This is a genomic window from Tolypothrix sp. PCC 7601, assembly GCF_025677855.1.
In the GTDB taxonomy this organism is placed as follows: Bacteria; Cyanobacteriota; Cyanobacteriia; order Cyanobacteriales; family Nostocaceae; genus Aulosira; species Aulosira diplosiphon.
Genome location: NZ_CP064879.1, coordinates 346,030 through 461,372, shown reverse-complemented (window position 1 = coordinate 461,372; position 115,343 = coordinate 346,030). Strand labels below are relative to the sequence as shown.

77 protein-coding genes and 1 pseudogene (2 of these 78 only partly in view) are annotated in these 115,343 nt (G+C 41.2%); 36 read left to right on the top strand and 42 right to left on the bottom strand.

Translation table 11 applies throughout. The features are described 5' to 3' along the window. Window positions 1-1,192 carry the 5' portion of a sensor histidine kinase gene (locus HG267_RS01720; protein ID WP_045869796.1) on the bottom strand. Its footprint begins 167 nt before the window's first position, so 1,192 of the gene's 1,359 nt are visible here — the first part of the coding sequence; its start codon is at window positions 1,190-1,192; its stop codon lies off the left edge, out of view. A 588-nt stretch (window positions 1,193-1,780) separates the two neighbouring features. Here HG267_RS01720 and HG267_RS01715 point away from each other — a divergent pair. The 5 genes from HG267_RS01715 (at window position 1,781) to dnaN (ending at window position 7,417) form a co-directional block, all read left to right on the top strand. Further along, window positions 1,781-2,836, top strand: a complete 1,056-nt coding sequence (locus HG267_RS01715) for a permease (RefSeq protein ID WP_045869795.1) — start codon at window positions 1,781-1,783, stop codon at window positions 2,834-2,836. A 270-nt stretch (window positions 2,837-3,106) separates the two neighbouring features. Then, window positions 3,107-3,883 (top strand): TIGR03943 family putative permease subunit, encoded by a 777-nt coding sequence (locus HG267_RS01710; protein ID WP_045869794.1) that lies wholly within the window; start codon window positions 3,107-3,109, stop codon window positions 3,881-3,883. A gap of 22 nt (window positions 3,884-3,905) precedes the next feature. After that, window positions 3,906-5,399, top strand: a complete 1,494-nt coding sequence (locus HG267_RS01705; RefSeq protein WP_045869793.1) for an Ig-like domain-containing protein — start codon at window positions 3,906-3,908, stop codon at window positions 5,397-5,399. Window positions 5,400-5,551: 152 nt separating this feature from the next. Beyond that, the gene (gene infC / locus HG267_RS01700; protein WP_081583981.1) at window positions 5,552-6,064 is read left to right on the top strand and encodes a translation initiation factor IF-3; all 513 of its coding nucleotides are present in this window, start codon (window positions 5,552-5,554) and stop codon (window positions 6,062-6,064) included. A 201-nt stretch (window positions 6,065-6,265) separates the two neighbouring features. Next, entirely contained in the window at window positions 6,266-7,417 is a 1,152-nt protein-coding gene (gene dnaN / locus HG267_RS01695) for a DNA polymerase III subunit beta (RefSeq protein WP_045869792.1), read from the top strand. 468 nt (window positions 7,418-7,885) lie between these two features. Here dnaN and HG267_RS01690 read toward each other — a convergent pair whose 3' ends face one another. From HG267_RS01690 to HG267_RS01670, 5 genes are all read right to left on the bottom strand, one after another. Continuing rightward, window positions 7,886-11,203, bottom strand: coding sequence for a GAF domain-containing protein (locus tag HG267_RS01690; RefSeq protein ID WP_045869791.1), 3,318 nt, complete (start codon window positions 11,201-11,203; stop codon window positions 7,886-7,888). A gap of 437 nt (window positions 11,204-11,640) precedes the next feature. Then, on the bottom strand, window positions 11,641-12,813 hold the full coding sequence (locus HG267_RS01685; protein WP_045869790.1) for a TRC40/GET3/ArsA family transport-energizing ATPase: 1,173 nt from the start codon (window positions 12,811-12,813) through the stop codon (window positions 11,641-11,643). Between the two features lie 208 nt (window positions 12,814-13,021). Further along, complete coding sequence (locus tag HG267_RS01680; RefSeq protein WP_045869789.1) at window positions 13,022-13,414, bottom strand: DUF2358 domain-containing protein; 393 nt, start codon at window positions 13,412-13,414, stop codon at window positions 13,022-13,024. A gap of 92 nt (window positions 13,415-13,506) precedes the next feature. Then, window positions 13,507-14,076 carry a hypothetical protein gene (locus tag HG267_RS01675; protein ID WP_045869788.1) on the bottom strand — a complete coding sequence of 190 codons (570 nt, stop codon included), beginning with the start codon at window positions 14,074-14,076 and terminating at the stop codon, window positions 13,507-13,509. Between the two features lie 153 nt (window positions 14,077-14,229). Continuing rightward, the gene (locus tag HG267_RS01670; protein WP_052335150.1) at window positions 14,230-15,624 is read right to left on the bottom strand and encodes a serine/threonine protein kinase; all 1,395 of its coding nucleotides are present in this window, start codon (window positions 15,622-15,624) and stop codon (window positions 14,230-14,232) included. 459 nt (window positions 15,625-16,083) lie between these two features. On the opposite strand from HG267_RS01670, the gene HG267_RS01665 reads away from it, so the two are divergent. The 3 genes from HG267_RS01665 (at window position 16,084) to HG267_RS01655 (ending at window position 20,232) form a co-directional block, all read left to right on the top strand. Next, window positions 16,084-17,661 (top strand): ammonium transporter, encoded by a 1,578-nt coding sequence (locus HG267_RS01665; RefSeq protein WP_052335149.1) that lies wholly within the window; start codon window positions 16,084-16,086, stop codon window positions 17,659-17,661. 244 nt (window positions 17,662-17,905) lie between these two features. Then, the gene (locus HG267_RS01660; protein ID WP_045869787.1) at window positions 17,906-19,195 is read left to right on the top strand and encodes a metallophosphoesterase; all 1,290 of its coding nucleotides are present in this window, start codon (window positions 17,906-17,908) and stop codon (window positions 19,193-19,195) included. Then, on the top strand, window positions 19,192-20,232 hold the full coding sequence (locus HG267_RS01655; protein ID WP_081583980.1) for an NB-ARC domain-containing protein: 1,041 nt from the start codon (window positions 19,192-19,194) through the stop codon (window positions 20,230-20,232). The genes HG267_RS01660 and HG267_RS01655 overlap by 4 nt, the downstream gene beginning before the upstream one ends. Window positions 20,233-20,257: 25 nt before the next feature. Here the strand turns inward: HG267_RS01655 and HG267_RS01650 are convergent, their stop codons facing one another. Further along, window positions 20,258-21,550, bottom strand: coding sequence for a serine/threonine protein kinase (locus HG267_RS01650; RefSeq protein ID WP_263420019.1), 1,293 nt, complete (start codon window positions 21,548-21,550; stop codon window positions 20,258-20,260). Between the two features lie 713 nt (window positions 21,551-22,263). On the opposite strand from HG267_RS01650, the gene HG267_RS01645 reads away from it, so the two are divergent. After that, complete coding sequence (locus HG267_RS01645) at window positions 22,264-23,811, top strand: ammonium transporter (RefSeq protein WP_052335147.1); 1,548 nt, start codon at window positions 22,264-22,266, stop codon at window positions 23,809-23,811. 113 nt (window positions 23,812-23,924) lie between these two features. On the opposite strand, the gene psb34 is transcribed toward HG267_RS01645, so the two are convergent. The 5 genes from psb34 to HG267_RS01615 all read right to left on the bottom strand — a co-directional run bounded on the left by psb34 (window position 23,925) and on the right by HG267_RS01615 (window position 27,196). Beyond that, a complete protein-coding gene (gene psb34, locus HG267_RS01640; protein WP_155539156.1) occupies window positions 23,925-24,095 on the bottom strand; it encodes a photosystem II assembly protein Psb34 in 171 nt (56 codons plus the stop codon). 35 nt (window positions 24,096-24,130) lie between these two features. Next, complete coding sequence (locus HG267_RS01635) at window positions 24,131-24,304, bottom strand: alpha/beta hydrolase (protein WP_263420018.1); 174 nt, start codon at window positions 24,302-24,304, stop codon at window positions 24,131-24,133. An 11-nt stretch (window positions 24,305-24,315) separates the two neighbouring features. Continuing rightward, entirely contained in the window at window positions 24,316-26,292 is a 1,977-nt protein-coding gene (gene thiO / locus HG267_RS41695) for a glycine oxidase ThiO (protein WP_045869785.1), read from the bottom strand. 111 nt (window positions 26,293-26,403) lie between these two features. Then, window positions 26,404-26,769 carry a hypothetical protein gene (locus HG267_RS01620; protein WP_045869784.1) on the bottom strand — a complete coding sequence of 122 codons (366 nt, stop codon included), beginning with the start codon at window positions 26,767-26,769 and terminating at the stop codon, window positions 26,404-26,406. A gap of 220 nt (window positions 26,770-26,989) precedes the next feature. Beyond that, window positions 26,990-27,196, bottom strand: a complete 207-nt coding sequence (locus tag HG267_RS01615) for a hypothetical protein (protein ID WP_096621615.1) — start codon at window positions 27,194-27,196, stop codon at window positions 26,990-26,992. Between the two features lie 75 nt (window positions 27,197-27,271). On the opposite strand from HG267_RS01615, the gene cimA reads away from it, so the two are divergent. Continuing rightward, on the top strand, window positions 27,272-28,969 hold the full coding sequence (gene cimA / locus HG267_RS01610) for a citramalate synthase (RefSeq protein WP_045869782.1): 1,698 nt from the start codon (window positions 27,272-27,274) through the stop codon (window positions 28,967-28,969). Window positions 28,970-29,205: 236 nt separating this feature from the next. Here the strand turns inward: cimA and HG267_RS01605 are convergent, their stop codons facing one another. After that, window positions 29,206-29,439 (bottom strand): hypothetical protein, encoded by a 234-nt coding sequence (locus HG267_RS01605; protein ID WP_045869781.1) that lies wholly within the window; start codon window positions 29,437-29,439, stop codon window positions 29,206-29,208. Window positions 29,440-29,600: 161 nt separating this feature from the next. Here HG267_RS01605 and HG267_RS01600 point away from each other — a divergent pair, with 161 nt between their 5' ends. After that, a complete protein-coding gene (locus tag HG267_RS01600) occupies window positions 29,601-31,754 on the top strand; it encodes an NAD(P)/FAD-dependent oxidoreductase (RefSeq protein WP_045869780.1) in 2,154 nt (717 codons plus the stop codon). A 175-nt stretch (window positions 31,755-31,929) separates the two neighbouring features. Here the strand turns inward: HG267_RS01600 and HG267_RS01595 are convergent. From HG267_RS01595 to dnaA, 3 genes and pseudogenes are all read right to left on the bottom strand, one after another. Continuing rightward, window positions 31,930-33,242: pseudogene (locus HG267_RS01595) on the bottom strand (IS701 family transposase). Between the two features lie 115 nt (window positions 33,243-33,357). Beyond that, entirely contained in the window at window positions 33,358-34,920 is a 1,563-nt protein-coding gene (locus tag HG267_RS01590) for a hypothetical protein (protein WP_194007862.1), read from the bottom strand. A gap of 1,214 nt (window positions 34,921-36,134) precedes the next feature. After that, entirely contained in the window at window positions 36,135-37,505 is a 1,371-nt protein-coding gene (gene dnaA / locus HG267_RS01585) for a chromosomal replication initiator protein DnaA (protein ID WP_045869779.1), read from the bottom strand. A 274-nt stretch (window positions 37,506-37,779) separates the two neighbouring features. Between dnaA and HG267_RS01580 the strand changes: the two genes are divergently transcribed. Both HG267_RS01580 and def read left to right on the top strand, forming a co-directional pair. Further along, a complete protein-coding gene (locus HG267_RS01580; protein ID WP_063749822.1) occupies window positions 37,780-39,051 on the top strand; it encodes an HhoA/HhoB/HtrA family serine endopeptidase in 1,272 nt (423 codons plus the stop codon). Window positions 39,052-39,480: 429 nt separating this feature from the next. Then, window positions 39,481-40,014, top strand: coding sequence for a peptide deformylase (gene def / locus HG267_RS01575; protein ID WP_045869778.1), 534 nt, complete (start codon window positions 39,481-39,483; stop codon window positions 40,012-40,014). 240 nt (window positions 40,015-40,254) lie between these two features. On the opposite strand, the gene HG267_RS01570 is transcribed toward def, so the two are convergent. Next, entirely contained in the window at window positions 40,255-40,809 is a 555-nt protein-coding gene (locus HG267_RS01570; RefSeq protein ID WP_045869777.1) for a TetR/AcrR family transcriptional regulator, read from the bottom strand. Window positions 40,810-40,906: 97 nt separating this feature from the next. Between HG267_RS01570 and HG267_RS01565 the strand changes: the two genes are divergently transcribed. The 3 genes from HG267_RS01565 to dhaK are packed head-to-tail and all read left to right on the top strand — an operon-like array spanning window position 40,907 to window position 43,259. Beyond that, window positions 40,907-41,524: a glutathione S-transferase family protein gene (locus tag HG267_RS01565; protein WP_045869776.1), complete on the top strand. Its 618-nt coding sequence runs from the start codon at window positions 40,907-40,909 to the stop codon at window positions 41,522-41,524. Between the two features lie 9 nt (window positions 41,525-41,533). Next, complete coding sequence (locus HG267_RS01560) at window positions 41,534-42,142, top strand: pyridoxamine 5'-phosphate oxidase family protein (protein WP_045869775.1); 609 nt, start codon at window positions 41,534-41,536, stop codon at window positions 42,140-42,142. A gap of 43 nt (window positions 42,143-42,185) precedes the next feature. Continuing rightward, entirely contained in the window at window positions 42,186-43,259 is a 1,074-nt protein-coding gene (dhaK, locus tag HG267_RS01555; protein ID WP_045869774.1) for a dihydroxyacetone kinase subunit DhaK, read from the top strand. 273 nt (window positions 43,260-43,532) lie between these two features. Here dhaK and HG267_RS01550 read toward each other — a convergent pair whose 3' ends face one another. Then, the gene (locus HG267_RS01550) at window positions 43,533-45,533 is read right to left on the bottom strand and encodes a glycosyl hydrolase family 28-related protein (RefSeq protein WP_096621618.1); all 2,001 of its coding nucleotides are present in this window, start codon (window positions 45,531-45,533) and stop codon (window positions 43,533-43,535) included. A gap of 276 nt (window positions 45,534-45,809) precedes the next feature. On the opposite strand from HG267_RS01550, the gene dhaL reads away from it, so the two are divergent. The 4 genes from dhaL to HG267_RS01530 all read left to right on the top strand — a co-directional run bounded on the left by dhaL (window position 45,810) and on the right by HG267_RS01530 (window position 55,723). Then, window positions 45,810-46,439: a dihydroxyacetone kinase subunit DhaL gene (gene dhaL, locus HG267_RS01545; protein ID WP_045869772.1), complete on the top strand. Its 630-nt coding sequence runs from the start codon at window positions 45,810-45,812 to the stop codon at window positions 46,437-46,439. A 530-nt stretch (window positions 46,440-46,969) separates the two neighbouring features. After that, window positions 46,970-53,206, top strand: a complete 6,237-nt coding sequence (locus HG267_RS01540; protein ID WP_168160961.1) for a CHAT domain-containing protein — start codon at window positions 46,970-46,972, stop codon at window positions 53,204-53,206. A 123-nt stretch (window positions 53,207-53,329) separates the two neighbouring features. Further along, a complete protein-coding gene (locus HG267_RS01535; protein WP_045869770.1) occupies window positions 53,330-55,060 on the top strand; it encodes a ShlB/FhaC/HecB family hemolysin secretion/activation protein in 1,731 nt (576 codons plus the stop codon). Between the two features lie 225 nt (window positions 55,061-55,285). Next, window positions 55,286-55,723, top strand: a complete 438-nt coding sequence (locus HG267_RS01530; protein WP_045869769.1) for a ubiquinol-cytochrome c reductase iron-sulfur subunit — start codon at window positions 55,286-55,288, stop codon at window positions 55,721-55,723. Window positions 55,724-55,982: 259 nt separating this feature from the next. Here the strand turns inward: HG267_RS01530 and HG267_RS01525 are convergent, their stop codons facing one another. Further along, window positions 55,983-57,233 (bottom strand): bifunctional sterol desaturase/short chain dehydrogenase, encoded by a 1,251-nt coding sequence (locus HG267_RS01525; protein ID WP_045869768.1) that lies wholly within the window; start codon window positions 57,231-57,233, stop codon window positions 55,983-55,985. 709 nt (window positions 57,234-57,942) lie between these two features. On the opposite strand from HG267_RS01525, the gene HG267_RS01520 reads away from it, so the two are divergent. Continuing rightward, on the top strand, window positions 57,943-59,025 hold the full coding sequence (locus HG267_RS01520; protein ID WP_045869767.1) for a glycosyl transferase: 1,083 nt from the start codon (window positions 57,943-57,945) through the stop codon (window positions 59,023-59,025). Between the two features lie 22 nt (window positions 59,026-59,047). Here HG267_RS01520 and HG267_RS01515 read toward each other — a convergent pair whose 3' ends face one another. Further along, complete coding sequence (locus tag HG267_RS01515; protein ID WP_045869766.1) at window positions 59,048-60,001, bottom strand: DUF4351 domain-containing protein; 954 nt, start codon at window positions 59,999-60,001, stop codon at window positions 59,048-59,050. Between the two features lie 363 nt (window positions 60,002-60,364). On the opposite strand from HG267_RS01515, the gene HG267_RS01510 reads away from it, so the two are divergent. Next, entirely contained in the window at window positions 60,365-60,778 is a 414-nt protein-coding gene (locus HG267_RS01510; RefSeq protein ID WP_045869765.1) for a secondary thiamine-phosphate synthase enzyme YjbQ, read from the top strand. A gap of 142 nt (window positions 60,779-60,920) precedes the next feature. On the opposite strand, the gene HG267_RS01505 is transcribed toward HG267_RS01510, so the two are convergent. Next, complete coding sequence (locus tag HG267_RS01505) at window positions 60,921-65,477, bottom strand: calcium-binding protein (RefSeq protein WP_045869764.1); 4,557 nt, start codon at window positions 65,475-65,477, stop codon at window positions 60,921-60,923. A gap of 68 nt (window positions 65,478-65,545) precedes the next feature. Continuing rightward, window positions 65,546-66,037: a toxin-activating lysine-acyltransferase gene (locus HG267_RS01500; protein WP_045869763.1), complete on the bottom strand. Its 492-nt coding sequence runs from the start codon at window positions 66,035-66,037 to the stop codon at window positions 65,546-65,548. Between the two features lie 279 nt (window positions 66,038-66,316). On the opposite strand from HG267_RS01500, the gene HG267_RS01495 reads away from it, so the two are divergent. After that, the gene (locus HG267_RS01495; RefSeq protein WP_045869762.1) at window positions 66,317-67,285 is read left to right on the top strand and encodes a helix-turn-helix transcriptional regulator; all 969 of its coding nucleotides are present in this window, start codon (window positions 66,317-66,319) and stop codon (window positions 67,283-67,285) included. Window positions 67,286-67,319: 34 nt separating this feature from the next. On the opposite strand, the gene HG267_RS01490 is transcribed toward HG267_RS01495, so the two are convergent. Continuing rightward, the gene (locus HG267_RS01490; RefSeq protein ID WP_155539151.1) at window positions 67,320-67,481 is read right to left on the bottom strand and encodes a hypothetical protein; all 162 of its coding nucleotides are present in this window, start codon (window positions 67,479-67,481) and stop codon (window positions 67,320-67,322) included. Between HG267_RS01490 and HG267_RS01485 the strand changes: the two genes are divergently transcribed. Further along, a complete protein-coding gene (locus tag HG267_RS01485; protein ID WP_052335146.1) occupies window positions 67,482-67,955 on the top strand; it encodes a hypothetical protein in 474 nt (157 codons plus the stop codon). Between the two features lie 123 nt (window positions 67,956-68,078). Here HG267_RS01485 and HG267_RS01480 read toward each other — a convergent pair whose 3' ends face one another. From HG267_RS01480 to HG267_RS01465, 4 genes are all read right to left on the bottom strand, one after another. Then, complete coding sequence (locus HG267_RS01480) at window positions 68,079-68,825, bottom strand: SDR family oxidoreductase (protein ID WP_045869761.1); 747 nt, start codon at window positions 68,823-68,825, stop codon at window positions 68,079-68,081. Between the two features lie 492 nt (window positions 68,826-69,317). Further along, complete coding sequence (locus tag HG267_RS01475) at window positions 69,318-69,710, bottom strand: YybH family protein (protein ID WP_045869760.1); 393 nt, start codon at window positions 69,708-69,710, stop codon at window positions 69,318-69,320. 62 nt (window positions 69,711-69,772) lie between these two features. Beyond that, window positions 69,773-71,101: an aminotransferase class I/II-fold pyridoxal phosphate-dependent enzyme gene (locus HG267_RS01470; protein WP_081583978.1), complete on the bottom strand. Its 1,329-nt coding sequence runs from the start codon at window positions 71,099-71,101 to the stop codon at window positions 69,773-69,775. A 768-nt stretch (window positions 71,102-71,869) separates the two neighbouring features. Continuing rightward, complete coding sequence (locus HG267_RS01465; RefSeq protein WP_045869759.1) at window positions 71,870-72,769, bottom strand: DMT family transporter; 900 nt, start codon at window positions 72,767-72,769, stop codon at window positions 71,870-71,872. 261 nt (window positions 72,770-73,030) lie between these two features. Between HG267_RS01465 and HG267_RS01460 the strand changes: the two genes are divergently transcribed. From HG267_RS01460 to HG267_RS01450, 3 genes are all read left to right on the top strand, one after another. Then, complete coding sequence (locus HG267_RS01460) at window positions 73,031-73,378, top strand: hypothetical protein (RefSeq protein ID WP_045869758.1); 348 nt, start codon at window positions 73,031-73,033, stop codon at window positions 73,376-73,378. An 885-nt stretch (window positions 73,379-74,263) separates the two neighbouring features. Continuing rightward, window positions 74,264-75,583 carry an MFS transporter gene (locus HG267_RS01455; RefSeq protein ID WP_045869757.1) on the top strand — a complete coding sequence of 440 codons (1,320 nt, stop codon included), beginning with the start codon at window positions 74,264-74,266 and terminating at the stop codon, window positions 75,581-75,583. A 1,011-nt stretch (window positions 75,584-76,594) separates the two neighbouring features. Beyond that, entirely contained in the window at window positions 76,595-79,015 is a 2,421-nt protein-coding gene (locus tag HG267_RS01450; protein ID WP_045869756.1) for a sucrose synthase, read from the top strand. A gap of 128 nt (window positions 79,016-79,143) precedes the next feature. Here the strand turns inward: HG267_RS01450 and HG267_RS01445 are convergent, their stop codons facing one another. From HG267_RS01445 to cax, 3 genes are all read right to left on the bottom strand, one after another. Next, window positions 79,144-79,650: a peptidoglycan-binding domain-containing protein gene (locus HG267_RS01445; RefSeq protein ID WP_045869755.1), complete on the bottom strand. Its 507-nt coding sequence runs from the start codon at window positions 79,648-79,650 to the stop codon at window positions 79,144-79,146. A 522-nt stretch (window positions 79,651-80,172) separates the two neighbouring features. Continuing rightward, the gene (locus HG267_RS01440; protein ID WP_190446038.1) at window positions 80,173-80,430 is read right to left on the bottom strand and encodes a peptidoglycan-binding domain-containing protein; all 258 of its coding nucleotides are present in this window, start codon (window positions 80,428-80,430) and stop codon (window positions 80,173-80,175) included. A gap of 210 nt (window positions 80,431-80,640) precedes the next feature. Beyond that, window positions 80,641-81,732, bottom strand: coding sequence for a calcium/proton exchanger (gene cax / locus HG267_RS01435; protein WP_045869754.1), 1,092 nt, complete (start codon window positions 81,730-81,732; stop codon window positions 80,641-80,643). 753 nt (window positions 81,733-82,485) lie between these two features. Between cax and HG267_RS01430 the strand changes: the two genes are divergently transcribed. Beyond that, complete coding sequence (locus tag HG267_RS01430; protein ID WP_045869753.1) at window positions 82,486-85,218, top strand: DUF3536 domain-containing protein; 2,733 nt, start codon at window positions 82,486-82,488, stop codon at window positions 85,216-85,218. 208 nt (window positions 85,219-85,426) lie between these two features. Here HG267_RS01430 and HG267_RS01425 read toward each other — a convergent pair whose 3' ends face one another. Both HG267_RS01425 and HG267_RS01420 read right to left on the bottom strand, forming a co-directional pair. After that, window positions 85,427-85,633: a hypothetical protein gene (locus tag HG267_RS01425; RefSeq protein WP_045869752.1), complete on the bottom strand. Its 207-nt coding sequence runs from the start codon at window positions 85,631-85,633 to the stop codon at window positions 85,427-85,429. A 785-nt stretch (window positions 85,634-86,418) separates the two neighbouring features. Beyond that, entirely contained in the window at window positions 86,419-87,798 is a 1,380-nt protein-coding gene (locus HG267_RS01420; RefSeq protein WP_045870098.1) for a sensor histidine kinase, read from the bottom strand. Between the two features lie 981 nt (window positions 87,799-88,779). Between HG267_RS01420 and HG267_RS01415 the strand changes: the two genes are divergently transcribed. The 6 genes from HG267_RS01415 to HG267_RS01390 all read left to right on the top strand — a co-directional run bounded on the left by HG267_RS01415 (window position 88,780) and on the right by HG267_RS01390 (window position 97,811). Continuing rightward, window positions 88,780-89,967 (top strand): AAA family ATPase, encoded by a 1,188-nt coding sequence (locus HG267_RS01415; RefSeq protein WP_045869751.1) that lies wholly within the window; start codon window positions 88,780-88,782, stop codon window positions 89,965-89,967. After that, complete coding sequence (locus HG267_RS01410; RefSeq protein WP_045869750.1) at window positions 89,961-90,602, top strand: DUF4276 family protein; 642 nt, start codon at window positions 89,961-89,963, stop codon at window positions 90,600-90,602. The genes HG267_RS01415 and HG267_RS01410 overlap by 7 nt, the downstream gene beginning before the upstream one ends. An 87-nt stretch (window positions 90,603-90,689) precedes the next feature. After that, window positions 90,690-93,365 carry a DNA mismatch repair protein MutS gene (gene mutS, locus HG267_RS01405; RefSeq protein WP_045869749.1) on the top strand — a complete coding sequence of 892 codons (2,676 nt, stop codon included), beginning with the start codon at window positions 90,690-90,692 and terminating at the stop codon, window positions 93,363-93,365. A gap of 1,102 nt (window positions 93,366-94,467) precedes the next feature. Next, the gene (locus HG267_RS01400) at window positions 94,468-94,593 is read left to right on the top strand and encodes a hypothetical protein (RefSeq protein WP_263420017.1); all 126 of its coding nucleotides are present in this window, start codon (window positions 94,468-94,470) and stop codon (window positions 94,591-94,593) included. Window positions 94,594-94,811: 218 nt separating this feature from the next. Further along, a complete protein-coding gene (locus tag HG267_RS01395) occupies window positions 94,812-96,275 on the top strand; it encodes a glycoside hydrolase family 13 protein (RefSeq protein WP_045869748.1) in 1,464 nt (487 codons plus the stop codon). A 261-nt stretch (window positions 96,276-96,536) separates the two neighbouring features. Continuing rightward, complete coding sequence (locus HG267_RS01390) at window positions 96,537-97,811, top strand: ribulose bisphosphate carboxylase small subunit (RefSeq protein WP_045869747.1); 1,275 nt, start codon at window positions 96,537-96,539, stop codon at window positions 97,809-97,811. 190 nt (window positions 97,812-98,001) lie between these two features. On the opposite strand, the gene HG267_RS01385 is transcribed toward HG267_RS01390, so the two are convergent. Next, on the bottom strand, window positions 98,002-98,397 hold the full coding sequence (locus HG267_RS01385; protein WP_045869746.1) for a hypothetical protein: 396 nt from the start codon (window positions 98,395-98,397) through the stop codon (window positions 98,002-98,004). 223 nt (window positions 98,398-98,620) lie between these two features. On the opposite strand from HG267_RS01385, the gene HG267_RS01380 reads away from it, so the two are divergent. After that, window positions 98,621-100,486, top strand: a complete 1,866-nt coding sequence (locus HG267_RS01380; protein ID WP_045869745.1) for a tetratricopeptide repeat protein — start codon at window positions 98,621-98,623, stop codon at window positions 100,484-100,486. A gap of 540 nt (window positions 100,487-101,026) precedes the next feature. On the opposite strand, the gene HG267_RS01375 is transcribed toward HG267_RS01380, so the two are convergent. The 9 genes from HG267_RS01375 to HG267_RS01335 form a co-directional block, all read right to left on the bottom strand. Continuing rightward, a complete protein-coding gene (locus HG267_RS01375) occupies window positions 101,027-103,351 on the bottom strand; it encodes a CHAT domain-containing protein (RefSeq protein WP_045869744.1) in 2,325 nt (774 codons plus the stop codon). 395 nt (window positions 103,352-103,746) lie between these two features. Continuing rightward, on the bottom strand, window positions 103,747-104,616 hold the full coding sequence (locus HG267_RS01370) for a nitrate ABC transporter ATP-binding protein (protein ID WP_045869743.1): 870 nt from the start codon (window positions 104,614-104,616) through the stop codon (window positions 103,747-103,749). Window positions 104,617-104,740: 124 nt separating this feature from the next. Further along, window positions 104,741-106,744: a nitrate ABC transporter ATP-binding protein gene (locus HG267_RS01365; RefSeq protein WP_045869742.1), complete on the bottom strand. Its 2,004-nt coding sequence runs from the start codon at window positions 106,742-106,744 to the stop codon at window positions 104,741-104,743. Window positions 106,745-106,852: 108 nt separating this feature from the next. Then, the gene (ntrB, locus tag HG267_RS01360) at window positions 106,853-107,692 is read right to left on the bottom strand and encodes a nitrate ABC transporter permease (RefSeq protein WP_045869741.1); all 840 of its coding nucleotides are present in this window, start codon (window positions 107,690-107,692) and stop codon (window positions 106,853-106,855) included. A gap of 190 nt (window positions 107,693-107,882) precedes the next feature. Beyond that, window positions 107,883-109,259, bottom strand: coding sequence for a CmpA/NrtA family ABC transporter substrate-binding protein (locus HG267_RS01355; RefSeq protein ID WP_045869740.1), 1,377 nt, complete (start codon window positions 109,257-109,259; stop codon window positions 107,883-107,885). A gap of 1,058 nt (window positions 109,260-110,317) precedes the next feature. Further along, complete coding sequence (locus HG267_RS41850) at window positions 110,318-110,545, bottom strand: hypothetical protein (RefSeq protein WP_096621621.1); 228 nt, start codon at window positions 110,543-110,545, stop codon at window positions 110,318-110,320. A gap of 30 nt (window positions 110,546-110,575) precedes the next feature. Continuing rightward, window positions 110,576-111,937: a cation:proton antiporter gene (locus HG267_RS01345; RefSeq protein ID WP_320076070.1), complete on the bottom strand. Its 1,362-nt coding sequence runs from the start codon at window positions 111,935-111,937 to the stop codon at window positions 110,576-110,578. A gap of 276 nt (window positions 111,938-112,213) precedes the next feature. Next, complete coding sequence (locus HG267_RS01340) at window positions 112,214-112,546, bottom strand: P-II family nitrogen regulator (RefSeq protein WP_045869738.1); 333 nt, start codon at window positions 112,544-112,546, stop codon at window positions 112,214-112,216. Window positions 112,547-112,630: 84 nt separating this feature from the next. Continuing rightward, window positions 112,631-113,740, bottom strand: a complete 1,110-nt coding sequence (locus HG267_RS01335) for a sodium-dependent bicarbonate transport family permease (RefSeq protein ID WP_045869737.1) — start codon at window positions 113,738-113,740, stop codon at window positions 112,631-112,633. Between the two features lie 1,494 nt (window positions 113,741-115,234). On the opposite strand from HG267_RS01335, the gene HG267_RS01330 reads away from it, so the two are divergent. Beyond that, window positions 115,235-115,343, top strand: partial view of a hypothetical protein gene (locus HG267_RS01330; protein ID WP_045869735.1) — the beginning only. 164 nt of this gene lie beyond the right edge of the window; 109 of the gene's 273 nt are visible here — the first part of the coding sequence; the start codon lies at window positions 115,235-115,237; its stop codon lies off the right edge, out of view.

Genomic DNA, 115,343 nt, shown 5'->3' with positions numbered 1-115,343 from the left:
ATGTGGGTGACATTCCCGGGCCATTGTCAGCAATAGAAATTGAAACCCAGCGAGAATCTGGAGAGCCTGGTTTAGTAGCTTCTTGTGTAATAATTTTGGTAGTAATTTCAATCTGGGGTTTGTCATTACTTTTTGTTATTTCTGGATGAAACTCCTGCCGCACTGTTTCATTGAGCAATGTATCTATAGATTCAGTAAAAATATTCATAAATACTTGGCTTAATTGCCCCATAAAACAATATACTGGCGGTAAATGTCCATAGTTTTTGACTATTTCAATTTCGCCATGAATTCGGCTATTAATTAATAAAACAATACTATCTAAACAGGCATGTAAATCTCCCGGTTTCGGATAAACTTCATCAATATGGCAAAAGTTTTGTAAACTAGTGACTAGTTTTTTTAATCTTTCAGCCCCAGTGCGAATACTAGCCAGGGATTTGGTTAAATCTTCTTCTAAAAAATCAAATTCAATTTCTTCCTTAAGATGATTAATATAATTGGGAGTAGGAGATAATTCTTGGTCGTAAGCGGCTATGAGTTTGAGCAAATCCTGACTATAGTTAGAAACATAAGTTAAATTACCCCAAATAAAACTGACGGGGTCTAAAATTTCGTGGGCTACGCCATCAACTAAACGCCCCAAACTCGCCATTTTATCAATTTGAATCATTTGAGTTTGGCTGCGTTCATAACGTACTTGAGTTTCAATGCCGCGAATTTGCCAAGCCGCCAGATTTACTTCATGTACATCCAATAATTTATAAGTATCGGGTGCCGTTTGTACCACCAATGGTTCTGCCAAAAGTTCAGACGATCGCCTTAAGGTAAGTTGCATCGCTGTCAAAATTGGTGTCGTATCAGGCAATTGTAAAATCGTGGTACGGGCATAGCTATAGAGAATACTTAATGGTTGTTGCAAAAATAATTCTTGTCCTTGGGGATGAATCCAAAATTCTAGAAGTCGCCGCCGCGAAATCATCCCGATGAACTTTCCATCGTCTAGTAAGATAGCTCCTGGTAGCAAAGGATATTTTTCAAAAAACTGGGCAACTTCCACAGACATACAGCTAATATCCACTTGGAAGTCATACATTGACAGATCCTTGAGGGTAGAATCTAAATCGAGATCGCGATCGCTACCTTGCGATAGAAATGGTGCTGATATTTGGGTACTGAAATTTTGTGGCACTTGACACTCTGATTGGTATAAAAACTGGCAATGAATACGCTAACATTTTAGCCTCTACCCATCTTTACTCAATACCCTAGCTTTAGCTATGATTTACAACTTAATAACTAAGTAATCTTCGCTGAGTACTATGCAACTTCAGAAATTCCAGCGTACCTGACAGTCAAAAATGTTGCCTGAACTGTACAAACCCCTAAAGCAATTGCTATTAATTGCGATCCCCAATTGTTTAAATACTGTAAACTCTTGATAAAAATCTGCCCAAGACAACACACCAACCTGCTAAATTGCATTAACTATAAACATAGCCAATTAAATGTAGTACATTAAGTGATTACTCGAGAATATTGGAACCATAGATCGGGTTTGATATTCTTACATAGTAGTCAGCATCCGTAAATACACTCAAGTAAACATAAGTATCTTCAAAGTAACAGTTGCTTTCTAACGCTGAAGCGTTAATATAAATCCCATATCAACTTTTGACTAAAATGAGCTTAAATTGTCCCGATCTGCTTTTGATCCCCATTCCGATAGAATGACTAGGCATAACCTAAAAACTCCAAACTGCTTTTGACTGCGAGGCCCATGAATCAACTGAACAATGGTTTCACTATTTTTCTGAGTCTGCTAGTCGAGGCGATTCCTTTTTTGCTTCTGGGAGTTTTATTCTCCAGCTTGTTGCTATTTTTTGTAGATGAGCGCAAACTGGTCGAAAAAATGCCCAAAAATCCCATACTGGGAGCTTTATTTGGTAGTACAATCGGCTTTTTGTTTCCGGTATGTGAGTGCGGTAATGTGCCAGTGGCGCGGCGCTTACTTATGCAGGGAGTTCCGACACCAGTGGCAATTGGTTTTCTCCTAGCAGCACCGACAATTAACCCGATAGTTATTTGGTCAACTTGGACAGCATTTCGCGATCAGCCAGAAATCGTGGTGTTACGAGTCGTATTTTCTTTATTGATCGCCACAATTATCGGTATTGTATTCAGCTTTCAAAAAGACTTGAGTCCGATTGTACAACCTGCGATCGCACGTTACCTCAAGTTTAATCCTCCCGCACAGCCAGAAGTGAACAAGCGTGGTAGACGTTCTCCACCACAACAAAACAACACAGGTTCTAGTTTGTTAAAATCTGGAACCTATTTATTAGGTGGAAAAGCGGGTATGACTACTCGCATAGATAGTAATTTAATGCCAGAAACTCCAGCATTATCTAATAGCAATAAACCTCTACCAGATAAACTGCGGTTGTTATTAGATAACATTATCCAAGAATTGCGCGAGTTAGGCGCAGTGATGGTGTTAGGTAGTGCGATCGCAGCTGCTATTCAAGTACTAGCACCAAGAGAAATTATCCTTGGTCTGGGTGCTGGCCCGATTACTTCAATTGTGGCAATGTTGGTATTAGCAGCAGCTGTGTCAATTTGCTCCACAGTAGATTCTTTCTTTGCGCTGTCTTTTGCTTCTACTTTTACTAGTGGTTCCCTGCTAGCTTTTCTTGTCTTTGGCCCCATGATTGACATTAAAGGTGTGGGGTTGATGTTATCAATCTTTAAAGCTAAAGCTTTATTTTATCTATTTGCTCTAGCAGGACTATTAACATTTCTGTTCACCTTGTTTTTGAATTTACACGTCATGTAAATAAATTAGTCAAGAGTCCAATGTCAAAAATTTCATCAAATTGGGCATGGGGCATTGGGCATTGGGCATTGAAAACAATTTTCAATTTTGGATTTTAGATTGGAATCCAAAATCGCAAATCTAAAATCTAAAATTCTCCCTGCTGCATCCCTTGATGGGTGTAGTCAATCTAAAATCCGTCTTGGAAAGTTTGCTCAACGGGGGGAACCCCCGCACGCAACTTTCCGCAAAATCGCAAATCTAAAATTGCTTGACCCTTGACCATTTCCCATGAATTCCAACCCAAATCCTACAGTTAAACTCCGAAATTTATTAATGCCTTGGCTGGATGTATTAGCAATTACAGCTTGGGGAATTTTAATTCTCAAATACTGGGCTACAGGCAAACTTAACTTATTGATTCACCCCGATTACTTCTGGTTAGCAATTGCGGGTGGTATCGCTTTACAAATTGTCGGTTTCTTAAAAGCTGGGCAACTGTTGCGGCGACGGCGACGAGATAATGTTACCAACGCTATGCACCTAAATATATTTCCCCCTGGATGGGGAAGTGCTTTGCTGTTGACAGCAGCCATTTTGGGTTTCATCATTACACCGCAAGTCTTTGCTAGTGACAAAGCCCTGCAACGAGGTATCACCGTTGATTCCTTGGGAACTACACGTGTCAAACCCCAAGCATTTCGCGCTACTGTTCGCCCAGAAGAGCGATCGCTTGTGGACTGGGTTCGCACGCTCAATGTTTATCCAGAACCAGATGCATATACTGGTCAAAAAGCCAAGGTACAAGGATTTGTCATTCACCCACCAGATTTAGGGAAAGAATATATTTTCTTAGCAAGATTTATCCTCACCTGCTGCGCTGCAGATGCCTACCCAGCTGGTTTGCCAGTGAAATTAGCAGACCCTAACAATCAGTACCCAGCTGATACCTGGTTAGAAGTAGAAGGGCAAATGATCACAGAAACTCTCTCTGGTAAACGCCAACTAACTATCGCGGCTAGTTCTGTGAAAACGATTCCGCAACCCAAAAATCCTTATGTTTATTGACATTTGACCCTTGCTCTGAAACATGACTACATCCAAAGCATTCATTCAACCACTGGATCGCGTCGCGATCGCACTGATGCTGCTAATCAGTTTGCTAATTGGGTTAATCATCTGGCAAGGTGATGCCGTCAAGCCGAAAGTGCGAACTTTTACCTGGCAGAATCAGCAAATTGGCTCAGAAGATGTTTCCTTCACCCTCACCTTTAGCCGCCCAATGGATATCAAAAGTGTAGAGGATAACTTAAAAATTGAGCCGCCCCTGGCTGGGAAAATAAGTTGGGCAGGGCGGCGGATGGTTTATACACTTTTGACACCAGCACCCTATGGCACGAATTATAAAGTCCAATTACAAGGAGCAAAAGATAAATTTGCTTCCCAAGAAAGTAGTAACAGGCTAGTCCAGCCGTTTACAGGTGCATTTCGTACCCGCGATCGCGCCATTATTTATATAGGAGTTAATCCTGAAGAAAAGGGGCGGTTAATTCTCTACAACTTAACCCAAGAGCAAAAAAAGGTACTCACCCCTAAAGATTTAGTTGTCATGGACTTTGAGCCATTTCCCAATGGGGAGAAAATTCTATTTTCGGCTCGTACTACCAATGACCAAGATTTACTTTCGGCCCAACTTTACACAGTCACAACAGGAATTGCTAGCCAAGCGGATCAAGAACCAGAATCACCCGGCAGAGTTGACTTAGTTTTAGATAATAAAACCTATCAAAACCTTAAATTTGACTTATCGCCAGACGGAGAAACGATTGTTATCCAGCGCGGAAACAAATCTAATCCTGGTGACTTTGGGCTGTGGGTAATGCCTACAACCACTAAATCTGGAGAAAAACCCACTGCTAAACCCTTAAAAAGCCAGCCTGGGGGAGATTTTATGATTACCCCTGATAGTAAAGCTGTAGCAGTTGCCCAAGGCGCAGGAGCAGCAATTTTACCTATAGAAGGGGATGCGACTAAACCTTTAGATTTTCTGCCGCAGTTTGGGTTAGTTCAAGCTTTTTCCAAAGATGGCTCGCAAGCAGCAATGGTCAAATTCAATACAGATTACACCAGAGATTTATTTTTGGTGACTAACCAAGGTACTCAAAAACCCTTGTTAAAAACCACAGGTTCAATTCTCAATTGCCAATTTGATCCGTCTTCCCCAACCCTTTACTGCTTGCTCACACAGTTGGTTTCCAAAGAACAATACATAGAACAACCCTATGTAGTAGCAATTGATCTGAAAACCGCACAACAAAAACCCCTATTAGTGTTGCCCATCGCCCAGCGAAATGTACACATGAATTTATCGCCTGATGGTTTAGGTTTATTATTTGACCAAGTAGTAGCCCAGGAAGTTAATGCACCATTATCAGGCAATACTTTAAAAACTGATGATGGCGAAGCGATCGCCACTAGTGACCTATGGTTAATGCCGTTATTACCAATCGCTGACACTACTACTGCGGATATCAAGCCCGAAAAGCTTCCCCTCAACGGATTCGATCCATATTGGCTACCTTAAAGGAGCTAGAGGTTAGGCTTTGTGTGAACTGCGAGATAATTCTACACATTTGATATGTGTGGTTATGTAACCAAGTAAGAAAGTATGGGTTTACCACATCTTAGTTCTTAGTGAGGTTGTGTTACATTAGCAGTACTTGCACTTGCAAAGTATTGAAAAACAGAGAGGAAACCATTATCGCAGTCCAAAAGCAACTAATTAACTCACAAATCAAGGCACCTCAAGTCTTCTTGATTGACCATGAAAATAACAATCGCGGTTTAGTAGATACATCTGAAGCTCTACAAATAGCGCAGAGTGTAGAGCTTGACCTAGTTTTAGTTTCCGAGGGCAAAGACGCTCCAGTTGCCAAGATACTTAACTATGGCAAGCTTCAGTATCAAAAGAAAAAGCGTCAAGGACAGAGTGCTAGGCCAACAGTCAAGGAAGTTAGACTCCGCCCAAATGTTGGTGTCGCTGATTACAACTTACGCATTCAGCAAGCACTAACATGGTTGAGTAAAGGCGATTCAGTGAAGTTTGCCATTCGTTTACGAGGCCGAGAAAATCAATATCGTGACAAAGCTGGAGAACTATTAGAACGCATTGTCAGCGATTTGAGTGAAGTAGGTAAAGTTCAATCACTCGATAAACGTTCGCTGATTGCTCAAGTTATTCCTGCGTAGACTACGCGTACTAAAGCGTTTGTCAAATTCTTTGATTAACTGATAAATAATTGATCGCTTGCCGTTCTTGCTAGTCAGGGACGGTTTTAAATTGTGTTTTACCAATCTACCTGGCAGTTTTAGAATCAAAGCTGCTTGGTAATCATGTACTAAAAATATTTCTAGAGTGGTACTATAGACACTCACAAGCTGAATCTCACCATGAAATTAGTTTGCGCCCAAAGCGACCTTAGTACAAATCTTTCACTTGTTAGCCGTGCTGTACCCTCACGTCCGACACATCCCATACTTGCTAACGTACTGCTACAAGCAGATGCACAAACTAACCAAGTAAGCCTCACCGCCTTCGATCTCAGCTTGGGTATCCGCACTAGCTTTAATGCTGAGGTATGGGAAGGAGGCGCGATCGCACTTCCTGCCAAAATTCTGGTAGACATCACCTCCCGTCTACCAGAGGGAGAAATTACTCTAGACGATGAATCAGTAACCTCTGGCGGAGAAGGTATAATTATGACGCTCACACCCAAGAGTGGACATTACCAAGTACGGGCAATGGGGGCGGAAGAGTTTCCCGAATTACCGATTATTGAAGATACTGAACCACTGCAATTAACAGCTGCGGCGTTAATTGAGGGATTAAAAGGCTCATTATTTGCTACCAGTGGTGATGAAACTAAGCAGGTACTCACCGGAGTTCATCTGACAGTTAAACAAGATACCTTAGAATTTGCTGCTACTGATGGACATCGGTTAGCAGTAGTAGAAACTACTAATGAACGTCCAATTGAAGGTAGTAGCCAGCTAGAAGTCACAGTACCAGCTAGAGCCTTACGCGAACTCCAGCGGATGTTACCTCATAGTTCCTCTGATGATGAGCCTGTGGCTTTATATTTGGATCAAGGTCAAGTGGTGTTTGCTTGGAAAAATCAACGCCTCACTAGCCGCACATTAGAAGGTCAATATCCAGCTTATCGGCAACTGATACCGCGTCAATTTGAGCGACAGGTAACTATTGATCGCAGACAATTCTTAAGCACTCTAGAACGAATTGCCGTACTAGCCGATCAAAAGAATAATATTGTGAAAGTTAGCATTGATAGCTCTCAGCAAGAAATTACTTTATCTTGTGAAGCTCAAGATGTAGGTAGCGGTAGAGAATCCATGCCAGCACAGATATCCGGAGAAAATATAGATATTGCTTTTAATATCAAATATCTCATGGAAGGATTGAAAGAATTGCCGGCTTCCGAAGTGCAAATGCATCTCAATCAGAGCTTAACGCCAGTGATTTTTACACCGCTAGGTGGTTTGAAAATGACCTATTTAGCTATGCCAGTGCAGTTGAGAAATTAATCTCAAGTCCAGCTAATTACTTATGATATGGTTGGTCTTGTTGGTAATTGGGAATTGGTAAACTGTATTTTTCTTTCCCATTACCCATTACCAACCTTCACAGATATGATAAGTGTTCAACCGGACATAATATAACAGGTATTTTCAAAAAATTTAAATTCAAATCTAGTAGGGTGTGTTGTCACGCAGTGCAACGCACTAAAGCACTATTAATAATACAAGGTGCGTTAGCCTACGGCGTAACACACCCTACTGGACTGACACAGCTCATTTGGTGCAATAGAAAAAATTCATTTCATCCGCGTTTATCGGCACGGCAGTTGCTTCTCCCAAGGGGAGACGCTACGCGAACAAGTCGGGGAACCCGTCCAACGCACTGCCTTGTTTATCTGCGGTTCATTTCATCAAATCTAATGCCTCATTTTAGGCGTGTCAGTCCACTACCAAAATACCTTTTATTAATCAATTCTAAATATGATGATGGCTATTTTGATCAATAGGAATTTCAATCCAGAACTCTGTACCTAAACCTGCCTGAGATTCACAATTAAATATGCCACCATGTTTATCTACAACAATCTTATAACTAATTGATAATCCTAAACCAGTACCCTTTCCTACTGGCTTAGTAGTAAAAAAGGGATCACAAATTCGGGATCTTAAAGCTTCTGGGATTCCAGGGCCATTGTCAACAATGCGAATTACTACACTTTTAATATTGCCCTTCATTTCGCCAATAGACGTGTAGATAGTAATTAGTCCCTTATCTGGTTTGGATATTGATTCACGTTCATCCTCTAGAGCATCGATCGCATTGTTCAAGACATTCATAAATACCTGATTCAATTGTCCGGCGTAACACTCTATTAAGGGTAAATCGCTGTACTTTTTGACTATCTCAATCGCAGATTTGTCTGGTTTTGCTTTCAGGCGATGTTGCAAAATTAGCAGAGTATTATCAATACCTTCATGAATATTAACCGCTTTCATTTCCGCCTCATCGAGGCGAGAGAAATTCCTTAAACCTAAGACAATTTGACGGATGCGATCAATGCCTACTTTCATGGAAGAGAGGGTTTTGGGCAAATCTGCTATGATGAATTCTAAATCAATCTCTTCAGCCCTCTCCTGCATCTCAGGGCTAAGATTTGAGACTTGCTGTTGATAGAGTTGCAACATACTGAGTAAATCTTCAGCATATTGGCTGACGTGGAGCAAGTTACCAGAAATAAAGTTGACAGGGTTATTAATTTCATGGGCGACACCTGCAACTAGTTGTCCTAGTGAGGACATCTTCTCAGTTTGAATGAGTTGGGTTTGGGTTTCTTGTAACTCGTGCAGGGCTTGAGTTAGTTGTTCTGTTTGCTGCTGCGTTTGCAACAGTAAATCAACTTGTTGCAGTGCTACCCCCAGCTGATTGGCAATTTGGGCTAAAAATTGAATTTCTGAGAGTTCCCAGTGGCGGGGTGCAGAGTTTTGATAAGCCGCTAGTAAACCCCAAAGTTTTTGCCCAATAAAAATAGGTGCGATCGCATAGGCTTTAACTTGATACAGCTCTAAACACTCAATATGACATTCACTATGCCCTACCTGATAGATGTCATTGACTGCAAAGGTTTCATTGTAGCGATATCGTCCGCCTTGGGTTTCTTGCAAATAAGTATCTTGCCAAAATGAGGGGATGGTTCCACCTACTAGCTTTTCCCAACCTGCAACAACAAACTCAGCAATAAATTCACCACTCCAATCTGGGAGAAATTGGTAAACAGCTACCCTATCTGTTTGTAACGATTGGCAAATTTCTTGAGTCGCAGTTTGAAAAATAGCATTGAGGTCGAGGGATTCGCGGATTTTTGTGACAACTTCAAACAAGACTCGTTGTTGTTCGGCTGCTTGTCGCAAAACTATTGCTTGTTGCTGTGTTTGAGTCAGTAACTCAGCCTGCTGGAGTGCTACTCCTAGTTGCGCTGCTATCTGACTGAGAAAGTTCACTTCCGATTCTAGCCATTGACGAGGGCCAGAATGTTGATAAGTCGCTAGTAAACCCCAAAGTTTTTGTCCTAAAAAGATAGGTGCAAGTACAAAAGCGTAAATTTGATACTCTTCTAAATTGTCAACATGACACTGAGTAAAACCTTGATGGTAAATGTTATCTACCGCAAATGTTTCGTTAAAGCGGTAGCGTCCTCCTTGTGTATCTTGTAAAAAGGTGTCATTCCAAATTGTATTTACTCCGAGTTTGGAAGCACTTGACCAGTGGGGGCTAGCAACTTCAAAATCCCCAACAAATTCACCACCCCAATCAGCATCAAAGCGGTAAATAGAAACGCGATCCGCTTTAATTAATTGACAAACTTCTTTAGTCGTAATTTGAAAAATAGTTTTAGTATCAAGAGACTCGCGAATTTTGGCAATCACACCAAACACGGTCTGTTGTTGTTCCGATGCTTTTTTGAGTTCAACTGTGCGCTTTCTAACTTGTTTTTCTAAGCTACTATTGAAAGCTTCTACCTGTTGGTATAGTTCATATTGCTGAATTGCTGAAGCAAAATGTTTACCAATTTCTCTGGCTATTTCTATTTCTTCAACAGTCCATTTTTGCACTTGTGCTGTTTTAGTTTCGCGCCAGACATCAAAAGATAAACGTGGGTAAGTTTGCCTTTGATCGGAATCCAATCTTCCCGCCCATAAGGTTTCTGTATCTATTTCATCGCGGAAAATACTTAAATAACCTACTAATTCTTGACGATATTCTAGTGGAATCATCAAAATACTGCGAACTTTTGTAGATTGAAAAGCAATTTGTACAGTTAATAGATGAGGTGCTTGATATATGTCTGAAATTGCCCAGACATCATATTTTCCAGATGCATAGTGTTCTTGCCAGACATTATATTGCTCTATGAGCGGATACACATTTGGTTGTGGCATCACAGGTTGCTGTCCGCAAATATAAAGCCTGACACAATCACTTCCTGGAATTAAACATTCTGCAAAGGGCTTAAAGCTACTATTTTGGAAATTAAAAGCATTATGTCTGAGACAAAGCCGACCACCAGAACCTCCGAAGGCAGCAACAGCTTCTTCTAAAGCTGGCTGTAATACAATTGTGGGCAATGAATGCAGTAAAGTTGCAATGCGGTTAATACTAGCTTCCCGTTCGGCTTTGTTATGGGCTTGGGTGAGGAGATTACTTTGAGCGATCGCTACTGATAATTGATCTACTACCATCTGTACAGCTTCTAGTTCCTGCTTGCCAACCCCAAAGCTGGCGGAGTGGTGCGATACCAACAAACCCCAAAGTTGATCTTGATGTAAAATTGGCGCTGCTAGAGAACACTCCACTCCCATCGCTTTTAAGTATTTGAGATGGCAAGAATCTACAGTGCGATAATAGATGTCTTCTGCGATCGCTTCTCCTGATTCCAAAAGAGTTAAAAAGCTGTGACCAATCTGCTGCTTCTCGACATCAACAATAGAACGCACTCGTGACTTAACAAACAGTTCTCTAGCATAAAGCGGTATATCATCCGCCGGAAAATTTAGCCCCAAAAGAGAGGGTAGCCTATCTTGATAAATTGATTCAGCAATTACCTGACCGCTACCATCGCCATGAAACTTGTAAATCATTACCCTATCAGTACTCAGTAGCGATCGCACTTCCGTTGTTGTCGTTTTGAGGATTTCTTCCAAATTTAAGGTGCGACGAATACGGTCTGTGATGCGGCGTAATAAACCTTCTTGCTCAAGGTTTACCCGTGAGTCTGGTTTGGCGATCGGAGTCATTGCTTTTACTTAAATAATTTTTCGGTCAGAAAAAAAACTAAAAATTAAAAAATATCTATATCTGAAAATATTATTAAATTTATTGTTTCATGTGTCTTCAGTAAAACTACTGGCTAATAATTGTTGATAAATTAGATTTAAATTTAAAAAAACATCATATTTTTTTATAGTAAAAATATGATGTTTACTGCACTTTTAATCCAATTTATTGCTGCTAGTTACGATTTATCAAAGTGTGGTATATTTAAAAGATTATTAAAAATTGTAGAGAATAAAAATCATTAATAACATGGGGCTATTAAGCCTTTATCAAAAATTATACTTATCTATAGTGTAAGAAGATACATGTTAAATACTTAATCAAGAGAATTGTGCTTAAAAACGCTTAACAATATTTAATTCTGCTGATAGAGCCAGCAGAATTAAACTTTTACATATTAGGCAAAGCGGATTTTTAGATAATCTTCATCCATTTTTGCACCTGAGGGTTGGAGCGCTGCCAGCGCTTGTGGCAACACTAAATTACGGCGGTGGTTACCAATCGTAATATTTAGTTCATCTCCACTTTTGCTGAGTTGAACTTGATTTTTAGGAATCCCCGGTAAATACAGTTCTAAACTGTATTGGTTATTTTCTTGAACAACTCTAATAGTTGTTTCTTTGTGATAAACCTGTGTGGGATCTTCATCCTGATAAAGGGTATCCTTCAATCTTTCTAAGGCTGCTAGACCACACATTTCTTCTGAGAATAGGGGTATTTCCTTGATAGGTAAAGGGTGAAAGTCGTCATAAATTTGCTGACGATATTGCTGCTGATTTTCTTTCCAACGTTGAAAAAATGGATCTTTGACTTCGGGAGGAATGATGCGATTAGCTACTACTAAATCGGTGGCAACATTATATAAACTCAGATAGGCATGAGCCCGCAAAGACTCTTTAATTACCATTTTTTCAGGGTTAGTAACTAAGCGTACTGAAGTTTGAGTGTTGTCCGTTAATACTTTCTCCAGAGCTTCAATTTGTTCATAAAACTCATAAGGAGCATCCATCACCTCTTTATCTGGTAGCGAAAAACCAGCAATTGGTCGAAATAGAGGTTCAACCAAAGGGCGAAGTGCAACAGAGATATTTTGGAAGGGTTTGTAAAAACGGCGCATATACCAACCACCGACTTCCGGTAAACTCAGCAGTCGCAATGCTGTACCTGTAGGAGCAGAATCGATAATCAAGACCTCAAAATCGCCTTCATCATAATGGCGTTTCATTCTTACCAAGCCAAAAATCTCATCCATGCCTGGTAAAATGGCTAATTCTTCTGCTTGTACCCCTTCTAAACCCCTAGCTTGTAAAACTTGGGTAATGTAACGCTTCACAGAACCCCAGTTTCCTTCTAGTTCTTGTAGTGCATCTAGTTCCGCACCCCACAAATTTGGGCGAATTGCTTTTGGTGCGTGTCCCAATTCCAGATCAAAGCTATCCGCTAGGGAGTGGGCGGGATCTGTACTCAACACAAGTGTGCGGTAGCCCAATTCTGCACAACGGAGTCCAGTGGCCGCTGCTACAGAGGTTTTGCCAACGCCACCCTTGCCTGTCATTAAAATTACCCGCATGAATGATTTTTTCCTGCCTGAGAATTGTTTACATTTATTTACCTATCTCTATTATCGACTGTTTGCAGGGAATAAATGCTGTTGCTGCACATCCAGGGGCCTAAAGTTGCCAAACATGGCTTTGGAGGATCATCCAGCTTGGTGGGAATAATGGCTGCGATCGCTGATCTGGAGATTTGGACTTGTCCACAACATTTGAATGAGCAGCTTACTTAGCAGTTTTTAAAGCAAATAAATGTTGCTTCATGACATCCAAGCGCGAACAGTTCCAATAATCAATGTGGGAAACAATCAAACCTTCAGAGTTAAGACGTAATTCACTCCAGCCGGAAATAGATATTCTTGGTTTCCACGGTAAGGGGCTATTCCAGCTAAGTGTCCACTCTGTTTTAATGGTGTTTCCCAGAGATTGGATATCATGTAAATCCATTTTGGGGTTTAAAAACGCAACCTTAATGAAATTAATCATCAGCTTATAGCGTTCTACACCACGAAATTTAAACACAGCATCTTGAAAATAAACATCTGGAGCATAAATGCTGTAAGTTTGATTCACTGGGAATCTTTGATAGTCTTCTTTGAGAAGTGAAATTATGTCCATAGATTGAAAAGGCTAAAGTATAAAAATGAAAAAACAAAACTAGATTTAAAAGTTAAGTTTTTAACCAGTTATTCATTTTGAATTTTGAATTTCTATGCTTCTATTTGATGCCACCAGCGTTCTAATTGATATTGCCATACAGCTAGTACTTGTTCCCGTGCTTCTGGGGTTTGCTCAATTTCTCCTAACAATCCTTCTGTATAGAAACGTTCCAGATTTTGCATGGTTGAGTGTAGGGATTGTCCTTGCTGTTTTGCAGCCAAAATAATTTGTCGAATGCGGCTTTCAATTAGTCGATTGAAGACATCATTTAATCCAGTTTCATAAAGAGATGTGAGTTTAGCGATCGCACTAGACAAATCCTCTGTTAGCAAAGTGCTGCTATTATGCTGAAATACTCCCCACACTACACCTTCATATAAAGCGTAGCGAACCTCTTGGGTGTCATCAAAGTTAGCTTCTAGAAACTGTTCTAAAAATTGTTGGGCTGCTTCTAATGGCACAATGGGCAATAGTACCCGCAACCAGGTATTATCTTCAGCGAGTAGCACCAACAACCGAAAACTCTCAGTTTCTACTTGCCATGATCCAGGTGCGATCGCACTCACTGCTGCTTTACCAAATAATTCTGCCAGCGTCCCCGCTATTTCTTCAGGTTTCATAGGTAATTTTTTTGTATATACCTAGGGTAACGCTTTCAGGTATCAAGAGGAGCGGGCATCTTGCCCACCCCACAAGAGTTATAGGATCATTTTTTTACCTTATGTATCTACAATCTACAGGAAAAATATTTATCATCCAAAAAAACATGATTTTTATTGAGCTTGGATGACTCTGATCGTTCCCACATAATCAAAATTCTTTTTCAAAATTTCGGTAATTTTATTTTTGAGGCTGGAACTGATTACATTATTATTTACCAATCTAATATAGATATTTAAGTCGCAATTAAATTGTGTGACTTTTAAATCTTGAATTTGCTGGAATTCTAAATCTTGGCTATTCACGACTTTATAATCTTGCAAAATTTGACGTGCATCCCAAGCCAGGGCGCTATCATCGGTTGTACCAGTTTCCTTACGGATTTTACATTTGGGATTTGATGTAGTTGTGGTTGCAGGTGAAGGCTGATTTCCGGGAGTAGGAGGACGGTACGGTGATTTAATCGCTATATATCCCAGCACGGCAACTGATAAAATTACTATCACACCAACAACTTTTTTAAAGCTTAACCACTGTTTAATATGCTTTTGACGTTCTAAATCTTGTTTGATTTCTTCTAGAATCTGCAAAATCTCTGCTGTATTTTGTGGGCGTTTTTGATAATCTAATTCCATAAGTCTATCAATTAAATCTGCAAAGTTTTTGGATATATGTCTGGCACTATTTCTCCAATGTAATATTCCTACATCATCTCTAGAAAATTTGTGAGGATGGGTGCCAGTTAGTAGATGCACAAATGTCCGACCTAAAGCGTAGAAATCTGATTGTGGTACAGCGTTTCCTGCTTCTTGCTCTGGTGCTTGGTAACCACTGCCAATGATGGTTAAATCTGTGGCTGTAGATGCTTGGCTAATTGTTGTGACACTATCTAAATCAATTAAAATTAGCTCTTCCGGTTGATTTCTCAGCATAATATTTGAGGGCTTAATATCTTGATGATAAAACTGTTGTTGATGCAGTCTGCTGATAATAGTTACCAGTTGTTCTAACCATTGAATGGCTTTCTGCTGCGTTAGAGGTAAATTAGTTTTATTACTCAACCATTCTTGTAAATTTTTACCATCAATTTTTTCCATCACCAAGCCGTATGCTGGTGTTAAATTTTTCGGAAAATCAATATGGAAATATCCACCTTTTTGAACTTTTGGTAGCCCGGGCAACCGATGATTGATTAAAAAATCAGCACCTTTGTTAAAGCGAGTAAGTGCTTCTGAATTATAGCTATATAAAACTTTGATAACTTTTAACTGGTTTTTATTGCTAATATCTACAGCATTATATAGCTGACATTCTTTATTTTTACTTTCCTTCAATACATCAATAATTCGATATTTTTCATTCAGCAATAAAGATGCACCACAAGATTGGCAACGACTCTCATCTTTACTTCTTTGAGGATTTTGGCAGTTTGGGTTGATGCATAAGCAATATTCTTTGTTATTAAAATTCTGCTGTTCTGGGTCGCCAAATGAGTTGAAGCTTGCCATTATGCGGGAAATAAAGTAGTAAAAAAATTAAAAAACTTTATAAACAGATATTTACTATTGAATGTTGACGATGTAAAAGCTTGATAATTTTAATTGAATATATCTTGAATAAAAAAAGTTTTTACTTAATTTAACAATTTGAATTTTTTCAACTTATCAATAAAAATTTTATTTGAGTTTAATTACCGCAGTCTGTAGTTATTGGTAGACAAAGTAGGTAGTAACTTTGTGAAGTTTTATCGATACATAAAATTTGGGTTATTAACTGTAACCTTTAATACAAATATTTGATTAATTTACACACCAATGCTTGACTAATGGGTATTGTAAATTATATATTATCACTCTAATTCGGCAAAATATTGTCGAAATTTTTACATTAAAAGTAATTTCCCAAGCGGTATAAATAATTAACAACTTAAATAATCAAGTTGATCTATCAAACTCTTGTTATTTTCTATGCCTCAACCTGAAAGCCAGAAGGCAAGGCGAAAAAAAAGCTTGCTTTTAAAATATGCCTGTTTACTTGTAGTCAGTGCGATCGCACTGATGTGGATATCTAGTGCTACTGCGGCTACTCCTTTTACAGATAATCCAGCAGTTGCGGAAAATACTCAGTGGGTACTATTAACAGGATGCTTAGTGTTCTTTATGAACGCTGGTTTTGCGATGGTTGAATCTGGTTTTTGTCGCAGTGCTAATGCCATCACTGTGCTAGCTAAAAACCTGATTGTATTTGCCATTGCCACCGTAGCTTATTGGGTTTTAGGTTTTGGGTTCATGTTTGGTGATGGGAATGATTTCATCGGTACCAATGGTTTTTTATTACCACCAGACTTGAGTCCTCTAACAGGAAAAGATTATCAAGGAGTTTTCAACTCCTTAAAATGGGCAGCTATTCCACTAACTGCTAAATTTTTCTTTCAATTAACCTTTGCTGGTACTGCTGCAACCATTGTTTCTGGTGCTGTTGCAGAACGAATTAAGTTCTCAGCATTTATCACTTTCAGTTTTTTACTAGTGTTGACTTATTCCATCACTGGTCACTGGATTTGGGGAGGAGGTTTTCTCTACAAGCTGGGTTTTAGAGATTTTGCTGGTTCCACCGTAGTTCACTCAGTTGGCGGCTGGGCTGCTTTGGTGGGAATTTTATTATTACAGCCACGTTTGGGAAAATATAGAAGATTTAACCCAGATGACAAACGCACTTGGCGAGACACAACCTTTTACGGCAAAAAAATCATTTCTATGCCGGCACATAATCTCAGTAGTGCTACTCTGGGTTGCTTTATTCTGTGGCTGGGGTGGTTTGGTTTTAACACTGGATCAACACTAACAGCTAATTCCCAAGCGATCGCTCATGTGCTGTTGGTAACTCTCATTGGTGGTGCAATGGGTGCGATTGGTGCCACTTTTTGGTCTTGGCAGTTTTATGAGAAACCTAGCCTCTCATTCATGGTGAATGGCATCTTAGCAGGTTGTGTGAGTATCACAGCTCCCTGTGCGTTTGTAAATATTCCCAGTGCGGCTTTTATTGGTTTTTGTGGTGGCGTACTGGTTGTGTATGCAGCAATTTTCTTAAATAAATGCCAAATTGACGATCCAGTAGGTGCTGTTCCCGTTCACCTTGTATGTGGAATTTGGGGAACCTTAGCAGTTGGGCTGTTTAGCCAAGATCCTAGCAGTTACAGTTGGTCTAAACAGTTTTTTGGTCTTGATAAAGGTGGTTTATTCTTTGGTGGTGGGGCAAATCTCTTATTGACTCAAATATTTGGGATTGTAGTAGTTGGTGTGTTTACCTTTTTATTCAGTGCGATCGCCTGGATTGGCATTAGCTATTTGATATATGCTGTCTCTGATACCTCTGGCGCGGATTTTAACGTTTCCAAATCTCTCAGAGTGTTCCCTCAAGAAGAAGTTGTAGGTCTCGATAGTTTATTTGCTGAAGGTAATAATATCAAACGCTTAAAACGAGAATATATCCAGGCTCAGAGGCAAAGACGCTCTTGGGAGCGAAAATATAATATTCGCGAATGATCACTACTGCTAGTGGCAAATCCCACAAATGAGTTAGGACTTACGCAACGCTGATAATGTCATTGCGACCGAAACGAAGTGTAGGGAAGCAATAAGAGCGTCAGGGGAGATTACGTCGCTATCGCTCGTAATGACGGATTTACGTTATTTTTGCGTAAGTCCTGTCAGTGATTGTTTCTAAGTGTAGATTATTATAAATAAGTCATAATTATCATCACATTTAGATTAAATCTTCATCCAACGGATGTACATTCTCCATTTGTCCGATCTGCACTTTGGGACTCTCAATGATGCCAAACTCTGGCAAAGTCAGTTGGCACAGGATCTGCGAGGTCTCAAATGCTTGAGTATTGATGCTTTAATTCTCTCTGGTGATATTGCCAACAAATCTACTCCTGAAGAATATGCATCAGCTAAAAATTTTTTAGATAATTTTTGTGAAGAATTTCCCCTCAAGCGTCAGAATGTTGTGATTGTTCCTGGTAATCACGACCTCAACTGGATTCTCTCGGAAGATGCTTACACACTAGTACGACGCAGGAACTATTCAGGTTCGGTAGATAGTAATCGGATTATTGATCAAGGTGGAGATGCGATCGAAGTTAGAGACGAGGAGCAATACAAACACCGATTTGACTATTTCAGTAAATTCTATGAAGATGTCACAGGAGAACCCTATCCTTTAACGGATGATCTCCAAGGCATACTGTATCCTCTTGCAGAGCAAAAAATACTTTTTTTGGGTCTAAATTCGGCATGGGAATTAGATCATTACTACAAACAGCGAGCCAGTATCAATCCCCATGCTCTAAGTAATGCCCTGAAGAAAATTCGCCAAAATTCAGAATACAACAACTGGCGGAAAATTGCTGTTTGGCATCATCCCCTCAACAGCAATTCAGAAGATCGCATTAAAGATCATGGTTTTATGGAACAGTTAGCAGAAGCTGGGTTCCGTCTTGCTTTACATGGTCACATCCATAAAGCAGACAACATTCTCTACCGTTATGATCGCAGTATTGGAGGCAGAAAAATTGAGGTGATTTCTGCGGGCACTTTTGGCGCACATACCAGAGAATTGGTCACAGGTTATCCCTGGCAATATCAGCTGTTGAAGTTAGAGAACGATAAATTAACGGTTTACACCCGCAAACGCGAAGAAGTCAATGGTGCTTGGAAGCCTGATGGCCGATGGACAACAGGAGATGGAGTTACCACTTTGTCGTTCTATGAAATTGATTTGGGCTCTCAGCAAATACCTAAAAACGAGCAACCCATTTTAGAAACTCAACCAGCTGCTTCTGGAACCTTAACAGACTTACAACGACAACGTTTAGAACAGCGACGAGATAGACTTCAGGAAGAATGGCAGCTAACAATAGACAAGTTGGAGCAATTGCGGAAAAATCATGTAATTCAGGCAGACACAGCTGTTAGATTCCAGTTACAGCAACAAATAAAATCTGAGGAAACTCAAATCTCACAGTTAGAGAAAGAGTTGGACGAAATTGAGGAAAAGCTAAAAAAGTCATAGACCCCCAGTTACCCGATCAACCTGAAACTGGGGGTGAACTACAAGTACAAGATGAGGAAGATATACATTATGTTTCGCATTTCTTTGGACGCACACAAGAACTAAACACTCTCCAGCAATGGATTGTGCAGGATAAATGCCGACTCATAGCATTACTGGGAATGGGTGGTATGGGTAAGACTTCTTTGGCGCTAAAGTTAAAAGAACATATTCATGACAATTTTGAGTATGTCATCAGGCGATCGCTAAAAAATGCCCCACCGCTTTCAGAACTTCTGGGATCTTTGCTTAAGATACTCTCGAAGGATGAAAATATAGATATACCAGACAACATCAATATCCGAATAGCCAGACTGATAAATTATTTATCTAGTCATCGCTATTTGTTGTTGCTAGATGATGGAGAGGAAATTTTGCAACCTAGGGAATTAATAGGGCAATATCGGCAAGGATTTGAGGATTATGAGAAGCTATTTAGACAAGTGGGAGAAAGACCTCATCAAAGCTGTTTGTTACTCATCAGTCGTGAAAAGCCTAAAATTATACAATCTTTGGAAGATAATACAAGGTGTGTTAAATCCTTTCAAATACAGGGTTTAGATGAGGAAGCGGCTAAAGAAATTTTTAAAATGAAAGGCTTTTCTGGTTCCGAATCCCGATTGACTGAATTAATTAAACTTTACCAAAGTAATCCTTTCAAACTGAATATAGTTGCTAGAACGATTCAGGAATTATTTGGTGGTAGTGTTACTAATTTTCTAGACCAAGCAACATTAGATTTTAATGATATCTATAATCTTATAGACACTCAATTTCAACGTTTATCAGATTTAGAAAAAGAGATAATGTATAGTCTAGCCTCTGCTGGTCAGCCACTTTTATTAACCGAGTTGCGACAGCAGATTAACAAAAAAGGAATTACAGACGCAATGAAATCTTTGACTGGGCGTGGGTTAGTTGAAAAGACTGAAGGTGAAACACATTTCACTCTTCAGAGAATTGTGATGAAGTACGTTAACAGAAAACTCAGCAGGTAAGTTCAGAAATACAGAAATTCTTCTTTTATTCCATCTGTTCAACTCTGATATTACCAACATAATCAAAGCGGTTCTTAATCATATCCGCAATTGTATTTTTTAGAGTAGAACTGGGTAGACTCTTGTCAGACAAACGTATATATATATTTAAGTCGCAATAATTGAACTGTCTCACATAGAATTGCTGAATCTTACGGATTTCTTCATCTTTGCTGACTGCCCTTTTATCTTGCAAAATTTCAACTACATCCTTGGCTAGTGCGCTATCATGTGGTACCCCTGTTTCCTGACGTATTTTACATTTTGTATTGAATGTAGGCGTTGCTATAGGAGTTTTGGTGGGAGTTGTTGTGGGGGTTAGTGTCTGTATAGAAGGAGTTGGAGCTATTATAGGAGAAACTTCTGGATTAATACTTTTGTAGACTAGAAATGTAAATAATAAAAGCACCACCACCCCAGAAACTTTCTTAAAGGTTAGCAATTGTTTAATTTGTTGTTGAAGTTCTAAATTGCGCTCGATTTGTTCTAAGCGTTGTAAAATTTCTGCTGTATTTTTAGGACGATTATTAGGAGACCAATCCATTAAACTATCGATTAAGTCCGCAAAAGGTTTTGATAATTTTGGCGCAATAGAACGCCAAAGCAATGTTCCATTACGGTTTTGCTCTAATCTATTTGGAGCTTTACCAGTTAACAAATGCACAAATGTCCGCCCCAATGCATAAAAATCAGATTGTGGTATAGCTCTACCTACTCGTTGTTCTGGAGCCATGTAACCATCAGTACCAATTGTAGTGATAGTTTTTCCATCCAAAACAGCTTTAGTAATAGCCCTAACAGCATCAAGGTCAATTAATACTAATTCTTCATTGATATTTTTCACCATAATGTTTGATGGTTTAATATCACGATGAAAAAAGCTTTTTTCATGGAGGTCGCGTAAAATTATTGTCAGTTGTTTCAACCAATTAATTGCTTGTTTTTCAGTTATAGGTAGATGATTTCGATTTTCCAAAAATTGCTCTAAATTCATGCCATCAATCTTCTCCATGACCAAACAATAAGCTAGTGTTTGATTTTTGGGAAACTCAATATGGAAATATCCATCTTTATCTACCTTAGGAATTCCTGAAACCCAGTGATTTATTAAAACATCTGCACCTCTGTTAAATCGGGAGATTACTTCCTCATTATCTGTGTATAAAACTTTAATAACTTTAAGCTTATTGTCATTGTTAATATCGACCGCATCATAAAGCTTACATTCTCTATTTCTGGGTTGAATTAATTTATCGATTACCCGATATCGTCTCTTCAAAAGCAAATCAGAACCACAAGCTTGGCAAGGATGTTCTTTGAAAGGTCTTTTGGGCGATGGGCAATTGAGGTTGATACATAAACAGTGTTGGGGCTCTGGGTAGTCTAATGGGTGAACGCTTTCCATTACTTTGTGAGGGAATTAATTAAGATGAGTTAGTAAAAAAAGTTGCAGATAATTGTGTCAGCACAAATAATCATCACTGGTTTGCAGTGCGCTATCTTGGAAGACAACGCACTACGAGCTAAATACAGAGATTTTACTTTTGGTTACATAGTTTAATTTTTTCTTGCTGACTTACTTAGCTTTTTTATTTTTCTAGTGATTCACTGAAAAATCTCCTACTCAAGACTGAAGATGTCCAGAATTTCAGAGAATTTCTACCCGGGTTAATAGCCGAATTGCAACAGAATGCAGCTACTGACTAATAAGATTGATTTCCCACGGGTACAGCAAGCTAGTAGTGATTTTGTGAAGTTTTATCAGTCCGCTAATAGTGCGAGATTCAATGTAGTTTAAAATACATCTACAAAAAAATAAGCACGTCAAAATATTTACTACTATGTATTTTTGATTATATATTATTGCTCAATCATCACTCAAAACTGGGAAAACATTGTTAAATGTTTTACTTTTAAAATCTCTCTAATACTAGTATAAATAAGTTATACATAAACCCGTGCAGTTTCCTCATTAAAATACTCTGTGTATCTATGCCTCAGCCAGAAAGCCAGAACGCAATACAAAAAAAAAGTCGGCTTTTAAAGTATGCTTACGTACCTGTATTAACTCTCATCATTTTAATGTGCATTTCTAATGCTACTACTGCTCAAACTTCTACACCAGCTAGTCCGACAGTATCTGAAAATACTCAGTGGGTATTATTTACGGGGTGCTTAGTGTTCTTTATGAATGCAGGCTTTGCTATGTTAGAGTCTGGCTTTTGCCGTAGTGCCAATGCCATCACAGTCTTAGCCAAAAACCTGATCGTGTTTGGCATTGCGACCTTAGCCTTTTGGATTTTAGGTTTCGCTTTTATGTTTGGTGATGGGAGTGATTTTATCGGCACTAGTGGTTTTTTTTTAGAGGGTTCAGGCTTCAAGTCATTACAATGGGCAAATATCCCGCTTCCTGCTAAATTTTTCTTTCAGTTAACTTTTGCTGGTACTGCTGCAACTATTGTTTCTGGCGCTGTTGCTGAAAGAATTAAGTTCGCTGCATTTATGGCTTTTAGTTTTTTCTTGGTGTTGAGTTATGCCATCACCGGTCACTGGATTTGGGGAGGAGGTTTTCTTGACAACTTAGGGTTTAGGGATTTTGCAGGCTCAACAGTTGTTCACTCAGTTGGTGGTTGGAGCGCCTTGATGGGATCTGTATTATTAAAGCCACGTTTGGGGAAATATCGGAAGTTGAAACCAAATGAAAAGCGCTCTAAAAAAGATACAAGCTTTTATGGCAAAAAAATTATTTCCATGCCTGCACATAACCTGAGTATTGCTACTCTGGGTTGTTTTATTTTGTGGCTGGGTTGGTATGGTTTTAACGCAGGTTCAACCCTAACAGCCAATTCCGAAGCCATAGCTCATATTCTTTTGGTAACACTCATGGCAGGTGCAACTGGTGGAATTGGTGCTACTTTTTGCGCTTGGCAAGTTTACGAAAAACCTAGTATTTCATTCATGGTGAATGGTATCTTGGCTGGTTGTGTGAGTATTACTGCTGCTTGTGCTTTCGTGAACATCACCAGCGCCGCTGTGATCGGTTTTGTGGGTGGGGCACTAGTTGTTTATGCAACAATTTTATTAGACAAGTTCCAGATTGATGATCCCGTAGGTGCTGTTCCTGTTCATCTGTTTTGTGGAGTCTGGGGAACACTGGCGGTCGGTTTGTTTAGTCGAAACCCAGACAAGTACCTTTGGTCTAAAGAGTATTTTCGTCTTGATCAAGGCGGTTTATTGTTTGGTGGTGGGATAAATCTGTTATTTGCTCAATTAATTGGTATTTTACTCGTGGGTGCTTTTACCGTTGTATTTAGCGCGATCGCCTGGATTGGTATCAGTTATTTCATATATAAGATTTCTGATACTTCTAACTCGGATTTTAAGGTTTTCAAATCTCTGCGAGTTTTACCACAAGAGGAAGTTATCGGTCTAGATAGTTTGTTTGCTGAGGGTAATGATATCCAACAGATGAAGCGAGAATACATTGAAACTCAGAGGCATAAACGTTTTTTGCAGCGCAAGTACAGTATTCGTCGGTAAAAAACTATTGATTTTTATCAATGGAACAAAGACAAAATCAGGTTCCTAGTGAATAGGTAACCTGATACAACAAAAAATTAACTTTTATTAAAATTCTTTGCGTTCAAATGGAGCTACGAAACAGAGAAGGCGACAAAAATTAAGCCACCGACCAATAAAACAGCAGCGATACCTAGAAAAAGGTAGTTTCGCTTTTGCCCTGCATTGGGAGGTTCTGCTGCATAAACCTTTGGTTCACGAGCAAAATTATTAAGAAGACCGCCTTCTTCAGTTGTATAGGGCATGAACTAATTCCTTGTTCTTAGCGTTTGTTTAATTGTTACATAAACTTTATATTACGCCATTTGGCATTTGGTGTTTGGTGTTTGGTAATTGGTAATCGGTAATTGGTAATGGGTAATGGGTAATTGGAATTTACTGTCCCCCTTGTCCCCAGTCCCCAGTCCCCAGTCCCCAGTCCCCAGTCCCCAGTCCCCAATGCCCCATGCCCCATGCCCCCAATCCCTAACTAATCGTCCCCGTGAGTGGTGAACTAGCGCTGGCGTAATCTTTGATGGGCATTCTACCAGCTAGATAGGCAAGACGACCGGCGACTGCGGCGAGATTCATTGCCTTAGCCATTGCAGCTGGATTTTTCGCAAGTGCGATCGCGCTATTAATTAATAAGGCATCTGCACCTAATTCCATTGCCTGTGCTGCTTCTGAGGGTGCCCCTATACCAGCATCTACTACTACAGGTATGCGAGCGTTTTCAATGATGATTTGAATATTGGCGGTTGTTTTCAATCCTTGTCCCGAACCAATGGGTGATGCTAAAGGCATGACTGTAGCACAACCGACTTCTTCTAAGCGCTTGGCTAACATCGGGTCAGCGTTGATGTAAGGTAGTACAGCAAAGCCTTCTTTAACTAATTGTTCTGCAGCTTGCAATGTGCCGATAGGATCGGGAAGCAAATATTTCGGATCGGGGATCACTTCTAGTTTGACGAAATTATTATCTTCCTGTCCTAATAGTTTCGCCATTTCGCGCCCTAAACGCGCCACCCGAATCGCCTCTTCTGCGGTTTGACAACCTGCGGTATTGGGTAACATCCAAATTTTTTGCCAATCGAGTGCTTCGGCTAAACCTTCATGTCCTGGTGCTTTGGTTTGTACGCGCCGCACAGCGACAGTCACAATTTGGCATTCACTAGCAGCGATACTTTGCTGCATTTCTTCAATGCTGCGGTACTTCCCTGTACCAGTCATGAGGCGAGATTTGAAGGTTTTACCAGCAATCTTCAGTGGTGAGTCTAGATTAGTTAATGCTGAGTTATCTAAAGCAACAATGGCATGATGCCCATTGGAGAAATTAGCCGAGTGAGTGAGCATGGATGTGGAGGTAGATGTTTGAGTGAGAAAACGCGAATAGTTAAAATGAGATAGTAAAGAATCGGATTTTTGTTCTGAGATCAAATCGGCAATTAAAGCTGCGGTGATTGGTGCTAGCAAAATGCCATTGCGATAATGACCAATCGCCAAGGTTAAATTTTTACAGGGGCTAGTTCCCAAAACGGGTAATTCATCTGGAGTAGCGGGGCGAAATCCCCACCAAATTTCTTCGATGGGATAATCCTGTAATTGCGGATACAGGCGAGTAGCTTGTTGGAGTAATTTTTGAATCCCTGCGGGGGTGTTATGGGGAGTAAAACCTACATCTTCGCTAGTCGCGCCAATAATAATTGTGCGGTTCCTTCTCGGAACTATGTAAGTATTTTCACCAAATAAAATCCGTTTTAAAGGTAATTCTGGCACAGTATCCGGCACCCGCACTCTGGCCATTTGCCCTTTAACTGGGCGTACAGGTAGCGGCAATAATTCATTTGCCCAAGCACCTGTAGCTAATACATAATGGGTAGCGCGCATGACTCCAGCGCTAGTTTGCACGCCTAAGACTTTGCCTTGCTGCTGTAACAATCCTTCAACGGTGACCCCATCTTTGAGTTCCACGCCTAAAGATTCAGCTGCAGCCCACAAAACCCTTGCTAAGGCGCGATTGTCAACTTGAGCATCCTCAGGATACCACCAACCACCGACTACTTCTGATGACAATCCGGGCTGATACTGCCCAATTGCAGTTTTATCCAACCAGTAAGCAGGTGATTCCCGCGCCGAAGCTACAGTTGATTTAATGCCTGCCCCGCTCTCTTCATAAACGGGTGCTAAAATTCCACAAGGCCAATAAAGTGTGGATAAGCCAGTTAATTCTTCAAGTTTACGCGTCCAGTCTGAATATAAAGCCCGCGATCGCCAGCATAAATCATACATGGCTGGATCTGAGATGTTTTCCGCATCTGGTGCTAACATCCCAGCCGCCGCATGGCTAGCGGCGGCGTTAAAATCACGGCAAAGCACGGTGACATTTGCCCCGCGCAGTTTCAGTTCCACGGCGATCGCCAAGCCAATAACGCCACCGCCAATAATTAAAATGTCACTAGTCATTAGTCATTAGTCATACATTATTAGCCATTTATTATTAGTACATAACTAATAACTCATAACTAATAACTCATCACTTATAACTTATAACTCGCAACCAATAACTAGCAACCTCTACCACAATGCCCGAATAGGTTGGGAGTTTTCATTTTCACTGGTAGATTGGCTGTCTGTCGATTGGGTGTCTGTTGATTGCGCTTCTGTAGTATTTGTGTCTGAAGAACTTTCTGTCTCTGAGTTTGATTCCTCAGTCGAGTTATTATTTTGGGCAACGCTGCGTTGGCTTTCTGTAGTTGAACCGTTATTTCTGCCCGCAGCTGTGCTATTAACATTAATATTAGCTGGAAGGACTTTTGAGGTTTTACCACCTGGTGGAACGCTAGCGCTTTGTCCGCCCATCGGAAAGTTGATGCCTAGCAATGTACCCAACAATATCGCCAAGCCTCCAGCCATCAGAATTAACGGTGTCCATCTACCCATCTTGTTTTGCTCCTTGTTAACCTTTTGTTGTCCACGAGATTTGAGAAATTACCAAAATCTATCAAATTTTGTTTCTCTGTGATTGATTGCCATAAAACCTCAGTCAGTATGTCAGGCGAAACGCAGGTGTGTTGTAGGAGAATGGGGAGGAAGCGAACACTGCGTTTAATCGCGCCGATTCGCTGCTGATACTTCGCCTTCTACCTTAACTTTACAGCTACTACATCTGCCACAATTCGGTGAGAGCTGATTCGCTAAACACCGCCATTGTAGAGGTCAATACCATATTGCAGCAAAGTTTGTCGTTATTTGGTTCGGCAATGGACACTATTTTACCAAGGCCTGCCAGTAAACCTTGGGGCCAAATCACCTGGTTTGGCGATCGCATACACTCATAACTTTGATTTTGAGTTATTAGTTTGGGCATTGTTGAATTACCAAACTGGCTTTTTGTTGTATATTGGCACATCGCTTTAAAAGTTGTCTCAAATGTTCCAGTTTTATGACCAAAAATCCCTCACCCCAAATTTGGCTTTATGACACGACGCTACGGGATGGTACTCAGCGTGAAGGGCTGTCTGTGTCTATAGAAGACAAGTTACGCATCGCCAAAAGATTAGATCAATTGGGGATTCCCTTTATTGAAGGTGGTTGGCCTGGTGCCAATCCTAAGGATGTACAATTCTTCTGGCAACTTCAAGAAGATCCGCTCAAACAATCAGAAATTGTGGCATTTTGTTCCACACGCCGCCCCAACACCACTGCTGCTTCTGAACCGATGCTACAAGCGATTCTGGCGGCTGGTACTCGCTGGGTGACAATTTTTGGTAAGTCTTGGGATTTACATGTCACAGCCGGGCTGAAAACCAGTTTAGAAGAAAATTTGGCGATGATCCGCGATACGATTGAGTACCTTCGCAGCCAAGGGCGACGCGTGATCTATGATGCCGAACATTGGTTTGATGGCTACAAGCACAACCCTGATTATGCCTTACAGACATTAGAGACTGCGATCGCATCTGGTGCAGAATGGCTAGTCCTCTGCGATACCAATGGCGGGGCTTTACCCCATGAAGTTAGTCAAATTGTCCAAGCAGTCAATAGTCATTTGTCATTTGTCCTTAGTCAACAACCAATGACAAATGACAAAGGACAAAGGACAATCCCCCAAATTGGCATTCACACTCATAATGATTCTGATATGGCTGTGGCTAATGCTTTAGCTGCTATCATGGCTGGGGCGACAATGGTACAAGGTACAATCAATGGTTATGGTGAACGTTGTGGTAATGCAAATCTTTGTTCTTTAATTCCCAATTTACAGTTGAAGTTAGGTTATAGCTGTATCGGTGAAGACGAGCTAACACAACTTACAGAAGCCAGTCGCTTTGTCAGCGAGGTGGTAAATCTGGCTCCTGATGAACACGCGCCGTTTGTCGGTCGGTCAGCATTTGCTCACAAAGGCGGTATTCATGTATCCGCAGTGGAACGCAATCCCCTAACTTACGAACACATTCAGCCAGAACAAGTAGGGAACCGTCGCCGCATTGTCATTTCCGAACAATCTGGACTGAGTAATGTGTTAGCCAAAGCCAGAACTTTTGGCATTGAATTAGATCCCCAACAACCAGAAGCACGGCAAATTCTCCAAAAAATGAAGGATTTGGAGAGTGAAGGCTATCAATTTGAAGCTGCAGAGGCGAGTTTCGCCCTGTTGATGCACGAAGCTTTAGGTAATCGTCCCCAGTTTTTTGAAGTTAAGGGTTTTCAAGTCCACTGTGACTTAATTGAAGGTAAGGCCAGCAGCAGCGCCCTAGCGACAATCAAAGTAGCTGTTAATGGTAAAAATATTTTAGAGGCCGCTGAAGGTAATGGCCCGGTAGCAGCTTTAGATGCGGCTTTACGCAAAGCGCTGTTAAACTTTTATCCCCAAATCGCTGCTTTTGAGTTGACAGATTACAAAGTCCGTATTCTCAATGGACACACAGGTACAGCAGCAAAAACACGGGCATTAGTAGAATCAGGTAACGGTCATCAACGCTGGACAACAGTAGGGGTTTCGCCAAATATTTTAGAAGCTTCCTATCAAGCTGTGGTCGAAGGATTAGAGTATGGTTTATTACTCCACTCTCAAGCCGAAGTTCAGTTTCCTGCTATCCAAAAGCCCAAAATCGAAAATACAAAAATTGCGGAATCGTGAATTGTGCATTCACAGCACATCTATGATTTTTTGCGATGGTAGTCAACAGTCCAAAGTAGAACGTCCTACAACATTTTGACCCTTGACCCTTGACCCTTGACCCTTGACCCTTGACCCTTGACCCTTGACCCTTGAAATAATGCCCAGCCTAATTGCCAATCTCTCACTGCACATCAATTTACTTCCCACACCAAAAAATGCGATTGGCAATCTGGGCAAACATCTATCAGCTTCCACTACGAGAAACTTTCCCAAGCTTGAGCAACTAACTTGCTCAACCAGCGCCGTTGCTGTTTATCAAGCATTTGATCGTCAGCTAAAACTTGGGCAGTTAACTCTTCCAAAGATTGCCCCTGCGCCCGCACAATTTTAATAACTCCAGCGATCGCAGATGCAACCAATTCTTCATCAACAGGTATTTGTTGCAGGGCAACAATGTCTTGGGGGCTGTCTGGGATGGGATAATTCATGGCGTGGGTTTACAGAAATTTAGATTGAACTAGATGTTTGACAAATTATTAAAATCTCTTCATCAAATCTTTAAGCAACCGATAGGGCGGAGTTTATCGTATTTCATGCCTTCTTGAAATCTGTCTTAGTGAGTAGATTTAGCGGAGATGTCAGAAAAAAAATGAAAGAAATCCTTTATTTAGAAGTTCCGACACCAGATACGGCCTCTGTACGCAGTTGGCTGCAAGCAGATTTTCGACCTGACAATGGTGAAAAAATAAATACTCCAGATGGGTTGCGTCTGAGAGTATCTGCTGACACTACAACGGCTACAGCACCGATTTCCGAAAATTTGCCAACGGAACTTTCTATATTTGTTTGGTCGGTACAGCGAACTACATATCTAAAAGTTTTCCGTTGGGCAGATCGACCTTTTCCTCAAGAAAGGCAAATTCTACACCGCCTGATTACTGACATCAGAAGCCGCTTTCCTCATAATTACCCAGAACCCCCAGTCATTGATTTATCCCAACAATCTATATTTGACGCATTACAACCTGATTACCCCCTCACCGTCAAGTATTTTCAGAAAATGCCCAATGGGGAATATGACCTCACACGCGCTTACTGGTGGGAACAAAGATGGCGCGAAGGGGTAAGGAATCCCCAGCAACCGCGACAGGTGGTGTTTTCGCATCAAGGGGGACTGGGGACTGGGAATCAGGGATTGGGAAAAACATCTCCCTCATCCCCCTCATCTCCCTCATCTCCCTCATCCCCTACCTACGACATCATCTACATCGGTGGCGCATTAGGTGCTATCCATGCGGCAGTGATGGCGAAATTGGGATATAAAGTTTTACTGATAGAGCGAATGCCCTTTGGGCGGATGAATCGAGAATGGAATATTTCGCGTGATGAATTGCAAAGCTTGATTAATTTAGGTTTGGTAACTCATACCGAGCTAGAAACCGTCATTGCTCGTGAGTATAAAGACGGGTTCAATAAATTTTTTGATGGCAACAATCCCCCAAAATTGCGATCGCCTGTTTTGCATACTCCCACCGTGCTAAATATTGCCCTGGACTCTGATAAATGGCTGCAAATGTGCGGTCAAAAGCTCCGTGCCGCAGGCGGTGAAATCTGGGATGAAACAGAATTTTTACGTGCTGATATTTATAAAACACAAGTTCTGCTTAATGTCAAGCATTTACCTAGTCAAGCCGAACAGCAAGTAACTGGACGGTTGCTAGTGGATGCGATGGGTACAGCTTCCCCTATTGCTTGGCAATTAAATGGCGGTCGGGCTTTTGACAGTGTTTGCCCTACGGTGGGGGCAGTAATTGATAAGGGATTTGAGCCACAAGTTTGGGATTCGCAGTACGGAGATGTTCTCTACAGCCACGGAGATATATCTCGCGGTAGACAATTAATTTGGGAATTATTTCCGGGAATTGGGGAAGAATTGACAATTTATTTGTTTCATTACCACGAAGTCAACCCCAAAAATCCCGGTTCCTTATTAGAAATGTACGAGGACTTTTTCGCGATTCTGCCGGAATATCGGCGTTGTGATGTAGACAAACTGGTGTGGAAAAAACCCACCTTTGGCTATATACCAGGGCATTTTAGTGTGGGAAGTAGCGATCGCACAGTTGCCTTTGATAGATTAATTGCGATCGGTGATGCTGCATCACTCCAGTCGCCTCTTGTATTTACTGGCTTTGGTTCTTTAGTACGTAACTTAGAACGTCTCACAAAACTTTTAGATATCGCCCTCAAGCATAATCTGCTAAGTTTCCGCCATTTAAACCGAATCCGCGCCTACCAAAGTAACGTTTCGGTAACTTGGCTATTTTCTAAGGGCATGATGGTACCAACTGGTAAATTCTTACCACCCCAAAGAATTAACTCTATGCTGAATACCTTCTTTGGGCTGTTGGCAGATGAACCCCTAGATGTTGCGGATAATTTCATTAAAGACCGATGTGATTGGTTCACCTTTAACCGCCTTGCCATCAAAGCAGCCCGCAAAAATCCAGCCCTGCTATTGTGGATTTGGGAACTAGCAGGGCCAAGAGATTTGCTGCGATGGCTGGGCAATTATTTTAACTTTGGTAGTTATGCCCTAGTTAGTGCTTTATTGAATGGTTGGTTTGCCAGCTTCCTCAATAAAATAGGCCCTTGGCTAGAACCCCGCTATCCGGCGTTGTGGCTGCGACTACTAGCTATTAACTACGCTATCATCACAGGCAAACCGCGATCGCCAAATCAAGTGGCGAAAGTTCAACAAGAAGACTCAATTCAAAATTCAGAAGCACAAATTCTCAATTAGATTGGGGCATGGGGCATGGGGCATGGGGCATAAAATATATAATTTACCTTTGACCCTTGACCCTTGAAAGCCAGTTGCTACCCTGCGGGTTCCGCGTTAGCGGTACAAGTCGGGGAACCCACCCAACGCACTGGCCCCTTTTGACTCCAGATGCGATTAACCCTCTTTTGTCACTCTAGGCAGAGGAAAAGTAGAAATCAGGGTGAATCAGGGATATAAAAATTGAACTGGTGAGGCTATAAATAATAGATTGAAGTTTAAAAAAACCCAAAGCTAATTGAGGAATAGGAAAAACCGTTAACCAGGGATATATCAGATTAAATAAAGTAAAAGGTTGAATAATCAAACGAAGATTGTTAAGAATGTTCTTCCAGCCATTTCCATTATCCCACCAAGGATGTGAAACAAATTTTGACTCTCGTTGTGATGGAGACTGAAACAGTTGCTCCGAATGCAGACTAACCATTAAATAAGCACTGCAAATAATTTCCCACCATCGCTCAATATCTGGGTAGTGAGTCAGGCGAAAATCTGACCAACCTAATTCATTCTTACTTTGTTTTAACCCGTACTCGACCCAAGTTCTTAAACCGTAAAAATTTCCAACTTCTCTTGGCGTAATGTCTGGATATTTACTCATCACATACCAAGTAGTGTTATCAGGCAAATTTTCTGGATCTGTAGTAATTTGCCAATATCTAAGTTCTCCACGTTTTCCCGGAATAATTTCTCTAATAAATCGATTTTCCCGACTCAAGTCAGAGAATACCCTTTGAAACTTCTGCCACTTTAAATATTGAATATGTTGTCGTGGAAGTATTTCTACATAATGATTTGACCGAATCGCTACTATATAGTTCAAGTTTAGTTCATCTAATACAGATATGAAATTCTTACCACTCTCTCCATATAAGCTATCTGCAAGTACTAAGTTGAATTTAAAACCCATTGATTGTAGCTTTTTTATCAGTATTGCTGCTATTTCTGGTTTAGTGCGGTACTTATCTCCTGCCTGTAATCTTTCCCTGGGTTTATACACTTCAAACAGTAATGGAAATGTCATCCCACAGAAAACACCATATACTGTCACTGCCACAATTCCATTATCTGTTTTTCCCAAATTTCCTATATACTGCCGTTTCACATAATCTGTCTTGCTCCCTTTCTTTTTTATCCCCTGTCTCATCAATAATTAAAATGATTGGTCTACCTTTTTAGCACTTGTAAAATTAACTCTAACCTTAAGGTTCTTAACTTTTCTATATCCCAAGGTGATGTAGTTAGAAAATGATGCAACCCTTGCTGGTTATCTAATCCTACGATTTTTGCTATTTCTGGCAATGTTTTACGTTTTAGATCAGAAATGCAGCCTACATGGAGATATTTAAAAGCCTCGAAACTCCTAACATCTGGAAACAGACTTTTATACCACTGGCAATATTCGTCCACAAATTTGACTGTTGGTGCGGCTGGACGGGGCTGTACCATGCTCTGTGTCTTGGTTCTAGCATTTTTACCTTATTATACTACTGCCAGAGTGACAAAACAGGGTTAATCGCGTCTCTCCAACTTTTGACTTTTGACTTTTGACTTTTGACTTTAATTATTGCCGCTTCTGCCGAAAATTCGGTAACTCTACAGATGCCAAAGATTTACGTCCTTTGGGTGGACGTTGGGGATAAACCACTGGTGAGGGTGATGGATTGTCGTTAGCAGCGTCGCCTGATGCATTTTGATTGGCATTGGGGACATCTACTTGATTTATTTGGGGAATTTCTGCCCAATAGTCATCATTTTCTGGTGCCACTGTTGTGTTAGCAACAGGTTGAGTATTGGATTTTGCAGCCTTTTTCGCTGATGAAGAGATGTTATTTCCTTCTGTATTCTTAGAAGTTTTTGGAGTTGGTTTGCTTTCGCCTACAGCATTTGTTTCTTCTTCATCTGTAACTGTTTTAGCTACGGTTTCCCAAATAGTTACATCCTTAGCTGGCTGACTCTCTACAGTGATTTCAACAGTAGAATTTGGCGGTGTTGATGTAGGTTGAGCCGCAAAAAACATTTGGATGAGACTATCTAACTCATCAATGCTTGATGAACCGAGAGGTGAGATTGGTTGTGGTGGAGTCGAAGAATTTTCAGTGCTAGGCGATGAACTGACAAAGGGCGTTGATTCTGAAGCAGCCTCTGATTTAGCTGTAGTTGAAGTGTTTTCTCTGTTTGACCAATCCCAAGGCGAAGATGGAGTTACGCTTGGTTCATCTGTGGGATGTGAAGCTGCTGAAGATTCTTGAGAAGAATCATCTAAAGATTCCGATTCTGCTGACCAGGGCTTAATTGGCTGGGCATTGGGAAATAAAGACCGGGCTTTTTTCGTAAACCTTGACTGTCTATTAGTATTACGGGGACGATTTGTAGTATCTTCGGAGGACTCATCACCAGTCACAGGCGGCTCTAAACATTTTTCTAGAGCTGCTTTAAATTGTAGGGTTTGGCGTTGTTGCCGCATTAGCCGAGTCCGCAACTCTCGGCAAGTGTTTTCTGATTGCAATAACTGCTGAGACTGTTCGCTATAGTTAGTTTGCAAAAGCGAACATTCACGTTCTAACTGCGCTAAACGTTGTTGACTAATCTGTAACTGCGCTTTATAAGTTTCGATGAAAATTTCTTGACGCTGAACACCTTGAACAGCTGTTTCTAATTCCTCGAATAAAGATTTTATTTGTTCTTGAGCGGCATTGAGTTCCTGAGTTTGTTGGTTGAGCATGGACTCAGTGACACCAAAGCGTTTTTTCTGCCACTGTATAGCCTTTTGAGCATCAGTTAATTCATCTTTCAGGTGTTCTACCTGCTCATACAAATCATCATTAGCGGAACGCAATTCTTGATTCAATGCCAGCAATTTCTGGAATTCTGCGTTTACCAAAAGTTGTTGTTGAATATCTGGTTCGGCAACCCAGTCTTGCTTGGTTGCATCTACTGGTAAATCTGGGGCTTGAGTCTCAGGCTGCTCGTCTTTTGCTGGCTGGAGAAGTAGCGGCTGTTGTTTTATATTCTCACTAGGCACAACAGCATAGAAAGGACAACTCGCCTCCTCCGTTTGTGGCGAATTAGCAGAATTTAAGGATTCAATAAAAGCCCCATTATTTGAGGTTTCAGCTTCATTCATTACTATTGACCCACCTGCTTAAAAATGTTCAGCAGTGCTGGCGTTAGCATTGCTTATCGATTGTGTCTGACGGGGTTGACGCAATTAGCGAGGGAAAACCTGAGAAGCCCCTAATCGTAGATGTGGAAAGAGTGATAGAGACCAAGTCTAACTCTCGTCCAGCATAAGTAATTAACTCACTAAATTCAGTGTTCCCCATTTTGCATCTAGAACTGATGACGTTATAACATTACAAGGTTATTCACCGCCAACATAAGGATGTCGGGAGAATCTGGTTTAGATGCGGATAGTAGATGTGATTTTGCTTGATGTTCAACAATAGTTATTAGCTAATAACTCACTGGCACGAATTTATGCACTAAGAAAGCCTTAGTGCTGTATTTAATTTAGCAAACAGCCTACCCCCAAGCGCAACTAACACTTGTTCGGTTAAAGACTGAAGAAGAAGAGACAGGGGGCTGAGGCGCAAGAAGCAGGGGGCTGGGGGAATTTACAAAGATTGCAAGCTCTTAAAGTGTGTTTTTAAACTATCACGACAAAATAATGTAGGCGATCGCAGTTTCAGTAGCAATACTGCTCTGTTAAGGATTTTCAAGTTGGAATTTGGTTTGGGGAAAAGGAGAAAGGGTAAGGGTTAAAGGTTTTTCCTGCCCTTTTCCCTTTAACCGACAAGTATTGATATCCGTAGCTTGCTAAATTTTTTGGTAACTAATCAAATTTTCATCTACGTAGTAAGTTGTTTCTGATAACGTAATTTTTGATTAGCGATTTTTATCAATATAAAAACCGTTTCCAAGTATTACCTGATTCTGATTGTTGAGTAAAACATACTGACATTCTCTACAGCAATGGTATGAAAATATATCTTTGTTTTTTCCTCTTCCCTGGTTTCAAGACATTAGCTGTGGAAATTGTGGATAACTTCTTTCTAATTTATGTTGAAGGGAATTTCATCACTTACTACCTGTGGAAAACTTGTGGAAAAACCCCTCAACTTTTCCACAAGGTATATATACTTAATTGAAGTTTTCACTCCAAAATATCAAGTTTTTCCCAAAATTTTCCTTAAATAATAAGTTTTTTTCCACAATCTAATAAAAATTTAATATATTTTTATACTTAACTTAATATTCAAGATGAATTACTCGACTGTCAAAGTCAAATATAGATAGTCATGCCTGTGGAAAACTGCCAGTAAACTTGCTCGTTAAATTTTAAGAGCGGCTATTTATATTAATGCGATCGCTCAGTTGACGGAGGGTATTTACTAAAGTGCGATCGCTTTCTCGCAGCTGGGCGATTTTATCACAACTGTAAATCACCGTTGTATGATCTTTACCACCAAATTCTTCACCAATTCTCGGCAAACTCAGATCTGTATGTTGCCGCATTAGATACATACCTATTTGACGCGCCCAGCTAATTTCTCTGCGCCGGGAGTTGCTTTTTAAGTCTTCTACTGCAATATCAAAATTCTCAGCCACTACCTTTAAAATTACCTCTGGGGTAGCGGCTACTTTTTCACTAGGAGTTTCTAAAACTGGGGCAATACTTTCTACTGTCATGGGTAAACCCCAAATCGAGATATAAGCCAGCGCCCGAATTAAAGCCCCTTCCAATTCGCGAATATTAGAAGTGTAATTAGAAGCAATATATTCGATTACATCTGTAGTAAGCCGAATATTTTCGTATTCAGCCTTTTTTTGGAGAATTGCCATCCTGGTTTCTAAATTTGGTGGTTGGATGTCAGCAATCAAGCCCATAGAAAACCGAGAACAAAGTCTTTCCTGAAGCCGAGGAATTTGGTTAGGAGGGCGATCGGAGGCGATGACAACTTGCTTACCCGCCTCATGTAAAGTATTAAAAGTATGAAAAAATTCTTCTTGAGTGTACTCTTTGCCTTCCAGGAACTGAATATCATCCACTAATAAAATATCAGCCGCCCGATAATGCTCTCGAAAACTTTGCATACTATCCTTACGGATGGCTGTAATTAAATCATTAGTAAACTGCTCAGTTGAGACATAAAATATTTTAGAATCAGAACAAATTTCCCAGCGATAATGGCCAATAGCTTGCATGAGGTGGGTTTTACCTAAACCAACGCCACCACATAAAAATAAAGGATTAAACTCCCTCCCCGGAGATTCTGCAACCGCCAATGATGCGGCATGAGCCATACGATTGTTAGCGCCAACTACAAAGCGTGAAAAGACATACTTAGTATTTAATTCATGGGTTTTTTGCTGAGGTTTGGGAATACTTTCGGGAATATTAGATGGTGGTGGTAATTCCCAAGGTGCTTCCCGTTCCTGCAAAGGAGACATTTCATTACCTTGAGCAACGGTAATGTAAATTTCTACAGGATATCCGAGAATATCTTGCACAACATGAGCGATGGTATTTATGTAATATTTCTGTAACCAATTACGTGCAAAAGGATTAGGTGTGCAGACTACTAAACAATTATTTTCTAATCGCTCCGCACTAGCAGTTTTAATCCAAGTTTCAAAGGTAGGACGGGATAATTCAAGCTGTAAGCGCTCTAATACCTGACTCCACAAATTGTCTAGAGGAATTTCCATGATCTACCACCTTGGCTGCTAATCGTCACAATATAAGATAAGTATCTAAACAGAATTAATTACACACATTGTTTTTTGTTCCCTGTTGACTGCTCCCTGTTCCTTGTTCCCTCTCTCGATAAATTTCATTTTGCCCAACGACTGACAAGCCAGCACCAATTTAGCATTCAGATGCTCTAGACCTGGAACCAGCTTTTAAGTTGTAATCATTTTGGGGCATACCCAGTAGGCAAGATCCTACCACCCACTGACTAACACGGAGAAGCAAAGACACATGAAGATCAACAAAAGTTGCTGTGCAGCCCAAATTATTGATACCAAAGGTTTACCCCAAAAGCAGGAAAGAAATAATATGATGTCAATGCTCTTAAAAGTCAGTTTAGTGGTATTTCTGGGAGGTTGCTCTCTTCTACCTAGCAAGACCGTTGAAAAACAAGGAACTGATGCTCAGTCACAAGTAGCACCTCAAAATCCAACTAACCCTGATCCCACAATTGCGCCACCGGCAATTTTTTCATCTTCTAACGATCCTAACTTTGTGGTGGGAGTAGTACAAAAAGTTGGCTCGGCTGTAGTTCGGATTGATTCTTCTCGAACTGTTACCTCTCAGACACCAGATGAATTTGACGATCCATTTTTTCGGCGGTTTTTTGGCGAGATACCATCTCAGCCGCGACAAAGAATAGAACGTGGTAGTGGTTCCGGATTTATTATTAATTCTTCTGGGCAAATTTTGACCAATTCCCACGTAGTAGACGGCGCTGATAGTGTAAGTGTCATTCTCAAAGATGGGCGGACTTTTAACGGTAAAGTACTGGGAGAAGATCCGGTAACTGATGTAGCTGTGATCAAAATTGAGGCGAATAACCTGCCAACTCTAGCTTTAGGTAACTCCGATGCTTTGCAACCAGGGGAGGCTGTAATCGCTATTGGTAATCCTTTAGGATTAAATAATACAGTCACATCTGGAATTATTAGTGCTACTGGTCGCTCTAGCAGTGATATTGGTGCTAGTGATAAGCGTGTTGATTATATTCAAACTGATGCAGCAATTAATCCTGGTAACTCTGGCGGCCCGTTGCTGAATGTACGCGGTCAAGTAATTGGGATGAACACAGCAATTATTCGTGGTGCTCAAGGTTTGGGATTTGCCATTCCTATCAATACTGCACAAAGAATTGCCCAAGAGTTAATTGCGACTGGAAAAGTCGAGCATCCTTATTTGGGTGTGCAAATGGTGACGCTAACACCAGAAATTCGCGACAGAATTAATAATGAATTAGGCGATCGCATTAATCTCACTGCTGATAAAGGCGTTTTATTAGTTAATATTGTGCCCCGTTCTCCCGCCGCCGTTGCTGGATTAAGAACTGGTGATGTGATTCGGAGTATTGATAGTCAGCCTGTCAATAAAATAGAAGACGTGCAAAAGCTCGTAGAAAATAGCAAAATCGGTAATCCTTTACAAATGCAAGTAGAACGAGATGGGAAAGTTACTCAAGTAGCAGTCAAACCCGCGCCTTTACCCATCCGCCGTGAAAGTTGATTGTATCTCAAAGTTTCAAATTAAATTACTAATCACGCCTAATGTGTCTGCTTATGCAAAATGCTTTGTCAGCTTGTATGAACCAACCATTATAGGTTGGGTAATGCTCGTTAATGGACTGCCAAATTAAAAAATAATCAATCACTATAGCCAGCAGGACAATTAGGGGAAGCAAGGGTAACAGGCAAGAAGAATATACAAATCTGCTTTAGTTTTTACAAATGAAATCGGAATGCTAGAGGCTGGGTAATCCCCACTTTAATATGTGGGTTTTTCAATTAAATTTGACTGCTATAATGAGTCAATAAACTTGCAATAATATATATCTTATCAATTATATTTGTTTAAATGGTAGAGATAAATATCAAAGTTTTCAATCCCATATATTTGATGTTTAAATAAGTGATTATTTATTAAGGAGTTTATTCGATGGCTGAATTAATGCCAATTATTCAATTAGGTAATCCCATACTACGCCAAACGGCTAGCTTAATTGATAATATTCAAGATGAGGTTGTACAGAACCTAATTGAAAATTTACTAGTAACTGTTGCCCAATCTAACGGTGTGGGAATTGCCGCACCGCAAATTGCAGAGTCTTATCGTTTATTTATTGTGGCTTCTCGCCCTAATCCCAGATATCCCAACGCTCCAGAGATGGCACCTACAGCAATGATCAATCCCAGAATTATTGGTCATTCTACAGAAGTAGTTAAAGGTTGGGAAGGTTGTTTAAGCGTTCCTGGTATTAGAGGTTTAGTTCCCAGATATCAAACAATTCAAGTAGAATATACTGACCGCTATGGTGAATTGCAACAGCAAGAACTCACGGATTTTGTGGCGCGAATTTTTCAGCATGAATACGATCACCTCGACGGAATTGTCTTTGTTGATCGCTTAGAAAGTACTCAGGACATGATTACAGAACAAGAATATCAACAGCGAATAGTTAATAATCTTTAATTTGTTTACCTCGTCTACTTTGAGAGTGCTGAGTTGTACAGACGCGATTAATCGCGTCTGTACAAGAGGGCGGGGGAAAAATCCCATTTCAGCTTTCATACATAGTGGTGAATTTTCATTCATTATGACTAGCTTGAACATCTGAATAGAAGAAGGGGAAAGAGTAAAAGTTTTCCCTTTTACCCTTTCCCCCTTCCCCTTTCCCCCTGAAAAACGTTTACTTTAATTGTGCTTCCCTAATTAAATTGGTACAACCCTACAGAGTTCTTTTGGGAGTTGCTGAATTACACGCTGAAAGGGAGCCGAATCTTCTAAGCCCTGGGATAAAATTAGCGAACCTTGAATAGCGATCGCAGCATCTTCAGCTCGTTGTTTAGCTAGTTCTTTATCCATACCCGCTTCAATCAACACACTGGCGATCGCATCAATCCAGCCCTGAAATAATTCTTGTACTTTACGGTGAAATACATCTCTTGCTGAACCTAGCAACAAGATGGCGAACACACATGGCTGCTTTCCTCCCTCATAAAGTTCGTTGAGGCGATCGCACATTCGCTGCAATTTTGTCACAGCATCTCCTTCACTCTGAAGAGATGGCAGGATATTTTCTACTAACCATCGTTCTAGATAATCTAGTACCGCCTCCACCATCTCATCTTTACCGCCGGGGAAGTGGTGGTAAAGGCTAGCTTTTCCTAGTCCAGTGGCTTCCGAAATCTTGGCTAGGGTTGCGCCATCATAACCATACTGCCGAAATAGCTGCAACAGACAGGGAATATAAGTCTCTTTAGGCATTTTTATAGGGTGAGCAATTATCTGTTGACATTATACCGAACGAACGGTACAGTAATTCTAGACCGAACGGACGGTACAAAAAGATTGGGACTAACTCATGATTAAGCTTTATGGTCACGAACTATCTGGTAACAGCTACAAAGCAAAATTAATGCTGTCTCTGTTGGGCTTAGATTACGAGTGGATTAAAGTTGATTTGATGACAGGAGCGCATAAAGAGCCGGAATTTTTAGAACTAAATTCCTTTGGACAGGTGCCTTTGTTAGTCGATGGCAATACAGTGTTGGCAGATGCCCAAGCCATTCTTGTATACCTAGCGCGGCAGTATGGCGGCGATCGATGGTTACCCTTAGAAGCTTTACTCCTAGCTCAGGTGATACGCTGGTTATCAACCACTGCGGGAGAAATTCGCCAAGGCCCTGAATCAGCGCGTTTGTATCATTTATTCAAAACCACTAGCATCAATATTGAAAGGGCAAATCAAAAATCAGAGTTCATTTTGACGCAACTCAACAATCACTTAGGAAATCGAGAATGGTTGGAATTAGGACATCCGACAATCGCTGATGTTGCAGTCTTTCCTTATGTTGCACTTGCGCCTGATGGCAAGATTAACTTAGAAAATTACCCAAATATCCTTAGCTGGATTGATCGCATCAAACATCTTCCTGGTTTTGTAGGAATGATTGGCATTGAAGAACCTGTTACGGTTTAGGAGTGTATTATGCCACGCAAATTTGGAGAAATTGCTTTTACACCGGAAGTACTAGCAGCTCAAGAACAACGGGGGTCGAGGCAGACCTATGAACGCTATATTGCCAATGGTTCTGCTAATGATATCATTACCCCAAAAATTGAGGAATTTATTGCTCAACTCGACGGCTTTTATTTAGGAACAGTCAGTTCCAACGGTTATCCATATATTCAGTTTCGTGGCGGCCCGCCCGGTTTTTTGAAGGTGTTGGATAAGAAGACGCTGGGCTTTGCCGACTTCACTGGAAATGTACAGTACGTTACGGTAGGTAACCTGTCGGGTAATGATAAAGCCTTCATCTTCTTAATGGATTATCGTCACCGCAAACGCATCAAGATTTGGGGAAGAAGCAAATATGTTGAAGACGATCCAGCTTTAATTGAACAGCTAAGAATGCCAGGATATCCAGCAGAAGTAGAAAGAGCGATTCTGTTTCATGTAGAAGCAATTAGCGAAAACTGTCCCCAACATATTCCTATCCGCTATTCGGTGGACGAAGTCGAAGCGATGATTGCTCCTTTACAAGCCCGCATTACACAATTAGAACAGCAACTAAGCGATCGCCTGACGGAACTGTAAAATAAATCCTGGGATGTAACAAATTCTCAGGCAGGCATGGATCATGAAAAAGCTGATTAACAAGCCAGAAGACTTTGTGCGGGAAAGCTTAGAAGGTATGGCGGCGGCTCATGCTGATTTAATTCAGGTGAGCTATGAACCAACCTTTGTCTATCGAGCCGATGCGCCCGTACAGGGGAAAGTAGCAATTATTTCTGGTGGTGGCAGTGGACATGAGCCAATGCACGCTGGTTTTGTGGGTAGGGGAATGCTTGATGCTGCTTGTCCGGGAGAGGTTTTTACTTCACCTACCCCCGATCAAATGTTAGCCGCAGCCCAGAAAGTGAATAGTGGGGCAGGTATCCTTTATATCGTCAAAAACTACAGTGGCGATGTAATGAACTTTGAAATGGCAACGGAATTAGCCCAAGGTGAGGGTATCCGAGTGCTGAATATTTTGATTGATGATGATGTCGCAGTTAAAGACAGCCTTTATACTCAGGGCAGGCGGGGTGTCGGTACAACAGTACTGGCGGAGAAAATTTGTGGTGCAGCAGCTGAGGCTGGATATGATTTGCAGCAAATAGCAGATTTATGTCGTCGAGTAAATTTGTATGGGCGGAGTATGGGAATTGCCTTGACTTCCTGTACAGTACCAGCTAACGGTTCGCCGACATTTACATTAAGCGATCGCGAATTAGAAATTGGCATTGGGATTCATGGCGAACCAGGTAGAGAACGCATCGCTGTACAATCTGTAGATGAAATTACTGAGAGTTTAGCACGAGCAATTATTGACGATACAGGCTATAGCCGGACAGTTAGAGAGTGGAATGCAGAGCAAGGGGATTGGGTAGATGTAGAACTGACAGATCCACCATTGCAAAAAGGCGATCGCGTACTTGCTTTTGTCAATAGCATGGGTGGTACTCCCCTTTCGGAACTTTATCTTGTCTATCGCAAACTAGCCCAAATCTGCGAACAGCAAGGATTGCAAATTGTACGCAATTTAATTGGCCCTTATATTACATCTTTAGAAATGCAAGGATGCTCAATTACCCTATTGAAGCTAGATGATGAAATGATTCGGCTTTGGGATGCACCAGTTAAAACCCCAAGCCTACGTTGGGGAATTTAGGGTTTGGTAATGGGTAATGGGTAAGGGGTAATGGGTAAGGGGTAAGGGGTAATGGGTAAGGGGTAATGGGTAATGGGTAAGGGGTAATGGGTAAGGGGTAAGGGGTAATGGGTAAGGGGTAATGGGTAAGGGGTAATGGGTAAGGGGTAATGGGTAATGGGTAGGGGTAATGGGTAAGGGGTAATGGGTAATTGGTAATTTAAGTTTGATGTTGGTTATTTCTACCCTACCTCCTCATCCCCCTCATCTCCCTCATCCCCCCTACGCTAATAATTATTTTGCTGGCTGATCAAAACCTGAATACATTAACATCACTATTCCGTTAGCTGTATATCTACCTGGAATCTTAGATCTCACTAGGGTTTTAGTAGTATTACCCCGTGTTTCTTCAACCCATATTTGATAGCTATCTCCATCAAAAGATGCTTCAGCAATGCCAACAAAACTGGCAGAAGCATTAACAATGCGGAATAGTGGATCTTTTGGATCTTGTTTACCAGCAGCATAAACCAACCCACCTAAAAGTTCGGTTGCACCGCCTTTAATAGTTGCAATTTTAGTTTTACCTTGCTCGGTTTTAAATCCTAAAATCCAAAGTTTAGCTCCACTATTGACTATGTTAGTTTCCCTAGCACCTTCAGGATTTAACTGACGTGCCCAAATATGTTGAGCAGAATTATTGAATCTCAATTTATCCATGACAGCATCATCAATAAAGAGGTCGCCAGAGCCTGTACTTTCTAAATTCAAGTGAGTAATACTACGATAAACAATCGTCCGATTAGCAACTGTCTTCCATTTCAATTTTGAGCCAAATCCCACAAAGAAGTTTTCAATAATTAAGATGGGTTGAGTGCCGTTTTCTGCAACTATCTCTCCATTGCCTTCAATCCAACCCTCAGTTCCCGTAAATCTTTGCACTTTACCTCTAAGTCGGAGAGTACCATTAATTGTAAAAGTTCCAGTTTGGGGAACTAATACTGTAGTTGCGCCAGAATCTATAGCGGCTTGAAAAGCATCTGTATCATCTTTTTTATCATTAGGTTTTGCACCAAATTTCTCTACACTTATCCATGTTTTGGGGTTACTCCACGCTAGTTTAGGAAATTGCTTAATTGGTAGCCGTAAAGATTTTGAAGGTGAAGGAAATTCAGCCAGGATGGGGTGAGAAGTAAACTCGTCGATGACACTTTTTTTAATAGTTTTGTTGGCATTTTTGGCATTACTGGCAAGAATATCTTTGTAGCCAGAGGATACGACATTTCTGGCATAGATAAACCCAGCAGAAGTAATTGCAGAGATAGTTTTAGCTTTACCACGACCGATCAGCTTGGCATTTACTAGTGTTAATGTACTTCCTGGATCGTTACCTTCATTCGGATTTTTACCATTAATAATTGCTGGGACGGAATTAAAACTAGTGAACCCTTCAAGGCTCATTGGTTGACCGCCATTGAATATACCAGCGCTTCTTTGATTGCGAACTGTAATATTCTGTAAGGTAATACCGTTAATACCGTTATTTGTACGTATTCCAGTATCAAATCCCACAATTTCTACATCTTCAACTAGCAAGGGGCCGACTTCACCATGAGTTAGTGCTAAACCTGTTGTCCCTTGACCATCACCAGAGATGATTTTAACGCTACGTACTGCTCCTTGATTATTGGCAGCAAAATTGAGTCCTTCTGCACCTGGATTCTTCTTACCTGTATTAATAGTTAAGTTTCTTACCGAATTCCCAAAGCGTTGAGCTACCAAACTGGCTTTAAAATTTTCAGATTTGGGGTTTAAGTCTGGGTCAAAACCTGTAGAAATAACTGGTCGAGGCTGCTTAGGGTTTTGAAATTTAGGAGCAGCATCTTGGAGTTGAATAATTACTCCTTCTTTGCTTTGTCCTTGTAGCACAATTCGCTTGTAATCAGAGCGAAAACGCTCACCTGTAGCCCAATGTAAGGAATCTGAGATGTTATATACGCCATTGGGTAAATAAATAGTTTTTCCCCCACTGGGAAACTTACTCAATGCTTTTTGGATAGCCTCTGTATCATCCTGACTATCATTAGGTATCGCTCCATATTCAGGAGAAGTAACATTGATAACACCTGCATTTTCTGGATAGATAATATTCTCTTTTGGTTTGGCGATCGCAGCACCAAAGGCAGCAATCTGATTTTCACTATTTTTGCTATAGTCAACGCAAGTAGTAGTGAAGAAAGCAATTAAAAATAATAAAGGAAGTAGTTTTAAAACTAATGACCGAGGACGAATCATAAATGTATATTCCCTTGGCTAATTTACAGAAAGTCGGCAGGAAAGCACACTAATTACAGAGTGGAATCAACTGCACCCACCGACTTAGGGTATTCATGGAGCATAAGTATTATTTCTCATGCCATAAACCCGCGAAATCCACTCCTTTTATATGTAGGATGAGCTTCAGTACTTCTTACTGTTACATCTGCCAAACACACTTAGCCGTAAAAATTCGGATAGAATACTACGCTAGCTTGGCCAAATATTAGCAAATCTAGGTTTCAAAGGTTACAGATGGTAAGCAAAGAGCAGATTTTGCAATGGTTGCAGGCATTCGCCAGTGAAATAGAGCAAAATAAAGCATATTTAACCGAATTAGATGCAGCGATTGGTGATGCTGACCACGGTATTAATATGAATCGCGGGTTTCAAAAGGTAGTTAGTCAATTACCAACGGTTGCTGATCAAGATATTGGTAGCATTTTAAAAGCAGTCAGCATGACCTTAATTTCTAGTGTTGGGGGTGCAAGTGGCCCACTTTATGGAACTTGGTTTTTACGTGCTAGTACGGATGTAGCTCATAAGCAAGAACTGAATGAACAGGATTTGTTGGTATTACTTCAGGCTGGTTTAAATGGCGTGCTTCAGCGTGGTAAAGCTCAACTAGGAGACAAGACAATGGTGGATGTTCTATCTCCCGCAGTGACGGCTTTTGCACAAGCTGTAGATGAAGGTGGCGACACTGTAACAGCATTGCAGCAAGCAGTAGCAGCAGCAGAACAAAGTTTACAGGCGACAATACCGATGTTAGCTAAAAAGGGACGAGCTAGCTATTTGGGAGAACGAAGTATTGGACATCAAGATCCGGGAGCTACTTCTGCTTATTTAATGTTGAAATGTTTGTTAACAGTGGTGCAAAGTTGACGCACAAATATAAGCAATTCTGATTCGCGAGATTGAGATCCCCGACTTTTTGAAAAAGTCGAGGATCTGGGTAGCAGCGTTTGCTTAAGTAAGTGCTATTCGACTCTATTAGAATCCGATTTGTGACACAGCTAATTTGGATGCATAAAAAACTCTTGTGGGATGGGTGTCTCACCCGTCCAGGGCTGACAAGATGTCCACCCCACAAGAAAAATTATTGCAACATCTTAGCTGATTTTTATTGATGTGAAACTTATTAATTAAATATGCAGATAATAATTTTTATTAATTATTATTACAGTTTATTCATAGTAGCTGTAACAGAAAAAGCAGCATATACTGAGAATCTGAAAATTTTAAAATACCTATTTGTCAATATATTTTCTTATATTTGACCAGATTTCGGGCGTTGACAGGCTAATTTTTTTACATACTAATTTTTCTACTACTTGCTATTTCAGGAAAATTTAATGATGAGGATGCCAGCAATTTTTTTTGTAATCAGGGCAAAATCTATATTTGCTAAATTCATGAGTCCCCTGGCAACTTTAGCGATGATTTGTGGGCTGTTTTCTGCATCTGTCAAAGCCCAATCAATCACTCCGGCTAATGATGGCACTGGAACTGTGATTACTACCGAAGGCAATAAGATTGATATTAGCGGTGGTAGTTTGAGTAGCGATCGCACTAATCTATTTCACAGTTTCTCTCAATTTGGGCTAGATGCAAATCAAACGGCAAACTTTCTTTCGCAACCATCAATTCAAAATATTTTAGGGCGTGTCACAGGTAATAATGCTTCATTAATTAACGGATTGATTCAGGTTACTGGTGGCAATTCCAATTTATATTTAATGAACCCTGCGGGGATTATATTTGGTTCTGGTGCGAGTTTAAATGTCCCGGCTGCGTTTACAGCAACAACAGCAAATGCCATAGGGTTTGGTAACAACCAATGGTTTAATGCGATTGGTGCCAATAATTACGCTAATTTGATTGGTAACCCTACAGAATTTGCCTTTACCACAAGCCTGGGAGGGATTATCTTCAACGCTGGGAATTTGGCTGTGGGTGAGGGACAAGGCTTAATATTACTGGGTGGAATGGTGCTAAATACAGGGACAATTACTGCACCTGATGGTAACGTCACAATTATGGCAGTCCCTGCCGAGAAAGTTGTGCGGGTAACTCCCAGCAATAGTTTATTGAGTTTGGATTTACCTGTAGAGACAAAAACCCAAATTAACCCCCAAGCATTTTCGCCGCTATCACTGCCATCATTGCTCACTGGTGGTAACCTCAAAAAAGTCACAGGCGTAACTGTGGAAAATGGCGTGGTTAAGCTGATTAGTACGAATACAGTAATTCCTACAGATGTTGGTACAACTGTTGTTAGCGGACAAGTCTCTGTTAGTAATTCCCAAGAGTCTAATACTACACCGCAGATTAATATTTTAGGCGATCGCATTGCCCTATTAAATGCCAATATCAATGCTTCTGGCAGTAATGGCGGTACCGTCTTAATCGGTGGAGATTACCAAGGTAAAGGCACTGTTCCCAATGCAACCCATACATTTGTTAGTAGCGATAGTGCGATCGCAGCTGATGCGTTGCAAAATGGTAACGGTGGCAAGGTAATTGTCTGGGCGGATGATACAACCCGCTTCTTTGGCAATATATCAGCTAAAGGTGGTGCGATCGCAGGTAATGGTGGATTAGTCGAAACATCAGGAAAACTTTCCCTGAATGTTGCAGGTAGCAAAGTCGATGCTAGCGCCGCTAATGGACAACCGGGTATTTGGTTACTAGATCCAACCGATATCAATATCGTTACTGGTGGTAGTGGAACACCAACAGGGGGACTGTTTGACCCAGCCAATAATAGTGATATTGATCCATTAACTATTGCAACTGCCTTAGATAATGGCACAGATGTCACCATCACAACTTCCAGTGGTACAGGAGGTAATGGTGATATTACGCTAACGAATGGGATTAACCAGACAGGCGGTGGGAATGCATCTCTAACGCTGACGAGTAGGCAATTTTTCAATCCCAATTATTTAATAAACATCAATTTATCTAGTACGGGCAACTTGACGTTTAATCTCAATCAGGTGAACCCGGAGACGAATGCATCAACTGATTCAATTCAAAATGCAATTGACGCAATTGGTACAGTAGCAGGAAATAGCATCATTAACTTAGGTGCAGGCACTTACACAGGTAACACAGTCTACATTTTTGAAAAAACGTTGACAATAAATGGTGCTGGGGCAAGTAATACCATATTTGATGGTAATAATATTAACCAAGTATTTGGTATTTTCAGTCAAGGTACCGTCACCATTAATAACTTGGCAATTATTAACGGTAGAGGTTTTGGTAGTGATGGTGGTGGTATTGCTTATTTCAGTTCTAGTTCTGGCACGCTGAATGTGAACAATGTTACCTTTACTGGTAATTCGACAGCATTTGATGTAGAAGGTGGTGGCAATGGCGGCGCTATATACAGCGAATATGGCACACTGAATGTCAACAACAGCACCTTCAATAGCAATTCGGCAACCGACGGCAATGGTGGCGGCATTTACAGCTTTTATAGCACACTGAATGTCAACAACAGCACCTTCAGAGATAATTTAGCTAGTGACGGCGGCGGTGGCGGTATTTACAACATCAGTGACAATCAAAGCGGGTTGGATGTCAACAACAGCACCTTCAATGCTAATTCAGCAATCGATGGTGGAGGTATTTACAACGATGGCATTGATGGAGGCAGGTTGGATTTCAACAACACCAACTTCATTAGCAATTCGGCGACCAGCGGCGATGGTGGCGGTATTTACAACTACGATACTACAGGAAATGTCAATAACAGTACTTTTAGCGGTAATTTAGCTAGTAACGGCCGCGGTGGCGGCATTTACAACGAGGGTTTCTATATAAATGTACTAACTGTCAACAAAAGCACCTTCAATGCTAATTCAGCAACCGATGGTGGAGGTATTTACAACAACGATGGTGTCTCGTTGAATGTCAACAACAGCAGCTTTGCTAGCAATTCAGCGATTAACGGCAATGGTGGCGGCATTTACAACTTCCTTGACACATTAAATGTCAATAACAGTACCCTGAGCGGTAATTTGGCAACCGACGGTGGTGGTATCTTGAGCGACTCTCGTGCGCCAACAACGCTGAAGAACACTATTGTTGCAGGTAACACTAGTTCCCAAAATCCTGATGTTTCTGGGGTTCTGCTTGGGAGTAGTAGCAACAACCTCATTGGTGACGGTACTGGTACAACAGGTATCAGCAATGGCGTAAACGGTAATCAGGTGGGTACAGCCGCTACACCAATTAATCCTCTACTCTCTGTTTTGGGAAATTATGGAGGTTCTACGCAGACATTCGCCCTGCTACCAGGTAGTCCTGCAATCAATGCGGGAATTTCTGATACTAACATCACCACAGATCAACGTGGTATTAGCCGACCTCAAGACGCAACACCAGATATCGGTGCCTTTGAGTTAGTAGGTTATACTCTCACGCCTACTGCTGGATCTGGACAAAGTGCGATCGCAAACAATCCTTTTTCAACCTCTTTGCAGGCAAGGGTTACAGAAAATGGTTTTAATCAACCTATTCCAGGAATTACAGTTAATTTTACAGCCCCTACAACTGGCGCATCTGCCAACTTTACAAGCGGCACAACTCTCACCACTGATAGCGCTGGAAATGTGAGTATTCCAGTCACAGCCAACACCGTTGCAGGTAGCTATGCAGTCACAGCCAGTAGTGGCGTACTTACACCCGCCAGTTTCAGTTTAATTAATAACCCAGATGTGGCATCTGCCATAATCGCTACAGGTGGGACACCGCAAACTACGGTTGTGAATACTGCATTTACTAATGCCCTACAAGCGAAAGTTCAAGACCAATACGGGAATGCGATCGCTAACGCCACTGTTACCTTCAACGCACCCACAACAGGCGCAACTGCTAACTTTACTGGAAGTACTACTCTTTCCACCGATACCAGTGGAAATGTCAGCATCCCAGTCACAGCCAATACTATTGCAGGTAGTTACAACATCACTGCTAATAGTGGTTCACTCACCCCAGCCAGTTTCAGTTTAATTAATAACCCAGATGTGGCATCTGCCATAATCGCTACAGGTGGCACACCGCAAACTACGGTTGTGAATACTGTATTTACTAATGCCCTACAAGCAAAAGTACAAGACCAATACGGGAATGCGATCGCCAACGCTATTGTCACCTTTAACGCACCCACAACAGGCGCAACTGCTAACTTTACAGGAAATACCAGCCTGACGACTGATACCAGTGGAAATGTCAGCATCCCAGTTACAGCTAACACTGTTGCAGGTAGTTACAACATCACTGCTAATAGTGGTTCCCTTACCCCTGCCAGTTTCAGTTTAATTAATAACCCAGATGTGGCATCTGCCATTATCGCTACAGGTGGCACACCGCAAACTACGGTTGTGAATACTGCATTTACTAATGCCCTACAAGCAAAAGTACAAGACCAATACGGAAATGCGATCGCTAACGCCACTGTTACCTTCAACGCACCCACAACAGGCGCAACAGCGAGTTTTACAGGTAATAGCAGCCTGACGACTGATAGCGGTGGCAATGTCAGCATCCCAGTTACAGCCAATACTGTTGCAGGTGGCTACAGCATCAGCGCTAGTAGTGGTTCACTCACCCCAGCCAGTTTTAGTTTAATTAACAACCCAGATGTGGCGGCGGCAATTATCGCTACAGGTGGCACACCGCAAACTACGGTTGTGAATACTGTATTTACTAATGCCCTACAAGCAAAAGTACAAGACCAATATGGGAATGCGATCGCAAACGCTACTGTTACCTTCAACGCACCGACATCAGGTGCAACTGCTGGTTTCACAGGAAATACAACCCTAACCACTGATAGCAGTGGAAATGTCAGCATTCCAGTCACAGCCAACACTGTTGCAGGTGGCTACGCAGTTACAGCCAGTAGTGGCGCACTCACACCTGCAAGTTTCAGTTTGATTAATAATCCTGATGTTGCCTTCTCCATCATCGCTACAGGTGGCACACCGCAAAGTACTATCGTCAACACTGCATTTACTAATCCACTACAAGCAAAAGTACAAGACCAATATGGAAATGCGATCGCTAACGCCAATGTCACTTTCAACGCACCCACAACTGGCGCAACTGCTAATTTCTCAGGTAATACCAGCCTCACGACTAATAGCAGTGGTAATGTGAGTATCCCAGTCACAGCCAATACAGTTGAAGGTAATTACACAGTTACAGCTAACAGTGGCGCACTTACACCTGCCAACTTCAGTTTGACTAATAATGCTGCTTCTGAAGTTCCCACTACACCAACAGTTCCAATTGATACGCCCAATCCAGAAGTTCTGAAGAAACCGCCCTCTACACAAATACCAGTAACTATCAATTCCACACCAGAGGTTGTACTTGATACTGCTGTAGCAAATATTGAGCAAGAATACACTACTGAGTATAAAGAATACTTAGGAGAAGAAGCTAAACCTAATCTTGAAGCCCCCAACACAGCCCGTAATATTCTGCAACAAATTAGTGATGCCACAGGTATTCAACCTGCACTAATTTATGTCAATTTCATCCCTACGAGCGTTTCACCTGCAATTACACTCAAGCAGAACAAAGCAAAAATTCTACCATCCCCAAACGATCGCTTGGAATTGCTAATAGTGACTGCCCAAGGTTTACCAATTCGGAAGGTATTACCTGTAACGCGATCGCAAGTTATCGCAACAGCCCAAACCTTTATTAAGGATATTACCAAGAGTTCACGGAATAACAGCTATAAAGATCCAGCGAAAAAATTGTATGAATGGCTGATTACACCTTTAGAACCTGAACTGCAAGCACGCAAGGTTAATAATATTGCATTCATCATGGATACGGGATTGCGATCGCTCCCTGTCGCGGCCCTTTATGATGGGCAAAAGTATTTGGTAGAAAGCTATAGCGTCGGTTTAATGCCCAGTCTTAGCCTGACTGATACCAAATTTGTGGACATTAAAAAGGCTGAGGTTTTGGGTATGGGTGCATCGGAATTCCGCAACCAAAATCCTTTACCAGCAGTACCTACAGAATTAGCAACTATTACTTCCCGGTTATGGCAAGGTAATTTCTTCCTCAACGAAAGCTTTACTCTGACAAATCTGCAAAAGCAACGTCAGCAAAAACCCTTCGGCATTATTCACCTAGCTACTCACGCAGAATTTGAGCCAGGCGATCGCGGTAATTCTTACATTCAGATGTGGGATAGCCAATTGAAAATGGATCAGCTACGAAAACTGGGCTGGAACAATCCCCCTGTGCAGCTAGTGGTTTTAAGTTCCTGTCGAACTGCGATCGGAGATAAAGAGGCCGAGTTAGGCTTTGCAGGTTTTGCTGTACAAGCTGGTGTGAGAACAGCACTAGCGAGTTTGTGGTACGTGTCCGACGAAGGGACTTTGGGATTAATGAGTGAATTCTACGAAAAATTAAAAAAAGCCCCCATCAAAGCCGAAGCACTCCGCCAAGCGCAAATCGCCATGATTAAAGGTCAAGTCCGCTTGGAAGGAGGGAAACTCAAAACTTCTAATGTGAATGTGACTCTACCACCCATCCTTGCCGAACTCGGTAACCAAGAATTACGGCATCCATATTACTGGTCAGCTTTTACACTCATTGGTAACCCTTGGTAAAGGCTGAAGTGTCAAGTATAAAGTCTGAAATGTTACTCAACACTCATAAAGCTTCTAGCAATTTTATAAGCAGTAATTTATACTTCATCTTTTATCCTTTAAACTTAATACTTATTTATTTTTATGTATCTTATATTTCGTCGGTTTTGGTTGTCGGTCTTCTTGGCTGGCTTGGCATTATTTCCGAGTTTATCTGCGATCGCGCAAACAGCCCCGGTGCAAGTACCTCCTCAACCAAACCCAAATCTTGATCGCTTTCCCCAATCCCCGCCAACGCCTCAACCTTTACCAACAAATGAACAGCAGCCGACTCTACCTAACCCACCACCCACAACAACCACACCAGCAGATCCAACTGTCAATATTTCGGTTCGCAAGATAGAGGTTATTGGTAGCACCGTCTTCAGCCCCGAAGAAATTTCTACCATTACTAAACCTTTAGAAAGCCGTTCTGTAACTTTAGCGGAACTCCAGGGGGCTGTAGATCAGATTTCTGAGCTATATCTCAAACGAGGATATATTACCTCTAGAGCAATTCTCACCGAGCAGACAATTACTAATGGCGTTGTACAAATTCAGGTAATTGAAGGTGGGGTAGAAAAAATCGAAGTACTAGGAACTGAAAAAGTTAATCCTAGCTATGTTCGCAGTCGCATACAACTGGGTACTGTTTCACCTTTGAGCAAAGATAAATTAGAAGATCAACTGCGCTTACTGAAAGTCGATCCCCTGTTTAGCAACGTAGAAGCTTATCTCAAACAGGGAACAGAATTAGGGCAAAGTATTTTAACAGTGCGTGTTGAAGAGGCACCTGTTTTTTATGGTTCTGTTGGTATAGATAATTACTCACCTCCCGGTGTCGGATCTGAGCGTTTTGGTGGGTTTATTAGTAACCGCAATCTCACAGGCAATGGTGATGAAATTACCGCTTCCTACTATCGCTCAACAACAGGCGGTTCCAATGCCTATGATTTTAGATATCGCCTGCCTGTAAATCCCATGAACGGTAGTATTCAACTGCGGGTTGCACCAAGTAGCAGTAGAATTACTGACCCAGAGTTTGAAGTTTTTGGCATCAGTAGCGATACCAACTTATACGAAATTAGTTATCGCCAACCATTAATTCGCAATCCCCGTGAGGAATTTGCTTTATCTTTGGGCTTTGCTTGGCAAGATGGTCAAACATTCTTATTTAACGACACACCTACACCTTTTGGGATTGGCCCCGATGCTGAAGGTAACAGCCGCACAAGAGTATTGAAATTTGGGCAAGATTATCTCAAACGCGATTTACAAGGGGCCTGGGCACTGCGATCGCAATTCAATATCGGCTTAAATATCTTAGATAGTACTACCAACTCTGACCCCATCCCTGATGGGCAGTTTTTCAGTTGGCTGACCCAAGTGCAACGTGTACAGCGATTCTCTAAAGACAACTTGCTAATTGCCCAATTAGACTTACAACTTACCCCTGATAGTTTGCTACCCTCGCAACAGTTCGTGATTGGCGGTGGACAATCTCTGCGGGGTTATCGACAAAATGCCCGTTCTGGCGACAATGGATTTCGCTTATCTGTAGAAGACCGAATTGTAGTTGACTATAACAACTCAGGGCAGCCTACCATGCAATTAGCACCATTTATCGATGTAGGCGCTGTCTGGAACAAATCAGACAATCCCAACAAACTAACTAATCAAACCTTCTTAGCAGGTTTAGGCTTAGGTCTAATTTGGGAACCCATTCCCCACTTATCCGGTCGCTTGGACTACGCACTTCCTTTAGTTGATTTAAGCGATCGCGGTAACAATGCCCAAGATCATGGATTTTATTTTAGTTTTGGATATAACTTTTAAGGGGACTGGGGATTGGGGACTGGGGACTGGGGACTGGGGATGAGGGAGATGAGGGAGATGAGGGAGATGAGGGAGATGAGGGAGATGAGGAAGAATAAAAGACAAACACCAATGACCAATGACCAATTACCAATTACCAATTACCAATTACCAATTACCAAACCCTCACCACCAAATGATTTACTCTATTGTGTTAGTTAAACTTACGTAATTCTTCCAGCACTTATGAAACGTCGTGATTTTATTAATTGGGTGGGTTTAGGTTGGCTAGCGAGTTCTTTACCTGTTGCGATCGCAGCTTGTAGTTCCGAAACAACGACATCTACAACTGCAACTACACCTGCAACATCTGGGAATGGGGTAAAAGTTGGTACTGTTGCAGAATTAGATAAAACTGGTCAGTTGCTTTTGAAAGAATCACCTGTTGGGCCTGTATTAGTAGTTGGTAAATCCCAATCTGGAAATCTGATTGCTGTTAACCCTACCTGTACTCATAAAGGTTGCACAGTCGCCTGGAAGGAAACCGCCAAACAATTTGTCTGTCCTTGTCATGACTCGGAATTTGGGGCTGATGGCAAAGTGATAGAAGGCCCTGCGGATAAACCTCTCAAAACTTACACAGCTAAAATAGAAGGTGATTCTGTTGTTGTTCAGGCAACGTAAGGGACTTCTAGCTCAAAAATATCTTATTGCTTTTTTGACAGGGGGGACTCCTGACAGGTGTAGCTTTTTGATGTGGGCATGAATGGGCACTATGAACTACATGTTCAGGATTTTCAACTCTTAATTTGGTTTGGGGAAAGGTGAAAGGGTAAGGGTTAAAGGTTTTTTCTTGCCCCTTTTCCCCTTTCCCTTTTGCCCTTAACCAAGTTTAATCACGAATTACAAATTACGAATTAGTAATTATGTTGATAATGGCAGATTAGTTCAAAGATTGAACCTTTTTACTAAAGATTCGGTAGTAAAGCCAAGTGCTAACTTCCTTCAACGGAAACAGCAGATATGTCAGGGGATTGATGGACACAATAATATTGCGGAAGTCCCGCTTTGCTAAAAACAAAATTGCACGGGCTACTTGCGGCGCTGACATCACCCCATAAGGATTAAGTTGACTCTTAAACGGCCCCAGAATTAACTTGCGAATTATACAATCCCCATCCAAACGCTTGAGGGTAACAATATCTCCGATAGCGCGTTTACTGAGTTCATAAAGAGGACTTAAAGCCGGAGATACTTCAGCTTCGGAAGTGTTAACCCAAATTTCTTTAGTTGCTTTGGATTGCGGCCCGGTAACGGTTGCCAAAAATATATCCATCAACCGCAATGTAGAAAAAGTATTCACCTCATAAGAAGACTCAATTGCTTCTGAGGTGCGGTTAGCGTAGACATTGACACCGTGATTGATAATCAAAATATCAACTTTCTCTAAAGCAGCTTTTAACTCTGCTTCCTTACCCAATTCCCAAGCAATTACAGTTAGCTTTTCTTGAGGCTGTAGTTTTTCGGGATTGGTAGTTAAGGCTACTACCTTGGCATTATTTTTAATCAATTCAGCAGTCAATGCTTGCCCTAAAGCACCGGAAGCACCAGTTAAAGCAATGGTTTTACCTTTAAGAGATAAACCTGTTCCCAATACCGTATCTACTAAAGGAAACACACCACTGTAATAGGCGTTAACATCATCAAAATGATGTCGCCAGTGGTAAGAACGATTTACCCACCAAACCGAGGGAATAGTTTCTAATGGCCCGGGGAGGTGAGTGTAATCTGTATCAATTTTACCGAGAAAATATCGCCGGGACGCGCCATATAAAAAGGTGAAAGCATAGACTACTCCCAACCAAAAGCCCCATTGCTGTAGCAGTAAAGCCATCACAGTCAAAACTACAACCAGTAGCGTTGACTCGACAATATCATTGTATAACTGAGACTCTTGGTAAATTTTTAAAGAAACTACCGATAAATCGCGGCGATACGCCATGTGGTGCTTATTATGCCATTTACCAAGCGAGGGGACATAGTGACACAAAGCATGATAGCTATCTCTCACTATCTCTACCAACAACAGCGAGACTAATCCCCAACTAGCAAACTGCAAGCAGGTATTTACCAGATTCCAATTTATCTGTAATTGAGCCGCAATCTCAGCCCAGCTTTGTGCTAAAACATTCATCGTAATTTTTCTGTACTCGGTTTTTATCAGCGCTAGTCCCGCTATGAAGAAGTCAAAAGTCAAAAGGAGCCAGTGCGTTGCGCGGGTTTCCCGCGTTGTAGTAACTGGCGTTCAAAAGTCAAAAGACTTGATCTTCTCAGCTTTTCTTCACTTCATATTTCAGCTTTTTTGTACTAGCGCCTTGATTAACTGATCAAATAGCAGGTTAAGCACCTTAGCCATGAGTTTATCATTGACCCGTGTGAGTGGGGTTTGTAGCGGACAAGATGCGATCGCGCTTATTTTATATACTGATAGATATTTTTACATGTATTTAAATGTAAATACTAATAAGCTTCAATACATACATTTCAGTGAATGATAAATTGTAGTGGACTGACAGGCCTAAAATGAGGCATTAGATTTGATGAAATTAACCGCAGATAAACGCCGATATAGACGCGCATCGGTGTTCGCGTAGCGTCTTTGCAGGAGAAGCAGTGCCCCCTTGCGGTTCCCCGACTTTTTCGCGTAGCGTATCCGCAGGATTCACCCGGAGGGCTTTTCGCAGGGTACGCCGATGAATTTTTGCTATTGCATCAAATTAGCTGTTTTAGTCCAGTAGGGTGTGTTACGGCTATGAAAGAATTTGGGTCTTAGCGACAATGAAATTTAGCCGTAATCTCTCTTTCCAGTGAACTGTTAACAGTCAACCTTCAACACTATGAATATGGAACGCCCAATTTTATACATAGCTATTACTAACCACGGTTTTGGTCATGCTAGTCGCATGGCATCAGTCGCCGCCACTATTCAAAAGTTATGTCCAGAAGTTTTGTTAATCATGGTGACGACTGCACCGAGGTGGTTACTAGAGTGCTACATCGAAGGTGATTTTATCCATCGTCCTAGGGCTTTTGATTTGGGTGTCATCCAAGCAGATAGCTTGACAATGGATAAAGCTGCGACTTTAGACAAATTAAGAGAAATTAAGCAGAAGCAGAATTCCCTAGTGGCATCGGAAGTCAATTTTATCCGCCAAAATCGCGTCCATCTGATCTTGGCGGATATCCCCTTTCTCGCCTCTGTAATTGCTAAGGCTGCAAATATCCCCTGCTGGTCGATGAGTAACTTTGGCTGGGATTTTATCTATCGTGATTGGGGTGGGGAATTTTTGGAAATTGCTGACTGGATTAGTGAGTGTTATTCAAAATGCGATCGCCTGTATCGTCTCCCTTTCCATGAGCCAATGTCTGCTTTTTCCAATATTATTGATGTGGGTTTAACAGGTGGTTCACCCCGTTACGCTGCTGATGATTTGCGTTCCATCTGGGGTATCGCTGCACCTGTGGAAAAGACGATTCTACTGACTTTCGGCGGCTTAGGTGTGCAGCAGCTTCCTTACGATAACCTGCGCTTTTTCCCCGATTGGCAATTTATTGTATTTGATCAATCTGCCCCAGATTTACCCAATGTAGTAAAAATTACTGACCGTAAATACCGACCTGTAGATTTTATGCCGATTTGTGGGCGAGTTGTATCTAAACCTGGCTACGGTACTTTTGCGGAGGCTATTAAATTAGAAGTACCTATTGCTACTGTTACTCGTGAAGGCTTTGCGGAAGCAGCTTTTTTAGTAGAAGGATTGATAAATTATCATCCGCATCAAATCCTTACCCCATCTGAGTTTTTCCAAGGAACTTGGGATTTTCTGTATCAACCCCTGCTGCAACCAAAGCTATCCCAACCAATTGCTAAAGATGGCAATGAAGCGATCGCAAATGCTGTGATGCAATATTTTTCTATGAGTTAAGAGCGATCGCACTACACAAATCCTACTCGGCAGGATTTGCTTCCAACCAGCTAAGTAAATCCTCTAGTCCTGTAAAATCTAACAAAGCCTCGCCAAGTGCTTCTAATTGCCCTAGAGAAAGCGATTGAATGCGTTCTTGAATTTCCGGAGGTAACTCTCCCACCCGTTTTTTTACTTGCCGTAGCACTAGACTTTGTGCTTGTTCCTGTTGTCCCCGTTCGTAGCCAATACGTTCACCAGTTGTTACATAGCTCATAGTTCGCTCCTGTTCAAACTGCTTAAATTCTTCCCAAAACTCCGCTTCCAATGCTTTTGGTAAAATCATAACCCAATCAATAAATTGGTAGAGGTTACGAATATCTTTTTCTTGCAGTCCTTGTTCGTATAATCGACGGATTAAGCTAAATTTCCAAGTTTTGCGATCGCCTGGTTTTTTACTTGTCTGCTGCGTTTTTAAATGTGCCATCACAACCGTTGCAAATGGGTTATCGCTCTTCTCTAACTCTGCCCAACGGTTTTGATAATCGAGAAGTTTGACGGTGCCAAATTCAAAATTTAGCCTGGTATTGGGATAATTATAATTGTATTGATTTGGTCGCCAATTTGGTTCAGCATCGCACAGAATCGCCAAGCTAATTGCTGGTTTGCCAAATTTGTCAAATATTCGCAGATTATAAGAAAACATCCTTTGGGCAAAGTTCTCTTCCGGTCTGGCTTGAATTTCAACATGAATTAATAGCCAAATTTCTTCTCCTTGAATTTGCCAAACTTTGACCAATTTATCTGCGTATCTTCTGCCTTGTTCAGCATCACGCGCTATTTGCTGAAACTCTTTATCTAAAAATTCATGAGGACGTTCCCAGTCAATTAGTATGGCGGTTTCTGGGAAGAAAAAATGCATGGCTTGGGGAAAGTACGCTTCTAATATTTCTTTCCACGGTGAATCATTATCGGCTCTTTCTAATTCCTCAGTCATGGGGATTTTTAATTTTGCTTTTCTTCGACGGATATATTAAAGAATACTCTAGTGTCGATTATTGCCATACTAAAGATGATTTACTTACACAAATCCGCGGCGATCGCACTATGAGGATGATGCTGCTCCTAAGTTGTGTGATATATTCTCAATCAGCAAGCGAATTCTAATAGCCCCAGACTACCAAACTTCACTCGTGGTACTACGAGATTTATTTATAGGTGCTATTAATTTTGAATTTTGCGAAAAGTTGCGTGCGGGGGTTCCCCCCGTTGAGGAGGCGGTGCGTTGGGCGGGTTTCCCGACTTGTAGCAACTGCCGTCAAACTTTTCAAGACGAATTTTGAATTCGGAGCAAAGCGACGTGACTCATTACCAAAAGCTACTTAGAGTTTCCACTACTGGCAAGTCTTTTCAAAATATCACCGCAAAAATTGAAGCGATTGTTGCTGAGTCGGGGGTGGAAACTGGCCTGTGTACTCTATTTTTACGCCACACTTCCGCTAGTTTAGTGATTCAAGAAAATGCTGACCCTGATGTGCTGGTGGATTTGGCTAACTTTATGGCGAAACTTGTACCAGAATCAGGCAAGTACATTCATGATGCAGAAGGGCCTGATGATATGCCGGCGCATATCCGTTCTGCTTTGACTCATACCTCAGAACATATCCCCATTAATCGCGGCCATTTGGTGTTGGGGACTTGGCAAGGTATTTATGTTTGGGAACATCGTCAGCGCAGTCATGTTAGAGAATTAGTAGTCCACATCTCTGGATAGGGACTTTCAACTAAAGAAATATACTATAGGACTAGCCCTTTCAAGGTGTGTTATTTTGCAGCTTTTTCTGGGTTAGAATTTTAGCAGAAAGTCTACACTTAACAGCAAGGTCAGTGTAGGCAGTGTGTTATATAAACTTTAATTAAGCCCAAGTTGATTGAATGGTGTTATTCAGCCCCACCGCAGTTAATGTTCCTGCATCAAACTGACTCCAAGCATTAACCAATCCCTGGACTTGAGATTGCTGTAAACTGGCTCCACTATTACCAATTTGGAAGGTATCGATTCGTTGACTGACTCCACCAGTAAACCAATCTTGAATAATAATACTGGAAGATTGACCAACAATACTTACTTGCAAATCGGATGTCCCTGATTGCTGGAAGCGAATTTTTTCTTTCTTAGTTTGACCACTAAAGAGTAAGACATCTTGAGAAGTGTCATCACCCAGGTTACTAATAAAAGCAGTTTGTAGCTTGTTGACAGCCCCTACAGAATTGAGGAGATCGTCGCCGCCAACAACATAGGTATCATTGCCTTGAGAACCTTTGAAATTGTTCTGATGACCTAAGAGAATCAAGCGATCGCTACCATTTCCACCATCAAAGGTGTTATTACTTCCTCCACCAATAATAAAGTCACTACCGTCGCTGCCATTAATACCACCACTCACACCAACACTGAAAATAACGTCATTTCCTAATCCGGCATTGATGATGTTAGTGATACCACCAGCTAAGATGATATCATTGCCGTCACTGGCATTGATGATATTACTTTCACCACCAGCCAAGATAGTATCATTACCGCTACCGCCATAGATGATATTACTGTAACCACCAGCTAAGACGACATCATTACCTTCTCCACCGCGAATGATATTACTGTAACCACCAGTCAATATCGTATCATTGCCTGATCCAGCTTCAATGACATTACTCGCACCGACACTCAAGACAAAATCATCACCACCATCTGCATAGATGACATTGCTGTAACCACCAGCGAAGACAGTATCATTGCCTTCAGCAGCCCAAATAATGTTAGCTTTGCCGATACTGACGATAGTATCATCCCCTGTTCCACCATAGATGCCATTAATTTCACCACCTGCTACAATCCAGTCATTTCCATCACCTCCCTCAACTTTTTTATTGTTCTTACCAAAACCGATAATAATATCATCTCCTTCACCACCATCAAAGGAATTCGACTCACCCCCTGCGAAGAGAATATCTTGACCTGCATCACCTTTAAGTGAGTTCTTTTTACCTAAACCAACAAGAATGTCACTATCATCTCCTCCCTCAACTTTATTTTCTTCCCCTGCGGTAACTATAGTGTCTAATCCCATACCCCCATAAACACGATTCGTTTTACCCGCAGCAAAAACAAGGTCGTTACCATCTCCAGCCAGAATGATATTCCTTTGACCTGCTCCTAAGACCAAATCATTGCCACTTCCAGCCAACAGACCATTATTTACCCCTGCACTAACCAAAATGTCATCACCTAAACCTGCATTGACTAGGTTTAACTTTCCAGCAGTAAAGAGAATATCTCCGTTATTGTTGAAAAAGTCAAAATTATATCGAGATGCGTTGAGTGAAAATCCATCAAAATTGGGAACAGATACAGTCGGTAGAGAAAAACTAGGTACAGTCGGTAGACTAAAACTGGGAAGATAGAATTTAGGTAAACTAGGTAAAGAAAAGTCAGGTAAATCTATATCTGGTAAAGATGGTAAAGATAAGCTTGGGATGGAAAAAGTCGGTAAGGCTAACTTTGGCAAATTAGGTAACGAAAGTGTTGGCAGACTGACATTGGGAAGCTCAATCCCTGGTAAATCAGGTAAGGAAATTTTCGGGAAGGATAAATTAGGTAGAGAAATCGCCGGTAAAGAAATATTCGGTAAGGATAGATTGGGAATAGAAATATTCGGCAAAGATAGATTGGGTAAAGAATAATTGGGTAAGCCTAAATCGGGTAATGAAAAAGTAGGAAGGGAAAGGTCTGGTATCGAAAAATCAACATTAAATAAGTCAAAATCAACATCAAAGGTTAAATCAGGGATAGCTACATTAACATCAGGCACCTTGATGGCTGGCACATCGAACTTCAAAATCGCATTAAAGTTGAGATCGGGAATTATTGTCTTCAATTCGGGTAAACTAATTCCACTCAAGTCCGGCAAATCGATATCAAACAGGTCATCACCAAAGGTAAAGTTATATAATCCTCCAGTAATGACAATATCTTGACCTTTGCCAGCAACAACGGCATTGTACTGCCCAAGAGCGACCATGACATCATTTCCTGTCGCCAGTAAAGTTGCATCTACATTACCTACATTTTTGGCATCTACTCTGGAATTAAGTTGATCTGTCTTGGCATCTTTGCCAGCATTTTTCGTTTCACTGGAACCAAAGCCATTTAACCCTATTCCCAACGAGTCTCCAAAAGCAATATTACCCATTCCCGCAGCGATCATGACATCGTTATTGCCACCACCAATCATGGCATTGACTTTACCGACAGCCACCATCACATCTTTACTGTCACCCCAGGAAGTCAAAATGTTATATAAAGCACCACTAACCATCGTGGAACGACCATTGCCAACTTTAGTGACGACACTACCGATACCAAGGGAAACCATTGTGTCATTACCGTTACCAACCTTGGTGAGAGCGTTATAAGCTCCAGCAGCGACCATTGTGGTGTTCCCGTTACCAACTTTGGTAAGAACGTTCAGTCCACCAACAGCAGCCATTATGTCAATACCATCACCAGTTTTGAGAAAAACGTTACCACCGCCAAGACCGTAAATTTCATTATCACCACCGGAGTCATAGACAGCATTAGCTAAACCGCCAGTCATGACTTTATCCTTGCCAGAGCCAGAGATAATAACATTAGCTCCACCAACAGCTTCGATATAGTCACTACCCGAACCCGTCTGAATTACATTGGCTAAACCACCAGCAATGACTTTATTATTTCCAGAACCGGCATTGATGATATTTGCTCCACCGAAAGCTATGATTTCATCATTTCCCGCATATTGCTTCTGTACTGATACATATACAGGCACTTTTTCTGTGATAGTTCCAAATGGAGTGGAAATAGATACATCTTTCCATCCCACCAATTGCTGTTCCGAATAAGTCTCCGCAGAACTACCCGTAATATTATTAGCGCCGCCATCTGCTTCAATGTAATTGTAGTTACTCTTACCACCTATTTTAATTTTGTTATACCCACCGTAGGCTTTAACGGTATTATCACCTTCTCCAGCATCTATATTGTTGTATCCTCCCAAAGCTTGTACATTGTCATCGCCAGAACCAGCTAGAATTTTGTTATAACCACCATCGGTTTTAACAATATCATTACCTTCTCCAGCATCTATATTGTTGTATCCTCCCAAAGCTTGTACATTGTCATGACCAGAACCAGCTAGAATTTTGTTATAACCCCCGATGGCTTTGATCTGATCATTTCCCGCATATTGCTTCTCTACTAATCCAACTATCGGCACTTTTTCTGTGATAGTTCCAAATGAAGTGGAGATAGATACATCTTTCCATCCCACCACCTCCTGTTCCCAATAAGTCTCCTCAGAGTTAGAACCCGTAATATTATTAGCGCCGCCATCTGCTTCAATGTAATTGTAGTTACTCTTACCACCTGTTTTAATTTTGTTGTAACCACCGTAGGCTTTAACGGTATTATCACCTTCTCCAGCATCTATATCGTTATAACCACCCCAAGCTTGTACATAGTCATTATCTTGTTCTGCTACAACCTTGTTATAGCCACCATAAACATAAATACGGTCATCACCAGCCCCACCGTGAGCTTCGTTTTTACCACCGTATAGTCTAATTGTATCGTTGCCATTATCACCATAGGCTGTGTTCTCACCACCCAAGGCTTCTACATTGTCATCACCAGAACCAGATTTGACTACATTCTTACCACCGTAGGCATCAACTGTATCATTACCGTCTCCAAGGTCTACATCGTTATAACCACCCCAAGCTTGTACATAGTCATTATCTTGTTCTGCTACAACCTTGTTATAGCCACCATACACATAAATACGGTCATCACCAGTCCAGCCGTGAACCTCGTTTTTGCCACCGTATAGTTTAATTGTATCGTCGCCATCATCACCATAGGCTACGTTTTTACCACCCCAGGCTTCTACATAGTCATCACCAGAACCAGCTATGATTTTGTTGAAAGCAGCGTAGGTTTTGATGGTGTCATTACCCGAACCACCATCAATATAGTTATAAGCTCCCCAAGCTTCTATAGAGTCATTACCCGAACCCCCATAAAGCTTACTTACGCCAGAATTAGATTTGATAGTGTCATTACCCGAACCACCGTCTAGTTTGACGTAAAGTGCATAGGCTTTGAGGGTGTCATCTCCTCCATTCCCATAGGCTTCACCAACAACATCGATTTCAATACTATCGTTACCATCACCACCTTTTTTAATAACCAAATCTTTGATAGCTTTAACACCAGCATTAAACAAGTCTTCTGAGGTATCTGCAATATATTTTCCAGCATCAACTCCAGCATCGACAGCCTTGTTATATAAATCTTCTCCACCATCTACAGCATCGTTATACAAGTCTTCTCCGGTCTTCAGAACCTCATCTACGCCACTTATAACTTGTCCCACAATAAACCTCCAAAAAAATTACTATTATTTACAAGTGAAATTAAGCTAAATGCTTGATTTGAAATGACTTATGCTGTCCATCTGTAGATGGATTTTAGAGTTCCGTCAGGATTTATTTTGAGAGATTTGGCTGGTGTTCCTTTGGGGAAAATATTGTTACGTAAATCTTTGATAATTAGACGAGCATGACCGAAGGGAGCAATAAATTCAGGGAACCATAAATTGTTTCCACCCTGCCATTCATCAAGTTGCAAAACATATTTTCCTTTGAGAAATTTTTCCTCAACTTCATCAGTTAGCCATGCCCAGTTAACAAAGCCGATGGGATTTCCGTCAATTTCGTAGTAGCGAAATTGATTATGAATTAAGCTAGGGACAAATCGCTCGGAAATACTGGCAATTTTATATTTCCTATGCAGTGGAGAAGAAATCATTAAATGGGTGATTGAGCCAATCAGTTTTAAAGGTTGCTGAGTAGAAAATGAGTTTCTTACGTTACCCTCTTTGATGCTTTCGGAAAAACTGCTATTTATTGTTGGTGATTCTGATATTAAAACCATTGTTTTTACAAGATTTAGTTGTTTGATTTCAGCTATTAAGTATTAATTAATGTCTGCACAAGGAAGTATGATTGCGATCGCCCGGAACGCAACTATAGAAATCTGGGTAAGGGAGTGAATGTGTTTATTTACTCATTCAAGATAAGTTACTTCTTTAGGGTTGTGCTATCCGATTTGCGAATGATTTGTTGCGTAAAATGTCTAGTCTCCCTAATTTTCACGATGCGTAGGAGGTGAAATATAGGCTACAAAAGTCTTGCGGAGTTTTGGGAGGTTTTTATGGTCTGGGATCTGAATTTGGAGATAAACGATCCTGAGCAATATGTTAAGTTGCTACCAACTATCAGTAAGCATATACCCAATGCCAAAGATTATAAGATTTTGTGGCGGCTGGCCCAGTTAGAAAACTTTGACCTGCTCAACATTGTTTGGCAAGCTGGAAGTAGTTATACACAGGGATATAATCTCCCTGGTAAAATCGTTTTTACTTTTTTTGAAGGTGAGCATCTCTTTAAAGTAGGCTCAGAAGAATTACTGATTAATAATCAACATTTGTGTATCGCACAGCAGGGTTTAGAACATATACGCCTCAAGCATGTATCTTCTTACAGTGCTTTATCAATTTATATAGATGAATTTCGCTATTTCAGTGAACTTAGTAAATATCTGGATAGACAAATTGATAATCCTAAATTGGTGCAAGTTTTTGACCGCACCAGTGATTATGGTCGTTCGTTGTACCAAATGGTGTTGACTCTCTGGAATTTAATTGATACAAACGGACATCCCATCGCTGTGAAAAATTTGGAATTGGCGATTTTTTCTAGTTTAGTGCAAGGGCCATTTTACAAGGGTTCGGAGCGTGAGAGCGATCGCATACTTGTTCCAGAAAAAACCGCCAAAGTATCTGAAATTTCCATTGCTCGTGTACGAGAAGCCGCAGACTACATCCGAGCAAATCTGAAAAAAAATCTGACTATCGGTGAGATTGCATCTGCAATACAATGCAGTAGTCGTTCTTTACAAGTAGCCTTTGCTCGTCATTACGGTTTTTCCCCCAATGAATACTTACGTAATTGCAGACTGGAAGCTGCTCATGTCGAGTTACTCTCAGGAGAAAAAACAATTACGTCTGTGGCGCTAGAATATGGCTTTTCTAACACTGGTCGTTTTGCTAAATATTTTCAGCAATACTTTGGTAAACACCCTTCCGTGATTTTACGTAATGTAGCAAAGTGCATGACCTGATGTGATATCCTGCACAACCACTCTATTTTCTTTTTTAACTGCCTAAATCTAGCTGTAGTTCTAACACATTATTACCATCTGTAGATTGAGCCGCAGGTTGTAAAAAAATAGGGCTATCCGGAAGTGCGATCGCTCGATTAAAACGCAGTCCATCAGCAGGCGCTTTCTTTGTTGGAGTGCAATTTTGATCGCCCAAATGTACCGCAAACGTTGGAAACTCGAAACCTTATTCCAAGTTCTCACAGAAAATCTCTGCTGCGAGATTAATACACTAGGCTATCCAAAAGTGGCTTTGTTTACCTTCTGTATTGCTTTAGTCGCCTATAACGTGCTGTCTACCGTTCAGGCAGCCCTCAGAAGTGTTCATGGAACTGACAAGATAGAAGCCGAAGTTTCCAGCTACTATTTAGCCGATGAAATCAAGGGTACTTACAGAGGAATGATGATTGCGATTCCCCCTGATGAGTGGTCTGTTTTTCAGAACATAACCTTCACAGAATTATCACAAACTCTCAAATATCTGGCAGGTCTTGTCAAACTGAGAACTTTCCGCCGTCATCCGCGAGGTCTAAAGAAAGCTCGACCAAAACGAACTTACCTCAAGAACAAGCCCCATGTCTCAACTGCTAAAATTCTAACCCAGAAAAAGCTGCAAAATAACACACCTTGAAAGGGCTAGTCCTATACTATTGCTTTTTGGGCAAGGGGCAGGAATCAGAATTGCCTTCTGCCTTCTGCCCCCTGCCCCCTGCCTTTCTTGATAACTAATGCCAAATTTCAAACACCAAACAATCTATTGTGGTAATTGTGGTAATAGTGTGGCAAACTGTTTTTCTAGAGCTTTCGCATCTTGCTGAATACTGGTAAATACCTGCTGTGAAGTGGGATCGGGATTTACGTCTTCAATTCCTTGTTCGATTGCTTGTAGTGTAGAAAGTGCGATTTGGCTGGGTGGAACTTTGTCTAAGGGTACCTGTTTACCCATATCTGTATCTACAGGCCCGGGATATACGCCTACGACTAAGGTTCCTTGTGCGGCTAGTTCAGCGCGTACTCCTTGGGTGAGGGAATGTAATGCAGCTTTGGAAGCGCTATAAGAGCCAAACATTGGTATGCTCATTACAGATGCGATGGAAAGTATATTGGCGATCGCACCACCACTATTTTGTTTGAGAATTGGTGCAAAGGCGCGAATCATGTAGAGTGAGCCAAAGTAGTTAGTTTCCATTTCCCAACGTGCAATTTCTACGCTGTTGGCTTTGAAAAATCCACCTCCACTACCTACGCCTGCATTGTTAATTAATAAATTCACATCCTGGGCTAATTCGGCTACTTGGGCAATTTGCTCGGGATTGGTAATATCTAATTCTAGGGGAATAATTCTTGTGGGGTTAATTGCGACAATTTCTTTGAGAGAATCAATGTTGCGCGCCGTTGCATAGATTCGGGAAGCACCTGCATCAGATAAGGCTTTGACAAAAGCCTCACCAATCCCGCGATTAGCACCAGTAATTAGAACAACTGAATTTTTAATATTCATAATTTTAGCATTGAACAATTATCTTATCTGTGAAGGTTGGAATGGGTAATGGGTAATGGGTAATGGGGAATGGGAAAGAAAAATACAGTTTAACAATTACCAATCCCTAGTCCCCATTACCCCTTATCCCCAGAGGGGGCCCCGAGTTCCCCAATCCCCAGTCCCTAATCCCTAGTCCCCATTACCCCTTATCCCCAGAGGGGGCCCCGAGTTCCCCAATCCCCAGTCCCTAATCCCTAGTCCCCAATCCCCAGTCCCCAATCCCTAGTCCCCATTACCCCTTATCCCCAGAGGGGGCCCCGAGTTCCCCAATCCCCAGTCCCTAATCCCTAGTCCCCAATCCCCAGTCCCCAATCCCTAGTCCCCATTACCCCTTATCCCCAGAGGGGGCCCCGAGTTCCCCAATCCCCAGTCCCCAATCCCCAATCCCCAGTCCCCAATCCCCAGTCCCCAATCCCCAATCCCCAATCCCCAATCCCCAATCCCCTGATATTAACTAGATAGGCTGCTGTTCCACATATCGCGATGTAGTCGCCACTGTCCATCTTCTTGTTTCCAGACAACGATATACTTACCTCTATCTACCATTTGCCCATTGCGATCGCTCAACAAATATTTTCCTACTTCAATGGCTGTATTACCGTGACTTTCTACCTCTAGGGTTTCTAGGGTTGCTTGGCTAATATTCAGTCGAAAAATTGCTTCCCAGAATTCTGCAATCCCTTGTCTTGTAGCAATTAAATCGCTGTGGGTGGGGAAGATTTGAGCATCTTGTGTGTACAGGTTAGCTAAACTTGCAGCATCACCCCTGGCAAAAGTCTGCATAAAGTTCTTGTTGGCTGCGACAATTGCATCACTAATGCTGAGAGTTGTTGTAGTTATCATGGGTTGCAATTTGGATGTGATAATGAACTTGAGAATATAATTTCGGTCAAAGCCTTTTTCGCTTAGATAAGTCTATATTTTTTGCCTAGTTTCTCTAGGACATCCAATGTCCGATCAATATTTTCATAGGTGTGTGAAGCATTCAAAATAAAACGAATGCGACCTTCAGAAGGCTTAACAACAGGATAGATAATTGCGACAGAAAAAATTCCTTCTAAGAGTAAATCTCGATTAAAGGCCTGTAAAGTCTCTGGCTCAGGAATAAAGATAGGGATAATGGGACTTTGACTATGTCCTAAATCAAAACCCATTCCTGTAAGCTTTTGCCGCATGTAACTATTTTTTTGATGCAGCTGTGCGATTAATTCGGGATTAGCAGCTAATTCATCAAGTGAAGCTAAGATAGCAGCTGCATCTCCTGGGGTTAAGCAAGCTTGAAATAGGTAAGAATTAGCGCTCCATTGCAGTAAAGGTATATATTTACTTTTACAAGCAAGAAAACCACCGATGGAAGCTGTCGATTTTGACAGCGTAGACATGATAAAGTCTACTTCTTCCGTTACGCCCAGTTGATCACAGTAGCCTGCACCTTGGTGACCATAAAAACCAAATGTGTGCGCTTCATCTACGTAGAGATGAAAATTGTATTTCTGCTTGAGTTGGACAATTTCCTTTAAAGGCGCTAAATCACCACTCATAGAATATGCAGATTCGACAATAACAATGACGTTTTCGTACTGGTGCCTGTATTTTTGCAGTTTGTTTTCTAAGTCTGCAACTGAGTTATGCTTAAACGAAGCAAACTTCTTCCCAGAAAGTTTGATGCCGTCAATAATTGAAGCATGGGCTTCACGGTCGAAAAGTAAAAAATCATTGGTTCCTGGTAAAGCAGAGATCACACCTAAATTGGTGGTGTATCCTGTGGGAAACAATAAAGCCGATTCTTTACCTACTAAAGATGCAAGCCTTCTTTCTGCTTCTTTATGCAACGAAGACATACCCCCAGACAAAGCAGCAGTCCCGCTTCCTGTACCGAATTTTTGTACTGCTTCGCAGACTTTATCAATAATCTTCTGGTTTCTGTTTAAGCCAGTGTAGTGATTAATACACCAAACAATGCACTGATGCAGAGTGCCTGTAGATGGACAGACTAATTGGGTTTCTCCCCTACTACCTTCCAAGGTAAATTTGTCATAGGAATATAAACCCGCCTCAACCTGCAATTGCTTATGCTGATCAATAGCTGCAGCTATATCTTCAAAGCTAGTAATACCTTCCGACTTTAACTGTCTTTTGAGCAAACCTATTGAGGTTGATAGGCTAACTGGAGTTTTAGCTGGTGCGATCGCATTGCTAGGTGTCTGATGCTGACGTTCTATTGATAGTGTCATATTTTTGTTGCAGTTAAGTAATTATATGCAAAGAAAATGGCTAATTCTGCAAGTATCCGAAAAATTTTCAGCTTGATTTAACCCTTGATGAACAAAGGTTTGATAAATTAGTCTTGAGATTTTATGGCAGCGATCATGGCTCACAGTAGTCATTACCTGAGCGCTCATTAATACCCGCAAATAATTGGCCTATTACTCTGTCATAGCTACTAGGATTGGTTTGTAGTCAGCACTAATTTTGCTTGAGAAAGCTGCGTTCAGCTTTTGACTACAAGCGTTAATGTGTATGACAAAGTGATAGTAGGTTGTCACATCAAATCACCGTGCTTTGCTGATAAGCATTTTCAGTGGGTGTGACAACTACAAATAAACACCTAACGACAAGCTTCTCTGTGTCTAACTGTGTTGAGTGAGAATATCTGTTTCGATGCCAATCAATTTTATGCGGACTGTATAGCTAAGTTAGCACCTAGACAGCAGGTAGCTTGGGGTATTTTGAATAGGTTCCTAATCAATAAAAAATTTTTCTGTGTCCTTAATAATCCTTTTGTGCGAATTTTGACTTGCAGAATATAGCCATATAGTGAATATACCACAGCTTAAAAGAAAATTAAATTTATTCAAGTTAAAGATTCTGTATTTATACTGAGGGGTCAAATATTGCCAAAAAGCTGACTAAAGGAATCCACTGACACGATGTATTGTCAGCCTTTTGAAAGCAAATTACGAGCTAACTTAATCCAGTAAATTCTCTGAAAGTCATCACAATTACTTCAAGTAAAACAACAATCCAATACCGATGATCGCAATTCCGACACCTGCGATCGCTCTCACGCTCACCTTTTCTCCTAGCGCGATCGCAATGGGGATCACAAACAATGGACTAGTCTGCAACAGCGTTGAGGCAATACCTACAGATGTGAGTTTAATAGCTGTTTGCTGCAACCAAATTCCTAAATAAGTGCCACAAAAGGCGGCAAAGAAACTCGCTAAAATAATTCGCCGAGATTGCCAGTAGGGATAAGGAAATGCCATCTGCTGGCGACGGGAAAACCATGCCCACACTAAAATTGTCAGCACTCCAGCACTTAAGCGCAACACAGCAGCCCACAAGGGGGAAATACTGGCGTTGGCAAATGCGGCGCGGGAAAAGATGGAACCTGCGCTATTGGTGATAGTTGCTAACAAACCAAAGCCGATACCTTGCCACAGATGTGCTGAGTCAACCTCGGGAGTACCGGGAACTCGTTCTGTTACCACCCAAGCGACTCCCAAAATCGTCAGCAAAATCCCACACCAAGCGCTGACATTGAGTTGTTCATCGAGAAAAATAGTGGCAGCGATCGCTGTTATTGGTGGGGAAAGGGTTCCTAACAGTAAAACACGCCGCGCCCCTAAGTAATTAATCGCCGCCAAAAAAGCTGTATCACCCCAGCCAATACCCACCGCACCGCTAAGAAAGAGTAAGCATATCGATAAGGCAGGAATCTGCGGTAACAATTCGCCAGTAATCGCAATTGTCAGCAACAATAGTGCGATCGCAATTACTCCTTTAATCAAATTTAGCTGTATTGGCGGGATATGCTGCCCTACAAGCCCATACACCACTGAAGCCACAGCCCATAAACCAGCAGCCGCTAAAGCCGCCACTTCACCCTGCCCATTCATTGAGGATGAACTTAAAAAATTATTAAAAATAATCTGCACCCATGAAATAATGCTTGAAACTATCTCATATTACACTACTTATTTTATTAGGAAATTAGCACTCAAAGGTCGTAAGTGCTAATTTGTTACTGAATCCTAATACTAAAGATATAAACGAAAATTCTACTTATTATGGATAGCATTTGTCTAAAATTATAGTTATAATTATTGCCAATAAAACTCAAACTTCCATATAATTGATTAATAATTTGGAGGACTGGAATGACATACACTTTTAACATTGTAGGAGTATCGCCAGTTTTACAGTTTTTTAATCATCAACAAAGCCTGAAAGAACCACAAAAACCAGGTGTCGAATACGTTGGTACAAATATTTGTACTTTAGATGCCTTCTTGGAATCTATAGAACCAGTGCCACCTAAATGGAACTGGAATCTTGACCAAGTAGTTGATACTGTCATTAATTTTTGGGTAAATAATTCCGAGAGTATTGATTATTGGAAAAAGCGCTTAGGTGATGCAGGTAAGGATAATTTATTAGTAGCAAGAGTTGCGGATTTTGCCGCTTTACAAGCTGAGTTAGAATCCTTGCTGAAAAAAAATTGGTAAATATTGGACAAGTAATAAATATTAGGGCTGACGAAATTCTCGATAGCCAATTAGAGTTATTTATGCATAAACAACTCTAATTGGCATATCTATAGTGTTTCCAATACATGAATGACAGCGTAGGATGCGTTACGCTATCGCTAACGCATCCGCTTACTGTGCTAATACCAATTCAAATAATGTTTGCGACACATCAATATATTCTAGAATGCACAGCGTGCCGTGCCCCTACAATCGGTTGCATTCTTTTTTCCAATTGGTATTACTTACAGCTATTTTCAGGTAAATGAACCACAATTTTATATCTCACGCAAAGGCGCAAAGGCGCAAAGTAACAAAGAAATACAGATATCAGCCTGTGGTCTAAATACATGAAAACTGCTGTAACAAAAAACCGAACAATAATTTTGGAGGGGGATTGGGGGACGCAACCGTCACCCAATCGGGGGTTTGGGGGAGAATCCCCCAATTCTTCTAGCTTCTTTAATCAGTGATACCAAATCAAAAAATGTTCGCGACGCATCAATATATTCTAGAGGGCACAGCGTGCCGTGCCCCTACAATCTGTCGCATCCTTTTTTCAAATTGGTATAAGTTCCGCTCTATTGGATTTTTATCTTATCTCCTATATAATACTACGGTTACTTTATCAATCTATCGTATTTAAATATGCAGCCAATAACCACAAGAGTTAATTGGTTTACTTTCTATTGTTGTCAAAAAATAATAAGTATTCTAAATTTATGATTACCTAAATTTAAGTAAAGCTAAAACTTGGGCAAAATTAATCAGTTACCTCAATAAGTCATTTTCAGTGCAAATCAGGCTGATAAACGTTAGCAGAAAATCTCCATTAAACAGGGTGTAAATACCAAAAAGGGAAATATGGCACAACTTAATCAAGTAAATTCTGAAAAAAACAGACTAAAGTCAAGTTTTTTTCAGATTCCGTCTGCGCTTAAATCCGCCAATGTATGTTGTTTTGTAATTGGAGAAAGCGTATCTTTTTTCGGTTCTTGGATGACTCAATTTGCTTTAGTATGGATGGTTTATCAGCTAACCAACTCAGCCATGTTAGTTGGAATAGCAGGATTTAGCAATCAAGCTACTGGCTTAATTATTACACCCTTAGTAGGAGTATTATTAGACCGATGGAACTTAAGATATGTCTTACTAACTACACAGATAGTATCTATTGTTTTATCTGGAACTCTCACTTTTTTATGCATCAGCGAACGGATCACAGTTGAGTGGATTATTATTATTGGAATCCTTCAAGGAATTGTGAAAGCCTTTGATTTACCAGCTCGTCTGGTAACTATTCCTAGACTTGTCGATAACAAAGCAGATACTTATAGTGCCATTTCGATTCATTCTTTCTTAATTAATACAGCTAAGTTTGTCAGTCCGATGATTGCTGGTGCGTTTTTGGCAAGAATTGGAGCATCTGCCTGCTTTTTGGTAGATAGCATTAGCTATTTACCTTTTATTTCGGCAATTCTAACTGTCAAAATAAATTCCTTTTCTACTAAATCTATATCGCCCAAATATAATATTTGGCAAAATTTAAAAGAAGGGTTTATTTTTGCTTACGATTTTCTCCCGATTAAATATGTGCTAATATTACAAGTTTTGATTTGTTTTATGGTAATGACCCATGTGAACTTAATGCCAGTCTTTACAAAAGAAATCTTAAATGGCAATCCTGAAATTATGGGATTTCTCATGACAGCTTCGGCATTAGGCTCTATAGTAGCAGGTTTTTATTTAATCCTTCGTAGACAAGCTATAGGCTTAGAAAAAATCATATCAATTTCTACAATAATTCTTGGTCTCAGTTTAATGCTGTTTTCTCATGCAACTAGTTTAGAAATTTGTCTAGTGTTAATTTTTATCGTGGGGATGACTAATACTTTAACTCTAGCTGCGATTAGTAATTTTGTGCAACTAGTGCTTGTAGATGAGAATAAACGAGGTAGAGTTACGAGTATATTTACGACAGGCTTTTTAGGAATTCTACCTTTTGGAAATTTATTTTTTGGGGCTTTAGCTAGCTATATTGGAGTTGCTAATTCTTTATTATTTGGTGGAGTTTTTTGCACGTTGGGAGCTTTGTATTTTGCAAGAAAGTTACCACAAATCAAAAAAATCTTACATCCCATTTATATAGAGACAGGTTTAATCTCTCAGTCACCTGAAAGCTGATTTTGATTAATAATTTCAAAATTCAATTTACAGCTATGGCACGGATGCGTTACGCTATCGCTAACGCATCCTACATAAATTTCAAAAATCAAATATGAGTCCTATATTCCCAAATAAATAGTGGAAGCAGACACAACTAGATAGCTTATATGCTTCCACATAATTTTTCGCAACACTGTCAACTATTAGAAGATTCCCAGAAGAATGATAAAAGTTAGTCCACAGAAAGCCAGCAAAGTGATAATCATCATATTACCAATGCTGTGGTCTACATGAGCCAAGTCTTGGGTATTGTTAGCCATATTAATCGACCCGCTTCAAATAATTTTGTAATGTAATTATAGCTAGGTTGGCTTCATGTTTTTCAGCTAAAAGTAAAAATTAATCTTAGTTTATCTAAGTACAATTTAATCGCTTGATTTTAAAAATTAAAAATTAAGTTTTGTTGAGAATTTTGATCCTCAGCTTTGGTCTAGTTCTGATTTATTTACTAATTGATAGCGTCTAATCAAGTCACAGAGTAGTTTATCTGTATAGTACTAACAAAGTTTGCTGGATGTTTCTATCTGATAAAAATTTACTTAATAGATAGCGAATCCAGCAATTATATTTAGTTATGAAACAAGCAGTTCTGGAGAGCCGTTCACGTCAGGGTTCGGCACAATCAAGCATGAAAATCTATCTTTCCTATGCCCTATACCCCATGCCTATTTTCAAAACAGTACATCTCAATCTGCAATATAACCTCAATTATCAAATTCCAAAAACAAATACATTATTGTCCTAATAAATAAAATATTCTCAAACCTTTTACCAGAGAGAATTACACTGATAGCATCTGTAAAAAGTATGTAAATTTCTATGCCTTAAGTTAGAACCAAAAGTACTTAGTAATAGATACTTTAAGTAAAGTATCTAGGTTGGCCTCAATACTATGAGGATATTTGCCTATAATACTTTCCTCGGCTTGACGTTGATGTTAAAAATACACAATTATCTTGTGGAGTTGCTATGTCTGAATTGATCCAAACACTCCTAGAAAGCGAAGAAAAAAGCGATTTACGTTCCTTTATTAGTGAGTTACGTCATCAAGAAAAGAAATACTTGTTACGTAACGATATAATTAATGTTTATAGCGAGTATTGCTCCAAATACCAAAAATCAGCAGAGTTTTGCAGTTCTTCTCATTTAGGGCAATTAATTTACTATACTCAAGAAATTATTCAAGAGGACTCTAACCTCTGCTTTATTATCCGCCCCAAGATTGCCTCTCAAGAAGTTTATCGCTTAACTGAAGACCTGAAAGTCGAACAAATGACTGTGCAAGAACTCTTGGATATGCGCGATCGCATAGTCAATCGGTTTCATCCTAACGAAGGTGATTTACTAGAACTAGACTTTGGGCCGTTTTATGACTACTCTCCCACAATCCGCGACCCCAAAAATATTGGTAAAGGGGTAAACTTCCTCAACCGCTACCTATCTAGCAAACTACTCCAAGACTCCCAACAGTGGCTAGAAAACCTATTTAATTTTTTGCGCCTACATCAATATAATGGCGTGCAGTTGCTAATTAGCGATCGCATCAAATCCCAGCAGCAGCTTTCTCAACAAGTTAAGAAAGCACTCGCTTTTGTCAGTTCTCGCCCCAGTAATGAACCTTATGAAGAATTCCGGTTTAACTTACAAGCAATGGGTTTTGAACCGGGTTGGGGTAACACAGCGCAACGCACCCAAGAGACTCTAAATATTCTCGATGAATTAATCGACTCTCCCGATCCCCAAACCTTAGAAGCCTTCATATCTCGGATTCCGATGATTTTTAAAATCGTCCTCGTGTCTCCTCACGGTTGGTTTGGTCAAGAAGGAGTATTAGGACGACCCGATACTGGGGGTCAGGTGGTTTATGTCCTCGATCAGGCTAAGTCTTTAGAAACACAACTACAAGAAGATGCAAGATTAGCAGGTTTAGAGGGGCTAAACGTCCAGCCCAAAGTAATTATTCTGACCCGCCTCATACCCAATAGCGATGGTACTCTTTGTAACCAACGCTTAGAGAAAGTCCACGGTACAGAAAACGCCTGGATTTTGCGCGTACCTTTGCGGGAATTTAATCCTAATATGACGCAAAATTGGATTTCCCGGTTTGAGTTTTGGCCTTATTTAGAAACATACGCCATTGATGCTGAAAAAGAACTGCGCGCAGAATTTCACGGTAGACCAGACTTAATTGTTGGTAACTATTCTGATGGTAACTTGGTGGCGTTTTTACTAGCACGACGCATGAAAGTTACCCAGTGTAATATTGCCCATGCTTTAGAAAAATCGAAATATTTGTTCAGTAATTTGTACTGGAATGATTTAGAAGATAAATATCACTTCTCCTTACAATTTACTGCTGATTTAATTGCCATGAATGCTGCCAATTTTGTGATTAGCAGCACCTACCAAGAAATTGTCGGTACTCCTGATAGTGTGGGACAGTATGAATCTTATAAATGCTTCACTATGCCGGATTTATACCATGTTGTGAATGGCATTGAATTATTCAGTCCGAAGTTTAATGTAGTACCGCCTGGAGTGAATGAAAATTACTATTTTCCCTACACCCGTAATCAAGACCGAGTAGAGAGCGATCGCCAACGTATTAAAGAAATGCTATTTACCTTAGATGATCCTTCGCAAATCTTTGGTAAACTTGACGATCCGAACAAACGCCCACTATTTTCAATGGCACGTTTGGATCGGATTAAAAACCTCACAGGTTTAGCAGAATGCTTCGGTAAGAGTCCAGAATTACAAGAGCATTGTAACTTGATTTTAGTAGCAGGCAAACTGCGTGTAGAAGAATCAAGTGATAATGAAGAAAAAGACGAAATTGTCAAACTTTATCACATTATTGACCAGTACAATCTCCACGGTAAAATTCGCTGGTTAGGTGTGCGCTTATCTAAAACTGATTCAGGGGAAATTTACCGCGTCATTGCTGATCAAAAAGGTATATTTGTCCAACCCGCTTTATTTGAAGCCTTTGGTTTAACAATTTTGGAATCTATGATTTCTGGGGTACCCACCTTTGCCACACAATTTGGTGGGCCATTAGAAATTATTCAAGACAAAGTTAATGGGTTTTACATCAACCCCACGAATTTAGAAGAAACTGCCGAAAAAATCATAGAATTTGTCACTAAGTGTGAACATAATCCTGGCTATTGGCAGACAATTTCTCAGAAAAGTATTGAGCGAGTTTACAGCACATATACCTGGAAAATTCACACAACCAAGCTGCTTTCTTTAGCGAGAATCTATGGTTTTTGGAACTTTAGCTCCCAAGAAAAACGAGAAGATTTGTTGCGCTATATAGAGGCTTTATTCTACTTAATTTATAAGCCAAGAGCGCAACATTTATTAGAGCAGCATCAATATCGTTAATTGGTCATTGGTCATTGGTCATTTGTCATTGGTAAATACTAATAACTATTGACTCTTGTACAGACGCGATTAATCGCGTCTCTGCAATTTTTGTACAGACGCGATTAATACCAATTCTCTAACCTTGACTAAATTGTCAACTCACGCCATGTTCTATTACCAACAATTCCATCTACTATTAAGCTCCGCCGATTTTGAAATGCTTTGACAGCTGTCTCTGTTAATGGCCCAAAAACCCCATCAACTCGCATTCCATAACCATGAGAAATTAACAACTTTTGTAAGACTCTAACGGAACTCCCTGAGCTACCAAAGCGAATAATTGGTAATTGATTACTATAATTTCTAACTCTGGCTTTAACTCTCATACTGTCTGCAATTACAGTCTGATAATTTTTATCAACTAGAGTTTTTTTATTATCATTAATCGATGGCGGGGTAGCGAAGGAAGTTCCATCTGTCTCCATAAATTCTGGTGGCGTAACTCGAGCAGCTGTAATTACCTGCGATGACTGCTCTTGTATGGAATTTTCCCAGCCATTTTCTATATGAAGCGGTTGCTGCTCCGGTAAACTGGGCAATGATGGTTGTCCTGTTGTTAACACGCCTGTCATCAGCAGGCCAATTTCACTCATTATTGTTCTTTGTACTAACACCGATATTCCTTTTGACACACCAACTTGCGATTATTCCGGAATAATGCATACGGAAAATTCAAAAATCTTTTCAGGAAGTTTTCTTTAAAATTTCTTACTATTTGCATTAAAAATATGCTAATAACACAGCATTATTAAGCCTTAAGAATTTAAGGAATTGATGAGCAAGTTCTATTATTTATGAAGGAATATTATAGACGCAGTTAATCCTGATATTTTACAGTATGTTTTTAAGAGGATTATCTAAAATTTATACTAAGTAATTTTTGCGGTTTGGTGTGCAGTTAATTGATGGTTGATGGCTAAATTTTGAATTTTTCTGCCAAGTGGAATAAATATAAAAATAAGTATTGAGAGAATCTATAAAATCTAAATAAAATTACTTAATATTTCAGTGTATTTGTGTTTGTAAATAAGATGAAAACACAAATACACTCAGATAAATTTACACAGAGATTAAGAATTAGCGATATGTTATTTTTCTACGCAGCTAATGACTATTTAAGTTAACTTGCGCCAAGTATTAGAGCCTACTATGCCATCAGCTTTGATATTTCCCTGGTTCTGAAAAGCTTTTACAGCAGTCTCAGTTAATGCACCAAAGACTCCATCAATTTTCACAGAGTAACCATTACCTAATAACAGCCTTTGTAAAACTCTCACTGCATCACCTGAATCGCCAAAACGTAGAGTTGGCAAACTGAGATTAGCTGTAGCGCGTGCATTCAAAGGCTGTGATGGATTGGGAGGATTTTGCATAAGTTAAACCATATGAGCTTTCAGAGCGATTTTAACTAACAAATCCCAAATTGAGTACCAGATAAATATCACCCTGAAGGGTACTATTAACGCTCAAGAGTTCACACTATATTGCGGGTAGCTATAACCTGATGCTTGATGAATATTGAGAAGCGATCGCTCTTAATGAAAATTTAAGCGATCGCTTCTGCATAAAATGTTTGTCGGTAACTAGCCAATACCATCAATGACCGGGTGGAAGTAGAAAGCTATGCCTAATACTGTATAAGCGGCTAATAGTAAGGTTCCTTCTAACCAATTGGATTTACCATCAGAACTAATGCTATTGGCAATTAGCACGGCTACAGCTACAGCGACTAACTCAAAAGGATTGAAATCTAAATCCATCGGCTGACCGAATATCCAGCCAGCTACGACTAAAACGGGAGCAACAAATAGTGCAATCTGCATACTTGATCCCACCGCTACCGACAGGGAAAGATCCATTTTATCTTTCATCGCTACGCTGACTGCGGTGGCGTGTTCAGCAGCGTTACCTACGATGGGGACAATAATCACCCCAGTAAATAGGGCTGTTAATCCTAATTGCGATGTGGCTACTTCCAAAGAATCAACTAGCATCTCGGACTCTAGAGCTACTAAGAGCGTACATACTAGCAGTACGCCACTCCATAACCAAAGATTTGGCTTTTTATGAGGGATTTCTTCCACTTCGGCTTCTACCATACCTACATCATATAAATATGAGTGGGTTTTCATGGAAAATAGCAGCGTCAAAGCGTAGACCAAAATTAAGACTATGGCTACAGCCACAGAAAAATGTTGTAGGGTTTGGCGGCTAATCCCTTTAGAGGTAATATCCATCGCTGTGGGTAACAGAATTGCAATTACCGCCAAATTCATAGCTGAAGCATTTACCCGCGCTACAATCGGCTGAAATGTCTGTTCTTTATGACGCAGTCCACCTAACAGCATTGAAAGACCCATTACTAGCAGTAGGTTACCGATAATTGAGCCTGTAATACTGGCCTTGACCACATCCACTAGTCCAGCCTTCAGCGCTACTAAAGCAATGATTAGTTCTGTAGCATTGCCAAAGGTAGCATTTAATAACCCCCCTAATGAAGGCCCTACTACTACAGCAATTTCTTCCGTAGCGGTACCCATCCAAGCTGCTAAGGGCAAAATTGCTAATCCAGCTGTCACGAAAATTATCAAGTCTCCCCACTCCAAGAAGTGAGCTGCTAAGGAAACTGGTATAAACAATAACAAGACGAAAAAAATAAGATTTTTACCTGACATTGATCCATTTTAGTTAAGGGTATTCAGTCAAAGATGCACTGGCTCCTTAGCACTCGGTACCTAGGACTCTTCATTTTGACATCATTCTGCAGATAGTCATCAGCGTTGGTTATTAAACCCTAGTTTAAGGCTGAAGCTCTTTCCTAAGTAAGAGTACTACTTTGAACAAGCAGATTAGCATTGATTAACACTAATCACTAGATGTCGTTTGTCATTTGTCATTTGTCATTTGCGTTTGTTATTAATTTTGTGCTTCCCCATTACCAATTACCAATTACCAATTACCCATTGATATTAAGAAATGCAAAGTTTTTGAATAAAAAATTCTCAATTCTTCGTAGCTTTCAGGTTCCGAAATTGTACGGTTCTCATTCTTGAGCAAAATATGTAATATAAGGTTAAGTTTTACGTATTATTTGCAATCTCTTGTAGTAAAACTATAACTAGAGGTCGATATTTTACTGCAAAAATGCGGTTTAATATATTAAAAGACAATTAAATTTCTTGGCGCTACCTATAGTGACACCTCTTTTCTGAGATGCTTATTAAATGGTAATTATTTAATGCCTTTAGGGAAAAGGCTGTGCGATAACGCAGATTTCCCGTTATACTAAAACCGCTTTCTCAGAGATGTGGCTTAATTCCATAGTTGTTATCGGTACCGGATTTTGTATTAAAGCCCCTGAAGAAAGGTTCACAAACGAGTTTTTTAGCACAATTGCAAGTAAGTTTTTTTGATTTGGATAAATAGACATGACTTCTGCTGCTGAACTGCCAGCTAGTTCTGGCTCAACATTTTCATTACAACAAGATCCCAGACATACCCCGGATAGCGATCCCCTGAGAACGGCAACTGGTGTTTATGTAACGGTGCATGGTCATTTTTACCAGCCACCAAGGGAAAACCCATATCTAGACGCGATTGAGCGCCAACCTAGTGCAACTCCTTTCCATGATTGGAATGAACGAATTCACTGGGAATGCTATCGTCCGAATGCCTTCGCCAGAATATTAAATGACCGTGGCGAAGTCGTAGATATCGTGAATAATTACGAGTATATGAGCTTTAATATCGGCCCCACGTTGATGTCGTGGCTAGAACGCTACGATATGGAGGTTTATCAACGTATTTTAGAGGCCGATGCTAAAAGTTCCCAACGTTTGCAAGGTCACGGCAATGCGATCGCGCAAGTATACAATCACATCATCATGCCCCTGGCGAATGAACGCGACAAATACACCCAAATTCGCTGGGGTAAAGAAGACTTCCGTTCTCGCTTTGGGCGTGATCCCGAAGGGATGTGGTTAGCGGAAACTGCTGTAGACTATGCAACTTTAGAAGTTTTGGTGGCTGAAGGAATTCGCTTTATTGTCCTCGCGCCATCACAAGCACAACGTTGTCGTCTCCTACCAACGGAAAATGATCCCCATCCAGAATGGCACGAAGTTGGAGGAAGTCAGATTGATCCCACCCGTCCCTATCGTTGTTATTTAAAACCTGCACTCAGCATTGCATCTTCACCTTTGAATGCCATTTACAACAGTCATGGTATGGGTGCATTAGAAGAGGGAGAATCTTTAGCTGGTTTACCCTATATCGATATCTTCTTTTATGACGGGCCGATATCGCGGGATATGGGTTTTAGCGATGTTATTTACAATTCCCATCATCTAGCAGGACGTATCGGTTCGGCTGTGCGTGGGGATCATCGTCCCGCACAGTTGATATCTGTAGCCACAGATGGCGAGACTTTTGGGCATCACAAGAAAGGCACAGAAAAAACTTTAGCTTACGCCTTTAAGGGCGAATTTCCTAACCACGGTTGGACAGTCACCAACTATGCTCACTATCTCAGCTTGAATACACCAACTTGGGAAGTGGAATTAAAGCCAATCACTGCTTGGAGTTGCGCCCACGGTGTAGATAGATGGCAAGATGACTGTGGTTGCGGTGGGGAAGGAGGGGTTTGGCATCAAAAATGGCGTAAACCTTTACGAAATGCCCTAAATTGGCTGCGGGATCAGCTAATTGAGGTCTATGAGAAATATGGCAGACAAATATTCCGCGATCCCTGGGCAGCACGTGATGAATATATTAAAGTAATCCGCGATCGCTCTGCTGCCAATGTCAGCCGTTTTCTCAGCCGCCATCAAACTCATAAACTTACCGCCGCCGAACAAATAGATGCTTTGCGTTTACTGGAAATGCAGCGTCATGCTTTATTGATGTTTACCAGTTGCGGTTGGTTTTTTGAAGAACTTTCTCGTCCAGAAGGAACGCAGATTCTTCGTTATGCCGCCCGGGCTTTAGAATTAGCGGGAGATGTAGCGGGTGTACAGTTGGAAAAAGGCTTTATCAAACGCCTGGGTTTAGCACCTAGTAATGTTGAGCAATTTAATCACGGTGCAGAAGTTTATCGCCAACTGGTACTAACTGCCCAAATTAGTTGTAAACAAGTCGCCGCCCATTATGCGATCGCATCTTTGTTTGCTAATCATCAACCTGCAATAGCACGGAATTTCCTGTCTGGGCAAGATACTCAGGGCAATCTTTCCTCTATTTCCCAAAAACGGGTTTACTGCTACACCGCCAATGAGTTAGATTACCAACTGCAACGTATGGGATCATTAACCCTGGCAGTTGGACATTTAAGGCTAGTATCAGAAATTACTTGGGAAAGTGAAGATTTAGTTTTTGCAGTTATACACTTAGGCGGTTGGGATTTCCACTGCTGCATTCAACCATTTGCGGGTAGAAGAGAGTACAGCCAAATCAAAGAAAAGCTATTTGGCTCACTCAAACAGGCTAGTGCAGCCCAAACTATCCTGATGATGACGCAGCTATTTGGGGAAGAAAGCTTTAGCTTGCAAAATCTATTTGCCGAAGAACGCCAACGCATGATGCGCCTGTTAAGTCAGGAAACACTGACAAGATTAGACCAACTTTATACGCAAACCTATAGAGATAATTACGGGGTAATTGCCGCCTTTCATCGAGATGAACTACCTGTACCGCGAGAATTGCAAGTCGCAGCCGAAATTGCTTTAGGATATCGCTGTTTAACAACATTGCGATCGCTAGAGCAAGATATCACTGAACCTCACAGCAGTTTCAACCACATCGTAGAATTAGAAGCGATCGCCACCGAAGCCAAGTATCTACGTTGTCAGCTGGATATTCCCGACGGTAAGCAGATATTAGAACAATTAATTATGCGCTTGCTGTGGCAACTGTTGTACGATCCCAATGGTAGCTTAGACGCAGATATCCAACGCTTAGAAAGGTTGATTGATGTAGGTTATCAGCTTAACTTTGGCATCTCACTGCATCGATCCCAAGAACTCTACTTTAATTGCTTGTACAGCCAAATCATACCCCTGTGCATCGCTAACCAAGGACAAAAACATAATCGCTGCGATCGCTTACTGAAGCTAGGACAAAAATTAGGGATTGACGTGAGTGCGATCGCTAATCAGTTCGCGTAAGAGGGAGTGGGGACTGGGTACTGGGGATTGGGGAACTCGGGGCCCCCTCTGGGGATAAGGGGTAATGGGGACTGGGAAATGAGGGGGACAAAGACAGAAGAAGAAATAACTTTTGACCCTTGACTTTTAACCCTTGACCCTTACCCCTTGACCCTTGAGTACAGACGCGATTAATCGCGTCTCTCCAATTCTTAAAAAACCTAAACACTTAATCAAGCTTTAACGCATTAACTGGAACATCATCCCAATTCTCAACTATCCTCATTTGTGCTAGCCAACCAGATGCCTTTTGTGTGTCACTCAAATTTTGCTCAAATGATTCATGACAATCTTTTGCTTGAGATTCGTCACAACAGGCAATACAAGCATGAATCATGCCAGACGGATCAATTTGCTCGTTTACCCAAATAGTCATGGATTATCCTCTCTTTAAAAATGTAGCGAAGAATTCAATTTGTGATTCTAGAATATCTAGAAAATTTGAGAAATTGGTGAATATATTTGATTTGTTAACATACTCGTTCAGGTAGGCAATGAAAAATTAAATTTTGTCACAAAAAATTTAAAATAGCTAGAGCCAATGCCAGCCTATCAGTGTTTCAAAAATAACTACTAAATAGTATAGATAACAGACAAGAAATATGAGATTTTTTATACAAAATTTAGTATTACCAACAACGGAACCCTCGTTGAAAAGGGTATATGTAACCCTACTCGAATAACACACCATATTTACAAATAGCACTTACTTAAGCAAAAGTTGCTGCCCAGATCCCCGACTTGTTCAAAAAGTTGGGGAGCTAAATCTCGCTAAAGTAAGTAACATTCCACCTTATTTACAGCTTATTGCAATTGTATGAGGTAAGTAGTGATGCAAAATTAAATATACATTTGTCATTGCGAACGTAACGAAGTGGAGTGAAGCAATCACAAGGGTTTTGGGGTTGCTTCGCTTTTCTCCGAGACGCTAACGCGAACGCTCGCAATGACATAAATAATTTTGCGTGAGTACTTACAAGATCTACTGGAAATGACATTACCCAAAATATGGATGTGTTATATGTAACCAGTAAATACTTTTGTTATATCCCAATAGATTTACAATTTTTAATCTAAAATCCGTCTTGAAAAGTTTGCTCAACGGGGGGAACCCCCACACGCAACTTTTCGCAAAATCCAAAATCTAAAATTGCTACCTGGTTATCCATTAAGTTCTATAGGAATAGTAATTATAAACTCTGTACCTTCACCAAATGTAGACTTATAGTGTAGTTGACCACCATGTTTTTCAACTACAATTTGATAGCTGATAGATAGCCCCAATCCGGTACCTTTACCAACAGGTTTAGTAGTGAAAAAAGGGTCAAATAATTGCTTTTGAATATTTTTGGGAATTCCTGAACCATTATCGGCAATGCGAATAACTACTAGTTTATCATGAATTAATTCTGTCTGAATACGAATTAGGGGATATTTGGGAGAAGATTCAGGTAGCTTACAAGTTATATCGGGAAAATTAAAACTTTCAAATATAGCATCAATAGCATTAGTAATAATATTCATAAATACTTGATTAATTAGCCCAGGGTAGCATTCTACTAATGGTAAATCACTATATTCCTTAACAACGGTGATTATTTGCTCAGTTTGGTGGTTTTTGAGACGACTTTGCAAAACTAATAGAGTACTATCAATACCTGCGTGAATATCGACTTTTTTTCTTTCAGATTCATCAAGACGAGAGAAGTTTCGTAAAGCTAAAACTATTTCTTGAATACGGGTTGTACCGACCTTCATAGAATTAAGCAATTGTAGAAAATCAGCACTGAGAAAATCTAGCTCAATATCAGCGATCGCAATTTGAATTTCTGCTACTGGTTCAGGATAATATTGTTGGTATAAGTTAATTAAATCTAGTAAATCTTGACTGTAGTTAATCGCATAAACAAGATTACCTGCAATAAAGCTGACTGGGTTATTAATTTCATGGGCAATTCCCGCCACAAGTTGTCCTAATGCTGCCATTTTTTCATTTTGGAGCAATCTTGTATAGTTCTGCTTGAGATTCTGAAAACCTGCTTTAGTACTTTTAGATTCTGCCTCTACTTGTTGAAGTTGGGCAAGGGTTAAAACATGAATTTGAGAATGGGCTACAAGTAACTGATGAAAGTCTAATAGTTGATAATTCCCAGATTGACTTTCTACTATAATTGGTTCATAAACTAGTTGGGGCTTTCTTTGTAATGCGATCTGATTCGCTTCTACAATCAGCGTATCTTCAGAAATTATGCATACCTCTGGCTGGAGAAAATTAACCAGATGTTCCGTAGGGCGGGATGCAAATAGAGATAAACTATAGGGACGGCTCATATGTTCAAAAAATCTTTGCCGCGAAATCATCCCTATATATTTTTCATCTCTGGTAATGATAATTCCTGGTAATAAAGGTTCTTCCTTAAATAGAATAGTTAAATCATTTACTGTACGCGTTACCTCAACGTAAACTGACCACAGTGGTAATTCTTTCAAAGTTGAATTTAATTGTAAGTTCAACTCATGAGCAATTTTCATGCTATGCATCGCCAGCATACTTTCAATCCTTTACCGTTGAAGTAAAATTTTTGGTAATATCTTTTCTACTTAAAGACTTACCATTAAGACCAAAGAAAAACATGGGAACAGGTTTTAATGTTTTGTACAGATGAAATATCTTTCATCTAGCAGAATTGGTATCACACCCCAAACAACCATTGCCACAATTGCAAAGTTGCTCAGACCTTACAACTTATGTTTCCCTGATTCTTAGATAAAATCACAAGACTGCTAAGAAATTATTGCGGTTATGGTATTACCATATATATTAAAAATAGGTAAAAAAATTGCTAATCCTAGTAAAGGATAGCAATAATAACCGAGGTGTAAAATTATTCGTTGCGGTAGGGAATAGAGACTAAGAAATAAAAATTTATCAATGATTTAGGGGAGTTAACAAATAAAACAATATTCTAAACTTTTTACGTAATGGGCATCTTATAGGGCGCAAAATGCTTACCCCAAAACACTGATAATTGATTTTTGGAAAGACCCTATGACTGCTATAGCATAGCAGAAAATTGTAGGTCAAGCTAAAATCAAGCTGAACCAGGGGGTCTTTCAAGTAAAAAATATTCTATACCGTGTTTAGGCAGTCCCAATGAAAAAATTTCACCGCTATGCATGAAAGTCGAGGCGGGGATTTTTACTCAAAACTTTCAAGCTAGGGGAGATGAGGAAGCAGAGGGGAAAAGGGGACAAAGCAAATAACTTTTAACTTTTGACTCAGGACTCAGCACTTCCTACGCATCATCACAGAAGCATAAAAAACCTGGAGCGATCGCAATTCAACTGTCAATTACTTTATCATCGGATGTTGTAGCTTTTGGGTGTGTAACTCCTGGCATTTATGACCACTTCTGACTCTGACACTTGCCAAAAATACCTCATAAGGATAGTGAGTCTTATTCTAATAAGCGACTGCTAGACTATAGCAAGCTAATATGATTAGCCAGATAGGAGAATTGAATGGAAGGCAAAAGATTTATCCACACACTCAGGCTAGAAAATTTCCTGTCTTATGGAAGTGAAGGTGAAGAGATAGAACTGCAACCACTAAATGTATTAATTGGTTCTAATACTTCAGGTAAGTCAAATTTGATTGAAGCTATTGGGATTTTACGGGCAACTCCTAAAGATTTACCAGCAGCCTTTCGACAAGGTGGAGGTATTAGCGAGTTTCTATGGAAAGGGAACAAAGATATTCCCATAGCCAAATTTACAATATCTGTTGATTATCCTAAAGAATTAAAGACTTTATTTTATAGCATAAATTTCACCAAATATCAGCAGAAAATTGAGTTACTAGATGAGGAGATAAAAGATAAAAATTATACATATTTTGACCGCTCTGATATAGATGGAAACCCAAGTTTTACGGTTAAAGAAAAAGATATAAATGGAGTAGAAAAGCTCTATAATGAATTTTGGGATTCAGAATTACTGGAATTGGAGCAGTCAATTTTAGCTCAAGTTCAAGAAGCACGTAAATATCCAGAAATAACCTATATTCGGAATCAATTTTCTCAAATATGTATATATAGAGATTTACCTATAGGTCGTCATTGTGAACCACGAAAACCTCAACAGACTGACTTGCCAGAATATCCTCTACTAGAGGATGGTAGCAATTTAGGTTTGGTTTTAAACAACTTACAAAACCAAATAGGTAGTAGAAAAATTATCGAGAAGCTGAAAAAGTTTTATGATGCAGTTGAAGAACTAAATGTCAGAATATATGGCGGTACAGTACAGATATTTATTCGTGAAGAAGGTCTAGTTCAGCCTATTCCTGCAACTCGTTTATCTGATGGAACACTACGTTATTTATTTCTCATAGCTTTACTGCTTGACCCAACACCACCACCACTTATTTGTCTTGAAGAACCAGAAATAGGGTTGCATCCAGATATTTTACCTACTATCGCAGAAATGTTAATTGAAGCCTCTCAGAGAACACAATTGATTGTGACAACTCATTCTGATGCTTTGGTTTCTGCTTTAAGTGAATATCCAGAATCAGTGTTAGTGTGTGAACGAGATGAAAAAGGCTCTCACCTCCGCCGTCTTGAACCTGATCAACTAAAAAACTGGTTAGAAAATTATACTCTTGGTGACCTTTGGCGGATGGGTGAAATTGGTGGTAATCGATGGTAAAAGAAATTCGGATTTATATTGAAGGTGGTGGTTATGGTAAAAATACAAAAGCTTTAATTAGACAAGGATTTAGTCAGTTATTCAAACCACTTGTTGAATTGGCAAAAAGCCAACGCATTAAATGGGATATTATTATCTGTGGTTCTCGTAATAATGCTTTTCGCAACTTCAAAAATGCTATAAAATCTCATCCAGATGCTTTTAATGTGTTGCTGGTTGATGCGGAAGCACCTGTGAAAATAGATTCTCCTTGGGCACATTTAAAGTTTAGGGATAATTGGGATAAACCAGCAGGAGTTGATGATAGCCATTGCCATTTAATGGTGCAAGCAATGGAAGCTTGGTTGGTAGCAGATATTGAAACTCTCAAAAAATTTTATGGACAAGGATTTAAAGAAAATGCCATTCCCAAAAATTCTAACGTGGAGACGATTGATAAAGAAAGCTTGGAACCAATTCTAAAGTCTGCGACTCGCAGCACTACCAAAGGTGAGTATCACAAAATAAATCATGCATCCAAGCTGTTAGCATTGTTGGATTTAACTAAGATTCGCAATGCTTCGCCTTACTGTGATCGCCTTTTTACCATACTATCTGCAAAAATGGGTGTATCAGCCAACGACCCAAGCGAGTAATAAAAAAATCTAGAGCGATCGCAATTCAAGTATCAATCACGTTATCATCGGATGTTGTGGCTTTCCCGTGCGTAACTCCTAGTATTTATGACAGCTTTTGATTCTGAATTTCAGCCAACGGAATCCAATCATCCAACTGCGCCTCACTCGGACACGCGACTGGTAGACCGCAGCAAGTTGAGCAAGATGTATCAACATTATGTAGAAATGAAGGATAAGTATCTTCATGCGCTGCTGCTATATCGCGTAGGGGATTTCTTTGAAACTTTTTTCCAAGATGCTGTGACTGTATCTCGCGAACTAGAACTAGTTCTGACTAGCAAGCACGGTGGTGAAGTTGGACGGGTGGCGATGACTGGTGTACCTCACCACGCTTGGGAACGCTACACTACCCAATTGGTAGAGAAAGGCTATGCTGTGGTGATTTGTGACCAAGTAGAAGATGCTTCCGAAGCTGTGGGTTTGGTACGGCGTGAGGTAACACGCATCCTTACCCCTGGGACGTTGCTGGAAGAAGGAATGCTGAAAGCAAGTCGTAATAATTACCTGTCTGCTGTGGTAATTGCGGCTAATCATTGGGGTTTAGCCTATGCAGATATATCAACAGGGGAATTTCTCACAACACAAGGAAGTGATTTAGAACACCTCACCCAAGAGTTAATGCGTTTACAGCCTTCCGAGGTGCTGTTTCCTACGAATGCTCCCGATTTAGGTAGCATATTACGTCCGGGAGAAACTTCGCCTCATCTCCCCCAATGTTTACCGCCAGCTTTTTGTTATAGTTTGCGATCGCAAGTACCATTTTCTGCTGGAGAAGCTAGAAGTAGATTATTGCAGAAATTCAAAGTGCGATCGCTCGAAGGTCTGGGTTGTGAACATTTGCCCTTAGCTGTGCGGGCGGCTGGCGGTCTTTTAGAATATTTGGCAGATACGCAAAAAGAAAACTCCGTTCCGCTGCAGTTATTACGCACCTATACCGTCACTGATTATCTCATTGTTGACCATCAAACCCGGCGTAACTTAGAAATTACCCAAACCGTTCGCGATGGGACTTTTCACGGTTCCTTGCTGTGGGCGTTAGATAGAACGAATACCGCTATGGGCGGGCGGGCTTTGCGGCGGTGGTTACTGCAACCACTTATCGATATTAAAGGCATTCAAGCCAGGCAAGATACCATTCAAGAATTAGTCGAAAATACAGCGTTACGTCAAGATTTGCGGCAGTTACTCCGGCAAATTTATGACTTGGAACGGTTAACAGGTAGGGCTGGTTCGGGGACTGCAAATGCTAAAGATTTAGTCGCTTTGGCAGATTCCCTCTCTCGCCTACCAGAATTATCAGAGTTAGTTAGTGAAGCTTATTCTCCCTTTTTAAGGGCTTTGCAGAAAGTGCCCGCAAAATTAGAAGAGTTGGCACAAAAATTACACGCCCATATTGTCGAGTCACCACCCATACATATTAAAGAAGGTGGTTTAATTCGCTCTGGTGTAAATAATTTATTGGATGAGAGTAAAGCTACTGTAGAAGCGGATCAGCAGTGGATTGCTAATTTAGAAGTTGATGAAAGGGCGAGAACGGGCATCCCCACTTTAAAAGTAGGATTTAATAAAACCTTTGGTTACTACATCAGTATTTCTCGTGCTAAATCTGACCAAGTTCCTAGTAATTACATCCGCAAGCAGACGCTGACGAATGAGGAACGTTACATCACTCCCGAATTAAAAGAACGGGAAGCCCGAATTCTTTCCGCCCGTGATGATTTAAATCAGTTGGAATATGAGATTTTTGTCGCCTTGCGGGAAGAAGTGGGAGAACAGGCGGAAGTCATTCGCAATCTGTCGCGCGCTGTGGCGGCGGTAGATGTGTTGTGTGGTTTAGCCGAGTTAGCCGTAAATCAAGGCTATTGTCGCCCGCAAATGGTACCTGGGCGAGAAATTCAAATTGTCGATGGGCGACATCCAGTAGTGGAACAGTCTATACCTTCGGGTTTCTTTGTCCCCAACTCCACACAGTTAGGAGATGAAAGCGCTAAATTATCCTCCTCATCTCCCTCATCTCCCTCATCTCCCTCATCTCCCTCATCTCCCTCATCTCCCTCATCTCCCTCATCTCCCTCATCTCCCTCATCTCCCTCATCTCCCTCATCTCCTGACTTAATTATCCTAACTGGGCCCAATGCTAGCGGTAAGAGTTGTTATTTGCGTCAGGTAGGGTTAATTCAGTTAATGGCGCAAACTGGGAGTTTTGTGCCGGCGAGATTTGCCAAGTTGGGAGTTTGCGATCGCATTTTTACCCGTGTGGGTGCAGTCGATGATTTAGCTACAGGTCAATCTACCTTTATGGTAGAGATGAACGAAACCGCCAATATTCTCAATCATGCCACATTGCGATCGCTCGTACTTTTAGATGAAATTGGTCGCGGAACTGCAACCTTTGATGGGCTATCTATCGCTTGGGCGGTAGCTGAGTATTTAGCAACAGATATCAAAGCCAGAACAATTTTTGCTACCCATTACCACGAGTTAAACGAACTGGCAGGAATGTTAGCAAATGTGGCTAATTATCAGGTGACAGTCAAAGAATTACCCGACCAAATTATCTTTTTACACCAAGTTCAACCAGGGGGCGCTGATAAATCTTACGGTATTGAAGCGGGTAGGTTAGCGGGTTTACCAGCTGTGGTTATTAAACGAGCAAAACAAGTCATGGGGCAAATCGAAAAGCACAGTAAAATTGCGATGGGCTTACAAAATCTTGATTAGAAAGGGGCATTGGGCATGGGGCATAGGGCATGGGGGTTAGGTAATTGGTAATTGGAATGCTCTTAATTGTCATACCAATTTATACCAACTTAAAAAAAGAATGTGACAAATAGGTAGGGGCACAGCAGTGCTGTGCCCTCCGAGTGATTTATTTGTTGCCACCATTCCATGATTCCTCTACACCTTGACGGATGGCATAATTCATATGTTATTTCCATAAATTGCGGAAATTGGATGATTATAACTCATCGTTCGCGTAATCGATTCTGAAAATAAAGAATTCATCAAAATGGTTAAAAGGCTTACAACAAAAGGATTAATCGCATCAAACTTTTATCCATATACCCTTTAGAGGCGTGGTTAGTTCACAGTGCGATGACGGTGCGATCGCACCGATACATTCAGATTCCTACTGAAATCTTTGAGGGAAATCGGGTAAGTGTAAGCTTTCTATTCTGATTACCAAAACCAAAGCTATATATAGTAGGAATTTCATGGTTTTTTGGGAATTAATTATTTCCGATTTGGATTACGCGAATGGTGAGTTATAAAATCTAGATTTGTTTGTAGGATATTTTTAATTTTAATAAGAAAATTGCAAAATAAGAGGATATTGATCCAGTAAAAATAAAATAACTGTAGGGGAGCCAGTCGTGTAGGTGGGTACCCCAACTTGAACAAACTGGCGTTGTGTTATGCGCTGATTTTTATAAATTACGCCTAATGTGAATTAAAGAAGTTGAGATTGGAAAGTGAGAACATTAATCCCAAAACGTAGACGAAGCAACAAACGTAGTGTGTGAGATGCAATCTTGGCAGCAATATCCCGCTTTTGTCACTCTCCGGGAGGGCGATCGCTAGAAGCCCGATGAGGCAATCAATACAAGCTATACTATTAGAAAAAAGTTGGTCTTGTATTTGTTATTAGAAAATAATCGCGCAAACGCTTGTTATACAAAAGCTCTAGAATTCAGAAATGGCAAAAGTTTTCGGAGAGTGACAGAACAGGGATATGTACGCAAAAACCATCAACAGTTTTGTTGAGTAGGCGTTCGGGATTACGCCCAGTATTTTGAATTTCATGAAAAACGCCTTCTACACGTTGGCGAACACGACTAATAAAACGTTTCAAGGTATGAGAATGTTGAAGATGTTGGTTATCGCGGGTAAGCGTCCAGATCCGATTACCAGTGCGACGAGCGATCGCGGCCCAATACGGTTCGGATAAGTATTTTGTATCTCCCTCGTGATTTGGGAAAAGGGCAATGGGAAAAGGGGTAAGGGTAAATTCAATACTTACCCCTTTTCCCTTTCCCCCTTAACCGAACTGTATTGGCAGTCAACCGTCAACCGTCAACAATTAATATTTGAATTTCTACCACAAGTAAGACCCGCAAAGAAGCTATTATTTGCAACGATCGCACCTAATAGTATCGAGAGGACTTCATGCAAATTCAAACACCAGACTGGGTAAAGCACGCGGTTTTCTACCAAATTTTTCCTGATCGCTTTGCTAGAAGTAAACAGCCTCGCAAACGTTTATTGCATGAGGCCCGGTGGGAAGATTGGGAAGCCATGCCAACGCTGCAAGGTTACAAAGGGGGCGATTTATGGGGCATTCTGGAAGGTCTAGATTACATCCAGGATCTAGGAATTAACGCCATCTACTTTACACCCATCTTTCAATCTGCGAGTAATCACCGCTACCATACCCACGATTATTATCAGGTTGATCCGCTGTTAGGGGGTAATGAAGCTTTTAAGGGATTACTAGACGCAGCCCATCAGCGCCATATCAAAGTTGTGTTAGATGGAGTATTTAACCACTCCAGTCGCGGCTTTTTCTTTTTTCACGATGTTTTAGAAAATGGCCCTCATTCTCCTTGGGTAAATTGGTTTAAAGTTGAAGGCTGGCCTCTTTCAGCTTACAACGGAGACTTTCCTGCCAACTATGAAGGCTGGGCGGGAAATCGGGCTTTACCAGTATTTAACCACGACAACCCCGAAGTCAAAGAATATATTATGGAAATTGCCGAATATTGGATTAAATTCGGCATTGACGGTTGGCGGTTAGATGTGCCATTTGAAATTAAAACACCTGGATTTTGGCAAGAATTTCGCGATCGCGTCAAAGCAATTAATCCCGAAGCTTATATTGTGGGTGAAGTCTGGGGAGATTCCCGCGAGTGGCTAGATGGTACCCAATTTGACGGCGTAATGAATTATCTGTTTGCTGGGCCAACCATCGCCTTTGCTGCAGGTGATCGCGTAGTCTTAGATCAAGTGCAAAGCCGTGACTATAAACCCTATCCACCTTTATTTGCAGCTGAGTATGCTGCCCAAATTCAAGAAGTATTGCAACTGTACCCTTGGGAAATTCAGCTGACGCAATTAAACTTGCTAGCGAGTCACGATACCGCCCGATTACTGACAATTTCTGGTGGTGATGTAGCCAGTGTAGAATTAGCAACCCTCCTCTTGCTGACATTTCCTGGTGCGCCTAGTATTTACTATGGTGATGAAGTTGGTTTACCAGGTGCCATAGATCCTGATTCTCGCCGTGGCTTTCCTTTAGAAGCTAGCTGGAATCGTGAAATCCTCCAGACTCACCGCCAATTAATTGCCCTGCGCCACACCTACCCAGCTTTACGGACAGGCGATTACCAAGTAATTTATGCCCAAGGCGCACTGTATGTATTTGCCAGAACCTTAGGCACAGAAGAATTAATTATTGCCGTTAACACAGGTACAGCATCAACAAACGCAAATATTGACATTAATAATTTGCGTACTCAACCCAACAAGCTGGTATATGGCAATGCTGAAGTTACCTGGGATAATCCAGGAGAAACACAGCAGCTTTCCCTATCTCTTCCCCCACGTGCCGGTTGCATCCTCAGCGTCAGTTAATAACGCATAAAATAATTTTCATCACACTTATTCTTAGGGTGGGCAATTTTATCGCTCAAGCCCTTATTTTTTAAGTTATTGCCCATACCCACCCTTCTTCCCAATCCTCAGTCCCCAGTCCCCATTACCCCTTATCCCCAGAGGGGGCCCCGAGTTCCCCAGTCCCCAATCCCCAACCCCTTCTCTACCCAAAGATACATAAACATCAGTAGCTAAAAAAAACTACCATGATCCTAAGAAGCACTAACCAAAATTAATTGCATGAGTTACTATATTGCTCCTCGGTTTTTGGACAAATTAGCTGTCCATATTACCAAAAACTTTCTAGATCTCCCTGGCGTGCGAGTTCCCTTAATTTTAGGGATTCACGGACGTAAGGGAGAGGGAAAATCTTTTCAATGTGAGTTAGTCTTCGAGAAAATGGGTGTAGAAGTAACTCACATATCTGGTGGTGAATTAGAAAGTCCAGACGCGGGAGATCCAGCACGTTTAATACGTCTGCGCTATCGAGAAACCGCAGAATTAATCAAAGTGCGCGGTAAAATGTGCGTGCTGATGATTAATGATTTAGATGCGGGTGCAGGTAGATTTGATGAAGGAACGCAATATACAGTCAATACTCAGTTGGTGAACGCCACACTGATGAATATTGCCGATAATCCTACAGATGTGCAATTACCTGGCAGTTACGATTCCACACCTTTACGTCGAGTACCGATTATCGTGACAGGCAACGATTTTTCTACCCTTTATGCACCATTAATTCGGGATGGTCGCATGGAGAAATTTTACTGGGAACCCGATCGCGACGATAAGGTAGGAATAGTTGCCGGGATATTTGAACCAGATGGACTTTCCCAACGAGAAATTGAACAGCTAGTTGATACCTTCCCCAATCAATCGATAGACTTTTTTAGCGCATTGCGATCGCGCATTTATGACGAACAAATTCGCAACTTCATCCATCAAATAGGATTTGAGCGTGTTTCCCTGCGGATAGTCAATAGCATTGAAGGGCCACCAGAATTTAAAAAACCAGATTTTAGGCTATCTCATTTACTTGAATCTGGTAAATTGATGGTTGGCGAACAAAAACGAGTCGAAAATTCCCAGTTAGTTGACGAATATAATCGCCTCAATCGCGGCAAAAGTTATCAAGCTGCACCACCTGCTGCGGGGACACCAACAAATCAGCCATCAAGCAATGGTGTAAATAAAGGCGCAACTAATCACAACTTACAAAAACCAGAAACATTAAGTCCCCATTTAACCCTAGAAACACAAGAACAAATCCGGCAAATCTTAGCGCAGGGTTACACAATTAACATTGAACATGTCGATGAAAGACGCTTCCGCACAGGTTCATGGCAAAGTTGTCTCAATACCCACATTGATGCTCACTCAGATGCCATCTCAGCTTTAGAATCATGTCTAACTGAATATGAAGGCGAGTACCTACGTTTAGTAGCCATAGATCCCAAAGCCAAGCGCCGAGTCATGGAAACGATTATTCAACGTCCGAACGGAAGGAATTAAGGACTGGAAGCGGGGATGAGGGGGATGAGGGGGATGAGGGGGATGAGGGAGATGAGGGAGATGAGGGAGATGAGGGAGATGAGGGAGATGAGGGAGATGAGGGAGATGAGGGAGAAAGCACAAGTTCTAACTTCCCCATTACCCATTACCCATTACCCATTACCCATTACCCATTCCCCATTCCCCACTCCTACGCCTTCTTCGTTTTCCCACTTGGTGTTTCTTCTTTAACCGCCTTAGAACGGGTAATCGTGCTTTTACGGACGCGTTTACTTGTACGCACACCACCTGCTAATTCATATTCGTGGCTGTCTTTACCGTATCTAAAGGCGACTCCCAGTAACATTCTCTCGCAGAGGTCGCCCAAGATTTTTTCTAAATCTTGAATCTCGCTTTTATAAGCATTTAGTGTGACTAAAGCAGTATTATAAGCCAGCATTTTATTGCGTAATTTCTCTATTAGCTCTTTCATGCCTTCCAAGTTGCGATTCTCTCCAAAATCAATGTTTGGATCAATCGCATTGAGTCCGTAGGTTCTTAATTGAGCCTTTTCTAAAATACGTGATTTTTGTCTTTCGCGAGGCATAGATGTCACCGATGGTATGGTAGTCTACGGCTAGCTTGCCTTAGTGAAGGTAAATTTCGGTTCAGCAATATACGCAAATAATGTTAATTTTTATAACAAATACCTAAGTAATTTTACTATCTGGCATTTATAGGAAAATTCTCATTACCCATGACCAATGACCAATGCCCAATACTCAATGCCCCATGTAAAATGGAGTTGACGTACATTACTCGTAGCTAAAGTGTCAGACTCTCTACCTTTACGCGATCGCTACCTGGCTTTAATTGATGAAATTGTGGACACTACCCTCAAGGGCAAGATTAGCTCTGTGGAGCAGGTGTATCAAATGCTGCTCAAAGGGGTGAATCCTGGTACGGGGGAAGTGTTTGAGTTAGTGTTGAGCGATCGCTTGGGTGCGATTCAAAGCCAGGTAGATGGCGAAAAGGATGAACTGAAGAAAGCTAAGGCTACTCGGTCTTTAAGAGCCATGAAAACCATTCACAGTCAATGGCTGAGATGGCAAGAACACAACAAAGCTACAGAAGCGATCGTCTCTGCGGTGCGAGAAATTACTACAGCTGAGGCTGAGGAACGTCTAGCAACATTTCTGAGGTTTACTGACCCCAATCAAAAATATCCCCTAAATTCCCAACAGCTACAGCAATTGTCAAAATCTTTACAGCAATTTGCTCAAGCAGATTCCGATTTACAGCAAATATCCCAAGGAATGAATCGGGGTTTGGCTGCTTGGCAACGCTTGCAAGAACACTTAGTTAGTTGGATGTACGAGCAAAATCAATCACTAGGGTTTGGTGGCGTAGCCGGAGAAAGCGGCCCTTGGGCAACTTGGGCAAAGCAGGTTACTAGCCCATTACCCCAAGCATTACTGCGTACCTTAGCATTAGAGCAATCTGCCATTGAATTTGCCGCACAACAGCGCAGTATTACCCTGGGTGACTGGGTAGAGATGGCATTTATTCTGCAATATTTGCAACGGGGTTTAGTTAACTGGTTTGACCAACAACCTTACAATATCCAAGCTGGGTCAAAGTTATCAATTTCCACCTACTTGACCTTTGCGGTGCTGTGGAGTCAGTTAGCCAGTGGTTTCCAAAATGTAGCTACTGTCTACAGCAATGCTGCATCTCAAATCATGCTGCAAATTCTGCGTAACTTTGCCCTGCGTCCTTATTTTCCGCTTTACGGGGGGATTTTCGCTTCCTTTTCTGGGAATTATTTACGCGGTGCCTTAGATTATCTCGATGAACCACTGCGACAGGTAGAGAAGACCCAAGAAAAGGCGCGGATTTTGACACTTTTAGGTTATTCCCAACGAGCTTTAGGACAATACAGACGGGCAATTGACTTTCATCAACAAGCATTAGAAATAGCCAGAAATGCAGGCGATCGCGCCTGTGAAATTGCCAATCTCAACCACCTCAGCCGTACCTATGTCCAAGAACAAGATTATGTTGAGGCGATTAACAACAGCCAACGGGCATTAATTCTCAGCCGTCAAGCAGGCGATGCCTACGGCGGGCAAAGCCTACGTACAGGCGAAGCCAACGCCCTAATTAATTTAGGCTACAGCGAAGTGATGCACGCCCAAGAATTAGAGCAAGTAGAGCCAGAAACCTACGAAATGGCAATTAACTATTTGCAACAAGGCTTAAAGTTATCAGAACAATTAGGTGATATTCAAAGTAAAGCTTTGTGTTTCAGTAGTTTAGGAATCGCCTATCTTGTGATTGGGCAGCAACAGGATGCGATTAAATATTTGGAAGAAGGTTTTAAAACAGCGCAGACATCTGGTGACTTATATCTGCAAGGACGTAATTTAGCTTATTTAGCTGAAGCTTATTATCAACTGCAAAATTACGAAAAAGCAATTTACACTGGTGGTTTAGGAATGTATTTGCTAGAGCAAATTGCTTCTCGTGAATGGCGGCAACCAGCCGGATTACTAACAATTTTACAGGGACAACTAGGAACAGAAGCTTTCCAAAATTTCTTACAACAACACCGTCCCAAAATTATCGCCATTATCGGCGTAGATGGCTACGATCATATTCCCCATTTGTTAACAGTTTATCAGGACGATAGGTAATACCAATTTCAAAAAAGAAAGCGACAGATTGTAGGGGCAAGGCAATGCCCGTTGGTGTCAACTTAACGCGAAACCCGCCTTGTAGCAAGGTTTTTGCCCTCACCCCCAGCCCCTCTCCCACCGGGCTACGGTGTACACACAAGTACTCTCCGCATACGTTTCAGGGATTTCAACCCCCTTAAATTGTCATTGCGAGGAGGAACGACGAAGCAATCGCTTGGTGCTCTTATTGCTTCTCTTCGAGACGCTACGCGAACGCTTCGCTCGCAATGACAGGTTTTGAGCGATTTTTATCTGAGTTTAAAACTCCCTTCCAGGTAGGATTTCAAGACTTCTGTGTACACCGTAGGCTCCCACCGGGAGAGGGGAGCAAGAGATTTAGTTCCCCTTCTCCTCGGGGAGAAGGGGTTAGGGGATGAGGGCGCGAGGTATTATGTACAACGCCCGCCCTATATAGCTTTTAGCTTAAGTTGACACAACTGGGCAATGCCTTGCCCTCTAGAATATATTGATATTTCGCAGACATTATTTGAATTAATATTATCTTTCTCCAATCAAAGTAAACGCCGCCCAATTAACAGGCGAAGGAAATTTCTCCTTTGTTTTCAACATCGCTTGACGCAAAGCCAGCGCCTTATCTGGTTGAGTTTGCAAACTCTGATAAAACTCCACCATTAAATATTGTGTCGGTTCATCAGGTACTTGCCACAGAGAAACTAACACACTGGGAACACCCGCAGAAATTAACGATCGCGATAACCCAATTACCCCATCACCAGAAAGTTTACCTTTCCCCGTTTCACAAGCACTGAGAACAACTAATTGAGCTTTTAATTTTAAATCTAATATTTCTTCAGCTTTGAGTAAACCATTATCTTTACCCGATGGTGCAAGCGCAATCCAACTACCCAAACCCCGGTTATCATCCGCCCAACCGTGAGTAGCTAAATGAATCACATCTGCTGTTGATAACTTTTGCAGAATATTAGCTTTAGTCGCATCTTTCCCGATAATTGCTTGAGTTTTTAACATATCAGCAATTGTCTTGGCTTCTTGTTCCGCCCCTGGTAGTGGAATTAACTGTGTTGCTGGTTGATCTGGTTCTGTAGAGACTACAGGCATAGTTGGATTACCTGCAATCAGAGCATTATTATAGTTGATTGTTCTTCCCTGTCCTAATTTTTGAGTGAAATCTAATACTTGAATTGCTGGGGCGGTGAGGATGGTATGGTTTTCCAGTAAATACTTACCTTGTTCATCGCGCAAAGCTGGGAAAGGAACAAGGAATAAAGAACTTTGAGGGATGAAAATAACTCGTTCACTAGGGTTTTTTGGTAATAAATCAGCGATATCTTTAATTAAGATGTCATACAGTTTTTTTAAGGGTTTTTTACTTTTAGCAGACTGAGAATTTTGTACTGCTAAAATACCGCCAGCATTTCTACCTCTAAAAGCACCAACTCCTGTGCGAATTTGGGTAACTAGTTCATTTAAATTTGTCTTATCTTTTTGCCATAAGTATTTCAGGTCAACTTTGCGGAATGTGACTTCACCGGTTGGTTTAACAACCCAAATATAGAGCTTATATTCTTGCGATTGTTGTTTACCTGCTACTTTGAAATCATCATAAATAATAGAATATTCCACAAGGGTGGCATTTTGCTGTTTAGCAATTTGTTTAATTTCCGCAATTGTTGGTGATGAAGATGATTTATCTGCTTGTTTATTATTAGTAGATAGGCGAGATGCTAACAACTCAACAAACGCCCTAGCCCGACCACGTTCGGAAATTTCTAAAGCAGCATCAGTTTTATTTTGAGCAATGAGAACTTTTTGTAAAATTCTGTAGGTGCTACGTTGGGTATCAAAAAGATATACTTTATTGGTATCAGATAATTTTTGATTTCGCAGAGATTCTTTAACCTTAATTGCTTCATATAATGTTTTCTCTGCGGCGCTGAGATTACCTTGTTTGTAGTAAGCTAGCCCTAGATTGTTTAAAGAGTTACTCTCACCACTACTGTCTTTAATTTGTTGGGCGATCGCTAAACTCTGTTGTTGGTACTCAATAACTTTGGGGTATTCTCCTAAGGCTAGGTAAGCATTACCCAGATTACTTAAGGATTTTACCTGACCTACTCGGTCGTTGATTTGTTGGGCGATCGCTAAACTCTGTTGTTGGTAATCAATCGCTTTTGGATAGTCTCCCAAAGAATAATAAGCAGCACCGAGATTACTCAGGGATCTACCTTCTCCAAAACGGTCTTTGATTTCCCTAGCAATGACTAAACTTGAGGAATGGTAATCAATAGCTTTTGGGTATTCACCCAACTTAGCGTAAGCAAGACCAAGATTCGAGAGTACATTACTCTCAATGAATCTATCTTTAATTTCCACTGCGATCGCTAAAGTTTGCTGGAGGTAAGCGATCGCTTGTTTGTAGTCTCCTAAAGCATCGTAAGCAATACCGAGATTACCTAATGATTGTCCCTCACCTTGACGGTCTTTAACTTCAACTGCGATCGCTAAACTCTGCTGATGATACTCAATCGCTTTTTGATAGTCTCCTAAATCATAGTAAACAAGACCGAGATTACCCAGCACTGCACCCTCACCTTGACGGTTGTTGATTTCTCGGAAAATAATTAGTGCTTGTTGCCACGATTGTAATGCCGCTTCTAATTGACTAGCATCATACTGCTGACTCCCTTCTTTAAACAGTTTGTATGCTTCAGCTTTCCGCGCCTGTGGGGTTTGCGCTGACGCTTGGTTTATTCCCACAATGGCGCTGTGGTTGATGGGCGCTTGTCCAATGGTGGTGAGTAGAGTGATGAAAGTCAGAAGTGCGATTTTGTATATCTTCATCGGTGTTACTGAGGTAATCCTGTCAGTAACATATATCTCTGTGATGGCGAAGCCTATGCAGTTTTGATGAAATTTGTTTTTGGCATCAACGGCAGCAAAATAATGTTACATTACCCACATCGTTGGTTGGTAGGGGCACGGCATCCACAAACTTTCGGGTATACAAATATATTATTGGTGCCGTGCCCTCACAGATGCTGGGGAGCGATCGCCTGAACCGCAAACACACCAACAAATCGGTCAGGGCACGGCATTCATAGATTTTCGCTGATACAATATCTGATCGGTGCCGTGCCCCTACATGTTCATGAAAAAAAGCCAAAAATAAAAGGCAGGTGGTAGACTAAACCTTTTACTTTTGACTCGTGCTAACCTTTGTTGTGTTAGGGGACGTTTTACCCTACGTCATCGTGGGCAAATCTGTTAAAGAGGAAGTCTAGGGCATAGTTCCGCAGCTTATAATATTGTGGATCTTCCATGATGCGGGCGCGATCGCGTGGGCGAGAAAAAGGAATTTCTAAGACTTCCCCAATCTTTGCATGGGGGCCATTGGTCATCATTACCAATTTGTCTGCTAAAAACAGTGCTTCATCAATATCATGGGTAATCATCAGCACTGTGCAGCGATTATCACCCCAAATCTTCAGTAATTCTTCTTGTAATTCTTCTTTGGTAATCGCATCTAACGCCCCAAAAGGTTCGTCTAAAATCAGCACTTTGGGACGAATTGCCAATGCACGGGCGATGGAAACTCTCTGTCTCATACCACCGGACATTTGCATTGGTTTCTTTTCCATTGCATCAGCCAGTCCCACCATTGCCAAATGTTCCCGGACGATCGCTCGTTTTTCCTGTTCTGGCTTTTCGGGGTAAACTGCGTTGACAGCGAGATAAATATTTTCAAATGCTGTGCGCCAGGGAAGCAAAGCATAGTTTTGGAAAACCACCATCCTGTCTGGGCCTGGTTTGGTGATGGGTTTTCCTTCTAGCAGTACTTCGCCGGAGGTGGGAAAGTTAAACCCCGACACCATATTTAATAGAGTGGATTTGCCACAGCCAGAGTGACCAATTACACAAATAAACTCACCTTGTTCGACGTTGAGGTTAACGCCATCAAGTACGGTGAAGGGGCCTTTTTTGGTGGGGTAAACTTTAGAAACGTCTCTAATTTCTAGGAAAGGCTGACGGGTGCTAATTCCACCTGCGTATCCTGTTCTTTGTGCATCTCTGGGGTTTTCAGCTAGTCTTAAATTGCGGTTTTGCATAGGGATGGAGAAAGGGTGAAGTGTGAAGGGTGTAGACGCGTAGCAACTTGTCTCAGGCTAGGGTGAAGATCAAGGGAAATTCAGTTTTCAAAGGATAAAGGCGAAAACTTTATCCTTTAGCTTTTTACGCTGCTGTTCTTCTTGGTGAATCGAGGATGACTTCAGCAATGGAGAAGTCACGCTTAATTTGCAAGGTGTTGAGGTAGGATATGGGATCATCAGCGTTAAAAGGAGTCCCATCAAATAGCTGAATCGGTTGGCGAGTATAGCTAATATCCAAACCTAATTCTCTGGCTGCGGTGCTGAAGACGCGGACTCGACAAACTCTTTCTACAACTTCTACCCAATTTCTCGGGAAAGGTGTATCACCCCACCGCGCTAGTTGACTCATGATCCAAATTTGTTCGGTACGGCTGGGGCGGTTGATTGCCGACTCGGAATAAAATTGGTGATGGGCGTAATCCCGCAGTGGATGATCTAAGTCACAAGTTAAATTGTCAGGATCTTCGAGTTGAATATACTCTACATCGGTGCTGACATAGTCACGCCCGGCTGTAATCCTTCTAATTTCCTCAGCATTTTGGGGATCTGCACAGTAAACGCAAGCTTCTAGTAAGGCTTTGGTTAAAGCAATGTGGGTATTGGGATAAGCTTCCGCCCAATCTTCCCGCACACCCAGAACTTTACCGGGGTGTCCCAACCATACTTCTAAGTCTGTGGCGACGGTAAAGCCAACACCTTCCACAGCAGCACGGTAGTTCCAAGGTTCGCCTACACAATAACCGTCAATACTGGCATTTTGTAAGTCGGCGACCATCTGCGCTGGGGGAATGGTCAACATATCCACATCAATATCAGGGTCAATTCCCCCAGCGGCTAGCCAGTAACGCAGCAGCAAGTTGTGCATGGATGCGGGATGCACTACGCCCATTGTGTGGCGTTGTTCGCGGGTACGTAGCAGATATTTTTTGAAGTCTGATAAGCTTTGTACACCTTGGTCGTAAAAGCGCTTCGCTAAAGTAATAGCGTTACCGTTACGAGTCATGGTCAGAGAACTCACCACTGGTAGCGGTTGGTTTTTACGTCCGCCCAATGTTAACCACATTGGCATACCCGAAGGCATTTGAGCAGCATCTAAATAACCACCAGCAATACCATCTTCAATTCCGCGCCAGCTGGTTTCCCGCACTAAGTTGACTTCATCTAAACCATGCTTGGCAAAAAAGCCTTTTTCTTTGGCAATCGCTAGAGGGGCGCAAGCGGTGAGGGGTAAGAAGCCAATTTCTAAGTTGACTTTTTCTAAGCCATGACGGGAAATATTCGCAGTTTTCCTCGCCCGAATTTTCTTAATGCGTTTCTGCTGGTTGAGGAAGTAAATCATCTCACTCCGCAGACGGTAGTAGCTAGGATGTTCTACTACTTCCATGCGCTTGCGGGGTCTGGGGATATCTACTTCTAAGATGTCACCAATTTTCGATTCGGGGCCATTGGTCAACATCACAATTCTGTCAGATAGCAATACTGCTTCATCTACGTCATGGGTAACCATTACCGCCGTGACTTGATTTTCTTCGCAGATTTGCATTAATTGTTCTTGCAAGTTCCCCCTAGTTAATGCATCCAACGCACCGAAGGGTTCATCTAGCAATAATAGTTTAGGACGAATTGCCAAAGCCCGCGCGATCGCTACCCGTTGTTTTTGTCCCCCTGATAACATTCCCGGCTGTTTATCAGCATGGGGACGCAAACCCACCATATCTATATGCTTCTCGACAACGGCTTTGCGTTCTGCCGCCGGCATTCCCTTCATCACTGAATCTACAGCCAAGGCGATATTTTCTCTCACTGTCCGCCAAGGTAGTAGGGAATAATTTTGGAATACTACCATCCGGTCTGGGCCTGGTCTGGTAATTCTTTGTCCTTCTAAAGTCACCACACCGTCAGATGGTAAATCTAAACCTGCAATCATATTTAACAGAGTAGATTTACCACAACCGGAGTGACCAATTAAAGAAACAAACTCACCTTTTCTAATTTGTAAGTCAATTCCTTTAAGAGCAATATACTGACCACCACCAGTTAACTCAAAAACCTTATCAATTTGATCAACAGCAACGAATACGCTCATTTGTTATTTGTCCTTTGTTATTTGTCCTTGGTCATTTGTTGTTTGTTATTTGTCCTTGGTCATTTGTCCTTTGCTAATGACTAATGACCAATGACTAATGACTAATGACTACTTCTGTTCTGCAGGTAAAATTAGGTTTTGCACCCAAGCCATTAATTTATCGAGTAGTAGACCAACAACACCGATATAAACTAGAGCCAAAATAACTTCGCTGACGTTGTTGTTTTGATAAGCATCCCAGATGAAGAAGCCAATTCCCACAATACCGGACATGACGATTTCTGCCGCGATAATCGCTAACCAAGCCAAACCAATTGCAATTCTTAAACCTGTGAAAATGTAGGGTAAAGCAGCAGGAATTAAGATATTGGTGAAGTATTCTTTGCGGCTCAATTGCAGAACTTTAGCAACGTTGTTGTAATCTTGGGGAATTTGAGTTACACCCACAGCGGTGTTAATTAATATCGGCCAAATTGCTGTGATGAAGATTACGAATAAAGCTGCTGGTTCGTTTTGGCGTAATGCTGCTAAGGAAATTGGTACCCAAGCTAGAGGAGGTACAGTCCGTAATAGTTGGAAGATGGGGTCTAAAGCTTTAGACATGGTTTTATTAACCCCAATCAAAATGCCCAAAGCAATACCAACAACTGCCGCTAGTGTGTAACTAATTGCAACCCGTTGGAGACTTGCCCAAATCTGCCAGAAAAGACCTTTATCTGTGCCACCTTTATCGTAGAAAGGATACAAAATCAATAGCCAAGTATCTGAAATCACCTGAATTGGCCCTGGTAAGGTTGCGCCAGGAGTCCAAGCAAATAGTTGCCACACAACCAGAAAGATAATAATTGCGATCGCTGGCGGTACAATATTGGGAAATTGCTTTTGCAGACGGGATATAAAGCTATTATCTAATCTAGGACTTGCAGGGCGCTTTTGGGCAATAGTCATAAGATTTTATCTCCTCTAAATTGGGTACTTGGCGTTGAGTGTTTGGTGTTTGGTTTTTGATATTTGTTATTGGTAATTAAGAAAATTCACCAATAACTTTTGACTTTTAGACGCGATTAATATCGTTTTGAGTACAGACGTGATTAATCGCGCTTTGAGTACAGACGCGATTAATCGCGTCTCTACAACTTTAGATGCTCACTTTTTTAATCTTGAGGCTCTTGAGATATTCCTCTGGTTTTTCGGGGTCAAACTTGCTGCCATCAAAAAATTCTTCCACACCACGAGATGTATTTGTAGGAATATCTGCTGCTGCAATTCCTAATTCTTTAGCAGCTTCTTTCCAAATATCTTCGCGGTTAACTTTATTGATTAATTCTTTGGCTTTTGCACCATTATTGGCAATGTAATCTTTCGGTAAGAATCCCCAACGTACGTTTTCTGTGATAAACCATAAATCATGGCTCTTGTAGGGATAAGAAACGCTACCTTTTTCATCTTTCCAGTAGTAAGCCGCCATTGTTTTATCATCAATTTTGCGGCCATCACCCATATCATATTTACCTTGATATGGATCTGCCAAAATTTCGGGTGAGGGGAGGTTGAAATAATTTCTGCCGGCGAGAATTTGCGCTGCTTCTTTGCGGTTATCAAAATTATCCAACCACTGCTGCGCTTCCATAATACCTTTGAGTATTGCTTTGGTGGCTTTGGGATGTTTGTCTACCCAATCGGCTCTCATCGCCAAGTATTCTTCAGGATGATTCTTCCAAATCTCTGCGGTTAATGCAGCCATGTAGCCAATTTTGTCTGTGACGATGCGGAAAGGCCAGGGGTCACCAGTACTGAATGCATCCATCGTTCCTGTCTTCATGTTGGCGACAGTTTGCGCCGCAGGTACGGTGAGCAACTTCACGTCTGCATCAGGGTCGATTCCACCGGCTGCTAACCAGTAGCGAATCCACAAATCTTGGTTAACGTGGGGAAAGGTGAAAGCTGCGGTGAAGGGTGTAGAAGATTTGAGTTCTTTAAATAAGGACTTAGCGCCAGCCAATTGCAGACTTACACCTTTACCTAGGTGCTTGTTGGCGATCGCAATTCCATTCCCATGTGTAATTAATTGACACAAAACATACATGGGAATTTTTTGATTACCCTTGGTAATTAAGCCTTCTGTAATTAAATGAGGCATTGGCATTTGCCATTGACCACCATCAATCCCACCACCAGCAGAGCCAATTTCCAAATTATCTCTGGCTGCACCCCAAGAAGCTTGTTTGGCAAGTTCTACGTTAATGCCATACTTCGCAAACAAGCCTTTTTCTTTCGCAATAATTAGCGGTGCTGATTCCACAATGGGAATATATCCCAACTTGACTGTAGCAGTTTCTGGCTTTTGTTCGGGACTAATATTAGCTACTTGCTGCGCTGTTGGTTGCGCTGTGCCACCACCACCAGCGCTTTCAGGAGGATTGCCTAAACAGCCTTTCAAGAATACAGCACCCGCAGAAGCTCCGGCTGTTAAGATAAATTTACGGCGAGAAAACTGATTCAGAAATTCTGTCATAGGGTCTCCTTAAAAGTGCAGTTTAAGTTTTTTTTGTATGCCAACTAAGACAAGAAAATAAACTATTTCTTGCATGTCTTAATTGTTAATTTGTTCGTTTTTGGGTACACAGATTTTCGTCATTCCTAAAAGGAATGGCGATAGAAACCGATGTAATTATCAAAAAAACTTTGGGAATGAATAGATTAGAGTTTGGGCAACCGAGGAACCATCACTTAACTTGTTAAAATTAGTTTACAGGTATTACGGTAGAAATGGTTAACTTCGATCCTCTTCTTCTTAAATAAATATTAGATTAGATATATAAGTAAAATTTTATCTTTCGCCTCTAAAGTTGCTGTCAAGCTCTTATATATAAATTTTTCTCTATGGATTCGATTATTTAGACAAGATGAATGCACATTTTTAAGTTGTTTGCATTTCATTTATAATCATCATTTACGCGAATTTTCAATAATAACTATTGTGTGAATCTATAATTAGCGATTTGATTCATTAACTAATGTAAACAGAGAGAAAAGCCAAACAGTTTATAGTTGGGCTATTGTAATTTACAGGAAAATACGGAAATCTTTAGGCTTTATTCCTAACGTATTGAAAATTATTTTAATGCGTTATAGTGCGTCACAACACAGCTTACTAGTGCAGGAATTGAGGTGATTGGATAATTTTTGCATACACCCTAGAAGCAGATTCAGTATTCACAATTGTAGCTAAGACTAGGTAAGAATTCAGAAAAACGAACCACATTCGACGGAGTCGTTTCCTCAGGGTAGGCGCAAAGAACAGGAAGTAAAGAGGTTTGGAAGAGATTATGCTAATACCAATTTGAAAGAAAAATGTGACAGAAGATTGTAGGGGCATAGCACTGCCATGCCCTCTAGAATATATTGATGTGTCGCAAACATTATTTGAATTGCTACAAGTATATTTTCGTCTTCCAATTCATAGACAAGGGGTTTGCATAATTAATCGGTGTTCTGGCTTCCTATGAGTGCCAAAAATAAAGCCCGCACGCGCGAGCTAAGAAGGAAATAGTATTAACTTGTTTTGCAATATTACCCAAGTAAATCAGCTTGTTCTATTGGTTCTTGAGGTTCAACTGACTGTTTAAATGCAAACCGTAATAAAGATGGTGCTAAGAACGTCGTCAGAATCACAATAATCACGATTGCAGCTTGTAAAGGTTTATCTAAAGTTCCGCTAACCATTAATTGCTGTAACTTGGTGCTAGAAACTCTGCAATTTCTTGAGCGTTCACTCAACCTCACGCCACAATCATCCATTTAGTAAACAGCCATAATCTCGTAAAACCGTTACTCACTTGCTGTTTCTACAGCCGTGGTAGATTCTGGGATGGGATTCGTGGATGAACCAAAGGCAACCCGTAAAAAAGGTGGAGCTAGGAAAGTTGTCAAAATTACCATGATAATAATCGACACCTCCAACGGCTTATCCAAAATGCCGCTAGCAGAGCCGATACCGGCAAACACTAGACCCACCTCACCTCGTGGAATCATCCCAACCCCGATGGCCACTCGATTGATGCCGGGTTGTCCAAACACTGCCCAACCTGTGATCAGCTTGCCAATAATCGCCACCACCATCAAAAAGACAGCAATCAACAGACCTGCTCGATTCTCTGGTACCGCCGGGTTCAAAACACCGAGGTCGGCACGCGCTCCTACCGTCACAAAGAAAATGGGTACCAATAAATCGGCGATTGGTTTGATCAATTCATCCAACTCATTCCGGGCATCGGTTTCATCAAGCACCAAACCCGCCGCAAAGGCACCTAAAATCGCTTCGAGATGAATAGCGTTGCCTAAAAATGCCATAAAGAAGGCGAAGATGAATGCCGGAATCACAATATTTCCACGGGTTTTGAGCTGATCTACGATCGCCACAAAACTTTTGTTAAAGATACCCCCCAACAAAATTGATCCAATCAAGAATGCCGTAGCGCTGACAATCAAGTAAATGACATTGGCAACATCAATCTCACCGGTTTTGGCTAAACTTGCAACCACCGCCAAGACAATAATGCCGAGGACATCATCAATTACCGCCGCGCCAACAATGATTTGCCCTTCTTTGGATTTGAGTTGACCTAACTCTGATAATACTTTAGACGTAATGCCAATACTGGTTGCAGTCAACGCCGCCCCCGCAAAAATTGCCGGAATCGCCGCCACGTGAAACAGCAACATCAACCCTGCCGTACCTGCCGCAAAGGGTGCTGCGACTCCCACACAGGCGACAACCGTGGCTTGAATTCCCACTTCCTTCAGTTGTCGCAGATCGGATTCCAGTCCAATTTCAAACAGCAGAATAATCACGCCGATTTCAGCTAGAACCGAAATCACTTCACTTTGCGATTCAAAGATTCGGGTCAGCGCATCTGGTGCCAATTGATTCAATCCTTGCAGCGCTGTCATAATCACCGAGTCAGAGGCAGACAGCCCCCCTTCGGGAAAGATCACCAGGTGTAACGCCGAAACGCCGACAATCACACCGGCGACCAGTTCCCCCAGGACGGGCGGAAAATCCAATCGCCTAGCCACCTCTGCGCCGAACTTGCTGGCCAGATAAATCACCACCAGCGTTAGCAATACGCCAGACAGAATAATGGGTGAATCCTCAGCAACAACGGTCGCCAAGAATTGTATCGGAGCCATGAGAGCGGCTATCCCCCCACTGAAAGGAGGCAGAATGTTGGACAAAATCATGAGTTTAAAGCAATGAAGGTTAAGGGTTTGAGGAAGTTATAAAACTTCGGGGGAATGACTTCTGCGCCAGGGTCAACCTCCTGCAGACAATAAATACGCTCACTCAAAAGCCGAGGTCATGACCTCGGCTTTTGGGGTCTGCTTCGTCTCCATGCAACAGCCGTCTGACCCACAGAAACTCGCACTAATAGCTCGCTTGTTCCTTTTATGGCGCGTCATTTCGACTCAACAGCCGTCTGGCCCACAGAAATGTCTCCCGTACAGTACCTCTGCTTCACAGATATAGATAATGCCCGCATAATCGGTGAAAAACGTGATTGCGACCTGATCCGCAATCTTCTCTGCCATCTCCCGGGTTTCGGTGAGTACCTCGAACTTGACATTTGAATCGGTGTCGGCAGTGTTGGGTTTACCTGTAGAGCGCACGTTGCGACTACCTTTACCGCCAGTATCTACCACCGTATAACCGGTCGCCCCGGCTTCATCAATTATCTTGGCGACCTTTTTAATCAGAACCTTTTCTGTGACGATGACGAGCTTGTTGGCACGCTTGGCCATGTTGCTTACCTCCTTAAATTCTGTACATTGATCTAATTGGTCTGCCGGGTCAAGGGAGCGCTGACAGACCGCGACCGTCTGGGATTAGCCACCGAGTGCCTGAGCAAGTCCAAGGAAGAACGGTATACACAAGCCGATCGCAACTGGCGTACCAATAGCTGTGGACGCACCTATATAGGCGGAGGGATTGGCTGACGGGATACCGGCTCGCAATGTGGGTGGCCCTGAGATATCTGAACTAGAGGAAGCGATGACCGCCAGGATTACGACACCGCCCATGCTGAAGTTCATGGTGTAGTGGGCAATCATGCCGAGACCGAAGGCAATTAACCCATGCACAAACGGTGCCACCACGCTGTACACAACATACCACTGGGCTACCTTACGCAGTTCGCCAACCCTTGACCAAGCTTCCATCCCCATGACCAGCATCAAGATTGAAAGCAAGCCACGGAAGAGGGGATCGTAGAAGCTTTTATAGACACTTTCCGGCTGTGTGAATATGCCAAGAGCCAGACCTAACAACATTGCTGATAGGGCAGGGCCCCGGAGGCTTTCCTCGATAATTGGCCATATCTTAACCTTATTATCCCCATCCCCCTTTTGCTGGCTGAGATACTCCTGCCGGCTGCCGGGATAATCTTTTTTATCGGGATAATCGCCAGCCGCAACAGTCTGCATGGTAGAGTAGGCTGCTTCTTTACGCTTCTTCTTGTTGATATAAATGTTAGCCACAACAATTGCAGTTACGAGCGCTGGGATATCCATGAAGGGATAGAGTGCGCCAGCCCATGGCTCGTATGACATTTTTGCTTGTTCCAGTACCGTTAGTCCGGCAGCCATGGTAGAACCACTCACGGCTCCAAACAAACCCCCGGTGGCGATCGCATCGACGACTTTGACCTTTGGTAGCTTGGCTAATGTATAGCGGGCGATGAATACAATCACAATCCCTGTTATGACAGCAAAGATCATGGGTAACACCATCTCTGTCAGGCTGGAATTACGGATCGCAGTTCCACCGGTCAGACCAATTTTCATGAGCAACATGAAGACGATGATCGTACAAATCGATTCGGGAATGACCAATTCGCTACCGAGGGCAGCAATAATCATTCCACCAATCAAAAAGGCGAGTGTTGGGGACTGCAATTGGGCAATGAAGTCCTTCACGAACAGGGACAAAAAATCCACTAATACCTCCTTGGGGCTCCTCTCAAGAGGAGTATTGCAATAAATGAACTAAATGAACTTTGTCTGTATAGAAATTTTTCTATAGTTTTAGATCGCTGGCACCGTGAAGCCAGTGGTCGGAGGCAGCAGCCCAACAAGTCTTTGCAGCGGCGGAATAAAGGTTATTGTCAATCGCGGCGGTTAGACCACTGAATACGTCACCTTGCAGGTTTCTGAAATTGATAGTATTGGTTACAGACATATTATCAATGCTTTCAACACAAGAACTGGTAAATGAAAATTCGCGACAACTAATGATGCGCGCTGGGTAAATTGTATTTTTTAAGCCAATACAAAATATGCACAGAAAATATTTTTCTGGCATTAATTCAGAGAAATTATGCCTTTCTCAATAGTGCAAATCTCAAATAGAGATAGGCTTGGGAAAAGACTAATCAAAATCTAGATGAGGAACATTTATTGCAAGTTTAAGCGTCACTTATGAATTGCATTTAAAATCGTTTCAATTAGCTTACAGCTTTTTAAACCAATGTTGATCATTGGGATAGCCAATTATTAAATTAATATTAGATTCTCATCATAGAGAAAAGCTTATATATTTCGCTACATTCAGCGAAATATACTTGTTATTACATTCAATATATAGTTTTAATAGATTTAAATCTATGATATTTATTATTTATGCTGATATCTTTTATATGAGAGATAAGTGCGATCGCATTTAAGTAACAGTGGCGTTAAAAAGTCCAAAAGCCTACCTGTAGGGTAGACCTCTTAAATATTGGGAATGGGCAGTTAATTTACAAATTACTGTACTATTTGGTTGCTCGCAAAAGTTTTGATAAATTCTTAGGTAGCACTACCTTGGGTTGAGTCTTTAGCTTAGAATGCGTAGCGCCTGCAAAAATTAAAAATCTACAATTGAACAAATTTATTTACACATCACCATAAATGCGATCAAGCAGTAGGGGCTAGTATTTTTACTCAGCACTATTTTCAAGCAAGATAGTCATCTGATTCACACACAATGAGGACATGAAAATCTCTCTTCTCTAGCCCCTAGCTTCTAGCTCCTTTGTGCAGCTATTCTCCATTGAATGCAAAGAATAGAACATGAGTGTTGAGAGTTAGTTACTCAACGCTAGAAATAAATAATGTAGATAGTGCAGCATAACCAGCAAAGAAAATAATGGCAGTCAGCATATTCTGCTCCTTGTATAACTTTCGTTTTAGGTGATAATTGATGCTACTAATATATGACTAATAGTCAGTACTAACATCTGCTCACAAGACTATTCTTACAGTATCTTTTGGTCAAAAATTGTTCAAATTTGACAGAGGTAGTTATACCTAGAGAATTACTGGCAATACATTAAGTTTTTCTAAGCTTTGTTTACTCTACAACACTGATGTACTGCATACCCAAGCAGTACGATGGCAACTCCCTAACTGCAACTGTACGATAGATATTTTTGTAGTTCTATTGATTGGCAGATGAACATCGGAATAATCGAGCCTTACAGTAGCGGATTTTTGGAAGTTTTACCAGAGGGTGAAAGTAGCGACTATTGGCACATTGCAGCGATACACATCAATGGCAAAG

Bases quoted from the DNA above. Each gene is read 5' to 3' on its own strand.
- HG267_RS01715 (WP_045869795.1), top strand. From the start codon at position 1,781: ATGAATCAACTGAACAATGGTTTCACTATTTTTCTGAGTCTGCTAGTC.
- HG267_RS01710 (WP_045869794.1), top strand. From the start codon at position 3,107: ATGAATTCCAACCCAAATCCTACAGTTAAACTCCGAAATTTATTAATG.
- HG267_RS01705 (WP_045869793.1), top strand. From the start codon at position 3,906: ATGACTACATCCAAAGCATTCATTCAACCACTGGATCGCGTCGCGATC.
- dnaN (WP_045869792.1), top strand. From the start codon at position 6,266: ATGAAATTAGTTTGCGCCCAAAGCGACCTTAGTACAAATCTTTCACTT.
- HG267_RS01690 (WP_045869791.1), bottom strand. From the start codon at position 11,203: ATGACTCCGATCGCCAAACCAGACTCACGGGTAAACCTTGAGCAAGAA.
- HG267_RS01685 (WP_045869790.1), bottom strand. From the start codon at position 12,813: ATGCGGGTAATTTTAATGACAGGCAAGGGTGGCGTTGGCAAAACCTCT.
- HG267_RS01680 (WP_045869789.1), bottom strand. From the start codon at position 13,414: ATGGACATAATTTCACTTCTCAAAGAAGACTATCAAAGATTCCCAGTG.
- HG267_RS01675 (WP_045869788.1), bottom strand. From the start codon at position 14,076: ATGAAACCTGAAGAAATAGCGGGGACGCTGGCAGAATTATTTGGTAAA.
- HG267_RS01670 (WP_052335150.1), bottom strand. From the start codon at position 15,624: ATGGCAAGCTTCAACTCATTTGGCGACCCAGAACAGCAGAATTTTAAT.
- HG267_RS01665 (WP_052335149.1), top strand. From the start codon at position 16,084: ATGCCTCAACCTGAAAGCCAGAAGGCAAGGCGAAAAAAAAGCTTGCTT.
- HG267_RS01660 (WP_045869787.1), top strand. From the start codon at position 17,906: ATGTACATTCTCCATTTGTCCGATCTGCACTTTGGGACTCTCAATGAT.
- HG267_RS01645 (WP_052335147.1), top strand. From the start codon at position 22,264: ATGCCTCAGCCAGAAAGCCAGAACGCAATACAAAAAAAAAGTCGGCTT.
- psb34 (WP_155539156.1), bottom strand. From the start codon at position 24,095: ATGCCCTATACAACTGAAGAAGGCGGTCTTCTTAATAATTTTGCTCGT.
- HG267_RS01635 (WP_263420018.1), bottom strand. From the start codon at position 24,304: ATGGGGCATGGGGCATTGGGGACTGGGGACTGGGGACTGGGGACTGGG.
- thiO (WP_045869785.1), bottom strand. From the start codon at position 26,292: ATGACTAGTGACATTTTAATTATTGGCGGTGGCGTTATTGGCTTGGCG.
- HG267_RS01620 (WP_045869784.1), bottom strand. From the start codon at position 26,769: ATGGGTAGATGGACACCGTTAATTCTGATGGCTGGAGGCTTGGCGATA.
- HG267_RS01615 (WP_096621615.1), bottom strand. From the start codon at position 27,196: ATGCCCAAACTAATAACTCAAAATCAAAGTTATGAGTGTATGCGATCG.
- cimA (WP_045869782.1), top strand. From the start codon at position 27,272: ATGACCAAAAATCCCTCACCCCAAATTTGGCTTTATGACACGACGCTA.
- HG267_RS01605 (WP_045869781.1), bottom strand. From the start codon at position 29,439: ATGAATTATCCCATCCCAGACAGCCCCCAAGACATTGTTGCCCTGCAA.
- HG267_RS01600 (WP_045869780.1), top strand. From the start codon at position 29,601: ATGAAAGAAATCCTTTATTTAGAAGTTCCGACACCAGATACGGCCTCT.
- HG267_RS01590 (WP_194007862.1), bottom strand. From the start codon at position 34,920: ATGAATGAAGCTGAAACCTCAAATAATGGGGCTTTTATTGAATCCTTA.
- dnaA (WP_045869779.1), bottom strand. From the start codon at position 37,505: ATGGAAATTCCTCTAGACAATTTGTGGAGTCAGGTATTAGAGCGCTTA.
- HG267_RS01580 (WP_063749822.1), top strand. From the start codon at position 37,780: ATGAAGATCAACAAAAGTTGCTGTGCAGCCCAAATTATTGATACCAAA.
- def (WP_045869778.1), top strand. From the start codon at position 39,481: ATGGCTGAATTAATGCCAATTATTCAATTAGGTAATCCCATACTACGC.
- HG267_RS01570 (WP_045869777.1), bottom strand. From the start codon at position 40,809: ATGCCTAAAGAGACTTATATTCCCTGTCTGTTGCAGCTATTTCGGCAG.
- HG267_RS01565 (WP_045869776.1), top strand. From the start codon at position 40,907: ATGATTAAGCTTTATGGTCACGAACTATCTGGTAACAGCTACAAAGCA.
- HG267_RS01560 (WP_045869775.1), top strand. From the start codon at position 41,534: ATGCCACGCAAATTTGGAGAAATTGCTTTTACACCGGAAGTACTAGCA.
- dhaK (WP_045869774.1), top strand. From the start codon at position 42,186: ATGAAAAAGCTGATTAACAAGCCAGAAGACTTTGTGCGGGAAAGCTTA.
- HG267_RS01550 (WP_096621618.1), bottom strand. From the start codon at position 45,533: ATGATTCGTCCTCGGTCATTAGTTTTAAAACTACTTCCTTTATTATTT.
- dhaL (WP_045869772.1), top strand. From the start codon at position 45,810: ATGGTAAGCAAAGAGCAGATTTTGCAATGGTTGCAGGCATTCGCCAGT.
- HG267_RS01540 (WP_168160961.1), top strand. From the start codon at position 46,970: ATGAGTCCCCTGGCAACTTTAGCGATGATTTGTGGGCTGTTTTCTGCA.
- HG267_RS01535 (WP_045869770.1), top strand. From the start codon at position 53,330: ATGTATCTTATATTTCGTCGGTTTTGGTTGTCGGTCTTCTTGGCTGGC.
- HG267_RS01530 (WP_045869769.1), top strand. From the start codon at position 55,286: ATGAAACGTCGTGATTTTATTAATTGGGTGGGTTTAGGTTGGCTAGCG.
- HG267_RS01525 (WP_045869768.1), bottom strand. From the start codon at position 57,233: ATGAATGTTTTAGCACAAAGCTGGGCTGAGATTGCGGCTCAATTACAG.
- HG267_RS01520 (WP_045869767.1), top strand. From the start codon at position 57,943: ATGGAACGCCCAATTTTATACATAGCTATTACTAACCACGGTTTTGGT.
- HG267_RS01515 (WP_045869766.1), bottom strand. From the start codon at position 60,001: ATGACTGAGGAATTAGAAAGAGCCGATAATGATTCACCGTGGAAAGAA.
- HG267_RS01500 (WP_045869763.1), bottom strand. From the start codon at position 66,037: ATGGTTTTAATATCAGAATCACCAACAATAAATAGCAGTTTTTCCGAA.
- HG267_RS01495 (WP_045869762.1), top strand. From the start codon at position 66,317: ATGGTCTGGGATCTGAATTTGGAGATAAACGATCCTGAGCAATATGTT.
- HG267_RS01485 (WP_052335146.1), top strand. From the start codon at position 67,482: ATGTACCGCAAACGTTGGAAACTCGAAACCTTATTCCAAGTTCTCACA.
- HG267_RS01480 (WP_045869761.1), bottom strand. From the start codon at position 68,825: ATGAATATTAAAAATTCAGTTGTTCTAATTACTGGTGCTAATCGCGGG.
- HG267_RS01475 (WP_045869760.1), bottom strand. From the start codon at position 69,710: ATGATAACTACAACAACTCTCAGCATTAGTGATGCAATTGTCGCAGCC.
- HG267_RS01470 (WP_081583978.1), bottom strand. From the start codon at position 71,101: ATGACACTATCAATAGAACGTCAGCATCAGACACCTAGCAATGCGATC.
- HG267_RS01465 (WP_045869759.1), bottom strand. From the start codon at position 72,769: ATGAATGGGCAGGGTGAAGTGGCGGCTTTAGCGGCTGCTGGTTTATGG.
- HG267_RS01460 (WP_045869758.1), top strand. From the start codon at position 73,031: ATGACATACACTTTTAACATTGTAGGAGTATCGCCAGTTTTACAGTTT.
- HG267_RS01455 (WP_045869757.1), top strand. From the start codon at position 74,264: ATGGCACAACTTAATCAAGTAAATTCTGAAAAAAACAGACTAAAGTCA.
- HG267_RS01450 (WP_045869756.1), top strand. From the start codon at position 76,595: ATGTCTGAATTGATCCAAACACTCCTAGAAAGCGAAGAAAAAAGCGAT.
- HG267_RS01445 (WP_045869755.1), bottom strand. From the start codon at position 79,650: ATGAGTGAAATTGGCCTGCTGATGACAGGCGTGTTAACAACAGGACAA.
- HG267_RS01440 (WP_190446038.1), bottom strand. From the start codon at position 80,430: ATGCAAAATCCTCCCAATCCATCACAGCCTTTGAATGCACGCGCTACA.
- cax (WP_045869754.1), bottom strand. From the start codon at position 81,732: ATGTCAGGTAAAAATCTTATTTTTTTCGTCTTGTTATTGTTTATACCA.
- HG267_RS01430 (WP_045869753.1), top strand. From the start codon at position 82,486: ATGACTTCTGCTGCTGAACTGCCAGCTAGTTCTGGCTCAACATTTTCA.
- HG267_RS01425 (WP_045869752.1), bottom strand. From the start codon at position 85,633: ATGACTATTTGGGTAAACGAGCAAATTGATCCGTCTGGCATGATTCAT.
- HG267_RS01420 (WP_045870098.1), bottom strand. From the start codon at position 87,798: ATGCATAGCATGAAAATTGCTCATGAGTTGAACTTACAATTAAATTCA.
- HG267_RS01415 (WP_045869751.1), top strand. From the start codon at position 88,780: ATGGAAGGCAAAAGATTTATCCACACACTCAGGCTAGAAAATTTCCTG.
- HG267_RS01410 (WP_045869750.1), top strand. From the start codon at position 89,961: ATGGTAAAAGAAATTCGGATTTATATTGAAGGTGGTGGTTATGGTAAA.
- mutS (WP_045869749.1), top strand. From the start codon at position 90,690: ATGACAGCTTTTGATTCTGAATTTCAGCCAACGGAATCCAATCATCCA.
- HG267_RS01395 (WP_045869748.1), top strand. From the start codon at position 94,812: ATGCAAATTCAAACACCAGACTGGGTAAAGCACGCGGTTTTCTACCAA.
- HG267_RS01390 (WP_045869747.1), top strand. From the start codon at position 96,537: ATGAGTTACTATATTGCTCCTCGGTTTTTGGACAAATTAGCTGTCCAT.
- HG267_RS01385 (WP_045869746.1), bottom strand. From the start codon at position 98,397: ATGCCTCGCGAAAGACAAAAATCACGTATTTTAGAAAAGGCTCAATTA.
- HG267_RS01375 (WP_045869744.1), bottom strand. From the start codon at position 103,351: ATGAAGATATACAAAATCGCACTTCTGACTTTCATCACTCTACTCACC.
- HG267_RS01370 (WP_045869743.1), bottom strand. From the start codon at position 104,616: ATGCAAAACCGCAATTTAAGACTAGCTGAAAACCCCAGAGATGCACAA.
- HG267_RS01365 (WP_045869742.1), bottom strand. From the start codon at position 106,744: ATGAGCGTATTCGTTGCTGTTGATCAAATTGATAAGGTTTTTGAGTTA.
- ntrB (WP_045869741.1), bottom strand. From the start codon at position 107,692: ATGACTATTGCCCAAAAGCGCCCTGCAAGTCCTAGATTAGATAATAGC.
- HG267_RS01355 (WP_045869740.1), bottom strand. From the start codon at position 109,259: ATGACAGAATTTCTGAATCAGTTTTCTCGCCGTAAATTTATCTTAACA.
- HG267_RS41850 (WP_096621621.1), bottom strand. From the start codon at position 110,545: ATGGATGATTGTGGCGTGAGGTTGAGTGAACGCTCAAGAAATTGCAGA.
- HG267_RS01345 (WP_320076070.1), bottom strand. From the start codon at position 111,937: ATGGCTCCGATACAATTCTTGGCGACCGTTGTTGCTGAGGATTCACCC.
- HG267_RS01340 (WP_045869738.1), bottom strand. From the start codon at position 112,546: ATGGCCAAGCGTGCCAACAAGCTCGTCATCGTCACAGAAAAGGTTCTG.